Source organism: Paracoccus acridae (assembly GCF_014642735.1).
GTDB lineage: Bacteria > Pseudomonadota > Alphaproteobacteria > Rhodobacterales > Rhodobacteraceae > Paracoccus > Paracoccus acridae.
This window is the reverse complement of the sequence record NZ_BMIV01000004.1, coordinates 56,985-170,878: the sequence shown is the minus strand read 5'-3', so window position 1 is coordinate 170,878 and position 113,894 is coordinate 56,985. Positions and strand designations below refer to the sequence as shown.

102 protein-coding genes, 1 tRNA gene, 1 other RNA gene and 2 pseudogenes (2 of these 106 cut by a window edge) are annotated in these 113,894 nt (G+C 66.2%); 48 read left to right on the top strand and 58 right to left on the bottom strand.

Annotated features, from left to right (window positions below; genetic code table 11):
* On the top strand, positions 1-1,000 hold the 3' portion of the coding sequence (locus tag IEX25_RS08010) for a hypothetical protein (RefSeq protein WP_103171269.1). It extends 242 nt beyond the left edge of the window; the window shows 1,000 of its 1,242 coding nt (coding positions 243-1,242); its start codon lies beyond the left edge, outside the window; its stop codon occupies positions 998-1,000.
* A 74-nt stretch (positions 1,001-1,074) separates the two neighbouring features.
* Complete coding sequence (locus IEX25_RS08005) at positions 1,075-1,392, top strand: TM2 domain-containing protein (protein WP_229665099.1); 318 nt, start codon at positions 1,075-1,077, stop codon at positions 1,390-1,392.
* 54 nt (positions 1,393-1,446) lie between these two features.
* On the opposite strand, the gene infC is transcribed toward IEX25_RS08005, so the two are convergent.
* A complete protein-coding gene (gene infC, locus IEX25_RS08000; RefSeq protein ID WP_229665098.1) occupies positions 1,447-2,037 on the bottom strand; it encodes a translation initiation factor IF-3 in 591 nt (196 codons plus the stop codon).
* A gap of 119 nt (positions 2,038-2,156) precedes the next feature.
* On the opposite strand from infC, the gene IEX25_RS07995 reads away from it, so the two are divergent.
* The 5 genes from IEX25_RS07995 to IEX25_RS07975 all read left to right on the top strand — a co-directional run bounded on the left by IEX25_RS07995 (position 2,157) and on the right by IEX25_RS07975 (position 8,565).
* Positions 2,157-2,771: a hypothetical protein gene (locus IEX25_RS07995; RefSeq protein ID WP_103171270.1), complete on the top strand. Its 615-nt coding sequence runs from the start codon at positions 2,157-2,159 to the stop codon at positions 2,769-2,771.
* 2 nt (positions 2,772-2,773) lie between these two features.
* Positions 2,774-3,637: a glycosyltransferase family 2 protein gene (locus tag IEX25_RS07990; protein ID WP_103171271.1), complete on the top strand. Its 864-nt coding sequence runs from the start codon at positions 2,774-2,776 to the stop codon at positions 3,635-3,637.
* Positions 3,638-3,793: 156 nt separating this feature from the next.
* Positions 3,794-5,524: a sigma-54-dependent Fis family transcriptional regulator gene (locus IEX25_RS07985; protein WP_188714678.1), complete on the top strand. Its 1,731-nt coding sequence runs from the start codon at positions 3,794-3,796 to the stop codon at positions 5,522-5,524.
* Positions 5,525-5,656: 132 nt separating this feature from the next.
* Positions 5,657-7,456, top strand: a complete 1,800-nt coding sequence (locus IEX25_RS07980; RefSeq protein WP_103171272.1) for an NAD(P)/FAD-dependent oxidoreductase — start codon at positions 5,657-5,659, stop codon at positions 7,454-7,456.
* A gap of 59 nt (positions 7,457-7,515) precedes the next feature.
* Positions 7,516-8,565, top strand: a complete 1,050-nt coding sequence (locus IEX25_RS07975) for a 2,3-butanediol dehydrogenase (protein ID WP_188714677.1) — start codon at positions 7,516-7,518, stop codon at positions 8,563-8,565.
* A 148-nt stretch (positions 8,566-8,713) separates the two neighbouring features.
* Here the strand turns inward: IEX25_RS07975 and IEX25_RS07970 are convergent, their stop codons facing one another.
* The 7 genes from IEX25_RS07970 to glpD form a co-directional block, all read right to left on the bottom strand.
* Positions 8,714-10,429, bottom strand: a complete 1,716-nt coding sequence (locus IEX25_RS07970) for an ABC transporter substrate-binding protein (protein WP_103171273.1) — start codon at positions 10,427-10,429, stop codon at positions 8,714-8,716.
* 38 nt (positions 10,430-10,467) lie between these two features.
* A complete protein-coding gene (locus IEX25_RS07965; RefSeq protein ID WP_205048995.1) occupies positions 10,468-10,794 on the bottom strand; it encodes a DUF2160 domain-containing protein in 327 nt (108 codons plus the stop codon).
* A gap of 74 nt (positions 10,795-10,868) precedes the next feature.
* Positions 10,869-11,684 carry a carbohydrate ABC transporter permease gene (locus IEX25_RS07960; RefSeq protein ID WP_103171275.1) on the bottom strand — a complete coding sequence of 272 codons (816 nt, stop codon included), beginning with the start codon at positions 11,682-11,684 and terminating at the stop codon, positions 10,869-10,871.
* Entirely contained in the window at positions 11,681-12,547 is an 867-nt protein-coding gene (locus tag IEX25_RS07955) for a carbohydrate ABC transporter permease (protein ID WP_103171276.1), read from the bottom strand. The genes IEX25_RS07960 and IEX25_RS07955 overlap by 4 nt, the downstream gene beginning before the upstream one ends.
* Entirely contained in the window at positions 12,547-13,626 is a 1,080-nt protein-coding gene (locus tag IEX25_RS07950; protein WP_103171277.1) for an ABC transporter ATP-binding protein, read from the bottom strand. Before IEX25_RS07950 ends, IEX25_RS07955 begins: the two co-directional genes overlap by 1 nt.
* A complete protein-coding gene (locus IEX25_RS07945) occupies positions 13,626-14,693 on the bottom strand; it encodes an ABC transporter ATP-binding protein (protein ID WP_103171278.1) in 1,068 nt (355 codons plus the stop codon). The genes IEX25_RS07950 and IEX25_RS07945 overlap by 1 nt, the downstream gene beginning before the upstream one ends.
* A complete protein-coding gene (gene glpD / locus IEX25_RS07940) occupies positions 14,690-16,237 on the bottom strand; it encodes a glycerol-3-phosphate dehydrogenase (protein WP_188714676.1) in 1,548 nt (515 codons plus the stop codon). The genes IEX25_RS07945 and glpD overlap by 4 nt, the downstream gene beginning before the upstream one ends.
* A gap of 159 nt (positions 16,238-16,396) precedes the next feature.
* Here glpD and IEX25_RS07935 point away from each other — a divergent pair, with 159 nt between their 5' ends.
* Entirely contained in the window at positions 16,397-17,161 is a 765-nt protein-coding gene (locus IEX25_RS07935) for a DeoR/GlpR family DNA-binding transcription regulator (protein WP_103171280.1), read from the top strand.
* Here the strand turns inward: IEX25_RS07935 and IEX25_RS07930 are convergent, their stop codons facing one another.
* The gene (locus IEX25_RS07930) at positions 17,162-18,076 is read right to left on the bottom strand and encodes a LysR substrate-binding domain-containing protein (protein WP_103171281.1); all 915 of its coding nucleotides are present in this window, start codon (positions 18,074-18,076) and stop codon (positions 17,162-17,164) included.
* 118 nt (positions 18,077-18,194) lie between these two features.
* Here IEX25_RS07930 and IEX25_RS07925 point away from each other — a divergent pair, with 118 nt between their 5' ends.
* A complete protein-coding gene (locus IEX25_RS07925) occupies positions 18,195-19,526 on the top strand; it encodes a C4-dicarboxylate transporter DctA (protein ID WP_188714675.1) in 1,332 nt (443 codons plus the stop codon).
* A gap of 145 nt (positions 19,527-19,671) precedes the next feature.
* Positions 19,672-20,425, top strand: a pseudogene (locus IEX25_RS07920) (bifunctional allantoicase/(S)-ureidoglycine aminohydrolase).
* 34 nt (positions 20,426-20,459) lie between these two features.
* On the opposite strand, the pseudogene IEX25_RS07915 reads toward IEX25_RS07920, so the two are convergent.
* Positions 20,460-20,624: pseudogene (locus tag IEX25_RS07915) on the bottom strand (carboxypeptidase M32); the annotation flags it as partial.
* Between the two features lie 162 nt (positions 20,625-20,786).
* On the opposite strand from IEX25_RS07915, the gene IEX25_RS07910 reads away from it, so the two are divergent.
* Positions 20,787-23,408, top strand: a complete 2,622-nt coding sequence (locus IEX25_RS07910; RefSeq protein ID WP_103173499.1) for a GAF domain-containing hybrid sensor histidine kinase/response regulator — start codon at positions 20,787-20,789, stop codon at positions 23,406-23,408.
* A gap of 5 nt (positions 23,409-23,413) precedes the next feature.
* Here the strand turns inward: IEX25_RS07910 and uvrB are convergent, their stop codons facing one another.
* The 10 genes from uvrB to coaBC form a co-directional block, all read right to left on the bottom strand.
* Positions 23,414-25,600 carry an excinuclease ABC subunit UvrB gene (gene uvrB, locus IEX25_RS07905; RefSeq protein ID WP_103173500.1) on the bottom strand — a complete coding sequence of 729 codons (2,187 nt, stop codon included), beginning with the start codon at positions 25,598-25,600 and terminating at the stop codon, positions 23,414-23,416.
* A gap of 155 nt (positions 25,601-25,755) precedes the next feature.
* The gene (locus IEX25_RS07900) at positions 25,756-26,970 is read right to left on the bottom strand and encodes an NAD(P)/FAD-dependent oxidoreductase (RefSeq protein ID WP_103173501.1); all 1,215 of its coding nucleotides are present in this window, start codon (positions 26,968-26,970) and stop codon (positions 25,756-25,758) included.
* 91 nt (positions 26,971-27,061) lie between these two features.
* Positions 27,062-28,273, bottom strand: coding sequence for a cysteine desulfurase (locus IEX25_RS07895; protein ID WP_103173502.1), 1,212 nt, complete (start codon positions 28,271-28,273; stop codon positions 27,062-27,064).
* Positions 28,270-28,863: a Yip1 family protein gene (locus IEX25_RS07890; protein ID WP_103173503.1), complete on the bottom strand. Its 594-nt coding sequence runs from the start codon at positions 28,861-28,863 to the stop codon at positions 28,270-28,272. The genes IEX25_RS07895 and IEX25_RS07890 overlap by 4 nt, the downstream gene beginning before the upstream one ends.
* A complete protein-coding gene (locus tag IEX25_RS07885) occupies positions 28,860-29,345 on the bottom strand; it encodes a hypothetical protein (RefSeq protein ID WP_103173504.1) in 486 nt (161 codons plus the stop codon). Before IEX25_RS07885 ends, IEX25_RS07890 begins: the two co-directional genes overlap by 4 nt.
* Positions 29,346-29,350: 5 nt before the next feature.
* Positions 29,351-30,679, bottom strand: a complete 1,329-nt coding sequence (locus IEX25_RS07880) for a SufB/SufD family protein (protein ID WP_103173505.1) — start codon at positions 30,677-30,679, stop codon at positions 29,351-29,353.
* Complete coding sequence (sufC, locus tag IEX25_RS07875) at positions 30,679-31,434, bottom strand: Fe-S cluster assembly ATPase SufC (protein ID WP_103173506.1); 756 nt, start codon at positions 31,432-31,434, stop codon at positions 30,679-30,681. Before sufC ends, IEX25_RS07880 begins: the two co-directional genes overlap by 1 nt.
* Positions 31,435-31,500: 66 nt before the next feature.
* Positions 31,501-33,045 (bottom strand): Fe-S cluster assembly protein SufB, encoded by a 1,545-nt coding sequence (gene sufB / locus IEX25_RS07870; protein ID WP_103173507.1) that lies wholly within the window; start codon positions 33,043-33,045, stop codon positions 31,501-31,503.
* A gap of 31 nt (positions 33,046-33,076) precedes the next feature.
* Positions 33,077-34,114: a cysteine desulfurase family protein gene (locus tag IEX25_RS07865; RefSeq protein WP_103173508.1), complete on the bottom strand. Its 1,038-nt coding sequence runs from the start codon at positions 34,112-34,114 to the stop codon at positions 33,077-33,079.
* On the bottom strand, positions 34,111-35,343 hold the full coding sequence (coaBC, locus tag IEX25_RS07860; protein WP_103173509.1) for a bifunctional phosphopantothenoylcysteine decarboxylase/phosphopantothenate--cysteine ligase CoaBC: 1,233 nt from the start codon (positions 35,341-35,343) through the stop codon (positions 34,111-34,113). Before coaBC ends, IEX25_RS07865 begins: the two co-directional genes overlap by 4 nt.
* A 129-nt stretch (positions 35,344-35,472) precedes the next feature.
* Here coaBC and IEX25_RS07855 point away from each other — a divergent pair, with 129 nt between their 5' ends.
* Entirely contained in the window at positions 35,473-36,987 is a 1,515-nt protein-coding gene (locus IEX25_RS07855; protein WP_103173510.1) for a YifB family Mg chelatase-like AAA ATPase, read from the top strand.
* A gap of 60 nt (positions 36,988-37,047) precedes the next feature.
* Positions 37,048-38,445 (top strand): hypothetical protein, encoded by a 1,398-nt coding sequence (locus IEX25_RS07850; RefSeq protein WP_103173511.1) that lies wholly within the window; start codon positions 37,048-37,050, stop codon positions 38,443-38,445.
* A gap of 16 nt (positions 38,446-38,461) precedes the next feature.
* On the opposite strand, the gene IEX25_RS07845 is transcribed toward IEX25_RS07850, so the two are convergent.
* A complete protein-coding gene (locus tag IEX25_RS07845; protein ID WP_103173512.1) occupies positions 38,462-41,893 on the bottom strand; it encodes a pyruvate carboxylase in 3,432 nt (1,143 codons plus the stop codon).
* A 180-nt stretch (positions 41,894-42,073) separates the two neighbouring features.
* Here IEX25_RS07845 and uvrA point away from each other — a divergent pair, with 180 nt between their 5' ends.
* Complete coding sequence (gene uvrA, locus IEX25_RS07840; RefSeq protein WP_188714673.1) at positions 42,074-44,929, top strand: excinuclease ABC subunit UvrA; 2,856 nt, start codon at positions 42,074-42,076, stop codon at positions 44,927-44,929.
* A gap of 3 nt (positions 44,930-44,932) precedes the next feature.
* On the opposite strand, the gene IEX25_RS07835 is transcribed toward uvrA, so the two are convergent.
* On the bottom strand, positions 44,933-45,307 hold the full coding sequence (locus tag IEX25_RS07835) for a hypothetical protein (RefSeq protein ID WP_103173514.1): 375 nt from the start codon (positions 45,305-45,307) through the stop codon (positions 44,933-44,935).
* Positions 45,300-45,917 (bottom strand): DUF5671 domain-containing protein, encoded by a 618-nt coding sequence (locus tag IEX25_RS07830; RefSeq protein WP_103173515.1) that lies wholly within the window; start codon positions 45,915-45,917, stop codon positions 45,300-45,302. The genes IEX25_RS07835 and IEX25_RS07830 overlap by 8 nt, the downstream gene beginning before the upstream one ends.
* A gap of 169 nt (positions 45,918-46,086) precedes the next feature.
* Between IEX25_RS07830 and IEX25_RS07825 the strand changes: the two genes are divergently transcribed.
* Positions 46,087-46,161 (top strand) — tRNA-Gly (locus IEX25_RS07825).
* A 299-nt stretch (positions 46,162-46,460) separates the two neighbouring features.
* Positions 46,461-47,018: a TetR/AcrR family transcriptional regulator gene (locus tag IEX25_RS07820; RefSeq protein ID WP_158247997.1), complete on the top strand. Its 558-nt coding sequence runs from the start codon at positions 46,461-46,463 to the stop codon at positions 47,016-47,018.
* A 21-nt stretch (positions 47,019-47,039) separates the two neighbouring features.
* On the opposite strand, the gene IEX25_RS07815 is transcribed toward IEX25_RS07820, so the two are convergent.
* Complete coding sequence (locus IEX25_RS07815) at positions 47,040-49,532, bottom strand: GcvT family protein (protein WP_103173517.1); 2,493 nt, start codon at positions 49,530-49,532, stop codon at positions 47,040-47,042.
* A 163-nt stretch (positions 49,533-49,695) separates the two neighbouring features.
* On the opposite strand from IEX25_RS07815, the gene panC reads away from it, so the two are divergent.
* The 3 genes from panC to IEX25_RS07800 all read left to right on the top strand — a co-directional run bounded on the left by panC (position 49,696) and on the right by IEX25_RS07800 (position 52,004).
* On the top strand, positions 49,696-50,562 hold the full coding sequence (panC, locus tag IEX25_RS07810; protein ID WP_103173518.1) for a pantoate--beta-alanine ligase: 867 nt from the start codon (positions 49,696-49,698) through the stop codon (positions 50,560-50,562).
* A complete protein-coding gene (gene panB, locus IEX25_RS07805; protein ID WP_103173519.1) occupies positions 50,552-51,361 on the top strand; it encodes a 3-methyl-2-oxobutanoate hydroxymethyltransferase in 810 nt (269 codons plus the stop codon). Before panC ends, panB begins: the two co-directional genes overlap by 11 nt.
* A gap of 67 nt (positions 51,362-51,428) precedes the next feature.
* Complete coding sequence (locus IEX25_RS07800) at positions 51,429-52,004, top strand: hypothetical protein (protein WP_103173520.1); 576 nt, start codon at positions 51,429-51,431, stop codon at positions 52,002-52,004.
* 6 nt (positions 52,005-52,010) lie between these two features.
* Here the strand turns inward: IEX25_RS07800 and IEX25_RS07795 are convergent, their stop codons facing one another.
* Both IEX25_RS07795 and IEX25_RS07790 read right to left on the bottom strand, forming a co-directional pair.
* Complete coding sequence (locus IEX25_RS07795) at positions 52,011-53,162, bottom strand: MFS transporter (protein ID WP_188714672.1); 1,152 nt, start codon at positions 53,160-53,162, stop codon at positions 52,011-52,013.
* Positions 53,163-53,229: 67 nt separating this feature from the next.
* Positions 53,230-54,231, bottom strand: a complete 1,002-nt coding sequence (locus tag IEX25_RS07790; RefSeq protein ID WP_103173522.1) for a 2-hydroxyacid dehydrogenase — start codon at positions 54,229-54,231, stop codon at positions 53,230-53,232.
* Positions 54,232-54,404: 173 nt separating this feature from the next.
* Here IEX25_RS07790 and IEX25_RS07785 point away from each other — a divergent pair, with 173 nt between their 5' ends.
* Positions 54,405-54,965 (top strand): SH3 domain-containing protein, encoded by a 561-nt coding sequence (locus IEX25_RS07785; protein ID WP_103173523.1) that lies wholly within the window; start codon positions 54,405-54,407, stop codon positions 54,963-54,965.
* Between the two features lie 11 nt (positions 54,966-54,976).
* On the opposite strand, the gene IEX25_RS07780 is transcribed toward IEX25_RS07785, so the two are convergent.
* From IEX25_RS07780 to IEX25_RS07745, 8 genes are all read right to left on the bottom strand, one after another.
* Entirely contained in the window at positions 54,977-57,001 is a 2,025-nt protein-coding gene (locus tag IEX25_RS07780; RefSeq protein WP_103173524.1) for a M3 family metallopeptidase, read from the bottom strand.
* 21 nt (positions 57,002-57,022) lie between these two features.
* Positions 57,023-58,003 carry a HesA/MoeB/ThiF family protein gene (locus IEX25_RS07775; RefSeq protein ID WP_188714697.1) on the bottom strand — a complete coding sequence of 327 codons (981 nt, stop codon included), beginning with the start codon at positions 58,001-58,003 and terminating at the stop codon, positions 57,023-57,025.
* 71 nt (positions 58,004-58,074) lie between these two features.
* On the bottom strand, positions 58,075-58,530 hold the full coding sequence (gene dut / locus IEX25_RS07770; RefSeq protein ID WP_103173525.1) for a dUTP diphosphatase: 456 nt from the start codon (positions 58,528-58,530) through the stop codon (positions 58,075-58,077).
* A gap of 44 nt (positions 58,531-58,574) precedes the next feature.
* The gene (locus IEX25_RS07765) at positions 58,575-59,357 is read right to left on the bottom strand and encodes a crotonase/enoyl-CoA hydratase family protein (RefSeq protein ID WP_103173526.1); all 783 of its coding nucleotides are present in this window, start codon (positions 59,355-59,357) and stop codon (positions 58,575-58,577) included.
* Positions 59,350-60,213 carry a hydroxymethylglutaryl-CoA lyase gene (locus IEX25_RS07760; RefSeq protein ID WP_103173527.1) on the bottom strand — a complete coding sequence of 288 codons (864 nt, stop codon included), beginning with the start codon at positions 60,211-60,213 and terminating at the stop codon, positions 59,350-59,352. Before IEX25_RS07760 ends, IEX25_RS07765 begins: the two co-directional genes overlap by 8 nt.
* Positions 60,206-60,934: a glutathione S-transferase family protein gene (locus IEX25_RS07755; protein WP_103173528.1), complete on the bottom strand. Its 729-nt coding sequence runs from the start codon at positions 60,932-60,934 to the stop codon at positions 60,206-60,208. The genes IEX25_RS07760 and IEX25_RS07755 overlap by 8 nt, the downstream gene beginning before the upstream one ends.
* On the bottom strand, positions 60,927-62,855 hold the full coding sequence (locus tag IEX25_RS07750; protein ID WP_188714671.1) for an acetyl-CoA carboxylase biotin carboxylase subunit: 1,929 nt from the start codon (positions 62,853-62,855) through the stop codon (positions 60,927-60,929). Before IEX25_RS07750 ends, IEX25_RS07755 begins: the two co-directional genes overlap by 8 nt.
* Positions 62,856-62,948: 93 nt before the next feature.
* On the bottom strand, positions 62,949-64,553 hold the full coding sequence (locus IEX25_RS07745; protein ID WP_188714670.1) for a carboxyl transferase domain-containing protein: 1,605 nt from the start codon (positions 64,551-64,553) through the stop codon (positions 62,949-62,951).
* Positions 64,554-64,687: 134 nt separating this feature from the next.
* Between IEX25_RS07745 and IEX25_RS07740 the strand changes: the two genes are divergently transcribed.
* Entirely contained in the window at positions 64,688-65,299 is a 612-nt protein-coding gene (locus tag IEX25_RS07740) for an OmpW/AlkL family protein (protein WP_103173554.1), read from the top strand.
* Between the two features lie 44 nt (positions 65,300-65,343).
* On the opposite strand, the gene IEX25_RS07735 is transcribed toward IEX25_RS07740, so the two are convergent.
* The 4 genes from IEX25_RS07735 to IEX25_RS07720 form a co-directional block, all read right to left on the bottom strand.
* Positions 65,344-65,805, bottom strand: coding sequence for a lysozyme inhibitor LprI family protein (locus IEX25_RS07735; RefSeq protein WP_103173531.1), 462 nt, complete (start codon positions 65,803-65,805; stop codon positions 65,344-65,346).
* On the bottom strand, positions 65,805-66,965 hold the full coding sequence (locus IEX25_RS07730) for an isovaleryl-CoA dehydrogenase (protein ID WP_188714669.1): 1,161 nt from the start codon (positions 66,963-66,965) through the stop codon (positions 65,805-65,807). The genes IEX25_RS07735 and IEX25_RS07730 overlap by 1 nt, the downstream gene beginning before the upstream one ends.
* Before the next feature lie 149 nt (positions 66,966-67,114).
* Entirely contained in the window at positions 67,115-67,339 is a 225-nt protein-coding gene (locus IEX25_RS07725) for a hypothetical protein (protein ID WP_103173533.1), read from the bottom strand.
* Between the two features lie 70 nt (positions 67,340-67,409).
* The gene (locus IEX25_RS07720) at positions 67,410-69,692 is read right to left on the bottom strand and encodes a Tex family protein (protein WP_103173534.1); all 2,283 of its coding nucleotides are present in this window, start codon (positions 69,690-69,692) and stop codon (positions 67,410-67,412) included.
* 136 nt (positions 69,693-69,828) lie between these two features.
* Here IEX25_RS07720 and IEX25_RS07715 point away from each other — a divergent pair, with 136 nt between their 5' ends.
* Entirely contained in the window at positions 69,829-70,887 is a 1,059-nt protein-coding gene (locus tag IEX25_RS07715) for an alkene reductase (protein WP_103173535.1), read from the top strand.
* A 57-nt stretch (positions 70,888-70,944) separates the two neighbouring features.
* Here the strand turns inward: IEX25_RS07715 and cobS are convergent, their stop codons facing one another.
* Positions 70,945-71,919: a cobaltochelatase subunit CobS gene (gene cobS, locus IEX25_RS07710; protein WP_103173536.1), complete on the bottom strand. Its 975-nt coding sequence runs from the start codon at positions 71,917-71,919 to the stop codon at positions 70,945-70,947.
* A 127-nt stretch (positions 71,920-72,046) separates the two neighbouring features.
* Here cobS and IEX25_RS07705 point away from each other — a divergent pair, with 127 nt between their 5' ends.
* Positions 72,047-72,799, top strand: a complete 753-nt coding sequence (locus IEX25_RS07705; RefSeq protein WP_229665096.1) for a sigma factor — start codon at positions 72,047-72,049, stop codon at positions 72,797-72,799.
* Positions 72,800-72,804: 5 nt separating this feature from the next.
* On the opposite strand, the gene ychF is transcribed toward IEX25_RS07705, so the two are convergent.
* The 12 genes from ychF to IEX25_RS07645 all read right to left on the bottom strand — a co-directional run bounded on the left by ychF (position 72,805) and on the right by IEX25_RS07645 (position 86,707).
* A complete protein-coding gene (gene ychF / locus IEX25_RS07700; RefSeq protein ID WP_103173537.1) occupies positions 72,805-73,902 on the bottom strand; it encodes a redox-regulated ATPase YchF in 1,098 nt (365 codons plus the stop codon).
* 60 nt (positions 73,903-73,962) lie between these two features.
* Positions 73,963-75,084, bottom strand: a complete 1,122-nt coding sequence (locus IEX25_RS07695; protein ID WP_103173538.1) for an ABC transporter ATP-binding protein — start codon at positions 75,082-75,084, stop codon at positions 73,963-73,965.
* On the bottom strand, positions 75,081-75,893 hold the full coding sequence (locus IEX25_RS07690; RefSeq protein ID WP_103173539.1) for an ABC transporter permease: 813 nt from the start codon (positions 75,891-75,893) through the stop codon (positions 75,081-75,083). Before IEX25_RS07690 ends, IEX25_RS07695 begins: the two co-directional genes overlap by 4 nt.
* Entirely contained in the window at positions 75,890-76,759 is an 870-nt protein-coding gene (locus tag IEX25_RS07685) for an ABC transporter permease (protein ID WP_188714668.1), read from the bottom strand. The genes IEX25_RS07690 and IEX25_RS07685 overlap by 4 nt, the downstream gene beginning before the upstream one ends.
* 88 nt (positions 76,760-76,847) lie before the next feature.
* Positions 76,848-77,618, bottom strand: a complete 771-nt coding sequence (locus IEX25_RS07680) for a squalene/phytoene synthase family protein (RefSeq protein ID WP_103173541.1) — start codon at positions 77,616-77,618, stop codon at positions 76,848-76,850.
* 24 nt (positions 77,619-77,642) lie between these two features.
* Complete coding sequence (gene cysS / locus IEX25_RS07675) at positions 77,643-79,058, bottom strand: cysteine--tRNA ligase (protein ID WP_103173542.1); 1,416 nt, start codon at positions 79,056-79,058, stop codon at positions 77,643-77,645.
* A gap of 27 nt (positions 79,059-79,085) precedes the next feature.
* Positions 79,086-80,306, bottom strand: a complete 1,221-nt coding sequence (locus IEX25_RS07670; RefSeq protein WP_103173543.1) for a glycosyltransferase — start codon at positions 80,304-80,306, stop codon at positions 79,086-79,088.
* Entirely contained in the window at positions 80,303-81,901 is a 1,599-nt protein-coding gene (locus IEX25_RS07665; RefSeq protein WP_188714667.1) for an ABC transporter ATP-binding protein, read from the bottom strand. The genes IEX25_RS07670 and IEX25_RS07665 overlap by 4 nt, the downstream gene beginning before the upstream one ends.
* Positions 81,898-83,001 carry an ABC transporter permease gene (locus IEX25_RS07660; protein WP_103173545.1) on the bottom strand — a complete coding sequence of 368 codons (1,104 nt, stop codon included), beginning with the start codon at positions 82,999-83,001 and terminating at the stop codon, positions 81,898-81,900. The genes IEX25_RS07665 and IEX25_RS07660 overlap by 4 nt, the downstream gene beginning before the upstream one ends.
* Positions 83,001-84,077 (bottom strand): microcin C ABC transporter permease YejB, encoded by a 1,077-nt coding sequence (locus IEX25_RS07655; RefSeq protein WP_103173546.1) that lies wholly within the window; start codon positions 84,075-84,077, stop codon positions 83,001-83,003. The genes IEX25_RS07660 and IEX25_RS07655 overlap by 1 nt, the downstream gene beginning before the upstream one ends.
* Positions 84,078-84,168: 91 nt before the next feature.
* Entirely contained in the window at positions 84,169-86,031 is a 1,863-nt protein-coding gene (locus tag IEX25_RS07650; protein ID WP_188714666.1) for an extracellular solute-binding protein, read from the bottom strand.
* 142 nt (positions 86,032-86,173) lie between these two features.
* Positions 86,174-86,707: a c-type cytochrome gene (locus tag IEX25_RS07645; protein WP_188714665.1), complete on the bottom strand. Its 534-nt coding sequence runs from the start codon at positions 86,705-86,707 to the stop codon at positions 86,174-86,176.
* Positions 86,708-86,822: 115 nt separating this feature from the next.
* Between IEX25_RS07645 and IEX25_RS07640 the strand changes: the two genes are divergently transcribed.
* Positions 86,823-87,680 (top strand): prephenate dehydratase, encoded by an 858-nt coding sequence (locus IEX25_RS07640; protein ID WP_103173549.1) that lies wholly within the window; start codon positions 86,823-86,825, stop codon positions 87,678-87,680.
* On the opposite strand, the gene IEX25_RS07635 is transcribed toward IEX25_RS07640, so the two are convergent.
* Positions 87,677-88,129, bottom strand: coding sequence for a hypothetical protein (locus tag IEX25_RS07635; RefSeq protein ID WP_103173550.1), 453 nt, complete (start codon positions 88,127-88,129; stop codon positions 87,677-87,679). The genes IEX25_RS07640 and IEX25_RS07635 overlap by 4 nt on opposite strands.
* 280 nt (positions 88,130-88,409) lie before the next feature.
* On the opposite strand from IEX25_RS07635, the gene IEX25_RS07630 reads away from it, so the two are divergent.
* The 9 genes from IEX25_RS07630 to IEX25_RS07590 all read left to right on the top strand — a co-directional run bounded on the left by IEX25_RS07630 (position 88,410) and on the right by IEX25_RS07590 (position 96,423).
* Positions 88,410-90,275 (top strand): bifunctional 2',3'-cyclic-nucleotide 2'-phosphodiesterase/3'-nucleotidase, encoded by a 1,866-nt coding sequence (locus IEX25_RS07630; protein ID WP_188714664.1) that lies wholly within the window; start codon positions 88,410-88,412, stop codon positions 90,273-90,275.
* A 40-nt stretch (positions 90,276-90,315) separates the two neighbouring features.
* Positions 90,316-90,412: signal recognition particle sRNA small type (gene ffs, locus IEX25_RS07625), an RNA gene on the top strand.
* A 182-nt stretch (positions 90,413-90,594) separates the two neighbouring features.
* Positions 90,595-92,127 (top strand): acyl-CoA carboxylase subunit beta, encoded by a 1,533-nt coding sequence (locus IEX25_RS07620; RefSeq protein WP_103173707.1) that lies wholly within the window; start codon positions 90,595-90,597, stop codon positions 92,125-92,127.
* A 201-nt stretch (positions 92,128-92,328) separates the two neighbouring features.
* The gene (locus IEX25_RS07615) at positions 92,329-92,475 is read left to right on the top strand and encodes a hypothetical protein (protein WP_188714663.1); all 147 of its coding nucleotides are present in this window, start codon (positions 92,329-92,331) and stop codon (positions 92,473-92,475) included.
* An 87-nt stretch (positions 92,476-92,562) separates the two neighbouring features.
* On the top strand, positions 92,563-92,988 hold the full coding sequence (locus tag IEX25_RS07610) for a hypothetical protein (protein ID WP_103173706.1): 426 nt from the start codon (positions 92,563-92,565) through the stop codon (positions 92,986-92,988).
* Positions 92,989-93,118: 130 nt separating this feature from the next.
* On the top strand, positions 93,119-93,364 hold the full coding sequence (locus IEX25_RS07605) for a hypothetical protein (protein ID WP_103173705.1): 246 nt from the start codon (positions 93,119-93,121) through the stop codon (positions 93,362-93,364).
* Positions 93,365-93,439: 75 nt separating this feature from the next.
* Entirely contained in the window at positions 93,440-93,652 is a 213-nt protein-coding gene (locus IEX25_RS07600) for a YMGG-like glycine zipper-containing protein (RefSeq protein WP_103173704.1), read from the top strand.
* A 99-nt stretch (positions 93,653-93,751) separates the two neighbouring features.
* The gene (locus tag IEX25_RS07595) at positions 93,752-95,749 is read left to right on the top strand and encodes an acetyl-CoA carboxylase biotin carboxylase subunit (RefSeq protein ID WP_103173703.1); all 1,998 of its coding nucleotides are present in this window, start codon (positions 93,752-93,754) and stop codon (positions 95,747-95,749) included.
* Positions 95,746-96,423 (top strand): hypothetical protein, encoded by a 678-nt coding sequence (locus tag IEX25_RS07590; protein WP_188714662.1) that lies wholly within the window; start codon positions 95,746-95,748, stop codon positions 96,421-96,423. The genes IEX25_RS07595 and IEX25_RS07590 overlap by 4 nt, the downstream gene beginning before the upstream one ends.
* A gap of 89 nt (positions 96,424-96,512) precedes the next feature.
* Here the strand turns inward: IEX25_RS07590 and IEX25_RS07585 are convergent, their stop codons facing one another.
* Entirely contained in the window at positions 96,513-97,016 is a 504-nt protein-coding gene (locus IEX25_RS07585; protein WP_103173701.1) for a DUF4174 domain-containing protein, read from the bottom strand.
* Between the two features lie 57 nt (positions 97,017-97,073).
* On the opposite strand from IEX25_RS07585, the gene scpA reads away from it, so the two are divergent.
* The 5 genes from scpA (at position 97,074) to IEX25_RS07560 (ending at position 102,485) form a co-directional block, all read left to right on the top strand.
* Positions 97,074-99,209 (top strand): methylmalonyl-CoA mutase, encoded by a 2,136-nt coding sequence (gene scpA, locus IEX25_RS07580; protein ID WP_103173700.1) that lies wholly within the window; start codon positions 97,074-97,076, stop codon positions 99,207-99,209.
* 132 nt (positions 99,210-99,341) lie between these two features.
* Positions 99,342-100,157 (top strand): glycosyl transferase, encoded by an 816-nt coding sequence (locus IEX25_RS07575; protein WP_103173699.1) that lies wholly within the window; start codon positions 99,342-99,344, stop codon positions 100,155-100,157.
* Between the two features lies 1 nt (position 100,158).
* Positions 100,159-100,680 carry a hypothetical protein gene (locus tag IEX25_RS07570; RefSeq protein ID WP_188714661.1) on the top strand — a complete coding sequence of 174 codons (522 nt, stop codon included), beginning with the start codon at positions 100,159-100,161 and terminating at the stop codon, positions 100,678-100,680.
* Entirely contained in the window at positions 100,680-101,123 is a 444-nt protein-coding gene (locus IEX25_RS07565; RefSeq protein WP_103173697.1) for a methyltransferase family protein, read from the top strand. Before IEX25_RS07570 ends, IEX25_RS07565 begins: the two co-directional genes overlap by 1 nt.
* Before the next feature lie 72 nt (positions 101,124-101,195).
* A complete protein-coding gene (locus IEX25_RS07560) occupies positions 101,196-102,485 on the top strand; it encodes a homoserine dehydrogenase (RefSeq protein ID WP_103173696.1) in 1,290 nt (429 codons plus the stop codon).
* A 77-nt stretch (positions 102,486-102,562) separates the two neighbouring features.
* Here the strand turns inward: IEX25_RS07560 and IEX25_RS07555 are convergent, their stop codons facing one another.
* On the bottom strand, positions 102,563-103,192 hold the full coding sequence (locus IEX25_RS07555) for a lytic transglycosylase domain-containing protein (protein WP_103173695.1): 630 nt from the start codon (positions 103,190-103,192) through the stop codon (positions 102,563-102,565).
* A gap of 168 nt (positions 103,193-103,360) precedes the next feature.
* Between IEX25_RS07555 and ssb the strand changes: the two genes are divergently transcribed.
* Positions 103,361-103,849 carry a single-stranded DNA-binding protein gene (gene ssb, locus IEX25_RS07550; protein ID WP_103173694.1) on the top strand — a complete coding sequence of 163 codons (489 nt, stop codon included), beginning with the start codon at positions 103,361-103,363 and terminating at the stop codon, positions 103,847-103,849.
* 21 nt (positions 103,850-103,870) lie between these two features.
* On the opposite strand, the gene aroB is transcribed toward ssb, so the two are convergent.
* A complete protein-coding gene (gene aroB, locus IEX25_RS07545) occupies positions 103,871-104,980 on the bottom strand; it encodes a 3-dehydroquinate synthase (protein WP_103173693.1) in 1,110 nt (369 codons plus the stop codon).
* Complete coding sequence (locus tag IEX25_RS07540) at positions 104,977-105,558, bottom strand: shikimate kinase (RefSeq protein WP_256388131.1); 582 nt, start codon at positions 105,556-105,558, stop codon at positions 104,977-104,979. The genes aroB and IEX25_RS07540 overlap by 4 nt, the downstream gene beginning before the upstream one ends.
* Before the next feature lie 94 nt (positions 105,559-105,652).
* Between IEX25_RS07540 and IEX25_RS07535 the strand changes: the two genes are divergently transcribed.
* The 6 genes from IEX25_RS07535 to IEX25_RS07510 all read left to right on the top strand — a co-directional run bounded on the left by IEX25_RS07535 (position 105,653) and on the right by IEX25_RS07510 (position 111,090).
* Positions 105,653-105,820, top strand: coding sequence for a hypothetical protein (locus IEX25_RS07535; RefSeq protein ID WP_158248004.1), 168 nt, complete (start codon positions 105,653-105,655; stop codon positions 105,818-105,820).
* Positions 105,817-107,274, top strand: a complete 1,458-nt coding sequence (locus IEX25_RS07530) for a hypothetical protein (protein ID WP_229665095.1) — start codon at positions 105,817-105,819, stop codon at positions 107,272-107,274. Before IEX25_RS07535 ends, IEX25_RS07530 begins: the two co-directional genes overlap by 4 nt.
* Complete coding sequence (locus IEX25_RS07525; RefSeq protein WP_103173691.1) at positions 107,271-108,212, top strand: site-specific tyrosine recombinase XerD; 942 nt, start codon at positions 107,271-107,273, stop codon at positions 108,210-108,212. Before IEX25_RS07530 ends, IEX25_RS07525 begins: the two co-directional genes overlap by 4 nt.
* A gap of 4 nt (positions 108,213-108,216) precedes the next feature.
* Positions 108,217-109,101: a DMT family transporter gene (locus IEX25_RS07520; protein ID WP_229665094.1), complete on the top strand. Its 885-nt coding sequence runs from the start codon at positions 108,217-108,219 to the stop codon at positions 109,099-109,101.
* On the top strand, positions 109,098-109,970 hold the full coding sequence (locus IEX25_RS07515) for a lysophospholipid acyltransferase family protein (RefSeq protein WP_103173690.1): 873 nt from the start codon (positions 109,098-109,100) through the stop codon (positions 109,968-109,970). The genes IEX25_RS07520 and IEX25_RS07515 overlap by 4 nt, the downstream gene beginning before the upstream one ends.
* 100 nt (positions 109,971-110,070) lie before the next feature.
* The gene (locus IEX25_RS07510; RefSeq protein ID WP_103173689.1) at positions 110,071-111,090 is read left to right on the top strand and encodes an LLM class flavin-dependent oxidoreductase; all 1,020 of its coding nucleotides are present in this window, start codon (positions 110,071-110,073) and stop codon (positions 111,088-111,090) included.
* On the opposite strand, the gene IEX25_RS07505 is transcribed toward IEX25_RS07510, so the two are convergent.
* Both IEX25_RS07505 and IEX25_RS07500 read right to left on the bottom strand, forming a co-directional pair.
* The gene (locus IEX25_RS07505) at positions 111,087-111,443 is read right to left on the bottom strand and encodes a YigZ family protein (protein ID WP_103173720.1); all 357 of its coding nucleotides are present in this window, start codon (positions 111,441-111,443) and stop codon (positions 111,087-111,089) included. The genes IEX25_RS07510 and IEX25_RS07505 overlap by 4 nt on opposite strands.
* 7 nt (positions 111,444-111,450) lie before the next feature.
* Positions 111,451-111,870 carry a Fur family transcriptional regulator gene (locus IEX25_RS07500; RefSeq protein WP_103173688.1) on the bottom strand — a complete coding sequence of 140 codons (420 nt, stop codon included), beginning with the start codon at positions 111,868-111,870 and terminating at the stop codon, positions 111,451-111,453.
* Positions 111,871-111,954: 84 nt separating this feature from the next.
* On the opposite strand from IEX25_RS07500, the gene IEX25_RS07495 reads away from it, so the two are divergent.
* From IEX25_RS07495 to IEX25_RS07485, 3 genes are all read left to right on the top strand, one after another.
* Positions 111,955-112,830 (top strand): metal ABC transporter substrate-binding protein, encoded by an 876-nt coding sequence (locus tag IEX25_RS07495; RefSeq protein WP_103173687.1) that lies wholly within the window; start codon positions 111,955-111,957, stop codon positions 112,828-112,830.
* The gene (locus IEX25_RS07490) at positions 112,823-113,668 is read left to right on the top strand and encodes a manganese/iron ABC transporter ATP-binding protein (RefSeq protein ID WP_188714660.1); all 846 of its coding nucleotides are present in this window, start codon (positions 112,823-112,825) and stop codon (positions 113,666-113,668) included. The genes IEX25_RS07495 and IEX25_RS07490 overlap by 8 nt, the downstream gene beginning before the upstream one ends.
* A 73-nt stretch (positions 113,669-113,741) precedes the next feature.
* Positions 113,742-113,894: the beginning of a metal ABC transporter permease gene (locus IEX25_RS07485; protein ID WP_103173685.1), read on the top strand. The gene runs 699 nt beyond the window's last position; only the first 153 of its 852 coding nucleotides appear in the window; the start codon lies at positions 113,742-113,744; its stop codon lies beyond the right edge, outside the window.

The window sequence follows — 113,894 nt, the reverse complement described above, 5'->3', positions numbered from 1 at the left end:
GGCGCCCGAAGGAGATCCCGCGATTTCCCTGCTGACCGAGGACGGGCATCTGATCGCCGAGAACGACGATACGGCGGTTTCCTTGAATTCGCTGCTGGAAACCTCGGTTGGCCCGGGGGTGTATTGCGTCACACTCCGGTCGGCGAACGACGGCGCCCTGGCGGCGACGGTCCAGGTCTCTCGCCAGGACCAACCCGCGCTGCTGGCCGGGGACAATCAGCAAGCGGGCATGGACGCGATCGCCCCTTGCACGACAGACACCCCCGCCGAGGTCTTGTCGCCCGAGGCCCTGAACGGCCGGCTGGATCAGGGGCTGGTGACGACGGCCCAGGACGGGACGACGCATTATTACCGTTTCAGCCTGTCACAGCCGATGCCCCTGACATTGCGCGCCGCCAGCCCGACCCTGGATCCGGTTCTGAAACTGTTCGACGGCCAGGGCGTGCTGCTGGCAGAGAATGACGACGCGGATGGCCTGAATTCCCGGCTGGACTTCGCATCACCGCTGGCGGCGGGGGATTACTGCGTCGCCGCCGCCTCGCTTAGCGGGCAGCCCGGAGAGGTGACCCTCAGCGCCGAAAAGCTGGACCCCGAAGCCTTTCTTCGCAACGCCTATCGCCGGGGGGAACTGGCGCCGCCTGCGGATGGCGGCTTTCCGATCCAGGACGTCGATCTGGACCAGCAGACGCAGACGGTCGTGCTGCACGATGGCGCTGCGCAATGGCTGGGCCTGGCTTTGGATCAACCGACGGTGCTGATCATCAGCGGCTATGGATCGTTGACGGGTGCCGATCCCAAGCTGGTGCTCTTTGCCGCGTCGGGCGCCCCGGTGGCCGAGAACGACGACATCGACGGCAGCACGAATGCGCGCCTGGGGCCGGTCCTGCTGGAACCGGGCCGCTATCACCTGGGGGTGATCGACGTCAGCCGCAACGACGGCACCACCGGCCCGATCCGCCCGATCGGGCTGATCTTCGACCGGTTCCAGCGGGTGCCCTGATCCTTGCACCCGGAACAGGCCGTCCTATCTAATCTGCAAGGGGCGGCTGATCCGCCCGACGGAAGGAGAAGCCCGTGCCGGACAAGGTCCAACAGCAATTGCTGATCGAACAGCGCGTTGCAAACGAATCGAAATCGCAGCTGGTCGCCTATCTGCTGGCGATCGTGCTGTGGGGATTCGGGGCGCATCGCATGTATCTGGGCCGGTGGGCCAGCGGCATCATTATGCTGCTGATGTGGGGATTGGGCTGGTTGACCGCGCCGATCCTGATCGGCTGGATCCCCATCGCGCTTGTCTGCGTCTGGGCCTTCATCGACCTGTTCCTGATCCCCGGAATGATCCGGGGCGACCAGGCCGTGATCCGGCAGCGGCTGATGGCGGGCCGCTCGTAACGAAAAAGGCCGCGCCGGCATCGCCGCGCGGCCTTTCCTTAAGGAATCACGCCCTTACTTGGGGGCGATCATCATCACCATCTGCCGGCCTTCCAGCTTGGGCATGGATTCGACCTTGCCGGCCTCGCCCACATCGTCGCGGACGCGGTTCAGAAGCTCCAGCCCCAGGTCCTGGTGGGCCATCTCACGGCCGCGGAAGCGCAGCGTGACCTTGACCTTGTCCCCTTCGCCCAGGAACTTCATGACCGAACGCATCTTCACATTGTAATCATGGTCATCGGTTCCCGGACGGAACTTGATTTCCTTGATCTCGATGATCTTCTGCTTCTTGCGGGCCTCGGCCTCGCGCTTCTGCTGTTCATACTTGAACTTGCCAAGATCCATGACCTTGCAGACAGGCGGAACGGCGTTGGGCGAGATTTCGACCAGATCCAGCCCGGCTTCCTGCGCCATCTGCAATCCGACCGAAGGGGGGACCACGCCCACATTCTCTCCGTCGGCGCCGATCAGGCGGATTTCGGATACGCGGATGCGTTCGTTGACGCGGGGGCCGGTATCACGGGTGGGCGGTGCGTTATGCGGTCGGCGGGCTATGGCTGTGCTCCTTTGATAGCCAAATCGGAATGGACGGAAAATAAGCGTCAAAGCGCGATGATTCAACCGGATTTGATCGCCGATGGAATGGTTGCGGACCGTTCCGGCGGCTTTTCGACGCGGTTTGCATGTGCCATAGCTTCGCAAACCTTCTGCAAGGAACCTTTGTGATGCGCGTTCTGCTGGCCCTGATCCTGATTCTTGCCCTTGGGTTCGGCGGCTGGAGGATCTGGCAGGCCAACCAGCCCGACGGCAGCGTCGTCCCGCCCCAGGACGTCGTGGCGTCCGAGGAACCGGCCACCCAGGCGACCGATGCCGCCGCCGATGCAGCAGCTGATGCCGCAGCCGTGGCCGCGGATGTGGCGGCCGAGGCGGTCCAGGCCTCCGAGGAAGCAGGCGTCGCCCCCGTCAGCGAGGCTGCCGCCGAGGCCGAGGCCGCTGCCGAAGCGGCCCTGGATGCCGCCGACCGCGCGGCAGATGCCGCGGCAACGGCGGCAGAAGGCGCCTCTGCCCCCGTGACGCAGGCGGCACAGGACGCTGCGCAGGCGGCCAACGACGCCGCTGCGGCCACCGATCAGGCCGCCACCGCGGCGGTTGCCGCCACGCGGATCCAGTCGCTGCTGACGCCCGAAGGTTTCGACGCCGATCAGGTTACGCGGATCATCGACGGCGCCGCCATCGGCGATGCCCAGAAGGCCACCCTGAAGCGCCTGGTCGAAACGGCTGGGAACAATCCCGACCTGCTGCGGCAGGCCCTGGATCAGGTCAAGGCCGTGATGCCGTGACCATGCATCCGCCGCTGGCCGATTTCCTGAAGTCGCGCCCGGCCGTCCTGTCGCGCGGTCCCTTGGCCATCATCCTGGTCGAGGACGATGCCGTCGTCGCCGAAACGCTGCGGCATCATCTGGACATCGGCTTTCGTCACATCCTGGCCCTGTCCCCCGATCCGATCACTCTGCCGCCCGACGCGACGGGGCGTATCACCAACCTGCGATGGAACACGCGCCAGGCCGACGCCCACCGGGACGCCGTCAATGCCGTGATCGCGGCCGTCCCTGCGGGGACCTGGCTTTACTATGGCTTCAACGCCGAGTTCCTGTTCTTTCCCTTCTCGGAAACCCGCACCGTGGGAGAACTTTTGTCCTTTCACACCGAGGAACGCCGCGATGCGATGCTGACCTATGTGATCGACCTTTATTCCCCCGATCTGGACCGGGATCCGAACGCCGTCAGCCTGGGGGACGCGATGTTCGACCGGACGGGATATTTCGCGCTTGCCCGCAAGGACGGGAATGGCCTGCCCCTGGAACGCCAGCTTGATTTCCACGGCGGCCTGCGCTGGCGTTTCGAGGAACACATTCCGCCATCGCGACGCCGGATCGACAGGGTGGCCCTGTTCCGCAGCGCAGCCACCTTGCGTCTTGAGGCGGACCACCGCTTCTCTGTTCCCGAATACAACACCTATTCCTGTCCCTGGCACCACAACCTGACGGCGGCGATTGCGTCATTCCGGGCTGCCAAGGCGCTTGCGACCAATCCCGGCTCGAGAGAGGCGATTCGCACCTTGCGGTGGAAGAATTCGGAACCCTTTCAATGGCGCGCCCAGCAATTCCTGGATTTGGGATTGATCGAGCCGGGACAGTGGTTCTGAAAGCCCCTCTCGGCCACGCCCGGTCCTCTGCCTGAACCCTGATGGGGAACGCAGGGTCGGCCCATCACACGGGATGGCACGAAAGTCTGGTCCTCGGAACGCCCCCCTTCATGCTAGGCTGGGACGCCGGTTCTGGCTTGGCCGAGGGAGGGCGGAATGGCCGATCGTCATCACGTCAGAGAGATCGAGCAGGTTCTTGACGGCACGCAGACGGGCCGGGACGGTTTCGTGGCGGCATCCTGGCGGCGTTGCGTCGAACTATACGGCATGGACCCGTCGCGGAACGATCCGGCCCATATCGTCACCGAGGCCGAATTGCGCGATCACCGCAAGCAGGCGGAATGGATGATCGGGGCCGCCCGATCCAGCCTGCAAAGCCTGTTCCGGCAGGTTGCCGGGCAGAACTATGTTCTGCTTCTGACGGATGCGAAGGGCGTCTGCGTCGATTTCTTCGGGGACGACCTTTTCGTCAACGAGTTGCGCGGTGCCGGGCTTTACCTCGGTTCCAACTGGTCCGAGGATCTGGCGGGCACCTGTGGCGTCGGGGCCTGCATCGTCACGCAGGAACCGGTGACCGTTCACCAGGACGACCACTTCGGCAATGCCCATGTCTCGCTCAGCTGCACCGCGGCGCCGATCTTCGACAGCCTGGGCGGGCTGGCTGCGGTGCTGGACATATCCCTGCTGCGGTCGCCGACGCCGAAGCGCAGCCAGAACCTTGCGATGAGCCTTGTCACCAATGCCGCCCGCCGGGTCGAGATGGCGAACCTGATGGCAGAAGGGCGCCGTGACTGGATATTGCGGCTCTCCGACAGCCCCGAGTTCCTGGACGTCGATCCCGAGGCAGCCGTTCGCCTTGATGGGTCGGGGCGCGTTCTTGGCTATACACGCGCTGCGCGGCGTCTTTTCCCCGATGGCGGTCCGATCCTGGGGCGCCGCATCGACGAGGTTCTGGGCGTCACGGTGGACGACCTGCCGGACTTGATGCGCGACCGCCCGACCGAGGATCGAATCGTCGAAATGCAGGGCGGCGGTGCGCTGTTCGGCCATGCCATCGCACCGCAGGCGCCGCGCGCCGCGTTGCGCAGCAGCCGCCGCGACGGGCCGCTGGCGGGACTGGCGGGCGACGATCCGGTGATGGAACAGCTTCTTGCGCGTGCGGCAAAGCTTGCACGCACGGACGTGCCGCTGCTGATCGCCGGCGAGACGGGGACCGGCAAGACGAAGTTGGCGCGCGCGATCCACATGGCCGGAACGGCAAGCGGCTTTCTGGCCCTCGACTGTGCAGGGCTGTCCGCTGAGGTATTGCGCGAAGCCTGTGCCGATATCAGCGGCCCGACCACCCTGCTGCTTCGCCGGATCGAGGATCTGGACGCCGGGACGGCAGCCGCGCTGGCTGCGATACTGGACAGCCACGAGCTTCTGAGGCCGCTTTCGACCACCTGCGCCCTGCCCTCGGACCAGAGCCTCCCTCGGCCGCTGTTCCACCGCCTTGCGGGTGCCACGCTGTCCTTGCCGCCGCTGCGCCAAAGGCAGGATCTGGGCACGCTGCTGGATCGGCTGCTGCGGCGACGCGCACCCGACGACATGCGCCTGTCCCCATCGGCCCGCGCCGCCCTTCTGGGCCGTCATTGGCCCGGCAACCTGCGCGAGCTTGAACAGGTCTTGGATGTGGCGGTCGCCCTTTGCGAGGGGCGCGTGATCGACCAGCCCGACCTGCCCCAGCCCGTCGATGCCGCGCGCCGGGACAGCGAAGCGGACGAGCCGCTGGAGCAGGTCATGGAAGCCTGCGGATGGAACATGTCCTGTGCCGCGCGGCGCCTTGGGGTCAACCGCTCGACCGTCCTGCGCCGCCTGCGTCGTGCCGGGTTGCAACCGCCGGCCTAGGGCGTTGCGCGGCGTTGCGCCTGCAACATGCCGCATCGCAGCGTGCGATTTTCCGGCCGCGCAGCCTTCATTTCCGTGGATCGGGCAGCCAACGGACCCCGATACTTCTCCTTGCACACAGGAGGAGAGGCAATGCTTGATTCAACCGCGACATCCCGCACGCAGGTGGTGCTGGATGCCCTGAACACCGCGCTGGCTGCGGGCGATGTGGATGGCGTCAAGGCGCTGTTCGCCACCGACAGCTATTGGCGCGACCTGGTGTCGATCACCTGGAACCTGAAGACGGTCGAGGGGCCGGAGGGCGTGGCAGACATGCTGTCGCAGCAGCTGGCGCATACGACGCCAAGCAATTTCCGGATCCAGGACGGAGAGGCGCCCGCCGAGGACGGCGGCGTCATCACCACCTGGATCACTTTCGAGACCAAGGCCGGACGCGGCTGGGGTTTGATGAGGCTGAAGGACGACCGCATCTGGACCCTTCTGACGGCCCTGCAGGAACTGAAGGGTTTCGAGGAAAGCCGCGGCAAGCGCCGTCCCATGGGCGCCGAACACGGCGCGCAGAAGAACCGCCAGTCCTGGAAGGAACGCCGAGAGGCCGAGGAAACGCGCCTGGGCTATGACGCCCAGCCCTATACGGTGATCGTGGGCGGCGGTCAGGGGGGCATCGCGCTTGGCGCCAGGCTGCGGCAACTGGGCGTGCCGACCATCGTTCTGGACAAGCACGACCGACCCGGCGACCAGTGGCGCAGCCGCTACAAGTCGCTCTGTCTTCACGACCCGATCTGGTACGACCACCTGCCCTATATCAAGTTTCCCGACAACTGGCCGGTCTTCACGCCCAAGGACAAGATCGGCGACTGGCTGGAAATGTACACCAAGGTCATGGAGATCAACTATTGGACCCGGTCCGAGGTGCAGTCGGCCAGCTTTGACGAAGCTTCCGGCACCTGGACGGTCAAGGTCAACCGCGACGGCGAACAGGTGACGCTGAAGCCCACGCAACTGGTGCTGGCGACCGGCATGTCGGGCAAGCCGAACATGCCCCGGTTTCCCGGCATGGAAAGCTTCAAGGGCGAAATCCAGCATTCATCCCAGCACAAGGGGCCGGATGCCTGGACCGGCAAGAAGGTCGTGGTCGTCGGTTCCAACAACTCGGCCCACGACATCTGCGCGGCGTTGTGGGAAGCCGATGCCGACGTCACCATGGTGCAGCGATCATCCACCCATATTGTCCGGTCGGACAGCCTGATGGAGATCGGGCTTGGCGGGCTTTATTCCGAAGATGCCTTGGCGAACGGCGTGACGACCGAAAAGGCCGACATGATCTTCGCCTCGCTTCCCTATCGGATCATGCACGAATTCCAGATCCCGCTTTACGACCAGATGCGGGAACGGGACGCCGATTTCTATGCCGGTCTTGAAAAGGCGGGGTTCCAGCTTGACTGGGGCGACGACGGATCGGGCTTGTTCATGAAATACCTGCGGCGCGGGTCGGGCTATTACATCGACGTTGGGGCCAGCCAACTGATCATCGACGGCGAGGTGAAGCTGGTCCAGGGCCAAGTCGATCATTTCGAGGAAGATGCCGTGGTGCTGACGGACGGCACGCGGCTGCAAGCCGATCTGGTCGTCCTGGCGACTGGATATGGCAGCATGAACGGCTGGGCCGCCGATCTGATCAGCCAGGAGGTCGCGGACAAGGTCGGCAAGGTCTGGGGCCTGGGCTCGGACACCACCAAGGACCCCGGTCCCTGGGAAGGCGAGCAGCGCAACATGTGGAAGCCCACGCAGCAGGAAAACCTGTGGTTCCACGGCGGCAACCTGCACCAGTCGCGCCACTATTCCCTGTATCTCGCGCTTCAGCTCAAGGCCCGGATGGAGGGGTTGGACACGCCCGTCTATGGCCTGCAACAGGTGCATCACCTGTCGTGATGCATCTTGCGCCCGGCTGCCTCCTGGCCGGGCGCACATCCCCTTGTTCGGAGATCAAGATGAAAGCAGCACGTTGGCATGGCGTGAAGGACATCCGCGTCGAGGATGTCCCGGAACCGACCCCCGGTCCGGGCGAGGTCAAGGTGAAGGTCGCCTGGGCCGGGATCTGCGGCAGCGACCTGCATGAATACCTCGCGGGTCCGATCTTCGTGCCGGTAGAGAAGGACCACCCGCTGAGCCACGACAAGGCACCGATCACCATGGGCCACGAATACTGCGGCACCGTGACCGAGTTGGGCGAGGGCGTCACCAGCGTCGCGGTCGGCGATCGCGTGGCGATCGAGCCGATCTTTGCCTGCGGCACCTGCGCCGCCTGCCGGGACGGCAAATACAACCTGTGCGACTCGCTGGGCTTCGTGGGGCTGTCGGGCGGTCACGGCGGCTTTGCCGCCTATTCCGTGGTGCCGGCGCGCATGGTCCACAAGATGCCCGAGGGGCTGTCGATGGAACAAGGCGCACTTGTCGAGCCTGCCGCCGTGGCCCTGCACGCCGTCCGGCTGTCGAAGATCAAGGCCGGCGACACGGCGGCGGTCTTCGGCGCCAGCCCGATCGGGCTTCTGGTGCTGGAGGCATTGCGGGTCGCGGGGGCGGCGCAGATCCATGTGGTGGAACCGTCCGAGGTGCGGCGGCAAAAAGCCCTGGAACTTGGTGCCACGACGGCCACCGATCCAACGGCGGCGGATGCCGTCGGCCTGATCCGAAAGGCCACCGGCGGCGTGCATGTCGCCTTCGAGGTGACAGGCGTGCCGCAGGTTCTTGCGCAATGCATCGACGCCACGCGGCACGAAGGGCAGACCCTGATCGTCTCGACCTGGGAAGCCGATGCCGGCTTCCAGCCCAACACGGTCGTGCTGAAGGAACGTCAGCTTCAGGGCACCATCGCCTATCGCAACGTCTATCCGGCGGTGATGGAGCTGATGACCCAGGGCTATTTCAGCGCCGACAAGCTGGTCACGCGGCGCATCGCGATCGACGATATCGTGAACGAGGGGTTCGAGGCCCTGGCCAGCCAGAAATCCCATGTGAAAATCCTCGTCGAGGCGCCCTGACGAAACGCCACAGGGCGCGGCTTGTGCCCGCGCCCTGCTGGTTTTTGTCTGATCCGGCAAGCTTCAACAATGGGCTGCGATCCGTTGCCCACTTTGCTTTCCGAAGGCGGGAACCCGGATTTCCGGGTTCCCGTCGGCGCGAGGCCTGTCACTCCTGCCAGCTTTTCACCAATTCGTCATAGCTGATGGTTTCGGGCTGCGGATCCTCGTTTTCCAGCTTCAGCTGGGGCGCGATGCCCCCATGCTCCTTGGCATAGTTGTTCCACCATTCAAGGTCATGCTCCTCGGCCATCTTGGGGCCGATGTCGCCCTGGACACCCGCGCGTTCCAAGCGTTCCATCACCTTTTCCTGCTCGGCACACAGGCTGTCCATCGCCTCTTGCGGGGTCTTGGCGCCCGAGGCGGCGTCGCCGATGGCCTGCCACCAAAGCTGCGCGAGCTTCGGGTAATCCGGCACGTTGGTCCCGGTGGGCGACCACTGCAACCGGGCGGGGCTGCGATAGAATTCGATCAGCCCGCCCAGCTTGGGCGCGCGGTCGGTGAAGGACTGGTGGTCCAGCGTGGACTGGCGGATGAAGGTCAGGCCGACATGGCTTTTCTTCACGTCCACCGTCTTCGAGGTCACGAATTGCGCGTAAAGCCAGGCGGCCTTCGCGCGGTCGTCGGGCGTGGATTTCATCAGCGTCCACGACCCCACGTCCTGATAGCCCAGTTTCATCCCCTCTTGCCAATAGGCGCCGTGGGGCGAGGGGGCAAAGCGCCATTTCGGCGTCCCGTCCTCGTTCACGACCGGCAGGCCTTCCTTGACGAAATCGGCCGTGAAGGCGGTATAGGTGAACATCTGCTGGGCGACCTCGCCCTGGCTGGGGACCGGACCGCTTTCGCTGAAGGTCATGCCCTGGGCGGCCGGGGGCGCATAGGCCGACATCCAGTCCAAGTATTTCTGGATCGCGTAAACCGCAGCCGGGCCGTTGGTGTCGCCGCCACGCGCGACGCAGCTGCCCACGGGGCGGCTGTTTTCATCCACGCGGATGCCCCATTCGTCCACCGGCAACCCGTTCGGGATGCCCTTGTCGCCGTTCCCCGCCATGGACAGCCAGGCATCGGTGAAACGCCAGCCCAACGACGGGTCCTTCTTGCCATAGTCCATGTGGCCATAGACCTTCTTCCCGTCGATCTCTCGCCCGGTGAAGAATTCGGCGATGTCCTCATAGGCCGACCAGGTAACCGGCACGCCCAGGTCATAGCCGTATTTCTCCTTGAACTCGGCCTTGTTCTGTTCGTCGTCGAACCAGTCCGCCCGGAACCAGTAAAGGTTCGCGAACTGCTGGTCGGGCAACTGATACAGGTCGCCGTCCGGCGCGGTGGTGAAGGACTTGCCGATGAAGTCGTCGATGTCGAGGTTGGGGTTGGTGACATCCGCGCCTTCGTTCGCCATCCAGTCGGTCAGGCTGCGCACCTGCTGGTAACGCCAATGGGTGCCGATCAGGTCGCTGTCGTTGACATAGGCGTCATAGATGTTCTCGCCCGACTGCATCTGCGTCTGCAGCTTCTCGATCACGTCGCCTTCGCCGATCAGGTCATGCGTGACCTTGATGCCCGTGATGGCCGTGAAGGCGGGGGCAAGGGTCTGGGCTTCGTATTCATGGGTGGTGATGGTTTCGGACACCACCTTGATCTCCATCCCCGCGAAGGGTTGGGCGGCGTCGATGAACCACTGCATCTCGGCCTCTTGGGCGGCGCGGTCCAGGCTGGACATGTCGCCGATCTCGGCGTCCAGGAAGGCCTTCGCCTCCTCCATGCCGGCTTGCGCGCCGGTGACCATCAGCGCAAGGCTCATGGCCGTCGTCAAATAGAACTTCATGTCTTCTCCTCCCCAGGATGGGCCTTGGCGGCCCGTTTTCACACCCAGCGGAACACCGCCGCGGCGTAGATCAGTGACACGATCAATCCTCCCCAGGCGGGCGTTCCCCCGAAACCCAGCCAGGCAAGGTTGATGAAGGCCGAGCCGAGCAGGCTGATGAACAGCCGGTCGCCCCGGGTCGTCCAGATGCCCAGAACGCCCTTGCGGGGCGTTTCGGGGGATCGGATGGCAAGCCAGGTGAAAAGCAGCAGCAGCGCCGCGATCACCCAGAAGAACAGCGCGGTCGGAAAGGTCCAGGCCATCCAGCCGCCGGGATTGAGGCTGCCGGTCCATTCCCGCACCCCGTCCTCGGCCGGGACCAGCATGAACAGCCATGCCAAGGCGGCCATCATCAGCAGGGCGGCGGCGGCAAAGCCCAGGTTGACGGAACGCCCGCGCATCACACCCTCCCCAGGGCGAAGCCCTTGGCGATGTAGTTGCGCACGAACCAGATCACCAAGGCGCCGGGCAGGATCGTCAGCACCCCCGCCGCCGCCAGCACCCCCCAGTCGAGGCCCGAGGCACTGACCGTCCGCGTCATCGTCGCCGCGATGGGCTTGGCGTTCACGCTGGTCAGCGTGCGCGACAGCAGCAGTTCCACCCAACTGAACATGAAGCAGAAGAAGGCGGCGACGCCGATGCCGCTGGCGATCAGCGGCATGAAGATGCGGGTGAAGAAGCGCGGAAAGCTGTAGCCGTCGATATAGGCGGTCTCGTCGATCTCTCGCGGGACGCCGGACATGAAGCCTTCCAGGATCCAGACGGCCAGCGGCACGTTGAACAGGCAATGCGCCAGCGCCACGGCGATATGGGTGTCGAACAGGCCGACGGCCGAATAAAGCTGGAAGAAGGGCAGCGCGAAGACGGCGGGCGGGGCCATGCGGTTCGTCAGCAGCCAGAAGAACAGGTGCTTGTCGCCCAGGAAGCGGTATCGGCTGAAGGCATAGGCGGCGGGCAGCGCCACGGCCAGCGACAGCACCGTGTTCATCACCACATAGATCAGGCTGTTGATGTATCCCATGTACCAGCTGGGATCGGTCAGGATCACGCGGAAGTTGCGCAGCGTGGGATTCTGGGGCCAGAGGCTGAAGGTGCCGGTGATCTCGGCATTGGTCTTCAGGCTCATGTTCACCAGCCAGTAGATCGGCACCAGCAGGAACAGAAGATACAGGGTCATGACGACAGCAGACCCTCGGGATGCGCGGGCGGTGGTCATGTGCGGTCCCTTTGCGCGGTCATGACGGTATAGAAGACCCAACTGATCAGCAGGATCACCAGGAAATAGATCAGGCTGAAGGCTGCCGCCGGGCCCAGGTCGAACTGCCCGATCGCCATCTTCACAAGGTCGATCGACAGGAAGGTGGTGGCGTTGCCAGGACCGCCGCCGGTGACGACAAAGGGCTCGGTATAGATCATGAAGCTGTCCATGAAGCGCAGCAGCACGGCGATCAGCAGCACGCCCGACATCTTGGGCAGTTCGATATAGCGGAACACGCCCCAGCGGCTGGCCTGGTCGATGCGCGCGGCCTGGTAATAGGCGTCGGGGATGGATTGCAGCCCCGCATAGCAGAGCAGCGCGACAAGGCTGGTCCAGTGCCAGACATCCATCACGATGATCGTGGCCCAGGCATCCACCGGGTCGTTGACATAGTTGTAGTCGATGCCCAGTGCCGCCAGCGTGTGCCCCAGCAGGCCGATGTCCACGCGGCCGAAGACCTGCCAGATCGTGCCCACCACGTTCCACGGGATCAGCAACGGAAGGGCCATCAGCACCAGCACCAGGCTGGCCCAGAAGCCGCGCTTGGGCATGTTCAGCGCGATGAAGATGCCCAAGGGGATCTCGATGGCCAGGATGATGGCCGAGAACAGAAGTTGCCGGCCCAGGGCTGCATGGATGCGGTCGCTTTCCAGCACCTCCTGGAACCAGCCGAGGCCGTTCCAGAAGAACTGGTTGTTCCCGAAGGTGTCCTGCACGGAATAGTTCACCACCGTCATCAGCGGGATCACGGCGGAAAAGGCGACCAGCACCAGCACCGGCAGGACCAGGAACCAGGCGCGGTTGTTGACGGGCTTGTCCATCACGCGGCCCTTTCCAGCGGCTCGATGCGCCAGTCATCGACAAAGACGCCGATGCGCGCGGGGTCCAGCGCCACGCGGTCGAACGCGGCGGGGATCGGCTGATCCTCGGGGACGACGAGGTTGAAGGGTGCGCCCGCGACCTCTCCGCGCAGGATGCGGTGGTGGCCCACATCCTCGGTGCGGATCAGGCGGAAGGGCAATCCTTCGGATGCCGGCCGCACGGCGTCGGGGCGGATGCCGATCTGCACGCGACCCTTCGGCGGCGCATAGGGCGCGGCCAGCGGGATCGTGGTCCCGGCGATGCGGGCGGTCGTGCCCTGGATTTCCGCATCCAGCAGGTTCATGCCGGGCGAGCCGATGAAATAACCCACGAAGGTATGCGCCGGGGCGTCGAACAGCGACTGAGGCGTGCCCGCCTGCACGACGCGGCCTTCGGACATGACCACCACCTCGTCGGCGAAGGTCAGCGCCTCGGTCTGGTCGTGGGTCACATAGATCATCGTGTGGCCGAACTCTCGGTGCAGGGCCTTGAGTTGGGTTCGCAGTTCCCACTTCATCTGCGGGTCGATCACGGTCAGGGGCTCGTCGAACAGGATCGCGTTCACGTCCTGCCGGACCATGCCGCGGCCCAGGCTGATCTTCTGCTTGGCATCCGCCGTCAGCCCGCGCGCGCGGCGGTCCAGCGTATCGGTCATGCCGATCATGCGCGCCACCGCATCCACGCGCGCGGCGATCTGGTCGGCAGGCATCCCGCGGTTCTTCAGCGGAAAGGCCAGGTTTTCCCGCACGCTCATGGTGTCATAGACGACCGGGAACTGAAACACCTGGGCGATGTTGCGTTCCGCCGTGGACAGGTCGGTGACGTTCCGGTCGCCGAACAGCACCCGCCCGCGCGACGGGTGCAGCAGGCCCGAGATGATGTTCAGCAGCGTGGTCTTGCCGCAGCCCGAACTTCCCAGCAGCGCATAGGCCCCGCCGTCCCGCCAGGTCAGCGACATCGGCTTCAGCGCCCAGTCCGCATCCGCCTTGGGCGCGGGAAGATAGCTGTGGGCAAGGTTGTCGAAGGTGATCTGGGCCATCACGCCGCCTGTGCATAGGGGGCGGCGCGGGCAAGCCTGCCGCCTTCGTCGAACAGATAGACATGCGCCGGATCCAGCCAGACCGTCAGCGCGGCGCCGGCGGAAAGGTCGCGCACGCCCGGCACCAGGCCCACCCAGCGATCATCGCCGTGGCGAAGGTGCAGATAGGTTTCGGCCCCGGTGATCTCGGTCGCGTCCAGCCGGGCCGAAAGGCCAAGGGTCCCTGCCCCGGGTTCCAGCGTCAGATGGGGCGCGCGAAATCCGGCAAGATAGCGACCATCCGGGACATCCACCAGCCAGCGGGCGCTGTCCAGGATCGCCTCGCCGCCGGAAACCTGCACCGGCTTGAAGTTCATCGGCGGGTCGCTGAAGACCCGCGCCGTCACCGCGTCCTGCGGGCGGCGATAGACCTGCGGCGTGGGACCGAACTGCGTCACCCGGCCCTGCCACAGGGTCGCGGTATGGCCGCCCAGCAGCAGCGCCTCCTCGGGTTCGGTCGTGGCATAGACGAAGATCGCGCCCGAGGCCTCGAAGATGCGGGGGATTTCCGCCCGCAACTCCTCGCGCAGCTTGTAGTCGAGGTTCGCCAGCGGTTCGTCCAGCAGCACCAGCCCGGCGCCCTTGACCAGGGCGCGCGCCAGGGCCGTGCGCTGCTGCTGGCCGCCCGACAGTTCCAGCGGGCGGCGGTCCAGCATCGGGGTCAGGCGCATCATCGCGGCCGTCTCGCGCACGCGGCGGTCGATCTCGGCCCGCGCCACACGCTGCAGCCGCAGGGGCGAGGCGATGTTGTCATAGACCGTCATCGAGGGATAGTTGATGAACTGCTGGTACACCATGGCGACGCCCCGGTCCTGCACCCGCTGGCCGGTCACGTCCTGGCCCTGCCAATGGATCTGCCCGGTCGTCGGCTGGTCCAGCCCGGCCATCAGCCGCATCAGCGTGGTCTTGCCCGACAGCGTCGGACCCAGCAGGACGTTCATGCTTCCGGGCGCCAGCACAAGATCGGTCGGGTGGATCCAGTCCTGGCCCGCAACCTGCTTGGTGACGCCCCGAAGCTCCAGCGTCATGCCGCGGCCCTTTCGCTTGCCATGTAATCCTCGACGGCCGCGACCTGTTCTGGCGTCAGGCGCAGGCCCAGCTTGGATCGCCGCCACAGGACACCCTGGGCATCGCGCGCCCATTCCCGTTCGATCATCCAGCGCAGTTCGGCTTCCGTCAACGTCGCGCCGAAGTCGCGCCCAAGGTCGGCAGCCGTCCGGGCGCCGCCAAGAACAAGCGCCGCCTCGGTGCCATAGGCCCGCACCAGCCGGTTGGCCCAGTCCTCGGTCAGGAAAGGATGGTCGCGCCGCAGCGCCTGGGCCAGCGCACCTGCCCCGTCCACCGGAAAGTCGCCGCCGGGCAGATGCGCGCCCGCCGTCCAGGCCGCGCCCGCGCCCGGCAGATGCGGCGACAGCTTCGCCAATGCGGCCTCGGCCAGGCGGCGATAGGTGGTGATCTTGCCGCCGAAGACATGCAGGCAGGGCGCGCCCCTGTCATCCAGCGACAACACGTAATCGCGCGTCGCCGCAGTCGCCGTGGACGCGCCGTCGTCGTGAAGCGGCCGGACCCCCGAATAGGTCCAGACCACGTCGTCGGCGGTTACCGGCGTCCTGAAGTAGCCGGACACGAAGCGGCAAAGGTAATCCACCTCCTCGGGCGTGCAGACGGCGCGGTCGGGCGGTCCATCATGATCCACGTCGGTCGTGCCGATCAGGGTGAAGTCGCGTTCATAGGGGATCGCAAAGACGATCCGCCCATCCTGTCCCTGCAGGAAATAGGCCTTCTGGTGATCGAACAGCCGCCGCGTGACGATATGGCTGCCCCGCACCAGCCGCACCCCTTCGTTGCTGGGCAGATGCGCCACGTCGTGGATCACCCTGCCGACCCAGGGACCCGCCGCATTGACCAGCACCTTGGCGCGGAACTCTCGGCCGTCGGACAGGCGGACCAGCCAGCCCTCGGCCTCGCGCCGGGCCTCGGTCACCTTCGATCCGACGATGATGTCCGCCCCGCGCGCGGCGGCATCGCGGGCGTTCAGGACGACAAGCCGGGCATCGTCCACCCAGGCGTCCGAATATTCATAGGCGCGGGTCAGGCGGTCCTGAAGCGGCGCACCCTCGGGTGCCTGGCGCAGGTCCAGCGTCGAGGTGCCGGGCAGGATTTCCCGCGCGCCCAGGTTGTCATACAGGAACAGCCCCGCTCGGATCACCAGGTTGGGGCGGTGCCCACGTCCCCAGGGCATCAGCACCGACAGGATCCGCGATACCGGCGTCTTGCCCGCGAACCGCATCTTCGGGTCCAGCGGCAGGACGAAGCGCATCGGCCAGGCGATATGGGGCATGGCGCGCAACAGGACCTCGCGCTCACGCAGGGCCTCGCGGACTAGGCGCAGCTCCAGGAACTCCAGATAGCGCAGCCCGCCATGGAACAGCTTGGTCGAGGCGCTGCTGGTCGCCCCCGCAAGGTCGCCCTGTTCCGCAAGCCGGACGGACAGGCCCCGGCCGGCGGCGTCCCGGGCGATCCCCGTGCCGTTGATGCCCCCACCGATGACGAACAGATCCGTCGCCGACATAGCCATTCCTCACTTCCCCGTGTTCAATTCGAACATCCACGCACGCGATCTGTCAACATGGATGTTCGCTTTCGCGCATTTTGTTTCGCTTGACACAGGCGTTGCAAGGGGTCTTCTGGATCCGGGGCGCGAAACCACGGCGGGTGGGCAGGGAAGCGGATGAACATCAGGCAGATGCAGATCCTTGAAGTCGTGCGCGCTTCGGGCCGCGCCAGCGTCGAGGAACTGTCCGCGCGGCTGGAGGTGACCCCCCAGACGATCCGCCGCGACCTGGCCGAACTGGCCGACCAAGGCGTGCTGGACCGCGTCCATGGCGGCGCCATCCTGCGCAGCGGCGCCAGCAACATCGCCTATGAGGAACGCAGGCGGATGAACGAGGGCGCCAAGGCCGCCATCGGCCGCGCCTGCGCCGCCCAGATCCCCGACAACAGTTCCGTCATCCTCAACATCGGCACCACGACCGAGGCGGTCGCCCGCGCCCTGCTGCGCCACCGCAACCTGACCGTGGTCACGAACAACATGAACGTGGCCAACATCCTTGCCGCCAACGAAAGCTGCGAGGTGCTGGTCGCGGGCGGCTTGCTGCGGCGGTCGGACGGCGGGCTTGTCGGCGACCTGACCAGCGAGTTCATGGCGAACTTCAAGACGGATTATGCCATCATCGGCTGTTCCGCCCTGGACGAGGACGGCGACCTGCTGGACTTCGACATGGCCGAGGTCCGCGTCAGCCGCGCCATCCTGCGCCAGGCACGCGAACGCTGGCTGGTGACGGATTCGGCCAAGCTGGCGCAGAAGGCCCCGATCCGGGTCGTGTCGCTGGGCGAACTGGACGCGCTGTTCATCGACCAGCCGGTACCGGAAGCCCTGGCCAAGGTGTGCGAGGGCGCCGGAACGCGCGTCATCGTCGCGACCGCCGATCCGTGATCAGTCCAGCACAGCGGCCCGCTGCTTCTCCTCCCTGTCTTGCGGGAACGACTTCTGAAGTGTCGCCAGAAGGGCGGCAAGCGCCGGCGTGGTTTCGCCCCGGCGATAGACTGCAAAGATGTCCGACACCGGGGGATCGGGTGCGATCGGCCGGTGGATCAGCGGTCCGGCCGTCGCCGCGATGCCTGCCGGAACAAGGCCTATTCCGAAACCGGCAGAAACCAGGCTTGGAATGGATTGCGCATCGATCACCTGCTGGGAAACACGCGGTCGCGCGCCCCCTTGGGTCAGGATCGACAGAATGAAGGCCGCGAAATCGGAACTGTCGGGCCGCAGGATGACATGCTGCTCGTGCCGAAGATCGTCGATGCTCAAGCTGCGTTCGGCACCCAGTGGATGATCCGGGGGCAACAGGACGACCAGCTCCTCGCGCCAGGCAAGCTGGCAACTCAGGTCGTCATGATACGGAACCGAGCGATTGAAACTGATATCCATGCGGCCACTCAGCAGATCGCTGACCTGCAATGCGGGGGCCTGCTCGTGCAGCCGGACGCTGATCAAGGGATGCGCGCGGCAGAACTGCGCCAGAAGGTCTGCCAGCCCCGCGCGGAGAATGGATCCCGTCGCGCCGATATCCAGCGTTCCATGCTGGCCCGACAGCACTTCCTGCACCTCAAGCAGGGCGCGGTCGTGCTGGGCCAGGATGCTGCGGGCTCGGCGCAGGAACACCTCGCCCGCGCTTGTCAGGGTCATCCTGCGGCTGGTCCGCTGAAACAGCGCGGTGCCGACCGTCCGTTCAAGCGCCTGGATTTGCAGGCTCAGCGGCGGTTGCGACATGTTCAGGCGCCTGGCCGCGCGGGTGAAGTTCAGCTCCTCGGCCAGAACGACGAAACATTGCAGCTGGCGTATTCTCATATCGAAACCATATGGATCGGCATAAAAACAATATTAGACAGGAATAGGGATTCGCCCAACACTTCTTGGCACTCAAAAGCGGCGCATGAACGCCGCCTCTGTCAGGGAGAAAATCGACATGCCAAGCTGGTCGCAGTCACTGTTCGGGCAGGTCTGCCTTGCCCTTGTCCTGGGGGTGCTTGCAGGCACCATGGCCCCCGATTTTGCCGCCGAAATGAAGCCTTTGGGCGACGGCTTCATCAAGCTGATCAAGATGCTGATCCCCGCCATCGTGTTCTGCGTGGTCGTCCACGGCATCGCGGGCGCGGGCGACATCAAGAAGGTGGGCCGCGTCGGCGTCCGGGCGATCATCTATTTCGAGGTGATCACGACCGTGGCCCTGATCCTGGGGATCGTGCTGGCCTATGTCTTCCAGCCCGGCGCGGGCATGAACATCGACACCAGCACGCTGGATGCCTCGGCGCTGTCGGCCTATGTGGACCGCGCGAACGAGGTCAGCCAGGGCGGCATGGTCGATTTCCTGATGAAGCTGATCCCGACCACTGTGTTCAGCGGCTTCGCGACCGGCGACGTGCTGCAGGTGCTGATCGTGGCGATCCTGGCGGGCTGCGCGCTGTCGCTGATGGGCGAACGCGCCAAGCCGCTGCTGACCGTGATCGAGCTTGCGGGCGAGATGGCCTTCAAGATCATGTCCTTCATCGTGCGCCTGGCGCCCTTCGGCGTCTTCGGCGCGATCTCCTATACCGTGGGCACCTATGGCGTGGGCTCGCTGGCGCAACTGGGCTATCTGGTGGTGCTGTTCTATGTCGCCGTCGCCCTGTTCGTCTTTGGCATCCTGGGACTGGTGATGCGGCTGTCGGGCTTCAGCATCATCAAGCTGATCCGTTACCTGCGGGCCGAGGCCGGGATCGTGGCGGGCACCACCAGCAGCGACAGCGTGCTGCCCCAGACCATGCGCAAGCTGGAACATCTGGGCATCAAGGACACCACCGTTGGTCTGGTCGTGCCGACGGGCTATTCCTTCAACCTCGACGCCTTCTCGATCTATCTGACGCTGGCCGCGCTGTTCATCGCGCAGGCCACCAACACCGACTTGGCCTTCCTCGATCTGCTGACGATCCTGGCCGTGGCCCTGGTGACCTCGAAGGGCGCGCATGGGGTGCCGGGCTCCGCGATCGTGATCCTGGCGGCGACGCTGACGGCGGTCCCGGCCATTCCCGCGATCGGGCTGGTGCTGGTCCTGTCGGTCGATTGGTTCATGGGCATCGCCCGCGCGCTTGGCAATTACCTGGGCAACTGCGTGGCGACCGTGGCCGTCGCGTCCTGGGTCGGCGACATCGACCGCGACCGCGCCCATCGCGTCCTGAACGGAGAGGACGTGGACGGCCTTGAAGTGCTTGAGGAACCGGCACCGCTGGGCGTTCCAGCGGGACAGGTGGCCCATGGATAATCCCGTGGTCCTGAAAGGAAGCAATGACATGAAAGACCTCCCCCCCGCCGGCGCACCGACTGGCGACGTGGCCGAAGTCCCGCGGGCCGATCCGCAGCGCATCCCCTATGCCGGACCGGTGGCGGGGCTGCCGCCGCAGACCGGCATGACCACCGACACGGCCGTCTTCACCGAGGCCTATGCGGTCATCCCCCGCACCGTGATGCGCGACATCGTCACCTCCTACCTGCCCGGCTGGACCGGCATGCGGATGTGGATGATCGCCCGGCCCTTGTCGGGCTTTGCGGAAACCTTCAGCCAGTACATCGTCGAACTGGCCGAGGGCGGCGGATCGGACCACCCCGACGACGACCCCGAGATCCAGCACGCCCTGTTCGTCACCGGCGGCTCCATGTCGGTCACCATCGACGGGGCCGAGCATCTGCTGACCCCCGGCGGCTTTGCCTATGTGCCCCCCGGCGCGGCCTGGTCGGTCAGAAACACCACCCCCGGCAACACCGGCTTTCACTGGTGGCGCAAGCGCTGGCAGCCCTGCAACGGCGTGGACCGGCCCGACCCGATCGTCGCCCAGGAACAGGACATTGCGCCCTCGATGATGCCCGACACCGGCGGGGCCTGGGGCACCACCCGCTTCATGGACCCGGCCGACCTGCGCCACGACATGCACATCACCGTGGTGACCTTCAAGCCGGGCGGCTCGATCCCCTTTGCCGAGACGCATGTGATGGAACACGGCCTGTTCGTGCTGGAGGGCAAGGCCGTCTATCGCCTGAACCGCGACTGGGTCGAGGTGGGACCGGGCGACTACATGTGGCTGCGCGCCTTCTGCCCGCAGGCCTGCTATGCGGGCGGGNTACAAGGACGTGAACCGCCACGCCCCCTTGTGGCCCAACAGATAAGCGAAAGGCCGGGCGGATCGCCCGGCCTTTTCCGTCACAGCCCGTAGATCTGGCCGAACTTCGCCTCCAGATAGGACAAAAGCGGCTCGGGCGAGACATCGGCGCCCGTCGCCTCCTCGATCAGCGGGCGCGGGCGCTTCAGCCCGCCATGGCGCTGCACGTTCTCGCGCAGCCACTCGACCGCAGGCGCGGCATCGCCCGCGGCAAGCGCCGGCCACCGACATGCAGTTGCGTTCTGTCAACGGCCAGCCTTCAGGGCCTTGCGGTCGCGGCACGCAGACGCGAATATCGGCGCGGAACAATGGCAGGAACCTCGCAAGGCCAATGCGACTTTGCGGCGATGCGCGATCAGGAATGACAGATGGATATCGAACGCTCCTTGGGCGGCTGGCTGGCAAGGTGCGACAGCGGGGTGGCCCGCGCCATCGCCAGGCGGGACTGGTCGAATACGCGCATGGGACCGGTAGAGTCCTGGTCCGCGGATCTGCGCGCCATCCTGGGCACGGTGCTGGCCTGCCCCACGCCGATGTATCTGGCCTGGGGACCGGAACTGATCTCGTTCTATAACGACGCCTATGAGCCGATTCTGGGATATCGGGCCAAGGACGCGCTTGGCAAACCCTTCCGCGATCTGTGGGCCAGCATCTGGGACGATATCTCGCCGCTGGTGGACCGATGCCTGGCGGGCGAAAGTCAGAAGATGGTGGACATGCGGCTGGATCTCAGCCGAAACGGGTTCCCCGAGGAAAGCTATTGGACCTTTACCTATTCCCCCGTCATCGACACCAAGGGCGACATCGTCGGGCTGATCTGCGTCACCGGCGAAACCACGGACCGAATCCTTGCCGAACGTGCCCGCGCCAAGGCGGCCGAACGGCTGGAACTGGCGATGTCCTCCAGCAACAGCGTCGGCATCTGGGACTGGGATGTGATCGCAGACCGCCTTACCGCCGACAGCAATTTCGCGAACCTTTATGGCGTCGATCCCGACCGCGCTGCTGCAGGGACCAAGGTCGGGGAATTCTTCAAGGGCATCCATCCCGAAGACCGCGCTAGGGTCGAGGCGGAGGTGGCCCGGACCATTGCGTCCATGGGAAAGTTTTCGTCGGAATACCGGCTGCTGGGCCGCGACGGCACGGTGTCCTGGGTATCGGCGCAGGGGCAGTGCATGGCAGGGCCCGACGGCCGTTGCGTGCGGATGCCGGGCGTCAGCTATGACATCACCCGGCTGAAAGAGGCCGAACTTCAGTTGCGCGCCGCGAAAGAGGAACGGGAATTCGTTCTTGAACAGTTCGCGCGACAGCGGATGCAAAGCGATCCGCAGGAAATCCTGCGAGCGTCCTCGGAGGCCTTGGGCAAGCGGCTGGGGGTCAACCGTGTCGGCTTCTATCGGCTGACCGAACCGCGGCTTGTCTGTCACGAGGCTTCCTGGTCCGATGGCACCCTGGAACCCCTGACGGGGTCGCAGCCGACGGATTACTTTGGACAGCATGCGGATGCCGAACGCCGCGCGGGCCGTGCCCTGGTTTTCGGCGACAGCCGCCAAGACAGCGGCGGCAAGCTGACGCCCTATGCCGAGGAAGGTGTTCTGGCCGGAATATGCGTGCCGCTGTTGACGGATGGAAAATGGGCGGCGGGGATCTATCTTCATCAGGCCAATGTCCGACAGTGGACCGAACCCGAAATCATCCTGGCCAAGGAAATCGTGCAGCAGACATGGCTGGCCATCGAGCGGGCCGAGGCGCTGATCAGCCTCAGCCGCCGCGTCGAGGAGCAGGAAGCCGCGCTTCAGCAGCGCGAGATCGTCCTGCGCGAGGAGTTCGAGCGCCGCGAGGCCGCGGAACGCCAGTTGCGCCAATTGCAGAAGATGGAAGCGGTGGGCCAGTTGACGGGCGGCATTGCCCACGACTTCAACAACATGCTGGCGGTGGTCATCAGCGGCCTGAACCTGACGCAAAGGCAGCTTTCGCGCGGCAATACCGATGTCGGCCCCTATATCGAGGGGGCCTTGGACGGGGCGGGTCGCGCCGCCGCGCTGACGCAGCGGCTGCTGGCCTTTTCGCGACAACAGCCGCTGGAGCCTGCGGTGATTGACGGCAACGCCCTGCTGATGGGGCTGTCCGAAATGCTGTCGCGGTCACTGGGCGAAACCATTGTCTTGGACACGAAGCTGAAACCCGATCTTTGGGCAACCAAGGTCGATCCTAACCAGCTTGAAAACGCCATCATCAATCTGGCGGTGAACGCCCGGGACGCCATGCCGGATGGCGGTCGCGTCACACTGGAAACCGCAAACGCCGATCTGACGCCCGGCATGGCCCGCGATGTCGGGATCGAGCCCGGGGCCTATGTGCGCATCCGGGTTCAGGACACGGGAATGGGCATGACGCCCGAGGTCCTGGCCAAGGCCTTCGATCCGTTCTTCACCACCAAGCCCACGGGACGCGGCACCGGCCTGGGCCTGAGCCAGGTCTATGGCTTCATCCGCCAGTCGGGCGGCCATGTCACGATGACGTCCCGGGTGGGCCAGGGAACCGCCGTGGACCTGTATCTGCCCCGAAGCCTGGATCACGCGGCCCAAACGGCGGACGATCTTGCCAATGACGTGCCGCAGGGTCGGCCCGATCAGGTGATCCTTGTGGTCGAGGACGAAGACCGGGTCCGCGCCTTCACGGTCGCGTCCCTGCGCGAACTGGGCTATACGGTGCTGGAAGCCGCGTCGGGGCCGTCCGCCCTGGATATCCTGGCGCAACGCCCGGATATCAGCCTGCTGTTCACCGACGTGGTGATGCCGCAGATGACCGGGCCGCAACTGGTCGAACAGGCCAGCAGGCTTCGGGACGATCTGAAGGTCGTCTATGCCAGCGGATATACCGGCAATTCGTCCGAGATCGACGCGAAGGTCAAGGCCGAGGGCAATTTCCTGCCCAAGCCGTTCAGCTTCGGCCAACTGGCGCGCAAGATCGCGGCGACCATGGGCTGAGGGCGTCAGCGCCGCCGCTTGGACCGCTTGTTGCCGCCGCGCTGCCCTGCCCTGCCCGCCGTGGACCGGCCCGAGGCCTTCACGGCTTCCTCGGCCGCTTCCTCGATCACGGATTGGCGGGCCAGGGGATCGTCGGCCACGGCAAGCTCGACCGCTTCCAGGCGCTTGACCTCGTCGCGGATGCGGGCGGCCTCCTCGAATTCCAGGTTCTCGGCAGCCTTGCGCATCTGCGAACGCAGCGCGTCCAGATGGGCCTGCAGGTTCGCTCCGACCATGGGGCGGTCCACCCTGGCCGTGATGCGCGACTGGTCGGTGTCGCCCTGCCACAGGCCCGCCAGCACGTCCTCGACGTTCTTGCGGACGGTCTGGGGGGTGATGCCATGCGCCTCGTTATAGGCGATCTGCTTCTGTCGGCGGCGTTCGGTTTCGGCCATGGCGCGTTCCATGCTGCCGGTGATGTGGTCGGCATACATGATGACGCGCCCTTCGGCGTTGCGCGCGGCGCGGCCGATGGTCTGGATCAGAGAGGTTTCGGACCGCAGGAAGCCTTCCTTGTCCGCGTCCAGGATCGCCACCAGCCCGCATTCGGGAATGTCCAGGCCCTCGCGCAGCAGGTTGATGCCCACCAGCACGTCGAAGGCGCCCAGCCGCAGGTCGCGCAGGATCTCGATCCGCTCGATCGTGTCGATGTCGCTGTGCATGTAGCGGATGCGGATGCCCTGTTCGTGGAAATATTCGGTCAGATCCTCGGCCATGCGCTTGGTCAGGGTCGTGACCAGCGTGCGCAGGCCCGCCGCGCTGACCTTGCGGATCTCGTCCAGCAGGTCGTCCACCTGCATCTCGACCGGGCGGATCTCGATCTGCGGGTCCAGAAGGCCGGTGGGGCGGATGATCTGTTCGGTGAAGACGCCGCCGGTCTGGTCCATCTCCCACTGCGCGGGGGTCGCCGAGACGAAGACCGACTGCGGGCGCATCGCGTCCCATTCCTCGAACTTCAGCGGGCGGTTGTCCATGCAGCTTGGCAGGCGGAAGCCGTGTTCGGCCAGCGTGAACTTGCGTCGGAAGTCGCCGCGATACATGCCGCCGATCTGCGGCACCGATACGTGGGATTCGTCGGCGAAGACGATGGCATTGTCGGGGATGAACTCGAACAGCGTGGGGGGCGGCTCGCCCGGCGCGCGGCCGGTCAGGTAGCGGGAATAGTTCTCGATGCCGTTGCAGACGCCGGTGGCCTCCAGCATCTCGATGTCGAAGTTGGTGCGCTGTTCCAGCCGCTGCGCTTCCAGCAGCTTGCCTTCATCGACAAGCTGCTTCAACCGACCCTGAAGTTCCGCCTTGATCCCCTTGATCGCCTGCTGCAGCGTCGGGCGCGGCGTGACGTAATGGCTGTTCGCATAGATGCGGATCTGGCGGAAGTTGTCGGTCTTCTGCCCGGTGAGGGGATCGAATTCGGTGATCGCCTCAAGCTCGTTTCCGAAGAAGTCGAAGCGCCAGGCACGATCTTCCAGGTGGGCGGGCCAGACTTCGACCACGTCGCCCTTGACGCGGAAACCGCCCCGCTGGAAGGCCGCATCCAGCCGCCGATACTGCTGCGCCACAAGCTGGGCGATGAATTCCCGCTGGTCATAGCTGTCGCCCACGACCATGTCCTGGGTCATGGCCGAATAGGTCTCGACCGAGCCGATGCCGTAGATGCAGCTGACCGAGGCCACGATGATCACGTCGTCGCGTTCCAGCAGCGCGCGGGTGGCCGAATGGCGCATCCGGTCGATGGCCTCGTTGATCTGGGATTCCTTCTCGATGTATGTATCCGACCGGGGGACATAGGCTTCGGGCTGATAGTAGTCGTAGTAGCTGACGAAGTATTCCACCGCGTTGTCGGGGAAAAAGCCCTTGAATTCGCCGTAAAGCTGGGCCGCCAGCGTCTTGTTGGGCGCCAAGATGATGGCGGGGCGCTGCGTCGCCTCGATCACCTTGGCCATGGTGAAGGTCTTGCCGGTGCCGGTCGCGCCCAGCAGCACCTGGTCGCGTTCGCCCGCCTGCACGCCCTGGGTCAGTTCGACAATGGCCGTGGGCTGGTCCCCTGCGGGTTCAAACTCGGTTTTCAGGACAAAGCGCCGCCCGCCTTCCAGCTTGGGACGCGTGACTTCGATCGGACGCGCGACCGGCGCATTGGTATTGTTGTGACCCATCGGCAACCTTCATGCGGCAGAGCCTGTAAGGTGTGGTGGCGCGCCCGAAAGTCAACCGGCACTGCTGACGGATTGCGTCAGCAGGGGGCGCTCTCGCCCCCTCTTGGCCTGCGGCCAATTCACCCCCCGAGGATATTTTCGCACAGAAGAAGCGCCTATCGCTTGAACCGCGCAGGCTGCATTTCCGCCCATCCCTGCCCGCCATCCATTTCCTCGGCCAGGATTTCGGACGTGACGGGACCAAGGGTGAAGCCCTGGTGGCCATGGCCGAAATGCGCCCAAAGGTTCGGCTGGTCGGGCACGCGGCCGATCACGGGCAGCATGTCGGGGATACAGGGGCGGCGGCCGGTCCATGGCTCGGCCTCGACCGGAGAGCCTATGTCGAACAGTTCGCGCGCAGCCTTTTCGCCGTGCTTCAGTTGCGGCGGCGTCAGGCGGGGATGGCTGGTCAGTTCGGCGGCGGTCGCGATCCGCAGGCCCCGGCGCATCGGCGACAGCACGACCGAGTTGCCGAAATCCGCGATGGGGTGGTTCGGCGGCGTCTCCATGCGATAGTGGCGGTGATAGCCGCGCTTGAAGACCATGGGGACCGTCAGGCCAAAGCGTTGCAGCAGCATGGGCGACCAGGGGCCAAGGGCGACCACGGCATGTTCGCCCGTCTCATCGCCCGCGCGCCAGCCACTGCCCGCGCGGTGCAGATCGCCCGCATCGGCGTTCACGATCCGCCCGCCGCGCCTTTCGAACAGCGCGGCGTAAGCGGCCACCAGTCCGCCGGGATCCGAACAGGTCCAGGCGTCGGCCCAATGGGTCGCGCCCTCGACCTCGATCTTGATGGCGGGTTCCAGCGCGCGCAGCGCCTTGCCGTCCATCAGCTTGGCCTCGACCCCGAATTCGTCCATGAACCGCTTGGCGGTGGCGCGGGCCTTTTCCATCCGCGCAGGGGTGCGATGCACCTCGATATAGCCGTTGCGGCGGATGATGTTGTCGGCGCCCGCAGCCTCGACCAATGGGGCGTGGCGTTCGGTCGATTGGCGGATCAGCTTGCCCCAGGTCAGGGTCGCCCGGCGGTGGCCTGCGGGCAGCGAGTTGATGGCATAGGTCCAGACCGCGCCCAGTTGGGACAAAAGACCGGGGATGTTCCACCTGACATCATATCCCATCCCCAGGGCGATCTGGATCAGCGCGGCAGGGGCAAGCGGCATGGCATAGGGTTCCACCGCCTCGGTCTGGATCAGGCCCGCATTGCCATAGCTGGTTTCCCGCCCCGGCACGCCGCGTTCAACGATCGTGACCTGATGCCCGCGCGCCTGAAGGGCCAGCCCGGTCGTGACGCCGACCATGCCCGCACCCAGGACCAAAATCTCTGCCATATCCGCACCCTGTTCGTGTTTTGATCAGGGATGCAGACATTCGGCGGCTGGGCAAGACGATCTTCGGTAACCTATGAAAACTTTGCAAGATTCATGCGAAAAGCTCGTGGCAAAAGGTCAAACCTTCGACCAAAGCGTCCACATCCCGCCGGGTGTTGTACATGGCGAAGGATGCCCGCGCGCTTGCAGTGATTCCGAAGAACTCCATCAGCGGCATGGCGCAATGGCTGCCCGCGCGCACGGCGATGCCGCGCTTGTCCAGGATGGTGGACAGGTCATGGGCATGGGCGCCCTGCATGGTCATGGAAAAGATCGCGCCCTTGTCCGGGGCGTCGCCCTGGATCTGCAGCCAGTTGAGGCTGCCCAGCCGGTCGCGGGCATAGTCGCGCAAGCTGCGTTCATGGGCGGCGATGTTGTCCATTCCCAGGTCCATCAGGTATTCCAGCGCAGCGCCCAGACCGATCTGGTTGACGATGCCGGGCGTTCCCGCCTCGAACCGCAGGGGCGGGTCGGCGTATTCGACCGCGTCCCGCGTCACGGTGCGGATCATGTCGCCGCCGCCCAGGAAGGGCCGCATCTCGGCCTGGCGTTCGCGGCGGATCCACATCGCGCCGGAGCCTGAAGGCCCGTAAAGCTTGTGACCCGTGACACAATAGAAATCGACCCCAAGCGCCGCCAGATCGACCGGCATATGGACCGCCGCCTGGCTGCCGTCCGCCAGCACCGGCACATCCGTGCCCCGCGCGATGGCGCCGATATCGATAACGGTGCCGGTCACGTTCGACATATGCGTGACGGCGATCAGCTTCGTCCTTGGCCCCACCGCCGCCAGCACCTTTTCAGGCGGCAGGCTGCCGTCGGGTTCGGGTTCGACCCATTTCAGCACCACCCCCTGCCGTTCGCGCAGGAAATGCCAGGGAACGATATTGGCGTGGTGTTCCAGCACCGACAGCACGATCTCGTCCCCCGCCTGCAGGCGGGGCGCGGCCCAGCCATAGCTGACGAGGTTGATCCCCTCGGTCGATCCGCTGGTGAAGATCAACTCATCCTCGTGCGGGGCGTTCAGGAAGCGGGCGATGATCGCGCGGACGCGTTCATAGTTGTCGGTCGCCAGGTTCGACAGGAAGTGCAGGCCCCGGTGGACATTCGCATATTCGCCTTCATAGGCGCGGGTGATGGCCTCGATCACCTGGCGCGGCTTCTGCGCGCTGGCGCCGCTGTCCAGATAAACCAGCGAGCGGTTGTTAACCTGCCGCGACAGGATCGGGAAATCGGCGCGGACGGCATCGACGTCAAAGCTCATTGCGGCATCTCCGGCAGGATTCCAAGGGCGGCAGCGATCAGGGACAGAACGAAACCCGCCACGAAGGCGGTTCCGATCAGGCCAAGGGCGACCTTGGCGCTGCTGCGGAAACCGTGCAGCGCCTTGGTGAACTGGACGGTCAGCCACAGGAACAGGACAAGCGCGGCCAGCCCCAGCATGCCCGCCACGCCCGGCAGGACCAGCGACACGACCAACTGGGCGGCCTGCACCACAAGCAGCAGAACCTCGATCCAGACGGTCAGCAACAGCGCGTCCTCGAACCGGCCGTGACCGCCGAACATCCGGCCGACGCTGGACATCAGCCCCGCCGCCATGACGATCGCCCCGAACTGCATCAGGGCAAGAACCATGGGCTGATGGCTGAGGATCACCACCTGGGTTCCATCGGGCGCCGGCGTGCTGAACAGCATCGCCGCCAGCGAGGCAAGCAGCGCCGACAGCGACACAGCCGCCAGCAGCGCCATCCAGCGGGCCTGGATCGGCCATCCCTGCCCCATCAGCGCATGCGCCGCCGCATTCGGATCGCGGAAGGACAGGCCGATCAGGGCCTTGAAGTCGTCGAAAGTCATCTTCGCCTCGACAGAGTTGATATTCCGGCGCCCCAGATCACCAGAAAGCCGATGCCACAGGCCGCCTGGGCCAGGGTCAGGCCCGGCCCCTGCCCGACCAGGCCCGCGACCAGCCCCGCCAGCAGCATCGCAGGCGCCACCGCCAGCAAAGCCCAGAACAGCGCCAGGCGCGAATCCTCGGGCGCAAGATACCATGGGGTCAGGCGCGACAGGCCGGTAACCAGGGCAGCAAGGGCATAGGCCAGGATCGGCATCATGAACATCACGCCCAGAAGCGCACCGCCCATGCGGGCCTGGAACGGAACCGAAGGGTCAAGCTGCGCCAGCCGTGCATTGGCAGGGGCTTGCGCGATCAGGAAGATCAGCATCGCGACCATCAGCACGGCCAGCTTGGACCCTTCCGACATGGCGGAAAGGCCCCGCACCACCCGGCGCGGGGCCACCCAGCTTTGCAGCACCCGGGGGACGATGCCCGCGGGCACCGCCCTTACTGAACCGCGTTCAGGGTCAGCCACACGTCAAGCCGTTCATAGATGCAGTCGCGGATCGCCTCGTCCTCGATCTCGGCCAAAGCATCGGCCAGGAAGGACAGGACCAGGAACACGATGGCCCGTTCGCGCGGCACGCCGCGGGACCGCAGATAGAACAGCGCCTCGTCGTCGATGGCCCCCGTGGTCGAACCGTGAGAGCATTTCACGTCGTCGGCATAGATCTCCAGTTCCGGCTTGGCCAGGAACTGGCTGCGTTCGTCCAGCAGCAGCGCCTGGCTGATCTGGTATCCGTCGGTCTTCTGCGCGCCGGGCTTGACCAGGATCTTGCCCTGGAAGACGCCCTGGGCCCCGTTCTTCAGCACCTTCTTGAAGACCTGGCGGCTTTCGCAGCGTTCGGCCCCATGGGTGATGAAAACCGTGTCGTCCTGGTGGAAGGGCGCCTTGCCCCCGTCGCCCAGCACGGCCGCGGCGATATGGGCCACGGCATCGTCGCCCGCGATGTCGATCACGGCCTCGTTGCGCATGACGGTGCCGTTCACCGACAGAGTGAAGGACTTGAACTGCGCCTTGGCGGCAACACGCGCGAAGATATGGCCGATGCCCACCCGGGAATCGACCGCGCGCTTGGAGGCGACATGGTGGAAGGCCGCGCCCTCGGCCAGATCGACCTCGATCACGCTGTTCGACCGGGCGCCGGACATGCCGGTTTCCAGCAGCGTCAGTTCTGCGCCGGCCTCGACCCGGATGACGTGGTGCCAGATCGCATCCGCATTGTCCGAGGCGCGGCGATGCACGACATGGATCGGCTTGGACGGCTTGCCGGTCACGCGGATCAGCAACCCGTCCTGGGCCGCAGCCGTGTTCAGCGTGGCGAAGGGACGGCGGACCGGGTTCTGGCCCGCAGCTTCCAGCCTGCCATAAAGATCGGCAGCCCAGTTCGCCTCGTCGGCCTTGGCAAGGGTCGTGATCTCGACCCCCTCGAGCGCCAGGTCATCGGATGCGGCCTCGTCGAAGACGCCATCCACGAAGACCAGCGTCAGCCGGTCCAGCGTCTCGAACAAGGGCGTGGCCTGTTCCTGCGGAACGGGAAGGGCCGTGGCTTCCGGCGCGTTGAACGGGCGCGGATCGGTATAACGCCAGTATTCGTCGCGCGAACCGGGAAGACCCATGTCCTGCAGACGCGACAGCGCGTCCCGGCGTGCCAATGCAAAGCCGCCCTGCGGCAGGCTCAGCGCGGACAGGCGCGCGTCAAGCGCGTTGGCGGGCTTGGTCGCGCCCTCGACCGAAGGGGTCTGGCCCTTGGTCTGAACTGCGATGTCAGCCATCAGCCAGCCTCCGCCAGAAGATCGCCATAGCCTTCTTCCTCGACCTGCAAGGCCAGTTCCGGCCCGCCCGATTTCACGATCCGGCCGTTCGCCATGATATGCACCACGTCAGGCTGGATGTGGTTCAACAGCCGCTGGTAATGGGTGATGACCAGGAAGCTGCGGTCGGGCGAACGCAGCGCGTTCACGCCGTCGCTGACCAGCCGCATCGCGTCCACGTCAAGGCCCGAGTCGGTTTCGTCCATGATGCACATGCGCGGTTCCAGCATGGCCATCTGCAGGATCTCGTTGCGCTTCTTCTCGCCGCCCGAGAAGCCGACGTTCACGGGACGCTTCAGCATCTCGGGGCTGATCTGCAGTTCGGCCGCCTTGGCGCGAACCAGCTTCAGGAAATCGCCCGAGGACAGTTCGGCCTCGCCGCGCGCCTTGCGCTGCGCGTTCACGGCGGTGCGCAGGAAGGTCATGTTGCCCACGCCCGGAATCTCCACCGGATACTGGAAGGCCAGGAACAGGCCGGCGCTGGCGCGCTGTTCGGGCTCCATGTCCAGCAGGCTTTGGCCGTCGAGCGTGGCGGACCCTTCCGTCACCTCATAGCCGTCGCGGCCCGACAGGACATAGGACAGCGTCGATTTGCCCGACCCGTTCGGACCCATGATCGCATGGACCTGACCGGCCGGGATCTCCAGCGACAGACCCTTCAGGATCTGCTTGTCTTCTTCCTCAAGCTTGACGTGCAAGTTGTCGATTTTCAGCATCTTTTCCTCATCAGATGGTGGTGGCGGTGCCGAAGCAACGGCACCATCATCAAATCCTTCGCGGCCTTAGCCGACCGAACCTTCCAGCGAAATGGCGACCAGCGACTGGGCCTCCATCGCAAACTCCATCGGCAGCGCCTGCAGCACCTCGCGGCAGAAGCCGTTGACGACCAGGGCCACGGCCTCTTCCTCGTCCATCCCGCGCTGGCGGCAATAGAACAGCTGGTCGTCGTCCACCTTGCTGGTCGTCGCCTCGTGTTCCACGCGGCTGCTGGTATTCTTGACCTCGATATAGGGCACCGTATGGGCGCCGCACTGATCACCGATCAGAAGGCTGTCGCACTGGGTATAGTTGCGGCTGTTGGTGGCGCGCGGATGCATCGTCACCAGACCCCGATAAGTGTTCTGCGCCTTGCCCGCCGAGATCCCCTTGGACACGATGCGCGACCGGGTGTTGCGGCCCAGATGGATCATCTTGGTGCCGGTATCGGCCTGCTGCATGTTGTTGGCGATGGCGATGGAATAGAACTCGCCCTGGGATTCGTCGCCGCGCAGGATGCAGGACGGGTATTTCCAGGTGATCGCGGACCCGGTTTCCACCTGCGTCCACATCACCTTGGCACGGGCCTCGCGGCAGTCGGCGCGCTTGGTGACGAAGTTGTAGATGCCGCCCTTGCCTTCCTCGTCGCCCGGATACCAGTTCTGGACGGTCGAGTATTTCACCTCGGCATCCTCCAGCACGACGATTTCCACGACCGCCGCGTGAAGCTGATGCGTGTCGCGCTTGGGCGCGGTGCAGCCTTCAAGATAGCTGACATGGCTGCCCTTGTCGGCGATGATCAGCGTGCGCTCGAACTGGCCGGTGTTTTCCGCGTTGATGCGGAAATAGGTGGACAACTCCATCGGGCATTTCACGCCCTTGGGGACATAGACGAACGACCCGTCCGAAAACACCGCGCTGTTCAGCGTGGCGAAATAGTTGTCGGACTGCGGCACGACGCTGCCCAGATATTTCTTCACCAGTTCGGGATGTTCGCGGATCGCTTCGCTGATCGAACAGAAGATGACCCCTGCCTTGGCGAGTTCGTCCTTGAAGGTGGTCCCGACGGACACCGAATCGAAGACGGCATCGACGGCGACCCGGCGCCCTTCGCTGGCGGCGATCGCCATGTCCACGCCGGGCGACGGCAAGGCGCCCTCGACCCCTGCAAGGATCATCTGTTCCTTCAGCGGGATGCCCAGCTTTTCATAGGTCGCCAGCAGCTTGGGATCGACCTCGTCCAGGGACTTCGGCTTCACTTCCATGCTTTTCGGGCGGGCATAGTAATACTGGTCCTGATAGTCGATCTCAGGATAGTTCAGCATCGCCCATTTCGGTTCCGTCATGGTGATCCAGCGGCGATAGGCTTCCAGCCGCCATTCCAGCATCCATTCGGGTTCTTCGTTCTTTTGCGAGATCAGGCGGACGATATCTTCGTTCAGCCCCTTGGGGGCATAGTCCATCTCGATCTCGGTATCCCAGCCGTATTTATAGCTGCCCATGCTTTGCACGGTTTCGACCGTTTCCCGGTCAACGCCCTCGCGCACTTCAAGATCGATGGTTGCAGTCATCCTTTGTCCTTCCTCGGGCCGGGCCTGCCGCCTAGCCGTTCCGTTCGCGCCAGCGTGAATACGCGCTTTCCCACGCATCCGCAAATCGGTTCACCTGATCGTCGTCCGTAGCCGGACTTATCGAGATCCGAATTGCCGATTGCGCGGCCTTGTCATCGAAACCCATGGCCTGCAAAACCCCGCTGGCCCGGACCTTGCCCGACGAACAGGCCGACCCTGCCGAAATCGCAAAGCCCGCCAGATCCATCTGCATGACCTGGGTTTCACCCTTCCAGCCCGATGTAAGAAGACAGGTCGTGTTCGGCAAGCGTCTGGCGCCCTTTCCGGCCACTATTGTTCCCGGCAGCGACAGCAGCCGTTCCTCCAGCGCATCGCGGCGGGCGGCGACCTCGTCCCACAGGCCAACCTCCAGTTCCTTCTGCGCGGCGGTGGCGGCGGCGGCAAAGCCCAGGATGCCGATCAGGTTCTCGGTCCCGCCGCGGCGGCCCTGTTCCTGGCCCCCGCCCCGGATCAGCGCGGGCACGTCGGTGCCGCGCCTGACCACCAGCGCGCCGATCCCCTTGGGCCCGCCCAGCTTGTGCGCGCTGACAAAGCCCGCCGTGACGCCCAGCCAGTTGAAGGCGAAGGGCACCTTGCCGAAGGCCTGCGTCAGGTCGCTGGATCCCAACCCTTCCGGCAGGGACTGGATCACTCCGGTTTCGTTGTTGGCCAGTTGCAGGCTGGCATTCGCGGGATCGGGCACCGTGACAGTGCCGTCCGCGTCCACCGCCAGATCCTGGTCGCACCAGACCTTGATCGCGCTGTGTTCGACCGGGGCGCAATGGATGCCCCTGCCCGCCAGAACCATGGCCGCAGCCTCGGTCGTGCCGGATGTGAAGATCACGTCCGCGCCTTCGGCCCCAAGCGCCGCCGCAACCTGTTCGCGCGCGCGTTCCATCGCCATCTTGGCCGCGCGCCCCTCGGTATGGACCGAGGACGGGTTGCCCACGATCTCCATCCCCTCGCGCATCGCGGCCTTGGCTTCCTCGCGCAGGGGGGTGGTGGCGTTCCAGTCCAGATAGGTTCTCATCCGATCACCCCGGCGATCTTCTGCGCCAGCCTGCGGGCTACGGCATCCTTGCCCATGCGCGGCCATTCCTCGGCGCCTTCGTCGGTGATGACCGTCACGGCGTTCTCCGTGCCGCCCATGATGCCGGTACCTTCGCTGACATCGTTGGCGACGATCCAGTCGCAGCCCTTGCGCAGCCGCTTGTCGGTGGCATGGGCCACGACATCGTTCGTTTCGGCCGCAAAGCCCACGACCAGCCGGGGGCGGCTGTCGCCCGCCTGGCTGATCCAGGCCAGGATGTCGGGATTCTCGGCCATTTCCAGGACCGGCGCCTTGCCGCTGCCGTCCTTCTTCATCTTGTTCGCCGACGAATTCATGATCCGCCAGTCGGCTACCGCCGCCGCCATCACGGCAGCATCCGCGGGCAGCGCGGTTTCGACCGCATCGCGCATCTGCCGGGCGGTCTGGACGCGGATCACCTCGACCCCTTCGGGCGGGGCGACCTCGGCCGGGCCGGTGACAAAGCTGACGCGCGCGCCAAGGTCGCGCAGGGCCGCCGCGATCGCCGCCCCCTGCGCCCCCGAGGATCGGTTGGCGATATAGCGCACCGGGTCGATGGGTTCATGCGTCGGGCCCGAGGTCACGATCACATGCCGCCCCGACAGCGCGCCGGACCGGACCTGCGCCTCGGGCAGCAGCTTCAGGGGTTGCGGGGCCAGTGCGTCGCGGATGGCCTTCAGGATCGCCTCGGGTTCGGACATGCGGCCGGTGCCGTATTCGCCGCAAGCCATGTCGCCGTCTTCGGGGCCGACGAACAGGATGCCGTCCTCGCGCAGCGTGCGCAGGTTCCGCTGAGTGGCGGGGTGGTGCCACATCCGCACGTTCATCGCGGGCGCGACCAGCACTCGCTTGTCCGTCGCCAGCAGCAGGGTGGATGCCAGGTCGTCCGCCAGCCCCTGCGCCATCTTGGCCAGCAGGTCCGCCGTCGCGGGCGCCACGACTACCAGATCGGCATTGCGCGACAACTGGATATGGCCGATCTCGGCCTCGGCCGCGATGTTCCACAGGCTGTCATGCGCGGCCTCTCCGGCCAGCACGGACAGGGTCATGGCGGTGGTGAACTGCGCCCCCGCCTGGGTCAGGACGGGGGTCACGGCCGCACCTTCGGCGCGCAGCAGGCGGATCAGCTGCGGCACCTTCATGGCCGCGATGCCGCCGCCCACGATCAGCAGGATACGCTTGCCGTTCATCTTGCCCCCATGACCTTGCGCCCCTCGTCACATAGCCCCCCCGCCCCGGTGCCGCAAGCAATCGGGGGCCTGTTAACCTTTCCTTAAGCCCCAGCCCGTTAACCATCGCGTAGAGGACAAGGGGAAGCCATGGTCGCGATCGCCTATTCCGTCGCCTTCGAAGGGATCGAGGCGCGGCTGGTCGAGGTTCAGTGTTCCGTCGCGGCGGGCCTGCCGGGCTTTGCCATCGTGGGCCTGCCCGACAAAGCCGTCAGCGAGGCGCGTGAACGGGTGAAGGCGGCCTTCGGCGCCCTGTCCATCGCCATGCCGAACCGGCGGCTGACCGTGAACCTGTCGCCCGCCGACATCCCCAAGGAAGGATCGCATTTCGACCTGCCCATCGCGCTTGCGATCCTGGCCGCGCTGGAGATCGTCCCGGCCGAGGAACTGTCGCGTTGTGTGGCCCTGGGCGAACTGGCGCTGGATGGACGGCTGGTTTCCGTCACCGGCGCCCTGCCCGCCGCCATGGCCGCGGCCGAGGATGAGCGCGCGCTGATCTGCCCCCGCGCCTGCGGCCCCGAGGCCGCCTGGGTCGAGGCCGTCCCCGTGCTTGCCCCCGCTACGCTGCGCGAGGTGATCGACCACCTGACCGACCGCGCGCCCATCGCCCGCGCGGCCCCCGGCATGATCGGCGATGCCCCCCTGGGCGGCTGCCTGTCCGAGGTGAAGGGCCAGGAACGCGCCAAGCGCGCCCTGGAAATCGCGGCGGCTGGCCGGCATCATCTGCTGATGGTCGGGCCGCCCGGCGCGGGCAAGTCGATGCTGGCCGCCCGCCTGCCCGGCCTGATGCCGCCGCTGGGACCTGTCGAGGCGCTTGAGACATCCATGATCCATTCGCTGGCCGGCACGCTCGACGACGGCGGCATCTCGCGCCGCGCGCCGTTCCGCGAACCGCACCACACCGCATCGATGGCCGCCATCGTCGGCGGCGGGCGCGGCGCCAAGCCGGGCGAGATCAGCCTGGCCCATAACGGCGTCCTGTTCATGGACGAATTTCCCGAATTTCCCCGGCAGGTTCTGGAAACCCTGCGCCAGCCGATCGAAACCGGCGAGGTCGTGGTGGCCCGCGCCAATGCCCATATCCGCTATCCCTGCCGCTTCCTGCTGATCGCCGCCGCCAATCCCTGTCGCTGCGGCTATCTGGCCGATGCGGCGCGGTCCTGTTCCCGCGCGCCCGTCTGCGGGTCGGATTACATGGGCAAGATCTCGGGTCCGCTGATGGACCGCTTCGACTTGAGGCTGGAGGTTCCGGCGGTCAGCTTCATGGACCTGGAACTGCCCTCGGGCGGCGAGACCTCGGCCCAAGTGGCGGCGCGGGTGGCAGTCGCGCGCGACGTGCAGACCGCGCGGTTTCGCGACCATCCGCAGGTCCGCGTGAATGCCGAGGCCTCGGGCGGGCTGCTGGACCAGATCGCCGCGCCCGATCAGGAAGGCCGGGCGCTGATCCTGAAGGCATCGGAACGGCTGGGCCTGACCGCGCGGGGCTATCACCGCATCCTGCGCACCGCGCGCACCATCGCGGACCTGGCCGGTTCCGCCACTGTGCGCGCGCCCCACCTGGCCGAGGCGATCAGCTATCGCCTGCCCTTCGTGGCAGGCGGCTGAAGAATTGCGCATCGTGCAAGGCAGGGCTATGGCGGACCGACCCTAACGACGGACCATGCCATGCCCCCAAGAAGCGCCCGGATCGGCGGCATCCTGACCGCTTGCGCCCTGCTGGCGACGATCCCGCACCAGTTCGGGTCCGGGCCGGGCTTCGCGATGGCCGCCGACCTTCTGCTGGTGGGGGCGCTTGCCATGTTCTCGCTGACCGCGCGGGCGTCGCGGCTGGCATTCGTGGCCGTGGGCCTGGCCCTGGTCGCCTGGGCGGCGGCCACCCGGCCCGACTGGGCGCAGGCGGTGCTGACCGCCCTGACGCGCGGGGGCTTCATCATCGCGCTGTTCACGGCGCTGTCCGCCTTGCGCAGCGCGGCGGTGGGGTCGCAGGACATCCTGGATTGCGGGCGCTTCCTGGCCCGCCAGCCGCCGGGTCGGCGCTACCTTGCGCTGACGGTCGGCGGGCACCTGTTCGGGTTGATCCTGCTTTACGGCTCGATCTCGCTGCTGGGCGGGTTGGCGGCCGAAAGCACGGCGCGCGAGGCGAACCAGGAGTTGCGCCGCCACCGGCTGCGGCGGATGCTGGTGGCGATCCAGCGGGGCTTCGCCTCGACCCTGTGCTGGTCGCCCATGGCGCTGTCGATGGCCGTCACGATGTCGGTCGTGCAAGGCGCGTCCTGGCCTGCGGCCGTCGGGCTGTGCCTAGTCAGCTCGGTGCTGATGATCGGCATCGGCTGGGGGCTGGACGCGCTGTTCAAGCCGCAGCTTTCCGCGCCCGCGCCCACCCGTGCGGCCGAGACCGAAAGCTGGCTGCGCCGCCTGCGCCCGCTGCTGGTCCTGCTGGCAATCGTGGTGGGCGGCGTCTTCCTGTTGCACCTGACGACCGGGGTCGCCGTGACCGGCGCGGTGATGACCGTGGTGCCGCTGGTGGCGACGGCCTGGACGCTGATCCTGCCGCCCATGCCCGGCGGGCGGGCGGCGACGCTGGCCGCGCGGATCGGGCAGTTCGCGACCCGCGACCTTGCCGGCTATGGCGGAGAGATCATCCTGCTGTTCATGGCGGGCTTCATCGGCAGCCTGGGTGCCTGGCTTCTGGTGCCGATCATGCAGGCGCATGGGCCGGACCTGGCGGCGCTGCCGCCGCTGCTGATCCTGGCGGCGCTTGTCTGGGCCATCCCGCTGACCGGCCAGATCGGCATGAACCCGATCCTGGCCGTGTCGCTGCTGGTGCCGCTGCTGCCCTCGCCCGCCGATCTGGGCGTGCATCCGACGGCAATGGTCGTCGCCATCACCGGCGGCTGGGCGATCAGCGGCAACACCTCGCCCTTCACGGCCTCGGTCCTGCTTGTGGGCAAGCTGGGCGGTGTCGAGGCGCGTCATGCGGGAACGCAGTGGAACGGGCTTTATGCCCTGTCCACCGGCGCGGCGCTGACCCTGTGGGTGCTGCTGGCCGCGACCCTGCTCTAGGGGCCGCGGCCGGGGGTCATTCGACCTCGACCAGCAGGTCCTTGGCGTCGATCTGTTCGCCGGGGCGGACATGGACGGCCTTGATGGTGCCGTCGCGGTCGGCGTGAAGGCCGGTTTCCATCTTCATCGCCTCGATGGTCAGCAGCAGGTCGCCCTGGCGGACCTTGGCCCCTGCCGCCGCCGCGACCGAGGCCACGACGCCCGGCATCGGCGCGCCGACATGGCCCGCGTTCGACGGGTCGGCCTTGGGACGCGCGGCCTTGGTGCCGGTGGCCTTGCGGTTCGGCACGCGGACCTGGCGCGGCTGGCCGTTCAGTTCGAAGAAGACCTTGACCTCGCCCTTCTCGTCCGTCTCGCCCAGGGTCAGCAGGCGCACCTCCAGCGTCTTGCCGGGGTCGATCTCGACGCTGATCTCGTCGCCGGGCTCCATGCCATAGAAGAAGTTGCGCGTGGGCAGCGTGCGGACCGGGCCATAGGTCTCGTGCCGCGCGCGATAGTCGGTGAAGACCTTGGGATACATCAGGTAGCCGTTCAGATCCTCGTCGTCGATCTCGATGCCCAGATCCTCGGACAGCTTTGCCCGCGTGGCCTCGATGTCCACGGGGGGCAGATGGGCGCCGGGGCGGTCGGTGATCGGCGCCTCGCCCTTCAGGACCTTGCGCTGCAGCGCCTCGGGCCAGCCGCCGGGCGGTTGGCCCAGGTTGCCCTTCATCATGTCCACCACGCTGTCGGGGAAGCTGACCTCGACATTCGGATCCATGACCTGCTGCGGCGTCAGCCCCTGTGCCACCATCATCAGCGCCATGTCGCCCACCACCTTGGACGACGGCGTGACCTTCACGATGTCGCCGAACATGCGGTTCACATCGGCATAGGCCTGCGCCACCTCGTGCCAGCGATCTTCCAGCCCCATCGACCGCGCCTGCGCCTTGAGGTTGGTGAACTGCCCGCCCGGCATCTCGTGCAGATAGACCTCGGACGCGGGCGACTGCAGGCCGGATTCGAAGGCCGCATAGTTCTCGCGCACGCGTTCCCAGTAGTTGCTGATCTGCCGGATCGCCGCGATGTCCAGGCCGGTGTCGCGTTCGGTGCCTTCCAGCGCCTCGACGATGGAGCCAAGGCAAGGCTGCGAGGTGCCGCCCGAGAAGGCGTCCATCGCCGCGTCCACCGCGTCCACGCCAGCGTCCGCAGCGGCCAGGATGGTGGCCCCGGCCAGCCCCGAAGTGTCGTGGGTGTGGAAATGGACGGGCAGGCCCACCTCCTCCTTCAGCGCCTTGATGAGGATGCGCGCGGCGGCGGGCTTCAGCAGGCCCGCCATGTCCTTCAGCCCCAGAACATGGGCCCCGGCGGCCTTCAGATCCTGCGCGGTCTTGACGTAATAGGCCAGATCATACTTGGACCGGTCGGGGTCCAGCATGTCGCCGGTATAGCAGACCGTGCCTTCGCAGATCTTGCCGGTCTCGATCACCGCGTCCATGGCGACGCGCATGTTCTCGACCCAGTTCAGGCTGTCGAAGACGCGGAACACGTCCACGCCGCTTTCCGCCGCCTGGCGCACGAAGGACTGGACCACGTTGTCGGGATAGTTGGTATAGCCCACCCCGTTCGAGGCCCGAAGCAGCATCTGCGTCATCAGGTTGGGCATCCGTTCGCGGATGTCGCGCAGCCGCTGCCAGGGGCATTCCTGCAGGAAGCGATAGGCCACGTCGAAGGTCGCCCCGCCCCAGCATTCGACGCTGAACAGCCCCGGCAGGTTAGCGGCATAGGACGGCGCCACGCGGATCATGTCGATCGACCGCATCCGGGTCGCCAGCAGCGACTGGTGCCCGTCGCGCATGGTGGTGTCGGTCATCAGCAGGCGCGTTTGCGCGGCCATCCAGTCGGCCACGGCCTGGGCGCCCTTCTGTTCCAGCATCTGCCGGGTGCCGGGCGCCGGTTCAGCCTTGGGCGCGGGCGGGACCGGCGGGCGGGCCTGCGCGGGCGGCGTGGGACGGCCCGCCGTTTCGGGATGCCCGTTCACGCTGATATCGGCCAGATAGGTCAGGATCCGCGTGGCGCGGTCCCGGCGCTTGTCGAACTGGAACAGTTCCGCCGTCGTGTCGATGAATTTGGTCGTATAGGTGTCATCGAGGAAGGTGGGGTGCTTCAGCAGGTTGATGACGAAGTCGATGTTCGTGCTGACGCCGCGCACCCGGAACTCGCGCAGGGCGCGGTCCATGCGGCGGATCGCCCCCTCGGGCGTCTGCGCCCAGGCCGTGACCTTGACCAGCAGCGAATCGTAATAGCGCGTGATGACCCCGCCAGAATAGGCCGTTCCGCCGTCCAGCCGGATGCCGTTGCCGGTGGCGCTGCGATAGGCGGTGATCCGGCCATAATCGGGGATGAAGTTGTTCAGCGGATCCTCGGTCGTCACGCGGCATTGCAGCGCGTGACCCGACAGCGTGACCTGATCCTGGGACGGCACGCCTGTCGCCTCGGCCAGGGTCGCGCCCTCAGCGATGCGGATCTGGGACTGCACGATGTCGATGCCGGTGACTTCCTCGGTCACGGTATGCTCGACCTGGACGCGCGGGTTCACCTCGATGAAGTAGAACCGGCTCGTGTCCATATCCATCAGGAACTCGACCGTGCCGGCGTTCTGGTATCCGACGGCCCGGCCGATCTTCAGCGCCAGTTCGCAGACCTCGGCCCGCTGTTCGGGGGTCAAATAGGGCGCGGGGGCGCGTTCCACGACCTTCTGGTTGCGGCGCTGCACGGTGCAGTCGCGTTCATACAGGTGATACAAGCCGCCATGGGTGTCGCCCAGCAACTGCACCTCGACGTGGCGGGCGCGCAGGATCATCTTTTCCAGATAGCCCTCGCCATTGCCGAAGGCGGCCTCGGCCTCGCGCCGGCCCTCGCGGACCTTGTCCACCAATTCCTCGGGGCCGTTGATCGGGCGCATCCCGCGCCCGCCGCCGCCCCAGGAGGCCTTGAGCATCAGGGGATAGCCGATGGCGGCCGCCTCGGCCTTGATCGCCTCGAAATCGTCGCCCAGAACCTCGGTCGCAGGGATGACGGGCACGCCCGCCTGGATCGCCACGCGCCGCGCCGATGCCTTGTCGCCAAGCGCGCGCATGGTGTCGGCGCGCGGGCCGATGAAGGTGATCCCGGCAGCCTTGCAGGCGTCCACGAAGTCGGGGTTTTCCGACAGAAGGCCATAGCCCGGATGGATCGCGTCCGCGCCGCTTTCCTTGGCCACCCGGATGATCTCGGGGATCGACAGATAGGCCGCGACCGGCCCCAGCCCCTCGCCGATCCGGTAGGCCTCGTCCGCCTTGAAGCGGTGCAGGCCCAGCTTGTCCTCCTCGGCATAGACGGCCACCGTCTTCTTGCCCAGTTCGTTGGCCGCCCGCATCACGCGGATCGCAATCTCGCCCCGGTTGGCGATCAGGATTTTCTGAAACATACGGGTCCCCCTCGACGTTGGGTGGGACAGTAGCAATGCCGCAGCGCAGCGCAAGAAGCACAATGAAGCGCCTGCAACAAAAGGTTTACGCTGGGTCGTGTTCGCCCTATGTTCCCAGTTTGCGGTTGCTTTTTGGAACCGCGCGCCTATGTGATGCGCTTGGCCGTCCAGGGACAAAGTATGGAACAGAAGTTCATCGAGGTTCGCGGTGCGCGCGAGCATAACCTGAAGGGCGTGGATATGGACATCCCGCGCGACAAGCTGGTGGTCATCACCGGGCTGTCGGGTTCGGGCAAGTCCTCCCTCGCCTTCGACACGATCTATGCCGAAGGGCAGCGCCGTTATGTGGAAAGCCTCTCGGCCTATGCGCGCCAGTTCCTGGACATGATGGGCAAGCCCGATGTGGACCACATCAGCGGCCTGTCGCCCGCCATCAGCATCGAACAAAAGACGACCAGCAAGAACCCGCGTTCGACCGTGGGCACGGTCACGGAAATCTATGACTATCTGCGGCTGCTGTTCGCCCGCGCGGGCACGCCCTACAGCCCCGCCACCGGCCTGCCGATCGAGGCGCAGCAGGTCCAGGACATGGTGGACCGCATCATGGAGATGCCCGAGGGCACGCGCGCCTATCTGCTGGCGCCCATCGTGCGCGACCGCAAGGGCGAATACAAAAAGGAATTCCTGGAGCTTCGCAAGCAGGGCTTCCAGCGGGTCAAGGTGAACGGCCAGTTCCACGAACTGGACGAGCCGCCCACCCTGGACAAGAAGTTCCGCCATGACATCGACGTGGTGGTGGACCGCATCGTCGTGCGCGCGGGGCTGGAAACCCGCCTGGCCGATTCGCTGCGCACCGCGCTGGATCTGGCGGGCGGCATCGCCATCGTGGAAACGGCCGGGGACGAACCGGAACGCACCACCTTCAGCGAAAACTTCGCCTGCCCCGTCAGCGGCTTCACCATCCCGGATATCGAGCCGCGGCTGTTTTCCTTCAACGCGCCCATGGGCGCCTGCCCGGTCTGTGATGGCCTGGGGGCGGAACTGTTCTTCGACGAACGGCTGATCGTGCCCGATGCCGCGCTGTCGGTGGAAAAGGGCGCCATCGCCCCCTGGGCCAAGTCGAAGTCGGCCTATCTGACGCAGACGATCAACGCGCTTGCCAAGCATTACGGCTTTGACAAGAAGACCAAGTGGAAGGATCTGCCCGAAGACGTGCGGCGCATGTTCCTGCACGGATCCGGGTCCGAGGAGATCGCCTTCCGCTTCGATGACGCGGGCCGCGTCTATAACGTCACCCGCGTGTTCGAGGGCGTGATCCCCAACATGGAACGCCGGATGCGCGAATCCGACAGCGCCTGGGTGCGAGAGGAATTCGAGCGTTACCAGAACAACCGCCCCTGCGGCGCCTGCCACGGCTATCGCCTCAAGGACGAGGCCCTGGCGGTCAAGATCGCGGGCAATCACATCGGCCAGGTGGTCGAACTGTCGATCAAGGAGGCCCTGGCCTGGACCGAGGCCGCGCCCCGGCACCTGAGCAAACAGAAGAACGAGATCGCGCACGCGATCCTCAAGGAAATCCGCGAACGGCTGGGTTTCCTGGTCAACGTGGGACTGGATTACCTGACGCTGTCCCGCGCGGCGGGCACGCTGTCGGGCGGCGAAAGCCAGCGGATTCGCCTTGCCAGCCAGATCGGGTCCGGTCTGACGGGCGTGCTCTATGTGCTGGATGAACCCTCAATCGGGTTGCATCAGCGCGACAATGATCGCCTTCTGGACACTCTCAAGGGGCTGCGGGACCAGGGCAATTCGGTCATCGTGGTGGAACATGACGAGGATGCGATCCGCCACGCGGATTACGTCTTCGACATGGGTCCCGGCGCGGGCGTCCATGGCGGCACGGTCGTCAGCCAGGGCACGCCCGAGGAAATCGCCGCCGACCCGGCCAGCCTGACGGGGCAATACCTGTCGGGCGCTCGAGAGATTGCGGTGTCCGACGAACGGCGCAAGGGCAACGGCAAGGCCGTCAAGGTGGTCAAGGCCACCGGCAACAACCTCAAGAACGTCACCGCCGAATTCCCGCTGGGCAAGTTCGTCTGCGTCACCGGCGTGTCGGGCGGCGGCAAGTCCACCCTGACGATTGAAACCCTGTTCAAGACCGCCAGCCTGCGCCTGAACGGCGCCCGCCAGACCCCCGCCCCCTGCGAGACGATCACCGGGCTGGAACATCTGGACAAGGTTATCGACATCGACCAGCGGCCCATCGGTCGCACGCCCCGGTCGAACCCGGCCACCTATACCGGCGCCTATACGCCCATCCGCGACTGGTATGCGGGCCTGCCCGAATCCAAGGCGCGCGGCTACAAGCCCGGCCGCTTCAGCTTCAACGTCAAGGGCGGCCGCTGCGAGGCCTGCCAGGGCGATGGCGTCATCAAGATCGAGATGCACTTCCTGCCCGACGTCTATGTCACCTGCGAAACCTGCAAGGGCAAGCGCTACAACCGCGAAACGCTGGAGGTGCTGTTCAAGGGCAAGTCCATCGCCGACGTTCTGGACATGACGGTCGAGGATGCGCAGGGCTTCTTTTCCGCCGTGCCCGCGATCCGCAACAAGATGGACGCGCTGATGGAGGTGGGCCTGGGCTATGTCAAGGTCGGCCAGCAGGCCACCACCCTGTCGGGCGGCGAGGCGCAGCGGGTCAAGCTTGCCAAGGAACTGTCGCGCCAATCCACCGGCAAGACGCTGTATATCCTGGACGAACCCACGACCGGCCTGCATTTCGAGGATGTGCGCAAGCTGCTGGAGGTGCTGCACCGGCTGGTAGACCAGGGCAACACGGTCGTCGTGATCGAACACAACCTGGATGTCATCAAGACCGCCGACTGGATCATCGACATCGGTCCCGAAGGCGGCGACGGCGGCGGGCGCATCGTCGCGGTCGGCACGCCCGAGGATGTGGCGAAGGTCGATGAAAGCCACACCGGACGCTATCTTGCCCCGATGCTGAAGCCCGCACGGGTGCGGACGGCGGCGGAATAGCCGTCAGTCCAGCGCGATCCGCTGAACGGTGCAGCCAGCCTCGTCCCGGGTCGGAAACGGGGCGGGCAGCTCGAACCCGGCGCAGAGGCGGATGCTGTCCGGCGACACCAGCTCGATGCGATAGGGCGCGGCGGTGAAGGGATCGGCCAGGCGCGGGGTCATCGGGCAGGCCTCGGTCGGGGTGGGATCGGTCACGACCCGTCCCGCCTGCTGCGCCTTGCAGAACAGCAGCGACTGGATCTGGGACAGGTCGCTTTCCCGCAACCGGTCGCGCTTTTCCGCCCTGCCCTGCGCGGGTCCGCCGATGGCGACGATGCCCGCCACCAAAACCGCCAGCGACAGCGCTGTAAGCGCCCAGACGGGCCAGGGCCTAGCCATCCAGATCCTCGCGATAGCAACCGGCCACCAACAAGCCCATGACGGCAACCAGGGCGCATTTCGCCGCCAGGCGCGGCGTCAGGTCGCCCGACAGGAAGGCATAGACGACCGACACCAGATCGCCCAACAGCACCAGCGCGGCGGCAAAGACCGTGACCGAGGCGAAGATCCGGCGCGCCTGCGACCGCCGCCTCTGGTCGCCTGCGCCCATGTGCCGGGCCATGCGAAGGTCCAGCAACACGAACAGCGGCAGGAAGGCCAGGATCGCGGCGATGGAGAAACGCATGGACCAGCGGTCCGATGCGCCGCTTTCCGAAAGGTCGGGGATCGCCTGGTCGATGACCTGGAATCCAAGGCGCAGGACGTGAAAGCAGACCAGCACCAGCGCGATCATCAGCAGCGCGTAAAGCATCGCCTCTCGCGCCGAGACATAGGGTCGCGGACGCGGAACGGGCGGCAGGTCGCCACCTGCGGACCATGCCGTCACCGCGCCTTCGATTTCCGGCGCGGTCCACCCGGCCTGCGCCAGGGCCGCGCGAATGCGCGCACCGTCATGTCCCGCCGCCAAGGCATCACGGACAAAGTCTGACAACTGATCGGCCGATCCCATCCCGCCCGCCCCTGGTTTCCGGGAAAATTCACGCTCTTTGCCTTTGGATGTCAACGACCTGAATAATTTTGCGCCGCCGGGCGATTTTCCCTCTTGCACCCCCCGGCGCAGTCCCATAAATCACGCCTCACCGAAGGCGAGACGGAAACGAAGCGCTGACGGAACGGATGCGGGCGTAGCTCAGGGGTAGAGCATAACCTTGCCAAGGTTAGGGTCGTGAGTTCGAATCTCATCGCCCGCTCCAAACAAAAAAGCCGGACCTTCGGGTTCGGCTTTTTTGTTTTGTTCGTGCAAAAACTGGTCACCTTATGGTTGCATAATCTGCAATGGCGACTATGATGCCATGAAAAAGGCTCTGACCTTACAACTGATAAACAAAACACAGATAATAACAGGCCAGAGCTTTAATCAGGCGGCCCAGAAACCCTGTACTCAACACAAAAAGACACGGCCGTCTCGCTGTTCAGCGTGCCGTTAACCATCCGGGATAAGCCAACATCGGTGATTTCCTTTACACTGTCAAGTTGAGTAATGGGATTGGCGATGAATATGCGTAGCGACCTGCCCCAGCTGCTGGTAAAGGCCGGTTTGACCATCCTCGAGGAGGAAGGCGCCGAGGGTCTGACCCTGCGCCGAATCGCGGCGCGGGCGGGTGTGTCCCATGCGGCGCCTGCGCATCACTTCGGTGGCCTGACCGGCTTGAAGAACGCCATTGCGACGCAGGGTTTCCAGGCATTCTACGGGGATCTTGTCGCTGCCCAGGACTCGCTTCCCGGTGACGCCGATCCGTTCCAGCGCCTGTTGACGGTCAATCTGGCCTATATTCGTTTTGCTCGCCGCCATCCTGCGCTTTTCAGGCTGATGTTCGAACAATGGCCGACCCAGGACGACGACCTGCGCATGACCGCCCAGGCGACCTATGTCGTGCTTCACCAGTGCTGCACCCCTCTTGTTCAGGATCGGAAGCGCGCGCCGTTCGAGACCGCGATCTGGGCCATGACCCATGGCTTTGCGATGCTGAACCTGGATCAGCCATATCCGCCCGGATCGCCGGTGCAGATGCCGTCTTACGAAGAGGCCCTGCGCCTGCTGGTCGGCTGACCAGAGGCGCAGGGCGGCCGCCTAGCCGTCCACGCGGATGCGGGCGTTCTGCGGGTCATAGGGGCTGTCCTCGGCCACCTCGGCGTCCCACAATTCGCGGAACATGCGGACCTTCAGCTTCGTTCCGGGCGCGGCCAGGTCGGGGCGGACATAGCCCATGCCGATCTGCTTGCCGAAAGCGACCGAATAGCCGCCCGAGGTCAGGCGCCCGACCTTGGTCCCGTCGAGGAAGATCCCTTCGCGCCCCCAGGGATCGGCGTCCTGCGGCCCATCGATCAGCAGCGTGACGCACAGGGACCGGATACCCTTGTCCTGCATCGCCGCCTTGCCGCGAAAGTCCTTGGACAGGTCCACGAAACGGTCCAGCCCGGCTTCCAGCGGAGTCGCGTCCCGGCCCAGTTCGGTGCCGAAGGCGCGATAGGATTTCTCCTGCCGCAGCCAGTTCTGCGCCCGTGCGCCGACCAGCTTCATGCCCAGCGGCTCGCCCGCTTCCATCAGCCGGTCGAACAGATGGTTCTGCATCTCGATCGGGTGGTGCAGCTCCCAGCCAAGCTCTCCGGTATAGGCCACGCGTATGGCGTTCACCGGCACCATGCCCAGTTCGATCCGCTTGGCCGACAGCCAGGGAAATCGCTTGTTCGACAGGGCGGTTTCCGGCTGCGCGTCGCGGATCAGTTTCGCCAAGATGTCGCGGGACGCCGGACCGGCCAGGGCAAAGACGCCCCATTGGGTCGTCACGTCCTGGATGCCGACATGATGGCCGCCCGCCGCCATGAAATCCTCGGCCGATTTCACCAGATGATCGCCGTCATAGGCGGCCCATGCCCCGGCGGACACCAGGTAATAGCTGTCCTCGGCCAGCCGGACGATGGTGTATTCGGTCCGCGTGGTGCCCGCGTCGGTCAGCGCATAGGTCAGGTTGATGCGGCCGACCTTGGGCAACCTGTTGGTGGTCAGCCAGTCCAGGAAAGCCGTCGCGCCCGGCCCCTTGACGATGTGCTTGGCGAAGGCCATGGCGTCGATCAGGCCCGCCGCGCTGCGGATCGCCTCGGCTTCCTCCTTCGCATATTGCCACCATCCGCCGCGCCGGAAGCTGCGGGAGGCATGGTCGTCGAAGCCTTCGGGACCATAGTAGTTCGGCCGTTCCCAGCCGTTCACCTGCCCGAACTGCGCCCCTCGCGCCTTCTGCCGGTCATAGGCGGGCGAGGTCCGCAGCGGTCGGCAGGCTTCTCGTTCCTCGTCGGGGTGGTGCAGGATGAAGACATGCTCATACGCTTCCTCGTTCTTGCGGGCGGCGTATTCGGTGGTCATCCAGCCGCCATAGCGGCGCGGGTCCAGCGATGCCATGTCGATCTCGGCCTCGCCCTCGACCATCATCTGCGTCAGGTAATGGCCGACGCCGCCTGCCGCGGTGATGCCGAAGCTGAAGCCCTCGGCCAGCCACATGTTGCGCAGGCCGGGCGCCGGGCCGACAAGGGGGTTGCCGTCGGGCGTATAGCAGATCGGGCCGTTATAGTCGTCCTTCAGCCCCACCGTTTCGGATGTCGGGATCCGGTGGATCATCGACATGTATTCCTCCTCGATCCGTTCCAGGTCCAGCGGGAACAGGTCGGCGCGGAAGGATTCGGGCACGTCATAGAGGAACCGCGCCGGGGCGTTGCGCTCATAGGGGCCAAGGATCCAGCCGCCGCGTTCCTCGCGCACATACCACTTGGCGTCGGCGTCGCGCAGGACCGGGTGTTCCGGGTTGCCCTCGGCCCGCCATTTCGCAAGGGCCGGGTCGGGCTCGGTGACGATATACTGATGCTCGACCGGGATCGCCGGGATCTTGATGCCCAGAAGCCGCGCGGTGCGCTGCGCGTGGTTGCCGGTGGCGGTCACGACATGCTCGGCCCGGATCTCGAAGACCTCGCCCGAGCCGACCAGGTTGCCGCCCTTCTCCACCAGCTTTTCGCAGGTGACGATCCATTCCGATCCGGTCCACTTGTAGCCGTTCACCTGGATCTTGCGCTCGATGGTGGCGCCGGCCATGCGCGCGCCCTTGGCCATGGCCTGGGTCACGTCGGCGGGGTTGATGTATCCGTCGGTCGGGTGGAACAGCGCGCCCTTCAGGTCTTCGGTGCGGACCAGGGGCCAGCGGTCCTTGATCTGCTGGGGGGTCAGGAAGTGATGCTCGATCCCGACCGTCTCGGCGGTGGCGGAATACAGCATGTATTCGTCCATCCGGTCCTGCGTCTGCGCCATGCGCAGGTTGCCGCAGCGGGTGAAGCCCGCGTTCAGGCCGGTCTGCGCCTCCAACTCGGCGTATAGCTTGACCGAGTAGTCGTGGATATGGGTCGTCGCATAGTTCATGTTGAACAGCGGCAGCAGCCCGGCCGCGTGCCAGGTGGATCCTGCCGTCAGCTCGTCACGCTCGACCAGCATCACCTCCCACCCGGCGCGGGCCAGATGGAGCGCGATGCCGCAGCCGACTGCGCCGCCTCCGACGACAAGAACCTTCACATGCGACTTCATTCGCGCGACTCCTTGGGTGGTGTTGTTGCCCGTTACTGCCACGGCTGCATCCTGCCCGTCAGATGGGCCCGACCTATAATGGCCAAAAACGACATGCTGCAACGCAGCACTTGTGCGAATCCGTGTCGTTCCATTAGGGTCTGCGCCACCAAAGGGGGGCGGAATGCAGATTTGCCGCGACAAGCAGGCGATGCGCGACTGGCGAGGGGGCCAAGGCCGCGTGGCCCTTGTTCCGACGATGGGTGCGCTGCATGACGGCCACCTGTCGCTGGTGGCCCATGCTCGGCGCTGGCTGGACGCGCAAGGCGGCGGTCGGATCGTCACTTCGATCTTCGTGAACCCCACGCAGTTCGGCCCCAGCGAGGATCTGGCAACCTATCCGCGCGACGAGGAAAACGACATCGCCCTGCTGCGGCGGGCGGGCTGCGACGCGGTGTTCCTGCCGGCCGTGGCCGACATCTATCGCCCCGGCGCGCAGACCGTGGTCGAGGTGACGGGACTGTCGCGGATGCTGATGGGCCGGCTGCGGCCCGGCCATTTCCGCGGCGTGGCGACCGTCGTGACCAAGCTGTTCAACATCGTCCGGCCCGATGCGGCGGCCTTTGGCGAAAAGGATTATCAGCAGCTCGCCGTGATCCGGCAGATGGTGGCCGACCTGGACGTATCGGTCGAGATCCTGGCGGTGCCCACGATGCGCGAAGCGGACGGGCTGGCCATGTCCTCGCGCAACCGCCGCCTGTCGCCGGCCGAACGGGCCGCCGCCCCGGTGCTGAACCGCGCCCTGGACCGCGCGGCGCAGATGGTGGCGGAAGGCGCGGGCCTGTCCGCCATACGCGCCGAACTGCGCCGCGTCATCGCCACGGAACCCCTGGCGCAGGTCCGCTCCATCGACATTCGCGATGCGGACGACCTGTCGCGCATCGCAATCATCCAAGCCCCCGTGGTGATCCTGCTGGCCGTCCGCCTGGGCGAGGTGCTGCTGATCGATCAGCGGGTCGCCCATCCGAAAGGCGTTCCCGATGTCCGTTGAAACCCGCATCAAGCGCGTCACCGCGCCGCAGATCGCCGAACGCAAGGGCGCGACGCCCATCGTCGCGCTGACCGCCTATACCGCGCCGATGGCGGCGATGGTGGACGCCCATGCCGACCTGATCCTGGTCGGCGACAGCCTGGGCATGGTGATCCACGGCCTGCCCTCGACCGTGGGCGTCACGACCGAGATGATGATCCTGCACGGCCAGGCGGTGATGCGCGGCAGCCAGCGTGCGATGGTGGTCGTGGACATGCCCTTCGGCAGCTATGAGGAAAGCCCCGGGCAGGCCTTCCGCAACGCCGCGCGGATCATGGCCGAGACCGGCTGCGGCGCGGTCAAGCTGGAAGGCGGCAGCCGGATGGCGCCCACCGTCCGGTTCTTGACCGAACGGGGCATCCCGGTCATGGGCCATGTGGGCCTGCTGCCGCAGGCGACCCATACCCTTGGCGGCTTCAAGACCCAGGGGCGCGACACCGACAGCTGGGCGCGCCACATCCAGGACGCGGTGGACGTGGCCGAGGCCGGGGCCTTCTCGATCGTGGTCGAGGGGGTGGTGGAGCCGCTGGCCGTGCGCATGACCGAAGCGGTCACAGTGCCCACCATCGGCATCGGTGCCTCCGCCCGCTGCGACGGGCAGATCCTGGTTCTGGACGACATGCTGGGCCTCTCGGCGCGGGTGCCGCGCTTCGTCCATAAGTTCGCCGACCTGGGCCGCAACGCCGACGAGGCCATCGCCGCATATGCCGCAGCGGTGCGGGACAGGAAATTTCCGGCCGAGGAAAACGTCTATCGGTGACTGATCCAGGTCAAGGTCGCCACGACCGCCTGACGATAGGCAGGCGGAAACAACGCGACGGACGACCATGACCCTTGCCGCCTTTCTGACCGCCGTTCTGGGCCTGCTGCTGACCCCCGGCCCGACCAATACCCTGATGGGCCTTGCCGGCGCCTCGGATGGGATGGGCCGCACGGCCCGGCTGATCCCGGCCGAAATCCTGGGATATCTGACGACGATCATGCCCCTGGCCCTGGTCGGGCACAGCCTTCTGGGGAACTTCCCCCTTGCGGCGCAGGGGATCAAGCTTGCGGCCGCAGCCTGGGTGATGGTTCTGGCGGTCAAGTTGTGGGGGCGCGGGTCGCTGGCGCAGGCAGGCGGCGACATCACGGCCCGCCGCGTCTATGTCACCACAGTCCTGAATCCCAAGGCATTGATCATCGCCCTGGTCCTGCTGCCCGCCCCCGCCGCCCCGGCCTTTGCATCCCGGCTGGCGCTGTTCTGCGTGACGGCCGCTGCCGTGGCGCTGATCTGGGGCGGCGCGGGCAGCGTGGCCCGGATGGGGCACGGCGGCGCGGGTCGGATGCAGGTGATCCAGCGCGCGGCCTCGGTCTGGTTGGGGCTGGTGTCGGTGATGCTGGTGGCGGGCGCGCTGCGTCCCTGAAACGGATCAGCCGCCGAAATCGGCCGTCCGCGCCAGGCGCGACATCAGAAGCGGCACCAGCAACAGCAGCGACAAGCCTCCATAGATGACGGCAAAGCTTGTCTGTTCCGCCAGAAATCCGATGCTGCCGGGTGCCAGCAGGATCCCGGAATAGCCCATGGTGGTGACGACCGACAGCCCGATGCCCTGCGTTAGTCCCGGCACATTGCCCGCCGCCGAAAAGGCGATCGGCACAAGGTTCGCGATACCGATCCCGGCCAGCCCGAAGCCCACAAGCGCAACCGGGGGCGTCGGCGCCAGTGCCGCGACGGCCAGCCCTGCCATGGCGATCACCGCGCTGACGCGCAGCGTCCTGACCGCACCATAACGGCGCCGTATCCCGTCGCCCAGAAAGCGCATCACGGCCATCGTTCCGGCACAGGCGCCAAAACCCCAGCCCGCCACGGCCAAAGAGGCGCCCATTTCCCGTTGCAGATACACTGCTGCCCAGTCGAGGATCGCCCCTTCCGGGATCATGCAGGCAAGCGCCATCACGCCGATCAGATAAGGCAGCGGCGTGCGCGGCAGACGCAGCGGCTGGTGCTTGTGTTCGCCCGCCGGGCTGTCGCGCAACAGGCGCGGAAAGGCGAGGGCCAGGATCACTGCCACGATCATCGACACGATGACGGCGTGCGCCGTTTCCCCGACCGCCTGGATGACGGCGCCCCCTGCCCCTGCCCCGGCAAGCCCCCCGAGGGACCAGAACCCGTGGCAGGACGACATGATGGCCCGGCGCCTTGCGCGTTCCACCGCCACCGCATTGGCGTTCATGGCGACGTCCATCCCCCCGATCAGCCCGCCGAAGACCAGCACGGTCAGGGCGACTGTCCAGACATTCGGCGCCAGGGACATCCAGATCAGGCTGGGCGTGAACAGGACGGCCGCCAGTTTCGCCGCATGGGCCGATCCGCGCCGCGCGACAAGACCGCCGAACACCGGCATCAGGCAGACCGATCCGATGCCAAGCGCCAGCACCAGCAAGCCGGCCACGGCTTCGCTGATCCCCAGCCGCGCCATCATCGCGGGCAGCTTCGGCGCCCAGCTTCCGACCACAAGGCCGTTCGCGAAGAACAGCGCCGACACGGCCCAGCGAGCCCCCAGTCCGATTCTGTCGGTCATCCCGATCCTGTCTTCTTCATGAAATATCCCGGGGAAGGCCCGGCACGGGAACGGGGGCAGCGCCCCCTTACAGCATCGACGGCACGACCAGATCCGGCGGACGATGCCCGTCGGCGAAGGTCTTGATGTTGATGATGACCTTTTCGCCCATCTCGGCGCGCCCCTCGATCGTGGCCGATCCCATATGCGGCAGCAGCACCACGTTCGGCAATTCGCGAAGGCGGGGGTTGATCTCGTGTCCGTGTTCGAACACGTCGAGGCCCGCCCCTGCGATTTCCCCCGCGCGCAGCATCCGGGTCAGGGCGTTTTCGTCGATCACCTCGCCGCGCGAGGTGTTGACGACCACGGCGGTCGGCTTCAGCAGCTTCAGCCGCCGCGCGTTCAGCAGGTGGAAGGTGGATGGCGTATGCGGCGCGTTCACGCTGATGATGTCCATGCGCGCCAGCATCTGGTCCAGGCTTTCCCAATAGGTCGCCTGCAATTCCTCCTCGATCTCGGGGCGCAGGCGGCGGCGGTTGTGGTAATGGACCTGCATCCCGAAGGCATTGGCACGCCGCGCGACCGCCTGGCCGATCCGGCCCATGCCCAGGATCCCCAGCCTTCGCCCGCCCACGCGCCCGCCCAGATGCGATGTCGGCGCCCAGCCGGACCAGCGGCCCGCCTGCATTTCGGCCATGCCCTCGGGGATGCGCCGGGTGACGCCCAGGATCAGGGCCATGACCATGTCGGCGGTATCCTCGGTCACGACGCCGGGGGTGTTGGTCACCAGGACGCCCCGCTGCCGGGCGGAATGGACGTCGATGTGATCCACCCCCGCGCCATAATTGGCGATCAGCTTCAGCCGTTCGCCCGCCTGGGCCAGCATGTTGGCGTCTATCTGGTCGGTCACCGTCGGCACCAGCACATCCGCGCCGCGCATCGCCGCCGCCAGATCGTCGCGCGACATCTTCGTGTCGTCGTCGCGCAGCACCACGTCGAACAGTTCCTTCATGCGCGTCTCGACCGCCTCGGGCAGGCGGCGCGTCACGACGACGCGCAGTTTCTGGCGCGAGGGTTGCGGGCTGTGCATGATGGCCTCACTTTCTCGATGTCATGTCGTGGCGGCCTTCCAAAGACAGGCCGTCTTTGGCAAACTGCCCGCGTTATGGGGCAGGCACAAGACCCCATGGGGGTGCCTGCGCGCGCCCCGGACAAGGGGCAGAAAGGGCCGCCTGAACGGCGGTCGGCAGGAACGGACGGGACATGAGAATACGGACGCTTATAAGTGGCGGCGCGGCGATCCTGATCGCGACAGCGGGTTTGGCACTGGCCCAGCCCCAGGGCGTGCCGCAATCGGCCGATGCGCGGATCATGCGCGTCCAGGATGGCGGGGAAACCCGCGGACCCGTCACCAACCTGCCCGTCCCCCGCTATGTCAGCCTGAAAGGGTCCGAGGGCAATGCCCGGCGCGGCCCCAGCCTGTCGCACCGCATCGACTGGGTGTTCCGCCATGCCGGGATGCCCTTGCGCGTGGTCGCGGAATTCGGCCATTGGCGCCGGGTCGAGGACAAGGACGGCGCGGGCGGCTGGGTCCATTACGCGCTGCTGTCGGGCGTGCGCACCGCCCTTGTCACGCAGGACATGGTCGAATTGCGCAGCCGCCCCAATCCCGACGCCGACATCGTGGCACGCGCGGAAATGGGCGCCATCGTCCGGCTGGGCGAATGCGACCCCGGCTGGTGCCGCATTTCCGGCGGCGGACAGCGCGGCTGGGTGCCCAAGACCGCCATCTGGGGCGTGGACCCGGACGAGGTGCGGGACTAGGCCGGAAGCCTTCAGGCCAGTCCGCGTCCCCGCAGCAGCGCATCCACCCCCGGCATGCGCTGGCGGAAGGCCAGCCACAACTGGTCCGCCGGGGCAGATCCGCCCTTGGACAGGATCGTCTCCTCCAGCCGCCTTGCCGTCGCCGGGTCGAAGATGTCGCCCGTTTCCTGGAAGGCCGCAAAGGCGTCGGCGTCCATCACCTCGGACCACATATAGCTGTAATAGCCGCTGGCATAGCTGTCGCCGCTGAAGACATGGCTGAAATGCGGCGTGGCATGGCGCATGGGGATCGCGCCGGGCGCATCCAGGTCGGCCAGAACGCGCGCCTGTGCGGCCATCGGATCGGCGGGCGGCTCGCCCCGGTGAAAGGCCAGATCCACCAGCGCGCTTTCCAGATATTCGGTCGTGGCAAAGCCCGCATCGGCCTTGCCCGCCGCCAGCAGGCGGTCGCGCAGATCGGCGGGCAAAGGCTCGCCCGTCCGGTAATGGCGCGCATGGGCGTCCAGAACAGTGGGTTGTTCCAGCCAATGTTCGTAAAGCTGGCTTGGCAGTTCCACGAAATCCTGCGCCACCGATGTCCCGGAGATCGAGGGCCAGGTCACGTCCGACAGGATGTGATGCGTCGCATGGCCGAATTCGTGGAACAGCGTGCGGGCGTCGTCCCAGGACAGGAATGCGGGCGCGCCCGGTTCCTCGGGCGGGGTGAAGTTGCAGACATTGACCACGATGGGCCGCTGGCCCTTGCCGATCTTATGCTGGACCTGAAGCGAAGAACACCAGGCGCCCGACCGTTTCGAGGGCCGCGCGAAATAATCGCCCACGAAGATCGCCATCAGCCGCCCGTCGCGGGTGATCCGCCAGGCGCGGGCATCGGGCGACCACAGCGGCGCGTCGAAGGGCTGGAACTCCAGCCGGAACAGGCGATGCGCGACATCCATCATCGCCCCCAGCATCGCGTCCAGCGTCAGGTAAGGCTTGACCTGATCGGCGTCGAAATCATGGTCCTGCCGCCGCAGCCGCTCCGCGTAAAGCCGCCAGTCCCAGGCTTCCAGCGCGCCGTTCACGCCGTCCTGATGCGCCATGGCGGTCAGCCTGGCCTCGTCCTCGGCCGCACGCTTGCGGGCGGGTTCCCAGACACGGCCCAGCAGGTCGGCCACCCGGTCGGCACTGCCCGCCATCTCGGGTTCCAGCTTGTAGGCGGCGAAATCGGCATAGCCCAGCAGCCGGGCGCGTTCGTGGCGCAGGGCCAGGATTTCGGCCACCAGGGGCAGGTTGTCGGTGGCCTTGCCGCCCGCGCCCTGGCCCGACCCGCGCGCGGCCCAGGCCTTGAAGGCCATCTCGCGCAGCGCGCGGTCGCCGGCATGTTCCAGGAAGGGCACGATCAGCGACCGCGTCAGGGTGACGACCTGCCCGTCCATCCCCCGCGCCTTCGCCGCCGCGCGCATGGACCGCAGCAACCAGTCGGGCAACCCCGACAGCCGGTCATCCGGCACTGGCAGGACATAATCGCGTTCGTCGGCCAGCACGTTCTGCGAGAATTGCGTGGTCAGGACCGCCATGCGGGCGCGGATCGCGGCCATGCGGTCACGCGCCCCGCCCTCCAGCCCCGCGCCGGACCGGGTCAGGCCGCGCAGCGCCAGTTCGGTGATGCGCCGATCCTCGGGCGGCAGGGTGTCGGCGGTCTCGGCCACCGCCTTGACGCGGGCATAAAGGCGCGGGTCCATGCCGGTCTTGCTGTTATAGGCCGCAAGCCGGGGGGCGAAATCGCGCTGCAGCGCCTCTCGCGCGGGGTTCGAATCGACATTGGCCAGCGTGTAGAAGATCGACAACACGCGGTTCAGCCCTTCCTCGGCGACCTCCATGGCGGCGACGGTGTTGGCGAAGGTCGGGGCTTCGGGATTGGCGGCGATCGCCTCCATCGCGGCTTCGGCTGCGGCCAGTTCGCGGTCGAAGGCGGGGGCAATGTCGGTGTCGGCGATCAGGTCGAAGCGGGGAAGCCCCTCGGGTCCGGTCCAGCGGGTCAGTTCGGCGTTCATGGCGTCTCCTTTGCCATGAACCTAAGGGGCGGTCGCGCCACCTTCCAGACCCGATCCGCAGACCGGACAATCCGCCCGCCGCGTTGTGCCGATCATGCGGCTTTCGCCGTAAAGCCCGTCGAAGATCATCATCCGCCCGCGCAGGCCCTGCCCCGCGCCGGTCAGATGCTTTATCGCCTCGAGCGCCATCATGCTGCCGACCACGCCCGGCAAGGGGCCGACCACCCCAGCCTCGGCGCAGGGCGGGGCAAGACCAGGCGCGGGGGCCGTGGGGAACAGGCAGGACAGGCAGGGCCCGCCGCGCGCGGGATCATAGAGCGTGACCTGCCCTTCCCATTGCGCGATCGACCCCGCGATCAGCGGCACGCTGGCCGCGACACAGGCGCGGTTCACGGCATCGCGCACGTCAAAGCTGTCGGTGCCATCCAGCACCAGGTCGTGTTGGGCGATCAGGTCCGCATCGGCCTCGGTGATGCGGCGCAGCAGGGGCGTCACCTGGACCAGCGGGTTCAGCGCGCGCATCGCGACTGCGGCGGCCTGGGCCTTGGGCTGCCCCTGCTGGTCGCTGCGAAAGATCACCTGGCGTTGCAGGTTCGACAGGCCGACCGTGTCGTCGTCGGCAAGCGTGATCCGCCCCACCCCCGCCGCCGCCAGGTAAAGGCAGACCGGCGCGCCAAGCCCGCCCGCGCCGACCACCAGCACCTCCGCCTCGCGCAGGCGCATCTGGCCGGGGCCGCCGATCTCTCGCAGCACAAGGTGGCGGGCATAGCGGTCAAGTTCGGCATCCCTGACCGGGGCGGCGGCGGGTGCGGGCTGTTCTACGGGCACGGCGCGGGCGCGCAACCAGGCAAGCACGGCGCGATAGGCCAGAACAAGGCCCGCCAGACCTCCCGCGACCAGCCAGCCGCGCGCCGATCCGCCGAAGAACGCGCCCAGGGCCGGGGCCAGCAGATGCGCCAGCACGACAAGCGCCCAGACCGCCGCGACAGCCGCCAGCAGCATCCGGCGCGGCAGGCCGAAGACCCAGCCCGCCACCGCGACGCCCAGCAGCAGCCAGAACCCGGTCACGCGCCTCAGGCCCCGGTCGAGCCGAAGCCGCCCGCGGCCCGCGCGGTGGTCCGGCTGAAGGCGTCCACGACCGTGAAGCGCGGCCGCAGCACGGGCACGAAGATCATCTGCGCGATACGTTCGCCCGGCTGGATGATGATGGGGTCCGATCCCGGCGGATTGCGGTTCCAGGTGCTGATCATCACTTCGCCCGTGTAGTCGGGGTCGATCAGCCCGGTCGAATTGCCCAGGACCAGCCCGCGCTTGTGGCCTTGTCCTGATCGGGGCAGGACCAGCCCCGCGAAGGAGAAATCGTCAAAGGACAGCGCGATCCCCGCGCTGATCAGCACAGCGGGCGCCTGCGGGGCAATGGCGGTCGCCGCGTCCAGGCAGGCGAACAGGTCGATCGCCGCCGAGCCCGCCGTCTGGTAATCCGGCAGACCCCATTCGTGGATCCGCGCATCCAGTATCCTGACTTCCATGCCTGCCGCTCTTGCTGTCCTTCGCCAGCCTTAGCGGATGCGGATCAGACCTGCCAGCGGGGCTTGCGCTTGTCGAAGAAGGCGGCGATCCCCTCCGGGGCCTCGTCGCCCTCCCAGACGGCGACCAGCCGGTCGATGCTGTCCTCGATCACGGCATGGTCGATGCGCGGACCATGGGCGCGGCATTGCGCCTTGGCGGCAGCGACCGCAGCAGGGGCGGCCAGCAGGAAGGGCGCGACCTCGGCCTCGACGGCGCCGTCCAGATCGTCCGGCGCGACAACGCGGGCGGCAAGGTTCAGCGTCACCGCCTCGTCCGCGCCGAACAGGCGGGCCGAGAAGAAGACGCGCCGGGCCTTGTCCTCTCCCATCCGGGCCAGGACATAGGGGCCGATGGTGGCGGGGATCAGGCCCAGCTTCACCTCAGTCAGCCCGAACTTCGCGGTGCTGGCGGCAATGGCGATGTCGGCCACCGCCATCATGCCCACGCCGCCGCCAAAGGCATTGCCATGGACGCGGGCGATCAGAGGCTTCGGTAGCAGGTTCAGCGCCGACAGCATCCCGGCCAGCACCCGCGCGCCGGCCCGCCGCGTTTCCGCATCTGCATCCATCTGCGCCCGCATCCAGCTCAGATCGCCGCCCGCGCAGAAACTGGCGCCCTCGCCCGCCAAGACCACCACCCGCACGGCGGGATCGGCGCCAAGCAGGGCCGCGGCCTCGGTCAGTTCCTCCATCATCCGCTGGGACAGGGCATTGTGCTTGTCGGGCCGCGCCAGCCACAGGGTCGCCACGCCACGGGCGTCGGTGTCGATGCGGATCGTCTCAGGCATGGGTCATTCCCCGCAATCCGCGCGCGAAGGCCGCGGCCTTTTCGATGATGGTCATGTCGAGGCCATGGGCATGGCCCCGCGCGGCCAGATGCGCCGCGACCTTTTCCGTCGCGACATTGCCCGCAGCACCAGGGGCATAGGGGCAGCCGCCCAGCCCCCCGACCGCGGCGTCAAAGACCCGCAGCCCGCGCGCAAGGCTGGCATCGATGTTGTCAAGAGCGCGGCCAGCCGTGTCGTGGTAATGGCCGGCCAGGCGGTTGGCGGGCATCTCCTCCAGCACGGCGGCCAGCATGGCGTCGATGGTTTCCGGGCGTCCCTGGCCGATGGTGTCGCCCAGGCTGATCTCGTAACAGCCCATGTCGCGCAGGGCCGCCGCGACGCGGGCGACATTGGCGGGGGGTGTGGGGCCGTCGAAGGGGCAGTCGGTGACCACGCTGACATAGCCGCGCACCGGGATGCCGTCGGCCTGCGCCGCCTGCGCGACCGGGACCAGCCGTTCCAGGCTTTCGGCGATGGTGGCGTTCAGGTTCGCGCGGCTGAAGCCTTCGGACGCGCTGGCGAAGATCGCGACCTCGCTGGCGCGGGCGGCCTTTGCACCCTCGTAGCCCTTCATGTTGGGCGTCAGGACGGCGTAGCTGACCCCGGGCGCGCGGGCGATGCCCGCCATGACCTCGGCCGCGTCGCCCATCTGCGGAACCCATTTCGGACTGACGAAGCTGGTCACCTCGATCCGCCGGAAACCCGCCTGGGACAGCAGGTCCACCAGCGCGATCTTGTCGGCGGCGGGGATCAGCCGCTTTTCGTTCTGCAGCCCGTCGCGCGGGCCCATCTCGAAGATTTCGACGAAGTCAGGCATCGGGAAGCTCGTAGAAATCCTGGGTGTAAAGCTGCGGCTCGCCTTCCTGCGGCAGCGCGCGGCGGAAGGCGGGGCGCGCGGTGCAGCGGTCGGCATAGGCCTGCAGCGCGGGCGTTAGACGCACAAAGCGGCCGGCGGTCCAGACCGACCAGCCGACGGCGCAATCCACGCCCGCAAAGCCGCCGGCCATCAGCCAGTCCTGCCCATCGACCGTCTGTTCCACCATCCGCAGCGCCCGGCCCAGCCGCGCGGTTTCCAGCTTCATCACCGTATGCGAACGCGTGGAGGGGTCGCGCAGCATCAGGTGGCTTTGCGTCAGGTTGGCGATATGCTGGCCCAGCGTTTCCGCGAAATGCAGCCAGTCGAGCCAGCCCAGCCGCCCCTCGGCCCCCGGCGCGCGCCACAGATGCGGGCCGCGCGTCTCGCAGAGGTATTCGACCATCGCGCCGGATTCGTGGATCACGCTGCCGTCGATCTGCAGGGCGGGGGCGCGGCCGACGGGGTGGATCGCCTCGTATTCCGCGCCGCGCATGTCCTTGCTGCGCAGGTCCATCACCCGCAACGCGAAGGGCAGTTCCAGTTCATTGAGCAGCCACAGGATCCGCATGGACCGCGACAAGGGCACATGCCACAGGATGATCTCGCCGCTGTCGCCCACCGGCCCGCCTTGGGCAGGGGGCGGGGCGTCGGTCGGCGTGGGTTCGGGGGGCGTGTCAGGCATCCTCTTCCTCCAACCGGATCAAGGGGGCGCCGGCTTCGACCTGATCGCCCGCTTGCGCCAGCACCTCGGCCACCACGCCGTCGCGGGCGGCGGTCAGGCTGTGTTCCATCTTCATCGCCTCCAGCACGCACAACCGGTCGCCTGTCTTCACAGCCTGCCCGGCGATGACCTCGACCGATTTCACCAGTCCCGGCATGGGCGAGAGCGTCAGCGCCGCCCCTGCCCCGGCATCGGCCTGCCGATCCAGCGGGTCCAGCGGCGCCAGATGCAGGCTGCCCGCGCCGAAGACGCTGACGCCGCTGTCATGGGCGGTGATGCGGTGGCGGCAAAGGCTGCCGTCCACCCACCAGCGGTCGCCCTGCCAGCGGACCTCATGCGGCTGGCCGTCCAGCGTCACACGGGCCGCGCCGGGGCCCAGGACCTCCAGCACGGCCTGCCCGCCCTGCCAGTGGATCGTGCGCCGCAGGGGCTGCCACAGGGTCATGCCGCCCTTGACCTGGGGATCGGCAAGACCCGCAAGCCCGATGACGGCAAGGGCGCGGGCTGCGGGCTGGGGTTCGGACGCCGCGACAAGCGCGTCGAGGTCGCGGGCGATCAGGCCGGTATCGACCTCGCCCTTGCGGAAGCCGTCGTGCCGCGCAAGGGCGATCAGGAAGTCGATATTGGTGACGGTGCCCGCGACCTCGGTATCGACAAGGGCTGCTTCCAGCTTGCTCAGCGCGATGGCGCGGGTCTTGCCCCAGGTGACGACCTTGGCGATCATCGGATCATACCAGGGGCTGATCGTGTCGCCCTGGCGCACGCCGGTTTCGTTGCGGGCATCGTCGGCAAAGCGCAGATGCGCCAGGCGGCCAGTGGCGGGCAGGAAGCCCGCGGGCACGTCCTCGGCATAAAGGCGGGCCTCGAAGGCATGGCCGTTGATGGTCAGGTCGTCTTGCCGCGCGGGCAAGGGTTCGCCGCTGGCGACGCGCAGCTGCCATTCGACCAGATCGACGCCGGTGATCGCCTCGGTCACCGGGTGTTCGACCTGAAGGCGGGTGTTCATCTCCATGAACCAGAAGCCATCGGGGCGCAGGCCCTGGCTGCCGTCCACGATGAACTCGATGGTGCCCGCACCGGCATAGCCGATGGCCTCGGCGGCCCGCACTGCCGCATCGCCCATGGCCTGACGCATTTCCGGCGTCATGCCGGGGGCGGGCGCTTCCTCGATCACCTTCTGGTGGCGGCGCTGCAGGGAGCAGTCGCGTTCGAACAGGTGGACGGCCTTGGTGCCGTCGCCGAAGACCTGCACCTCGATATGGCGGGGCTGCTGGATGTATTTCTCGATCAGGACGGCAGGGTTGCCGAAGGCCGTCGCGGCCTCGCCCTGTGCAGATTGCAGCGCGGCGGCGAAGTCGGCCGGACGCTCGACAAGGCGCATCCCCTTGCCGCCGCCGCCCGCCACGGCCTTGATCAGCACCGGATAGCCGACCTGGCCCGCCTGTTCCTCAAGATAGGCGGGATCCTGGTTTTCCCCGTGATAGCCGGGCACGACCGGGACGCCGGCCTGGGCCATCAGCGCCTTGGCCGCGTCCTTCAGACCCATCGCCCGGATCGCATCGGCCGAGGGGCCGATGAAGACCAGGCCCGCGGCCGTCACCGCATCGACGAAATCCGGGTTCTCGGACAGGAAGCCATAGCCCGGATGGATCGCCTGCGCCCCGGTATCAAGCGCAGCCCGGATGATCGCATCGCCGCGCAGGTAGCTGTCCTTGGGCGCAGGACCGCCGATTTGGACGGCCTCGTCAGCCATCGCGACATGGCGGGCGGCGCGGTCGGCGTCCGAAAAGACCGCGACCGTGCGGATGCCCAGCCTGCGGGCGGTGTCGATGACGCGGCAGGCGATCTCGCCCCGGTTGGCGATCAGGATTTTCTGGAACATGGCGGCACCTGCGTGTGGCGGGCCAAGCCGGGGGCTTCGCGCCCCCGGACCCCCGCGGGATATTTGGACACAGAAGATGGATGATGCATCGGCCTACATCCTGAAGACGCCGAAGCGCGTCGGTTCGATGGGGGCATTCAAGCTGGCGCGCAGCGACAGGGCCAGAACGTCGCGGGTCTTGCGCGGGTCGATGATGCCGTCGTCCCAGAGCCGGGCCGAGGCGTAGAGCGGGTGGGACTGGCGGTCGAACATCTCGATCGTGGGGCGCTTGAACTCGGCCTCCTCCTCGGGGGACCAAGTGCCGCCCTGGCGCTCGATCCCCTCGCGGCGGACGGTGGCCAGAACGCCTGCGGCCTGTTCGCCGCCCATCACGCTGATGCGCGAATTAGGCCAGGTCCAGAGGAAGCGCGGGGAATAGGCGCGGCCCGCCATGCCATAGTTGCCCGCGCCGAAGCTGCCGCCGACCAGCATGGTGATCTTGGGGACATTGGTCGTGGCGACCGCCGTGACCATCTTGGCGCCGTGGCGGGCGATGCCTTCGTTCTCGTATTTGCGCCCGACCATGAAGCCGGTGATGTTCTGCAGGAAGACCAGCGGAATGGACCGTTGGCTGCACAGTTCGATGAAATGCGCGCCCTTCTGCGCCGCTTCCGAGAACAGCACGCCATTGTTGGCGACGATGCCAACCGGGCAGCCCTCGACATGGGCAAAGCCCGTGACCAGCGTCTCGCCGAAGCGGGCCTTGAATTCGTCGAAACGCGAGCCGTCCACCACGCGGGCGATCACCTCGCGGATGTCGTAGGGGGTGCGCAGGTCGGCGGGGACGACGCCCAGGATCTCCTCGGGATCGAAGGCCGGGGGTTCGGGCGACTGCCAGACGACGCTGTCGGGCATCCGGCGGTTCAGGCTGCCGATGGCGCGGCGGGCCATGGCGAGGGCATGGCCGTCATCCTCGGCCAGATAGTCGGCCACGCCGGACAGGCGGGTATGGACATCGCCGCCGCCCAGATCCTCGGCGCTGACGACCTCTCCGGTGGCGGCGCGCACAAGGGGCGGACCGGCCAGGAAGATCGTGCCCTGGTTGCGCACGATGATGGTGACGTCCGACATGGCTGGCACATAGGCGCCGCCTGCCGTGCAACTGCCCATGACCACGGCGATCTGCGGGATGCCCTTCGCGCTCATCTGCGCCTGGTTGAAGAAGATGCGGCCGAAATGGTCGCGGTCGGGAAAGACCTCGTCCTGGTTGGGCAGGTTGGCACCGCCCGAATCGACCAGATAAACGCAGGGCAGATGGCATTGTTCGGCGATTTCCTGGGCGCGCAGGTGCTTCTTGACCGACAGGGGGTAATAGGTGCCGCCCTTCACCGTCGCGTCATTGGCCACGACCATCACATCCTGGCCATGCACCCGTCCTATGCCCGCGATCACGCCCGCGCCGGGGGCCGCGCCGTCATACATGCCATGCGCCGCCGTGGCGCCGATTTCCAGGAACGGGCTGCCGGCGTCCAGCAGGTTCGCCACCCGTTCGCGCGGCGGCATCTTGCCGCGGCTTGTATGGCGTTCCATCGCCTTGGGGCCGCCTCCGGCGGCAGCGGCCAAGGCCGCCTGACGGGCGACCTCGATCAGCGCCAGATGCGCCTCGCGGTTGGCGCGGAAAATGTCCGATGTCGTCAGGGCAGAGGATGTCAGCTTCATGGGCAGGCTTTCCCAAGGGAGGCGCGGCGCAGTGTCGCAGCCGAGCTTATCTTCACAGCGGTTTGATCCAGATCATGTTTTCGGCCGTACGCCGCGTCCAGGCAGCAATCGGTAACCTTTGAAGGAGTCGTATGATGAAAATTCCGTGCCTTGCCGCCGTGGCCGTTCTGGCTGCCATTTCCCCGGCGGCTGCGCAGCAGGCGGGCGACCTGACCCTGGGTCTGGGCCTGGCCAATGTGAATCCCAAGTCCGACAATGGCGCCCTGGTCGGCGGCACGGTTCCGGTCAGCATCGGCGACAACACCCGTCCGCAGATCACCGTCGAATATTTCATCCGCGACAATATCGGGGTCGAGCTTCTGGCCGCCCTGCCCTTCAAGCATTCGATCCGTTCGAACGGGGCCGAGATCGGCAGCGTCAAGCACCTGCCGCCGGTCGTGTCGCTGCAATATCATTTCGACGCCACGCCGCAGTTGAAGCCCTTCGTGGGCATCGGCGTGAACTTCACCGGCTTCTTCGACGCGGAAGCCAGGGGGCCGCTGGCGGGCAGCGACCTGCGCGTGAAGAACAGCTGGGGCCTGGCCGCGCATCTGGGCACTGACTACTGGATCAACGACCGTTCGGCCCTGCGCGCCGACCTGCGCTGGATCGACATCGACGCCGACGTGACGCTGAACGGCGGCGACATCGGCCAGGTCGAGGTAAACCCGGTCGTGGCGGGCGTCAGCTATGTGATGAAGTTCTGACGCCCCGGCGGGGCGCCTGCCGATCGGGTTGCGGCGCCCTCCCATCATCCGCGCAGCGCCTTCAGTTCCAGGGTGCGCATGGCCGTCATGCTCATCTTGCAGTTGGCGGCGGCCACGGACCGCATCGAGCCGCCGCCATAGCGGTCATACTGGAACGCACATTCGGCATCGCGCCAGGCGATCCAGGCCCGTTGCGCGGCAAGCAGGCTGGCGGCGGCGGTTTCATCCTCGCCATAGGCCGCGCGGGTTTCCCTGTATTCGCGATTCAGCGCCTCGTCCCAGGCGGCGTGTTCGGCCATGACGCATTGCACGATGCCGATGGTGGTATCGCCGCCCGGTGCCTGCTGGCATTCCTTGGCGGCGGCGCCGATGCAGGCGGGCGTCAACTCTCCTGCCGGGGTGTCGGCCACGCAAGCTTCGACGATCGAGGCATCTACCGCCAGCGTTTCCGCATCCTGCGCCAAGACCGGCGAAGCAAGCAGCGCCCAGGCCAGAAGGACGCGCATCAGACCAGGCCCAGCAATTCGCGGCCGATCAGCATCCGGCGGATTTCGCTGGTGCCCGCGCCGATCTCCATCAGCTTGGCGTCGCGGAACAGGCGGCTGACCACGCTGTCGTTCAGGAACCCGGCCCCGCCAAGCGCCTGCACGGCCTGATGCGCCTGCACCATCGCCTGTTCGCTGGCGTAAAGCACGGCGCCCGCCGCGTCCTGCCGGGTCACCTTGCCCGCGTCGCAGGCGCGCGCGACCTCATAGACGTAGGCGCGGGCGGTGTTCAGCGCGACATACATGTCGGCGATCTTGCCCTGCATCAGCTGGAACGAGCCGATCGGCTGGCCGAACTGCTTGCGGTCGCGGACGTAAGGCATCACCTCGTCCAGACAGGCGGCCATGATGCCGGTGCCGATGCCCGACAACACCAGCCGTTCGTAATCCAGGCCCGACATCAGCACGCGCACGCCGCGGCCTTCCTCGCCCAGGACATTCTCGAAGGGGATCTCGCAATTCTCGAAGATCAGCTCGCCCGTGTTGGACCCGCGCATCCCCAGCTTGTCGAAATGCGGAGAGGTGCTGAACCCCGCCATCCCCCGTTCGACGATAAAGGCGGTGATGCCCTTGCTGCCCGCATCCGGGTCGGTCTTGGCATAGACGACCAGGGTATGGGCGTCGGGGGCGTTGGTGATCCAGTATTTGCTGCCGTTCAGGACATAGCGGTCGTTCTTCTTTTCCGCCCGCAGCTTCATCGACACCACGTCGCTGCCCGCGCCCTCCTCGGACATGGCAAGGGCGCCGACAGCCTTGCCGCTGCACAGGTCGGGCAGATACTTGCGGCGCTGTTCGTCGGTGCCGTTCAGCTTGATCTGGTTCACGCAAAGGTTCGAATGCGCACCATAGGACAGGCTGACGCTGGCGGATGCCCGGGCGATTTCCTCGGTCGCGATCACATGGGCCAGATAGCCCATGCCCGCGCCGCCGAATTCCTCGGGGACGGTGATGCCCAGAAGGCCCAGGTCACCCATCTCGGTCCACAACTCGTTGGGGAAAGCGTTCGTGCGGTCAACCTCGGCGGCGATGGGCTTGACGCGGTCCTGCGCCCAACGATGCACCATGTCGCGCAAGGCGTTCACATCCTCGCCCAGGTCGAATTCCATCCCCCGCGTGAACATCGCGCATCCCCTCCGCTTTTATTGAACGACCGTTCATTTCTATAATCTGCTCACATGGCCGTCGTCAAGGCGAAGCCTGCGCCCTGGCAACCCTGCGGTCAACAGCCCGAGCTTGCGGCAGGATGGGCCCCATGGCCCTGCCTGCGCGCTCATCCTCCGGGTGTGACGCTGACGATCTGGGAGGCGGTGCGGATGATGATCTTCTCGCCGATCCCTTCCTCGCCCGGGACACGGGCAAGATGTTCGACCCGGCCAAAGTCGATCGACGCCTTGCTGATCTCCTGCCTGAAGGCTCCGGCGGCCTCGACCGCAAGGAACGCCGGTCCCGGGGTCGTGAACCTGCATTCGAGTTCGACCTGGATCCTGATCTGCATCGCGCCCCCCGATCACCACGGCACCGAACGATGGCCGGGCCGTGCTGGATCCGTGGGGACGAAAAGATCCCTATTTCCGCCGCATCGCTTCGGCCAGGGCAGCCCCGAATCCGCCCTGACCGGCCGTTTTGGGGGCAGCCGTGGCGCGGCCTGCCGATCCTTGCGGCTTCTGCGTGGGTTTCGCGGCCTCGCCGTCGGTCCGCATCGTCAGGCCGATGCGCTTGCGGGGCACGTCCACCTCGGTCACGCGGACGCGGACCACGTCGCCGACCTTCACCACCTCGTTCGGATCCTTGACGAAGCGGTTGGCAAGCTGGCTGACATGGACCAGCCCGTCCTGGTGGACGCCTATGTCCACGAAGGCCCCGAAGGCCGCGACGTTCGTGACCGTTCCTTCCAGGGTCATGCCGGGCTTCAGGTCGGTGATCTCGTTCACGCCCTCGGCGAAGCTGGCGGTGACGAAGCTGGGGCGCGGGTCGCGGCCGGGCTTTTCCAGTTCGGACAGGATGTCGCGTATGGTGGGCAGGCCGAAATGATCGTCCACGAACTGTTCGGCGCGGATGCCCTTCAGGGCGGCACCGTCGCCCATAATTGCGCGGATGTCGCGCCCGCAGGCGGCCACGATCCTGCGGGCGACGCCGTAAGCCTCGGGGTGGACGGCGGATGCGTCCAGCGGCTCCTTGCCGTCGCGGATGCGCAGAAAGCCTGCGCATTGTTCGAAGGCGCGCGGTCCAAGGCCCGCGACCTTCTTCAGCGCCGCGCGCGACGGGAAGGCGCCGTTTTCGTCGCGCCAGGCCACGATGTTCTGCGCCAGCGACGGCCCCAGTCCCGCGACATGGGCCAGCAGCGGGGCGGATGCCGTGTTCAGGTCCACGCCGACGGCGTTCACCGCATCCTCGACCACGGCTTCCAGCGTCTTGGCAAGCTGCCGCTGGTCCACATCGTGCTGGTATTGGCCGACGCCGATGGATTCGGGCGGCACCTTGACCAGTTCGGCCAGCGGATCCTGCAGTCGCCGGGCGATCGACACCGCGCCGCGCAGCGACACATCAAGCTGCGGGAACTCCTTGGCGGCCAGTTCCGACGCGGAATAGACCGAGGCGCCCGCCTCGGACACGATCACCTTGGTCGGCGCCTTCACACCCTTGGGCAGGCGCTTCAGCACCTCGGCCACAAGGCGCTCGGTCTCTCGGCTGGCGGTGCCGTTGCCGATGGCGACCAGATCCGCGCCATGTTTCGCGATCAGCGCCAGAAGCGTCGCCTCGGCCCCCCGCAGGTCGTTCTTCGGCTGGAAGGGATAGATGGTCGCCGTGTCCAGCAGCTTGCCGGTCGCGTCCACGACCGCAATCTTGCAGCCGGTGCGGATGCCGGGGTCGATGCCCAGCGTCACCCGCGCGCCAGCAGGCGCGGCCAGCAGCAGGTCGCGCAGGTTGCGACCGAAGACGCGGATCGCCTCGTCATGCGCGCGTTTGCGCAATTCGGTCATCAGGTCGATATACATCGTGTTGGACAGCCGGACGCGCCAGGTCCAGCCCGCCACCTGCCGCAGCCATTGATCGCCCGGCGCGCTGCCCCGGATGCCGATGGCCTGCGCCACGATGCCCTCGGCCCGCTGAGCGCCGGTTTCGGGGTCGGGCGCGATGTCGATGGTGACGACTTCTTCCTTCGCCGCACGCAGGATCGCCAGCGCCCGGTGCGAGGGGATGGCCGACCATTTTTCCCGATGGTCGAAATAGTCGCTGAACTTCGCGCCTGCGGTTTCCTTGCCCGCGATCAGCTTGGCGGCGATAAAGGCCTCGGCCCGCATGAAGTCGCGCAAGGCGCCCAGCAGCGCGGCGTTTTCCGACAGTTCCTCGACCAGGATGTCGCGCGCGCCGTCCAACGCGGCCTTCACGTCGGCCACCGCCCCGATCACATAGCCCGCGGCAAGCGCGGCCGGATCGGCCGCGCGGTCGTCCTGGATCGCGCGCAGCAGCGGCTCCAACCCGTTTTCCCGCGCGATCATCGCCTTGGTGCGCCGCTTGGGCTTGAAGGGCAGGTAAATGTCCTCCAGCGCGGATTTCGTTTCCGCCCCGGCGATGGCGCGGGCCAGGTCGTCGGTCAGCTTGCCCTGGTCCTTGATGGAATTGAGGATCGCCGCCCGCCTCGCCTCCATGTCCCGCAGATAGGCCAGGCGGTCCGACAGCGTGCGCAACTGCGTGTCGTCCAGGCCGCCCGTCGCCTCTTTCCGGTATCGCGCCACAAAGGGCACCGTCGCGCCGCCATCCAGCAGATCGGCCGCAGCCGTGACCTGGGCGGGGGTGGCATTGATCTCGGTCGCGATGGTGCGGGCGATGCGGGCGGCTGTGTCCATGGGATCCTCCGGGAAACGGAAGGTGGTTCTAACCGGCCAGGGCGTCCAGGCCAAGGCTGTCATGCGCCGGGATCATGTTGACACGGACCCTGGCGATACACAGTTGCACAGAACGCAAGAACTGAAAGGACCTTAGATGCCGACCCTTTTCGATCCTCTCCAGATTGGACCCCTGACCCTTCGCAACCGCATCGTCATGGCGCCCTTGACCCGCGCGCGGGCCGGAGCCGAACGGGTGCCGAACGCGATGATGGCCGAATATTACGCGCAGCGCGCCGGGGCCGGGCTGATCCTGTCGGAAGCCACCAGCGTGACGCCGATGGGCGTGGGCTATGCCGACACGCCGGGCATCTGGAACGACGAACAGGTCGAAGGCTGGAAGCAGGTCACCAAGGCCGTCCATGACGCGGGCGGGCTGATCTTTCTGCAATTGTGGCATGTGGGCCGCATTTCCGACCCGATGTTCCTGAATGGCGAACTGCCCGTCGCGCCAAGCGCGATCAAGCCCGCGGGCACCGTCAGCCTTGTCCGGCCGAAAAAGGAATACGAGACCCCCCGCGCCCTGGAAACCGCCGAAATCGCGGGCATCGTCGAGGCCTATCGCAAGGGGGCCGAGAACGCCAAGCGCGCGGGTTTCGACGGGGTCGAGATCCACGCGGCCAACGGCTATTTGATCGACCAGTTCCTGCAGGACAGCACCAACCGCCGCACCGACCAGTATGGCGGCCCCATCGAGAACCGCGTCCGCTTCCTGACCGAGATCGTCGATGCCGCCATCGGCATCTGGGGCGCTGACCGGGTCGGCCTGCACCTCGCCCCGCGCGGCGACAACCACGACATGGGCGACAGCGATCCCAAGGCGCTGTTCACATATGTGGCGCGCCAGATGAAGCAGCGCGGCCTGGCCTTCATCTGCCTGCGCGAATACCTGGGGGCCGACAGCCTGATGGACGACATCAAGGCGGCTTTCGGCGGCGTGCTCATCGCCAACGAAAAGCTGACCCGCGACAGCGCCAGCGAACTGGTGCGGTCGGGCCGCGCCGACGCTGCGGCCTTCGGCAAGGACTTCATCGCCACGCCCGACCTGCCCCGCCGCTTTGCCGAGGATCTGTCGCTGAACCAGCAGGATCCCGCCACCTTCTATGGCAGCGGGCCGAAAGGCTATGTCGATTACCCGGTCGCCGAGGAAGTCTGATCGCGAAAAAGGCGGGCCTTTGCGGGCCCGCCTTTCCTTTTTGCACCGATGCCGCCCTTATTTGGCGCGCGCGGCCGCGCTTTCGGGCAGTTCCTCGTCGAACAGGCGCTGATAGAATTCGGCAACGGTCTGGCGTTCCAGCTCGTCGCACTTGTTGAGGAAGGTCAGCCGGAAGGCATAGCCGATGTTGTTGCCGAAGATGCGGGCGTTCTGCGCCCAGGCGATCACCGTGCGCGGCGACATGACGGTGGACAGATCCCCCTGCATGAAGGCGGTGCGCGTCAGATCCGCCAACGTCACCATCTGGCTGATGATCTTGCGGCCTTTTTCCGTGTTGTAGGTCGGGTTCTTGGCCAGCACGATCGCGGCTTCGGCGTCGTGGGACAGATAGTTCAGCGTGCTGACCAGCGACCAGCGGTCCATCTGGCCCTGGTTGATCTGCTGGGTGCCGTGATAAAGCCCCGTCGTGTCGCCCAGACCCACGGTGTTCGCGGTCGCGAACAGGCGGAAGCAGGGATGCGGGGTGATCACCTCGTTCTGGTCCAGCAGCGTCAGCTTGCCGTCGGTTTCCAGCACGCGCTGGATCACGAACATAACGTCGGCCCGGCCCGCGTCGTATTCGTCGAAGACGATGGCGGTCGGGTTGCGCAAGGCCCAGGGTAGGATGCCCTCGTGGAAGACCGTGACCTGCTTGCCGTCCACCAGCTTGATCGCGTCCTTGCCGATCAGGTCGATCCGGCTGACATGGCTGTCCAGGTTCACCCGCACGCAGGGCCAGTTCAGCCGCGCCGCCACCTGTTCGATATGGGTCGATTTCCCGGTGCCGTGATAGCCCTGGATCATCACCCGGCGGTTATAGGCAAAGCCTGCCAGAATCGCCATCGTGGTGTCGGGGTCGAACTTGTAGGTGCTGTCGATCTCGGGCACGCGGTCGGTTCGTTCCGAAAAGCCCTTGACCTTCATGTCGCTGTCCAGACCGAACACCTCGCGCAGGTCGATCTCCTCAGTCGGTTTGGCGTTCGTCTCCAGCATCGCAAGGCCCTTTCATCGCATCGGCTGCCTTGATTGCGCATAAGTCCGCCATGCGCAAGCCGGGGCTGCGTTGACGAAGGCGGGACGGCTGCTAAGTTGGCTGCAACCACAAGAGGATCCCTGCCCCTTGCAACATGACCGACAGCCCCTGCTGGCCGATCTGATCGCACGTGTCGCCAAGGCCGACCGCCGCGCCTTTGACGAGCTTTACGAGGCCACGTCCGCGCGGCTGAACGCATTGTGCCTGTCGATCCTGAAAGACCGGAGAGAGGCCGAGGAGGTGCTGGAACAGGCCTATATCGGCATCTGGAAGGATGCCGCGCGCTTCGCGGACAGCGGGCTTTCGCCGATGGCCTGGCTGGTCACGCAGGCACGGGACCGGGCGGTGGATCGCCTGCGCGGACTTCCCGCGCCGGTGCAAGCCGGTGCCGGAAACAGGCTCGCCGGGGATGGGCTGGAACTGGTGCGCATCGCCTATCTGGAGGGGTTGGATTATCCCGGACTGGGGCAACGCCTGGGAATGTCCGCCGACGAGGCCCGACATGCCTTGCACGAAGGGCTGGAACGGCTGGCTGGACATACCGCCGATGAGGGCGAAAGCTTTGCCACGGCCGAACAGGCGCTTGCGCTGCGCGGGGGCGAACCCCAGGACAAGGCCCAGCTTGCCGATTGGCAGGAACGGCTTGCACGCTTTGCGGGCGACCTGACACCGGTCATGGCCCCTGCCCGCGCGCGGCAGCGGATTCGCGAAAGCCTGGGGCATGGCTTGGCGCCGCTGTCCTTCGATCCGCTGGAACGGACCCCCTGGTGGCGCGGCCCGTTCGGGATCATTGCGATCCTGGTGGCGGTGGCCCTTGCCTGGTATCTCTGGCTGCGCTGACCGCGTCAGCCGTTAAACAGGAAGTGCAGGACGTCGCCGTCCTTGACGGCATAGGTCTTGCCCTCGACCCGGAACTTGCCCGCCTCTCGCGCGCCCGCCTCGCCCTTGTAGGCGACATAGTCGTCATAGGCGATGGTTTCCGCGCGGATGAAGCCGCGTTCGAAATCGCCGTGGATCACGCCGGCGGCCTGCGGGGCCAGGGTGCCCTTGTGGATGGTCCAGGCGCGGGCCTCCTTGGGGCCGACGGTGAAATAGGTGTCCAGGCCCAGCAGCTTGTAGCCTTCGCGGATCAGGCGATCCAGGCCCGCCTCGTGCAGGCCCATCTCCTCCAAGAACATGGCGGCTTCGTCGGTGGGAAGCTGGCTGATCTCCTCCTCGATCCGGGCGGAAATCACCACATGGCCCGCACCCTGTTCCGCCGCCATCTTCGCCACGCGGTCGGACTGGGCATTGCCGGTCGAGGCCTTCTCCTCCTCCACATTGCAGACGAACAGGACCGGCTTGGCGGTCAGCAGTTGCAGCATGTTCCAGGCCTTCCGATCCTCGTCAGCGACCTGAACGGTGCGCGCGGGCTTGCCGGATTCCAGCGCGGCCTGCGCGGCCTTCAGCAGCTTTTCCTGGGCCACGGCCTCCTTGTCGCCGCCCTTCAGCTTGCGCGCGATATTCGCGAGGCGGCGCTCGACCGATTCCAGGTCGGCGATCATCAGTTCGGTCTCGATGGTTTCCGCGTCCGCGATGGGATCGACGCGGCCTTCGACATGGGTGACGTCGCCATCCTCGAAGCAGCGCAGGACATGGGCGATGGCGTCCACCTCGCGGATATTGGCCAGGAACTGGTTACCCAGCCCCTCGCCCTTGCTGGCGCCCTTCACAAGGCCCGCGATGTCCACAAAGGTGATCCGCGTCGGAATGATCTGCTTGCTGCCGGCGATCTGGGCCAGCGTGTCAAGCCGGGGGTCGGGCACGGCCACGTCGCCCACATTGGGCTCGATGGTGCAAAAGGGGAAATTCGCGGCCTGCGCGGCGGCGGTCTTTGTCAGCGCGTTGAACAGCGTCGATTTGCCCACGTTCGGCAAGCCGACAATTCCCATGCGAAAGCCCATGACGCGCCCCTTTTGCTAAGTCTGGCGCGTTCTAGGCAAGCGGCCGGGCTTCTGCAAGCGTCAGCGGAACAGGACCAGCGATCCCGGCGACCAGGCAAGGCGGGTGCGGGTCCCCACCTCCTGCACGTCGCGGCCGAAGACGTTGCGCATGGAAATGCGGACCGTGTGCGCCTTGCCGTCGATGGCGGCGGCGCCGTCCAGCCGCAGGTCGTAATAGGTCATGTCGCCGTAATAGACGACCTCGTCGATGGTGGCGTTGGTTTCGCGCGGCTGGCTGTGGGCCTGGTTCGGGCCGACCAGAGTCATGGTTTCGGGGCGAAAGCCGATCGTCGGCCCTTCATCGTCGGGATTGGCGCGGCTGATCTGGCGGGCGGGCAGTTCCACCACGCCCAGGCCCGGAGCCTCGACCGTGGCCACGCCGTCGCTTTCGCCCAGGATATGGGCAGGCAGGAAGTTCATCACGCCGATGAAATCCGCGACCCGGCGGCTGGCCGGACGGGCATACAGCGCCTCGGGTCCGTCAAGCTGGGCGATCTCGCCCTCGAACATGACGGCGATGCGGTCGGACATGACCAGGGCTTCCTCCTGGTCATGGGTCACCAGGACGAAGGTGATGCCGACCTGGCGTTGCAGCTTGATCAGTTCGACCTGCATCTGTTCGCGCATCTTGCGATCCAGCGCGGACAGCGGTTCGTCCAGCAGCAGCACCTTGGGCTTGAGGATCAGCGCGCGGGCAAGCGCGACTCGCTGGCGCTGCCCGCCCGACAGCGCGTGCGCGGCGCGGTTGCCATATCCGCGCAGGCCCACCATAGCCAGGGCCTCCTCGACCAGGGCCGCCTTTTCCGCCTTGCCGCGCGGATCGCGGCGCAGGCCGAAGGCCACGTTCTGCGCGACCGTCAGATGGGGAAAGATCGCATAGGACTGGAAGACCATGTTGGTGGGCCGCTTGTTCGCGGGCACCTCCTCCATATGCTTCTGGTCGATCAGGATCGCGCCTTCGGAAATGTCCTCGAACCCGGCAATGGTGCGCAGCAGCGTGGTCTTGCCGCAGCCCGAGGGCCCCAGCAGGGAAAAGAACTCGCCCGCCCGGATGGTCAGGTCGATGCCCCGCAGCGCGTGATAGTCGCCGTAATGCTTGTGGACGCCGCGACATTCGATCATCGGCTTGCGGTCGTCGGTCACAGGAACCCTCCGGTCGGATTGCCGCCCATGCGGGCATTGCCGCGGCGGCGGAAGTATTCGCCCAACGCCAGCAGCACGATGGACAGCGCCACAAGGACGGTGCCAAGCGCCATGATCATCGGGATCTGCTTGGGAAAGCGAAGCTGGCTGAAGATATAGGTGGGCAGCGTCGGCTGATTGCCCGCCAGGAAGAAGGCGATGATGAATTCGTCCAGGCTGATGGTGAAGGAAATCAGCAGTGAACTGATGATCCCCGGCATGACCAGCGGCAGGGTGACCAGTCGGAACGCGCTCCACCGTGTTTCGCCCAGGTCATAGGCCGCTTCCTCCAGCGACTTGTCCAGGCTGGAGAACGCGGTGGTCAGGATCGCGATGGCATAGGGCATGCAGATCAGCACATGGCCGACGATCACGGTCAGGATCGACAGTTGCACCCCCGCGCCCAGCAGCACGACCAGCAGCGACATGGCGACGATGATTTCTGGCAGGACCATCGGCAGCAGGATGAAGCCCATCATGCCGCCCTTGCCCGGAAACTCGAACCGCGTGGATGCGCGGGCCGCAAAGATGCCCAGGCAGGTCGCCAGGATCGCGGCGGACACGGCGATGATCAGCGAATTCGTCAGGGCCGTGCGCAGCGTGGCATTGGCCCACATCTGCGAAAACCAGTCGGTCGTGAAGCCCTGCAGCGGAAAGGCGATGATCGTGCCGGAATTGAAGGCGAACAGCGGCAGCAGGATGATCGGCGCGTAAAGGAACAGCAGATACAGCAGCGCATAGGCCTGCAGGCCGCGCCCCTGCCCCTTCACGACCGCACCTTCAGGAAGCGGCGGTTGATCAGCAGGAAGACGATGCTGACAAGGGCGACGATGGCCATTGCGGTGACGGCCAGGGCCGATCCCAGCGGGCGGTTGTCCAGCGCCAGCATCTGCACCTGGATCAGGTTCGCGATCATCGGGATCTTGCCGCCGCCGATCAGTTCGGGGGTGACGTAATCGCCGATGGTCGGGATGAAGACGATCAGCACCGCCGCCAGCACGCCGGGCATCGCCAGGGGCAGCGTGACGCGCCAGAAGGTCATCGCCCGGCTTTCGCCCAGGTCGCGCCCGGCTTCCAGCAGGGACCGGTCGATCTTTTCCAGCGCCACGAAGATCGGCAGGATGGCGAAGGGCGCATAGGCATGGGCCAGCGTGATCACGATCGAGTTCACGTTATAGAGGATGAAGGTCAGGGGCTCGTCGATGATGCCAAGCCCGGTCAGGCTGGAATTGATGACGCCATTATAGCCCAAGATCACCTTCCACAGGAACACCCGGATCAGATAGCTGGTCCAGAAGGGAATGGTGATCAGGAACAGCCAGGTCGCCTTCTTTTCCGGCCGCACCATGAAGCTGACGTAATAGGCCACCGGAAAGGCCAGCAGCACCGTCACCAGCGTGACAAGTGCCGATACCGTCAGCGACCGCAGCATCACCGTGCGCACGATGGGATCGGTCCAGACCTGGACGTAATTGGCCCAGGTGAAGTCGCGCACGACCGTCAGATAGCCGTCGGTCAGGAAACTGTAGGTCAGGATCGTCAACAGCGGCGCCGCCAGAATCAGCAGCGCATAAAGGAACGGGGGCGCGATCAGGGCATAGCCCTGCCTCGCCTGTGCATCCAGTCCTTTGGCCATCCGTCCGTCCCGCCGTCCCTGTGTCCCAATTCCTTTCATATCAGCCAAAGCATGAAAAGAGGGTTTATGGCCGAGGCAAGACCATGGGCTAGCGCCACCATCGCCCGGTCAGCGCCAGCCGCGCCAGCGAAGCCCGGTGTCGAAACGGTGCAACAACAGGCACTTCCTTGAAGATGTTCACCTTGCCGCTGAGGACGCCGGTCAACAGCGGCCCCACCCCCGGGCCAGGATACAGGGCCGCAGCCGCCCGTTTCGGCAGCAGCCTGCGCGACCCTGCGGCACGGCCGAACGCCTCTTGCGCCAGTCGGGCCAGGCGGGCCGCATCGGCGGTGTCGGCGCTTGCCAGTCCAAGGCCGATGGGTTGCAGTCGAGGCAGCGCGCGCAGCCAAGCCACCAGCCCCGCGCCCAGCCCCTGATCGGCGGCGACCGCCTGCCCTCGCGCATCCGCGCCCAGCCGTCCAGCGGCCAGCGTCATCAGCCGCCCGCTGGTGTGGGCGACATAGTCGGCCACCTCCTCGGAGGTTGCGAAAGGTTCGCGAAAGCAGTCGCGGCGGCGGGCCTCGGCCAGGGGGGCAAGCTGCCCGGCCTCGGTGCCCCAGGCCTCCCACAAAGGGGTCAGCACGTCATGCAGGGGGGGCGGTCTGCCCGTGCCCATCTCGGCCAGCCGGTCCACCCACCATTGCAGCCGCATCTCGGCCAACAGCGGCTCGCCCGACTGAAAAGGTGCCCGCGCGATTTCCAGGTTCAGCGCGTAAAGCGTTATAAGCCCAGGCCGATCCTGCGGATCGGCGACCAAGACCGCACCGAAGCGGTCGGGATCCTCGGACCGGACCAAGTTGGTGCAGGCTTCAAGGGTCATCAGGTTCTCCCTGACTGAGAGAAACTATAACAGCCATCTGCTTTCAATAGCATCAAGCTTTACAACAATTTCCTTCGCCCAGTCTGAAGAGGTAGGGGTGAGGAAGTCAAACCTAGCAGGACCGTCCCTTCCGGCCGAAAGCTGAACCGAAGCGTCCAGCAGTTGCTCCCGCAAACGATCAGCGGCCTGATAATCCTTCACTGCACGTAAACCAAACCACACTTCAGCCAATCGCTTTACACGACTTAGAATTTCCTCATCAGATGGACGTTTTGCTGCCCACCCGTAATCTCCCGGCAGCAACAGCCCGAGAAGGCGGGCCGATGTTAACAAACGTGGTGCATCGCCTGCTTTTGCCAGTTCATGCAATGCCGCTATTGCAACAGAGGTATTTAGATCGTCAGCTAGTGCGGATACCACTTCTTTAGCAGGTTTGGTTGCTGGCTCGATACCTACCACCATCTCATGCCAATTAGACAAAATTGTCTGAGCTTCGTTTGCCTTTGCCTCCGTCCAATCCATAGGCTTCCGATAGTGCGTCCTCAACATCACGAACCGGATCACCTCGCCCGGCACGCCCTTGTCCAGAAGATCGCGGACCGTGAAGAAGTTGCCCAGCGACTTGGACATCTTCTTGCCCTCGACCTGCAGCATCTCGTTGTGCAGCCAGACATTGGCGAAGCCTGCCTCGGGATGGGCGCAGCAGCTTTGGGCGACCTCGTTCTCGTGATGAGGAAATTGCAGGTCGATGCCGCCGCCGTGGATGTCGAAGCTGGGGCCAAGAAGCGCCGCCGACATGGCGGAGCATTCGATATGCCAGCCGGGACGGCCGCGTCCCCAGGGACTGTCCCAGCCGGGTTGGTCGGCGTCCGAGGGCTTCCACAGCACGAAATCCATCGGGTCGCGCTTGAAGGGCGCGACCTCGACCCTCGCGCCGGCGATCATGTCGTCCACCGAACGGCCCGACAGGCGGCCGTATTCGGGAAAGGACCGGACATCGAACAGGACATGCCCCTCGGCCTCGTAGGCGTTGCCGTTCGCGATCAGGGTCTCGATCATCGCGACCATCTGGACGATGTATTCGGTCGCGCGGGGCTCGTGGTCGGGACGCGCGGCGCCAAGGGCGTCCATGTCCTGGTGATACCAGGCCACGGTCTCCTCGGTGATCTCGCGGATGGTGCGACCGGTGGCGGCGGCGCGGGCGTTGATCTTGTCGTCCACGTCGGTGAAGTTGCGGACATAGGTGACGTGATCCGCGCCATAGACATGGCGCAGCAGGCGCACCAGCACGTCGAAGACCAGCACCGGCCGGGCATTGCCCAGATGCGCGCGGTCATAGACGGTCGGCCCGCACAGGTAGAGGCGCACGTTCCGGGGGTCCAGGGGTTCGAAAACCTCTTTCTTGCGGGTGCGGGTATTCGTCAGCCGGATCTCGACCATGATGCGCCTTTCTGTGATGTGGCGGATCTAGCCCATCGGCGCGTGGCTTTCCACCCATGCAATCTGGCGCGGCAGGCTGTGGCGATGCAGGTCATAGCCGTCCAGGATCGTCTGCCGCGCCGCTCTCCGCAGCCGGTCCGCATCGGGATCGCCCGCAAGGCCCCGGATCAGGGCGTCCGACAGCGCCGGCACGTCGAAGAACGGCACCAGCCGCCCGTTCTCACCGTTGCGCAGCAGTTCCCGCACCGGCTCGGTATCCGAGGCCACGACATAGCCCCCCGCCGCCATCGCCTCGGTCAGGGACCAGGACAGCACGAAGGGATAGGTCAGATAGCAATGCACGCGGGCCAGCTGGATCAGCGACAGGTAATCCTCGTAAGCGACACGGCCCAGGAAATGGACGCGGGACAGATCCAGCCGGTCGCCCAGTTCGTCCAGCATCCGCGCCTTCCAGGTGCCGCCGTCCTTGGGGGCGTTGCCATAGCTGGTGCCCTCGGCCCCTACGATCACGACCTGCGCCTGCGGTCGGGCAGCCAGAAGGGCAGGAAGCGACCGCATGAAGATGTGGAACCCGCGATAGGGTTCCAGCGAACGGCTGACATAGGACAGAACCTCGTCCCCCGCCTGCAACGTCCGACCGCCCGGCAGGGTCAGCGTGGCCCGGGGGTTCGGACAGACGCGGTCGGTGTCGATACCGTCGTGGATGACCGTGATCTTGCCGCGCAGTTCCGGCGGGAAGCTTTCGGCTTGGTAACAGGTGGGCGCGATCGCGGCATCGGCCTGGACGATGCCCTGGATCAGATGGGCCGATCGCGCCACGGTCAGCATCCGCGATTCGTCGCTGTCCTGTTGCAGTTCGGGATCGAAGCCCACATCCTGGCCGCGCGTGCGGTACAGAAGCTCGGCATAGACCAGCAGCTTCGCATCGGGCCAGATTTCACGCAAAAACAGCGTTTCGCCCCATCCGGTATGACCGATGATCACATCCGGGGTGAACCCGTGCCGGTCCCGCAAGGCCCGCGCGCCGCGTGCCGCCAGATAGCCACGTTCGGCATGGGTGGCATAGCTGCGGCCGAAACCGGTTACCTGCACCGGGTCGGGCATCTTGTAGCGCACGGTCGAAACCTGGCTGGTCCGCTGGTTCTTTTCATCCGTCAGGGCCAGGACCTGATGGCCGCGCGCGGCAAGAGCGGGGGCCAGATGGGGGAACTGGCCCGGAAAATTCTGGTGAACGAACAGGATCTTCATCGGTGATGATCACGAAATGCCGCCGCGAGCAGCGCGCGGGTATAGTCCTGCTGCGGGGCGTCGAAGATTTCGGTCGTGGTCCCCTGCTCGACCACTTCGCCCGCGCGCATGACCATGATCTTGTGCGACATGGCGCGCACGACGCGCAGGTCGTGGCTGATGAACAGGAAGGCCAGCCCGTATTTCTGCTGCAAGCCGCGCAGAAGCTGGACGATCTGCACCTGCACCGTCATGTCCAGGGCGCTTGTCGGTTCGTCCAGCACCACCACCTTGGGCCGCAGGATCATGGCGCGGGCGATGGCGATGCGCTGTCGCTGCCCGCCGGAAAATTCGTGCGGATAGCGGTGCATGGTGTCGGGGTTCAATCCCACCTCTGCCATGATCTCGGCAACCATGGTGCGGCGGTCGCGGCCTTTTTCGACCCCGTGGACAGTCAGGCCCTCGGCGATGATCTGTTCGACCGTCATCCGGGGCGACAGGCTGCCGAAGGGATCCTGGAAGACGATCTGCATGTCGCGGCGCAGCCTTCGCAACTGGCGCGACTGCCAGCGGGAAATGTCCTGGCCCATGAACAGGATCGGCCCGTCGCTGGCGATCAGCCGCATGATCGCCAAGGCCAGCGTCGTCTTGCCGCTGCCTGATTCCCCGACGATGCCCAGGGTTTCCCCGGCCCGCAGGGTCAGGGTCGCGCCGTTCACGGCCTTCACATGGCCCACCGTGCGGCGCAGCAGGCCACGTTGGATCGGAAACCAGACCTTCAGGTCGCGCGTCTCGACCATGGTTTCGGCAGTATCAGAGATGGGGTCGGCCCTGCCCGTCGGTTCGGCAGCCAGCAGCTTGCGTGTATAGTCGTGCTGCGGATTGGCAAAGATCTCGGCCACCGGGCCCTGTTCCACGATCTCGCCGTCCTTCATCACGCAGACTCGGTCGGCGATGCGGCGGACAATGCCAAGGTCATGGCTGATGAACAGCATCGACAGCCCCTCGGCCGCCTTCAGTTCCGCCAGCAGGTCCAGGATCTGCGCCTGGATCGTCACGTCAAGCGCGGTGGTCGGCTCGTCCGCGATCAGCAGTTCCGGCCCGTTGGCAAGCGCCATGGCGATCATCACGCGCTGCCTCTGCCCGCCCGACAACTGGTGCGGGTAATCCGACAACCGCGATTCGGGATCGCGGATGCCCACGCGGGTCAGCAGTTCGACGATCCGTGCGCGTGCCCTGGCCCCGGTCAGCCCCTGGTGCAGCGCCAGGCTTTCGCCCAGCTGCTTTTCCAGCGTGTGCAGGGGGTTCAGGGATGTCATCGGTTCCTGGAAGATGAAGCTGATGTCATCGCCCCGGATGTCGCGCAGCATAGGCTCGGGCGCGTCCACCATCTCACGGCCCGCGTATTTGACCGATCCCTCGACCACGGCGGAATCGCCCAGCAGGCGCACGGTGGACAGGGCCGTCACCGACTTGCCCGACCCGGATTCGCCCACCAGGGCCATCGTCTCGCCCTTGCCGATGTGGAAGCTGACGCCCTTGACGGCGGGCACAGTCCGGCCTTCCTGGCGAAAGCTGATGCGCAGGTCCTGGACCGACAGAACGGCTTCGGTCATTTGAAGGTCTTCCGGGGGTCAAAGGCATCGCGCACGCCTTCGAAGACGAAGACCAGAAGCGACAGCATGATGGCGAATGTGAAGAAGGCGGTGAAGGCCAGCCAGGGCGCCTGCAGGTTCTGCTTGGCCTGCAACGCCAGTTCCCCCAGCGAGGGCGCCGATGCGGGCAGGCCATAGCCCAGGTAATCCAGCGCGGCCAACCCGCTGATCGTGCCGGTCACGACAAAGGGCAGCATGGTCAGCGTGGCGACCATCGCGTTGGGCAGGATGTGGCGGAACATGATGGTGCGGTCGGACACGCCCAGGGCACGGGCGGCGCGGACATATTCGAAATTCCGCGCCCGCAGGAATTCGGCCCGGACTACGCCCACAAGCGCGGGCCAGCCGAACAGGATCGTCACGAAGACCAAGAGCCAGAAGCTGCGCCCCAAGATCGCGAACAGGATGATGATGACGTAAAGCGACGGGGTGGATGCCCAGATCTCCAGCACCCGCTGGAAGACCAGATCGGTCCGCCCGCCGAAGTATCCCTGGATCGCCCCCGCCGCGATGCCCACGACAGATGCCACCACCGTCACGATCAGCGTGAACAGGATCGAGATGCGGAAGCCATAGATCACGCGGGCCAGCACGTCGCGGGCGGTGTCGTCGGTTCCCAGCCAATGTGTGCCGTCCGGCGCGCTTGGGGCGCTGCCCACGTTGTTGATGGTCGAATAATGGAACGGGATCACCGGCCAGATCATCCAGCCCTGTTCATCCTTGGGGATGTCGCTGGTGCCCGCGTCCACGGCGGCGATCAGTTCCTCGGGCGTGTCCCAGCAATCCTGGCTTCCGCCGGTCACGATCAGGCATTCCACGGCCGGGTCGTTATAGATCGCCTCGGTCTGAAAATCGCCGCCAAAAGCGGTTTCCGGATAGAAGTTGTAGGCAGGAAAATACAGTTCCCCGCGATAGCTGGCGACAATGGGTTTGTCGTTGGCCACCAGTTCGGCACACATGGCGATCACGAACAGGATTGAAAAGATCACCAGCGACCACAAGGCGCGGCCGTTGCGGCGGAAATTTCGCCAGCGGCGGCGGTTGAGTTCCGAGAGTGCCATCAACCGGCCCTCGATTCAAAGTCGATGCGCGGATCGACGAAGACATACATCATGTCCGACAGGATCCCCACCACCAAGCTGAGAAGCCCGAAGACGTAAAGCGTGCCGAAGATCACCGGATAGTCGCGCTGCACCGCGGCCTCGAAGCCCAGGCGGCCAAGGCCGTCCAGCGAAAAAACCGTCTCGATCAGGATGGAAGCGCCGAAGAAGACGCCCAGGAACACCGCCGGAAACCCTGCGATGACGATCAGCATGGCGTTGCGGAAGACGTGGCCGTAAAGCACGCGCCCCTCGGTCAGGCCCTTGGCGCGCGCGGTCATCACATACTGCTTGTTGATCTCGTCCAGAAAACTGTTCTTTGTCAGAAGGGTTAGCGTGGCAAAGCTGGAAATCGTCGAGGCCACCACCGGCAGGGTCGCGTGCCAGGCATAGTCCTTGATCTTGCCCCAAAGCGTCAGGTCGGCGAAGTTGTCGCTGGTCAGACCGCGCAGCGGGAAGATCTGCCAATAGCTGCCGCCCGCGAACAGCACCATCAGCAGCACCGCGAACAGGAAGGCCGGGATCGCATAGGCCATGATGATGATGCCCGAGGTCCAGGTGTCGAACCGCGTCCCGTCGCGCACCGCCTTGCGGATCCCCAGCGGGATCGAGATCAGATAAGCCAGCAGCGTGGACCACAGGCCCAGCGTGATGGACACCGGCATCTTCTCGATCACCAGGTCGATGACGCTGATCGACCGGAACCATGACGTGCCGAAATCGAAGGTCAGGTAATTGCCCATCATCGTCAGGAAGCGCTGCAAGGGCGGCTTGTCGAAGCCGAACTCTTTCTCAAGCTGGGCGATGAACTCGGGCGGCAGGCCGCGCGCGCCCTCGTATCCTTCGACCACGCCGGTGTCGGCGCCCGCGCCCCCGCCGGATATGTTGCTGAAGGCGTCGCCCGAACCCTGCACCTGCGCGGCGATCTGTTCGATGGGACCGCCGGGGACAAATTGCGTCAGGGTGAAGTTCACCACCATGATCCCGATCAGCGTCGGGATGATCAGCAGCAACCGCCGCAGGATATAGGCGCCCATCGGATTGCCCTTGCCCCTTGCGGGCCTTCGCGGCCCCTTGTCCTTTATCCCGCCCTTGTCGGGCGGGACCGCCCGGAAATCAACCCTGACGTCAGCGGATCGCCCTTGCCGCCTTCAGTTCCGCCTCGCGCGCGGTATCTGCCCACCAGAAGTCCAGCGTGCCAAGCGCATAGGGCGGCATCTGTTCGGGGTGGCGATACATGTCGTAATAGGCCAGCGTGTATTCGGCCTTGTACCATTTCGGCACCCAGAAGCGCAGGCTGCGCAGGGCGCGATCCAGGGCGCTGATGGCGACAAGGTTTTCTTCCTGCGTTTCCGCCTGCTGGCCCAGTTCCAGAAGCCGGTCGATGGCGGGATTGGCAAGGCCCATCGGGTTGAACACGTCGTCCGCGTCCTCGGACCCGAAGACCTGGCCGGCGTAACCGCCGACCGCATAGGACTGGCCCAGCGAATCCTCGACCATGTCGAAATCCTTGGACCGGGTGCGCAGCTCCATCTCGGCATTGTCCACGCGGCGGTTCACGGCGTCGATGCCGATGGCGCGCAGGTTCTGGACAAAGGGGTTAAGGATGCGATCGTTGCCCACGTCGTCGTTCAGGATCTCGACCCGCAGCACCTCTCCGGCGGCATTGCGGCGCATCCCATCGCTGCCCACGGCCCAGCCCGCCTCGTCCAGCAGGGCCATGGCCTGGCGCATGTTCCGGCGATCCTGCTGGCGTTCGCCCGAGGTCGGCTGGACCACCGCGTCATCGGTCAGGATGCCTTCGGGCAGATCGGCCGCGACGGGTTCCAGCAGCGCGACCTCCTCGGGCGTGGGGGGGCCGTCGGCGCGGAATTCGCTGTTGTCCCAGAAGGAATTGACGCGCGTTTCCAGACCGTAAAGCAGCGTCTGGTTCGTCCATTCGAAGTTGAACATCAGCCCGATCGCTTCGCGCACGCGGATGTCCTGGAACTTCTCGCGGCGCAGGTTGAAGACCCAGGCATCCGCGCTGGCGATCTGGCCGTTGGGCAGCGTTTCCCGCACCACGGCACCCGAGGCAAGGGCCGGAAAGTCATAGCGCGTGGACCAGTGCATCGAGGATGTCTCGTTGCGGAAGGTGTATTCGCCCGCCTTGAAAGCCTCGAAGGCGCTGTCGAAGTCGCCGAACATCTCGTAGCGGATGCGGTCGAAGTTGAAGCGGCCCTGGTTGATCGGCAGGTCCTTGCCCCAGTAATCGGGGTTGCGTTTCACGACCATGGTGCGGCCCATGTCGGCGCGGTCGAACATATAGGGACCGGACCCGACATAGGGGATGTTCGTGCTCTGCTCCAGGTCGCGCTCGTTGTCCTCGAAGTCCTTCTTCGAGAAGACGATCTGGTTGCCCATCTGAGAAATCACGTCGCGGCGGGGATAGCCTTTGGCGAAGGTGAACTTGATGCGGTGGTCGTCCAGCACCTCGGCCTTGGCGACCATCTGCTGCATCGCCATGCGGAAGGACGACAGGCCCTTGTCGCGCAGGGTTTCAAAGCTGAACAGCACGTCATGGGCGGTCAGCGGCGTGCCGTCGCTGAACTTCGCCTCGGGGCGCAGATTGAAGATCACCCAGTCCTTGCTTTCGGGATATTCCAGCGTCTCGCACAAAAGGCAGTAATCGACGCCCAGCTCGTCCGCCGGGCTGTCCATCAGCCGTTCAAGCTGGATCACCGACAGGGCGATGGCCCGGCCCCGATGGGTGAAGGGGTTGAAGCTGTCGAAGCCGCCGACCGCGCCAAAGGAAATCTCGCCCCCCTTGGGCGCGTCGGGGTTCACATAGCGGTAATGGGGGAAATCGGCAGGCAGCGCGGGTTCGCCGAACAGCGCGATCGCGTGGGTCTTGATGACGGTTTCGCCGTTCCCGGTCGCCTCGGCCTCTTGCGACAGGGCGGCACCGGCCGGGGCAAGGGCAAGGGTGGCGATCAGGGCAAGGCGGCGCATGGGGCGAACTCCGGCTGTGGTGTCTGCTGCACGCTAGGCAGCGCGGGGGACACGATCAAGCCGCGATTTCGTGAGGCCGCGTGGGATGCGCGCATGAAAAAGGGCGCATCCCGCGATGCGCCCCATTCCGATGCGGACAGCCTTACTGCTGGGTTTGCAGATAGGCGATGATGTCGGCGCGATCCTGGGGATCCTTCAGGCCGGCAAAGGACATCTTGGTGCCCGGCACGTCCGCCTTGGGGTTGGCCAGGAACTCCTGCAGCGCCTCGGGCGTCCAGGCAGGCGCCTCGGCCTTGTGCTCGACCATGGCGGGGGAATAGTTGAAGCCCGCGACGGAGGCGACTTCGCGGCCCACGACGCCGTTCAGGTGCGGGCCGACGCCGTCCGTGCCGTCCAGCTTGTGGCAGGCCTTGCACTTGCCGAAGTCCTTTTCGCCCGCGGCGGCATCGGCCGAAGCCAGCAGCGCCGCGAAGTCGATCTGCTCCTCGGCCGCTTCCTCGCCGCCCGCGGCCTCCTCGACCGGGATGGTATAGGCCTGCGCGACCTCCTCACCCTCGCCGTGATGGGTGGAGCCGACGTGATACAGCGATCCCGCCGCCCAGTTGGCCAGCATCAGAAACAGCAGCGCGCCGATCAGCGCGCCTGCGGCCTTGGTCACGGTCATGGTGTTGAACATCGCGTGCGATCCCCGCCTTGGTAAGCTCGTCAATTCGTGGGGTATGTATCCGCTTTCGCTTTGAAGGATCAAGGTATAGTTGACCACACGAGCCTTCAAAATTCGGACAGCGGCCATGACGACCACGACCAACCGCATCGCCTTCCAGGGCGAACCCGGCGCCTACAGCCACGAAGCCTGCCGCAAGGCGCGGCCCGGGATGGAGGTCCTGCCCTGCCGCACCTTCGAGGACGTGATCGAGGCCGTGCGCAGCCACGAGGCCGACCTGGCCATGCTGCCGGTCGAGAATTCGACCTATGGCCGGGTGGCCGACATCCATCACATGCTGCCGGAATCCGGCCTGCACATCATCGACGAGGCCTTCGTGCGGGTCCGCATTGCGTTGATGTCGCTGCCGGGCACCCGGTTGGAGGATGTGCGCCACGTCCGCGCGCATCTGGTGCTGATCCCGCAGGCGCGCGGCTTCCTGACGCGGCATGGGATGACCGCCTCGGCCTCGGCCGACAGCGCGGGCGCCGCCGCCGATCTTGCGCGCGACCGGATGCCGGGCGAAGGCGTCATGGCCAGCGAACTGGCCGCCGAGATCCACGGGCTGGAGGTGCTGGCCCGCGACATCGAGGATCATCACCACAACACCACCCGCTTCCTGATCATGGGACGGCAGCCCGATTACAACCGCCGCTCCGACCGGATGCTGACCACCTTCGTCTTCCGGGTCCGCAACATTCCCGCCGCGCTCTACAAGGCCATGGGCGGGTTCGCGACGAACGGCGTCAACATGACCAAGCTGGAAAGCTATATGGTGGACGGTGTCTTCACCGCGACCCAGTTCTATGCCGATGTCGAAGGCCACCCCGAGGATCCGGCCCTTCAGCGCGCGCTTGACGAATTGCGCTATTTCACCTCGTCGCTGGACATCCTGGGCGTCTATCCCGCCGATCCCCTGCGCGAGGCGCAGCGGCAGGCGGGCTAGGCCGCGCGCAGGTGCGTCAGGAAATCGGCGATCCGCTGGTCGTATTTCCGGTCCAGTTGCGCCTTGCCCAGCTTGGCGGTCTGCAACAACAACCGGGCGCGCATGGTACGGGGACGGATCTCGGTTTCGAACAGCAGGCGCGATTTCACGCGGCTCAGCGCCACGACGGTCATGTTGATGGACAGGTCGAACTGGTCTGACTGGCCGTCAAGCGTGATGTGGGACGGGCGGTCGAACCGGGTGACATCCAGCCGCACGTTCCGCCGTTGCCCGCGCCAGTTGAAGTCGATGGTCCAGCCTAGCCCGGTCCCGGGGTCCTGGGCCGGGTCGATCCGCCGGACCTGCGCGCCCCGCGCCCCCAGGGTGCGTTCGCTTCGGGAAAAATCGCTGATGATGTCAAAAAGCTCGGCCGACGGCTTGTCGGTATCGAAGCGGGTCGAGAATTTCATTTCTGCCTGACCATTCAATGCCGGCGGTGGCCCGGCTGCTGCAAATTGCGGGGTTCATAACGATCCAGGCCATTTCTTTCAACCGCAAGGGTATCCCCTGTCGCCGGATCACCGGCAGGCGTAAGCCCTGTGCCGATTCAGCCACGGCTGCAGCCTTTATCGTCAATGTGCGGGGGATGATGGTTGCACGACAATCTGTGGTTGTGAAGACGTCGTGCTGTCGATAATTTGATCAGGACAGGATGCCGCCGTCGCGCCGCGCCTGTGGTCGAGGATTGGAATGCGGGACACAGCGGGCGTGGCAAACGAAGACGACCCGACGTCGGACCTGACGGATACCGTCGGTCTGCGCATCCTGGCGACGACCGACATGCACATGAAGCTTCTGCCCCATGATTACCTGGCGGATCGTCCCTGCCGGCAGGGAAGCCTGGCGCAGATCGCGTCGCTGGTGGACAGGCGGCGGGCGGGGCGGAACACGCTGCTTCTGGACAACGGGGACTTCCTGCAGGGAACGCCGCTGGGGGACCAGGCGGCACAGGCGGGCGGGCGACATCCGGCCATCGCCGCCATGAACCAGATGGGCTATGACGCGGCGGCCATCGGCAATCACGATTTCGCCTTTGGCCTGGATGTTCTACAGGCGGCTGCCCGTCAGGCACGGTTCCCGTTTCTTGCTGCTAATCTGCGCCTTCGGGGACGGCCGGACTTTCCCCGCTTCTCGATCCTGGACAAGCGCGTGCTGACCGATGACGGGCGCCCGGCCGGCCTGCGGATCGGCCTGGTTGGTTTCCTGCCGCCGCAGACGACCGCCTGGGACCGCGACCTGTCGCGGCAGATGGCCTGCGACGACATCCTGGCCACGGCCCGCCTTGTCGTTCCGCAGATGAAGGAAGCGGGCGCCGATCTGATCATCGCCCTGGCGCATAGCGGAATTTCGCACCGTCCCGCAGCCCCTTTTGGCGAAAATGTCGCGGCCGAACTTGCCGTCATCGACGGGATCGACGTGATCGTTGCGGGCCATACCCACGAGGTCTTTCCAGGCCATCAGGTGGCGGGCAGGCCGGGCGTCGATACGGCGGGCGGCACCCTGTCGGGCAAGCCGGCCGTGATGCCGGGCTTTGCCGGGTCACATCTGGGCATCGTCGACCTGTCATTGACCCGCGGTCCTGGCACTGGCTGGCGCCTGTCCGATGCGACATCGCACTGCGAGGCTGTCGGTCCCGATCTGCCCCCCGCACCTGCCATCACGGGCGTCGTGTCGCCCGCGCACCGGAAGACGATGGCGGGGCTGCGGACCCATATCGCCCGCAGCGACCAGCGGATCAGCAGCTATTTCGCGATGGTGGGCGTGGACCCCGCGCTGTCCCTGGTCAACATGGCGCAACGCTGGTTCGTGCGCAAAAGCCTGGCCGGAACCCGGCTGGAGGGTCTTCCGGTCCTGTCGGCCGCCGCGCCTTTCCGGGCAGGCGGGCGGGGTGGCCCCGGCTATTACACGGATGTCGCGCCCGGCCGGCTGCGGCTGGGGAACCTGACCGACATCTATTCCTTTCCGAACCGCATCTGCGCCTTGCAGATCGACGGCGCCGACCTGCGCAACTGGCTTGAACGCTCGGCCAGCGTGTTTCGACAGATCCGCCCTGGCGAACACGACCAGCCGCTGACCGACCCGGGTTTTCCGGCCTATCAGTTCGATGTCATCCAGGATGTCGCGTGGCGGATCGACCTGTCGGCCCCACCCGCCTTTTCGGTCGATGGCTTTCCGGCTGGCGGAAGCCGCATCCGCGACCTGACATGGCGCGGCCGCCCCGTTCGCGACGAGGACCGGTTCGTCCTTGCCACGAATTCCTATCGACTGGCGGCCTGCGGGCTGTTCGCGCCCCTGACCATCGGCAAGCCGATCGCCCTGCCCCCAGGCCCTCAGACCAGAAACGTGATCCGCGATTACCTGCGCCAGCGCCGTTGCCTGTCCATCGACCCAAGCCCGGCCTGGCAGTTCATGCCGATGCCCGACACCACGGTCCTGTTCGAGACGGGTCCCCAAGGCCTGCCCCTTCTGGCCGAGGTCGCGGAACGCTGCGGCCGCCGGATGGATCATGTGGGCCATGACGACCGCGACTTCGCCGTCATCCGCCTGCATCTTTGACGGCTTGCATCGCCCGCGAACCCGCATTATCTAACGCATCGAGAGGTTGGCGCGGGCAGGCGCCTCGCCAACCCGGTCAGGTCCGGAAGGAAGCAGCCGTAACGAGCCCCGCTTGGGTCGTTGTCCAGCCTCTCACCCTTTCCCGCATTCAGACGAACCCGGCGCGCGACATTCGCGCACCTGCTGCATTTGCAGATTTTCAGTTTCCTCCTCTCTTGCCTGACACAGTTTGCAAATTTTCTCGTTTTTGCTTCCCCGCCCTGCCCTGCCTGACTAGGCTGCGGCGCAAGGATCGACCACGGATCGACAGGGGGCTGAGATGAAGGACATTCTTCAGGAACTGGAAGACCGCCGGACTCTGGCCCGGTTGGGCGGCGGACAGCGGCGGATCGACGCGCAGCACGCGCGTGGCAAGCTGACGGCGCGCGAACGGATCGAACTGCTGCTGGACGAAGGCAGCTTCGAGGAGTTCGACATGTTCGTGGCGCACCGTTCCACCGATTTCGGGATGGAGGCCGACCGCCCCTATGGCGACGGCGTCGTGACCGGCTGGGGCACGATCAACGGGCGCATGGTCTATGTCTTCAGCCAGGACTTCACCGTCTTCGGCGGGTCGCTGTCCGAAACCCATGCCCAGAAGATTTGCAAGATCATGGACATGGCGATGCAGAACGGCGCGCCGGTGATCGGGCTGAACGATTCGGGCGGCGCGCGCATCCAGGAAGGCGTGGCCAGCCTTGCTGGCTATGCCGACGTGTTCCAGCGCAACATCATGGCGTCGGGCGTCGTGCCGCAGATCAGCGTCATCATGGGCCCTTGCGCGGGCGGCGCGGTCTATTCGCCCGCCATGACCGACTTCATCTTCATGGTGAAGGACACGTCCTATATGTTCGTGACCGGCCCGGACGTGGTGAAGACCGTCACCAACGAGGTGGTGACGGCCGAACAGCTTGGCGGCGCATCGACCCATACGAAGAAATCCTCGGTCGCCGACGGGGCGTTTGAAGACGACGTCGAGGCGCTGACCGAAATCCGCCGCCTGTTCGACTTTTTGCCGCTGAACAACCGCGACAAGGCGCCGGTGCGGCCCTTCTTCGACGATCCCGCCCGGATCGAGGAAAGCCTGGACACGCTGATCCCCGACAACCCGAACCAGCCCTATGACATGAAGGAGCTGATCGTGAAGGTCGCGGACGAAGGCGACTTCTACGAGATCCAGAAGGACTTCGCGGGCAACATCATCACCGGCTTCATCCGCATCGAGGGCCGCACCGTGGGCGTGGTCGCCAACCAGCCGATGGTGCTGGCGGGGTGCCTCGACATCGACAGTTCGCGCAAGGCCGCGCGTTTCGTGCGGTTCTGCGACGCCTTCGAGATCCCGATCCTGACCTTCGTGGATGTGCCGGGCTTCCTGCCGGGCACGGGCCAGGAATATGGCGGCGTCATTAAGCACGGCGCGAAACTGCTGTTCGCCTATGGTGAGGCGACGGTGCCGAAGGTCACGGTGATCACCCGCAAGGCCTATGGCGGGGCCTATGACGTGATGGCGTCCAAGCACCTGCGCGGCGATTTCAACTATGCCTGGCCCACGGCGGAAATCGCGGTGATGGGCGCCAAGGGCGCGGTCGAGATCCTGTATCGCAGCGAGTTGGGCGACGCGGACAAGATCGCCGCGCGGACCAGGGATTACGAGGACCGCTTCGCCAACCCCTTCGTCGCTGCCGAAAAGGGCTTCATCGACGAGGTGATCCAGCCCCATTCGACCCGCAAGCGGGTCGCACGGGCCTTCGCCAGCCTGCGCACCAAGCGGCTGTCGAATCCCTGGAAGAAGCACGACAACATTCCTTTGTAAGATGTTAACGCAGTTGCACAAACGCGTGATTGATGCAGGCCAGCCACAGGCCGCGCGGCATTTGCCCCCGGCGGTCCGGCCTGTCTGTCTGCGCCCCTGCCCCGCCGCTATCATGCCCGGCGGGGCGATGCATCAAGACATCCCCCGGAACAACCCGAGCAGACGGGCGCAGCCGCGCCCGCTTTACAGGAGCGAGACAACATGTCGAAGAAAATCATCCTCAGCCTCGTGCTGGTTTCGGCCTTTGCTGCGTGCCAGCGTCAGGCAGCCGAACCCGAGGTTTACGTGCCTGCCCCGAACCCCGTCACGACCGAGCCGGTCTATCAGGGCAAGTACGGCGCCAACTGATCCGAACCGACTGATCTTGCGCGGGCGGTCCGGCTGCCCGCGCCTTCCCGGCCCGGCACGGCCCGGCCCCCGCCATGGGGGACCATCATGCTGAAGCACAAGGGCTTTCCGGGGCGCCTTCCCGGCACCGATTTCCAATTCGTCATCCGCCGCGAGAATCGCAAGAAGGGCGCGACGCCGATCACCCGGCGCGAACGCTTCCGCGACCGCAAGCCCGCCGACCGCCGCGCCGACGCAGGCTTTCTTGCCGCCCTGATCGAACATTTCGGCGAAGAACCTTTCGTTCGCGGCAACCTTGACGCGGGCCGCCTGGGCTGGCTGATCGGGCGCGAGGTGAAGGCTGTCGGCCCCTTCGATCCGACCGATTACGACCAGCTGCTGCAGGTGGACATGGCCGCGGCCGAAGCCTCGTTTCCCGAGCTTTTCGCCACCGACAGCCCGCCCGACTTCGGGTGGGACGACGAAGGCTGGGACGATGACGACAACGACGACGACGACGGCATGGACCGCTGAAAATGCGCAATTTGCTGCCTAGGGCCTTGATCTCACACCCATGTCAGTTTGACGCGCCCCTGGGCTATGCGATAGTCGGGTACCATCTTCCACTGGCCGCTTGCGCGGCCCACTATACAGGCAACTTTCCATGCAGACTTCGCTGTTCACCCGCGTCGCCGCCGGCGCTTTCGTTCTTCTGGGCCTGGCTGCCTGCGACCAGGGCTATGGCACCGCGACCGGGCTGTCGCCCGATGCGCAGCGTGCGGCAGGCGGCGCGGTCGCTGGCGCCGTCATCGCCAAGGCTTTGGACGAGGATCTGGCAACGGGCGCGGCCATCGGTGCCGTCGGCGGCGCGCTGTGCGATGACGCCGGCGTCTGCCAGCGTCGCTACTGATCACGCAGGCTTTTCAGAACCGAACGGGCTGGATCGGCGTTCCGATCCAGCCTTTCAAACGACAGGAAGACCAGAATGTCCAAATTCCTTGCCATTGCCGCCCTTGTCGGCACCACGGCCATCGCGGGCTGCACCCAGGGCATCAACCCGACCGACACCGACCGCGCGCTCATCGGCGCGGGCGTGGGCGCGACCATCGCCAGCGTCAGCGGTGAAAACGTCGTCAAGGGCGCGGCCATCGGCGGCGCTGCCGGCGCGCTCTGCAACGACGTGCGTCTCTGCGAATAACGACCTGATCCTGGCGCGTTCGTCGCGCCGCGATATCCTGATCGCCGCCCTGGGCCCCGCGCCCTCGGGCGGCTTTTTCATGCCTGGCCGGGGGGGCCCATGTTCAAGAAGATCCTGATCGCCAACCGGGGCGAGATCGCCTGCCGCGTCATCAAGACCGCCCGCAAGATGGGCATCGCGACCGTCGCCGTCTATTCCGACGCCGACCGCAATGCGCTGCACGTCAAGATGGCGGACGAGGCCGTCCATATCGGCCCGCCCCCGGCGAACCAGTCCTATATCGTGATCGACAAGATCATGGACGCGATCCGCCAGACCGGCGCCGAGGCCGTCCATCCCGGATACGGCTTCCTGTCCGAGAACATGAAGTTCGCCGAGGCCCTGGAACGCGAAGGCGTGATCTTCGTAGGCCCCCCGTCCCCCGCCATAGAGGCCATGGGCGACAAGATCACCTCGAAGAAGATCGCACAAGAGGCGGGCGTCAGCACCGTTCCCGGATACATGGGCCTGATCGCCGATGCGGATGAAGCGGTGCGCATCAGCGACCAGATCGGCTATCCTGTGATGATCAAGGCCTCCGCCGGCGGCGGCGGCAAGGGGATGCGCATCGCCTGGAACGCGCAGGAAGCCCGCGAGGGGTTCGAATCGTCGCGCAACGAGGCTGCCAGCAGCTTCGGCGACGACCGCATCTTCATCGAGAAATTCGTGACCCAGCCGCGCCACATCGAAATCCAGGTGCTGGCCGACAAGCACGGCAACGCGGTCTATCTGCACGAACGCGAATGTTCCATCCAGCGGCGCAACCAGAAGGTCATCGAGGAAGCGCCTTCGCCCTTCCTGGACCCGGAAACGCGTCGCGCCATGGGGGAACAGGCCGTCGCGCTTGCCAAGGCCGTGGGCTATACCAGTGCGGGCACGGTGGAATTCATCGTGGACGGGCAGAAGAACTTCTACTTCCTGGAAATGAACACCCGCCTGCAGGTGGAACATCCCGTGACGGAACTGATCACCGGCATCGATCTGGTGGAACAGATGATCCGCGTGGCCGCCGGTGAACCCCTGCCCTTTGCCCAGGACGATCTGAAGATCAACGGCTGGGCCATGGAAAGCCGCCTTTACGCCGAGGATCCGTATCGCAACTTCCTGCCCTCGATCGGGCGGCTGACCCGCTATCGTCCCCCGGCCGAGGTCGTCGAGGCCACCCATGTGGTCCGCAACGACACCGGCGTCTTCGAGGGCGGCGAGATCAGCATGTTCTATGACCCGATGATCGCCAAGCTTTGCACCTGGGCCCCGTCGCGCGGGGAAGCCATCGAGGCGATGCGCGTGGCGCTGGACGAATTCGAGGTCGAGGGCATCGGCCACAACCTGCCCTTCCTGTCCGCCGTGATGGATCACCCGAAATTCGTGTCGGGCGACATCACCACGGCCTTCATCGCCGAGGAATATCCCGAAGGCTTCGGGGGTGCGACCCTGCCTGACGACGAACTGGCCCGCGTGGCCGCCGCCGCATCCGCCATGCACCGCGTCGCGGAAATCCGCCGCACCCGGATCAGCGGGCGGTTGGACAACCACGAACGCCGCGTGGGCGAAAACTGGGTGGTCTTCGTCAACGGCCGCGAAATTCCCGCGCGCATCCGCGCCGACCGCGACGGCGCCACCGTCGCCGTGAACGGCCGCGAGTTGCGCGTGGAAAGCGACTGGAAGCCCGGCCAGACCCTGGCGCGGCTGGTGGTCGATGGCCGGCCGCTGGTGATGAAGGTGGACAAGATCCCCGCCGGTTTCCGCCTGCGGACGCGCGGCGCCGACCTTAGGGTTCAGGTCCGCCGCCCGCGCACGGCCGAACTGGTCCGGCTGATGCCTGAAAAGCTGCCGCCCGACACCTCGAAGTTCCTGCTCTGTCCGATGCCGGGCCTGGTGGTGAAGATCGCCGTGGCCCCTGGCGACGAGGTTCAGGAAGGCCAGGCCCTTGCCACGGTCGAGGCGATGAAGATGGAAAACATCCTGCGCGCCGAACGAAAGGCCGTCGTCAAGTCGGTCAATGCCGAGGCAGGCCAGAGCCTCAAGGTCGATGACGTGATCATGGAATTCGAATGACCTTCGCCACCGCCCTGTCCGACCCGCGCGTCGTGGCCGCCATGATCGGCGGCGCGGTGGTGGCGGGTGGCTGGGTGGTGACGCATCTTCTCAGCGCGGCGCGGGACCGGGCGGCGCGGGCCGAACGGGTCCGCGACGTGCAGGGCGCGCTTTATGCCGAAATCCGGGTCCATGTGGCGACGCTGAAAAGCCAGAACCTGCCCCGCTATGGCGCGGAAATCGAGGCGCTGATCCTGAAGGACGACGGCTTCTTTCCGGTGATCCCTACCGAACACAACGACCGCCTGTTCAGCGCCATCGTCGAGGATATTCACGTCCTGCCCTTCAGGGTGGTCGATCCGGTGGTGCAGTACTACAACCAGCTATTGACCATCGGCGCGATGATCGCGGACCTGCGCGAACTGAAGCTGGACCGTCTGGAGGCCACCCGCGCCGCGCGGATGTATCGCCATTACATCGAGATGAAGATCGAGGCGATCGCCCTGGGCGAGGAAGCGATGGCCTTTCTGCTGGCCCATCTGACCGGCGGCCGCGAGGCCGTCGCACGGCTGAGTGATTCGCAGCAAAAAGCCCGCCTTGCGGAAACCAAAGCGGGCGTCACATCCTGGATCGCGGCCGAAAAAGCGCGGTTCAGCGCCGGGAATAACCCGGCATCGGACCGGTTCGGCCGGTGATTGGGCGGGGGTTATAGGATGTCGTGCTCATGTCGAACCTCCTGTTCCTTCGCCCCGAATATAGGCGAAGGCGTTCGGGCTTTCAACGCTCATGGCACCAGTCCGGCCCGGCCGATTTCCTGGCGGCGCAGCGGCAGCTTGTCGATGGCGCGGCTGATTTCGCGCACGTCCCAAGGCAGCGGGCGCCGCTGCTTGACCTGTCCGTCCTTGTCGATGATGACCAGCGAAAAGCCGCGCGGATGCAGTTGCTGGCGCCAGGCGCTGTTCGCCTGGGGATCGCTGTCGGCGATCACCACCACGTCGCGTTCGATCAGGGCTGCGCCGCCCGCCTCCAATGCGCGCATCTGTTCGCGGAAGGCGGGGTCGTTGGGCGTATCGGCAAAGACCACGACCGGACGGGCCGTCCACAGGAAATCGGCCAGCTGGGTTTCCGCGGCGGACAGGATGCGCAGTTCGGGCCGCGCCGGTTCCGGTTCGGGCGCCGCAACCTCCTCGGGGCTGGCGGGCTGCGGCGCGACGGCTGGCGGGGGCGCCTCTCGGGCCGGTCCCATTGCGGCAAGCATCATCGCAACCATCAGGAATTTCAACTTCATCGGCACCCCTTTCTGCCTTGAATATAGGGTGGACCGCGCCGTGCGAAAGGACAGACCATGACGAAACCCACGCTGGACGACTGGCAGAAGCTGGCGGCGAAGGAACTGAAGGGCGCCGATCCCGACAGCCTGACCTGGAACACGCTGGAAGGCATCCCGGTCAAGCCGCTTTACACCGAGGCCGATCTGGAAGGTCTGGACCACCTGGGCAGCCTGCCCGGCATCGCCCCCTTCACCCGTGGCCCGCGCGCCACGATGTATGCGGGCCGCCCCTGGACGATCCGCCAATACGCGGGCTTTTCCACGGCCGAGGAATCCAACGCCTTCTATCGCAAGGCGCTTGCCGCCGGGCAGCAGGGCGTGTCCGTGGCCTTCGACCTGGCGACGCACCGGGGCTATGACAGCGACCATCCGCGCGTAGTGGGCGACGTGGGCAAGGCGGGCGTCGCCATCGATTCGGTCGAGGACATGAAGATCCTGTTCGACGGCATCCCGCTGGACCGCGTGTCGGTGTCGATGACCATGAACGGCGCGGTGATCCCGATCCTGGCCAACTTCATCGTCACGGGCGAGGAACAGGGCCATTCCCGCGCGGTGCTGTCGGGCACGATCCAGAACGACATCCTGAAAGAGTTCATGGTCCGCAACACCTATATCTATCCGCCCGAGCCTTCGATGCGGATCATCGCGGACATCATCGAATACACTTCGAACGAGATGCCCAAGTTCAACTCGATCTCGATTTCCGGCTATCACATGCAGGAAGCGGGCGCGAACCTGGTGCAGGAACTGGCCTATACGCTGGCGGACGGGCGCGAATATGTGCGCGCCGCCCTGAGCGCCGGCATGGACGTGGACCAGTTCGCGGGGCGGCTGTCCTTCTTCTTCGCCATCGGCATGAACTTCTTCATGGAGATCGCGAAACTGCGCGCCGCGCGCCTGCTGTGGCATCGCATCATGTCGGATTTCAACCCGAAGAAGCCCGGCAGCCTGATGCTGCGGACGCATTGCCAGACCTCGGGCGTGTCGTTGCAGGAACAGGATCCCTATAACAACGTGATCCGCACCGCATACGAGGCGATGTCGGCGGCCCTGGGCGGCACGCAGTCGCTGCACACCAACGCGCTTGACGAGGCCATCGCCCTGCCGACCGAGTTTTCGGCACGGATTGCGCGCAACACCCAGCTGATCCTGCAAGAGGAAACCGGCATCACCCATGTCGTCGATCCGCTGGCCGGGTCGTACTACATCGAAAGCCTGACGGCCGAACTGGCCGAAAAAGCCTGGGCGCTGATCGAGGAGGTCGAGGAACTGGGCGGCATGACCAAGGCCGTCGCCACCGGCATGCCCAAGCTGCGGATCGAGGAAACCGCCGCCCGTCGCCAGGCCCAGATCGACCGGGGCGAAGAGGTGATCGTCGGCGTCAACAAGTACCGCAAGGATCGCGAGGATCCGATCGACATCCTGGACATCGACAACATGGCGGTGCGCGAGTCGCAGATCGCCCGCCTGAACCGCATCCGCCAGACGCGGGACGAGGCCGCCTGCCAAGCGGCGCTTGACGAAATCACCCGCCGCGCCCGCGAGGGCGGCAACCTGCTGGAGGCCGCTGTCGAGGCCGCCCGCGCCCGAGCAACCGTAGGGGAAATCAGCATGGCGATGGAAAAGGAATGGGGCCGCCACCGGGCCGAGGTGAAGACCCTGGCCGGCGTCTATGGCGCGGCCTACGAGGGCGACGAGAGCTTCGCGCAAATCCAGCGCGACGTCGAAACCTTTGCCGAGGAAGAAGGCCGCAGGCCCCGGATGCTGGTGGTCAAGATGGGCCAGGACGGCCATGACCGCGGCGCCAAGGTCATCGCCACGGCCTTCGCCGATATCGGCTTCGACGTGGACGTCGGCCCCCTGTTCCAAACGCCCGAGGAAGCGGCCCAAGACGCCGTGGACAACGACGTGCATGTGGTCGGCATTTCCAGCCAGGCGGCGGGCCACAAGACCCTTGCGCCGAAGCTGATCGAGGCGCTGAAGGCCCAAGGGGCGGGGGACATCCTGGTGATCTGCGGCGGCGTGATCCCGCAGCAGGATTACGATTACCTGCGCCAGGCGGGCGTCAAGGCGATCTTCGGGCCGGGCACCAACATCCCCCAGGCCGCCGCCGACATCCTGCGGCTGATCCGGGAAAACCGCGCGGCGTGAATTTGCGTCCCGCGGTGGCAGGGGGGCCGTCTGCCCCCCTGCACCCCCCCCGAGGATATTTGGACCAAGGCAAAGAACATTGCCTTGGCCCGGCGGCTGTGAAACCTTGCGCCTCGACCAGGAGAGGGTGTGATGGACGCGCCGGAGATCAAGCAGATCATCTGCATCAAGTGGGGCACGAAGTTCGGGCCGGAATACGTCAACCGCCTTCTTGGGATGATCCGCCGCAACATCACCCCGCCCTTCCGGCTGTTCTGCTTTACCGACGACGCCACCGGCCTGCATCCCGACATCGCCGTGCGTCCCCTGCCCGTCTTCGACTATCAGGCGCCGGTGAACACGCGCGGCAAATGGCCCAAGTCGCGGCTGTGGGGGGATCTGGGCGACGTGACCGGGGTGGTGCTGTTCCTGGACCTGGACGTGATCATCACGGGAAACCTGGACCCGTTCTTCACCTTTGGCGACCCTGACGACACGATCCTGGGACGCAACCCGAACACGCCACTGGAAAAGCTGGGCCAGACCTCGGTCTATCGGATGCGGGTCGGCAAGCTGGCGCCGCTGCAGGGGCTGTTTCGCGCGGATCCGCAGGGCGTGGCGGACAAGTACAAGTATGAACAGCGCTTCGTGACCCGGAACGCGCCCGGCGGCGTCAAGTTCTGGCCGCGCGGCTGGTTGGCGCATTTCCGGATGCACTCGGTCCCGACGTTCCCGATGAACTATCTGCGCGAACCGAAAGTGCCCAAGGACAGTCGCATCGTGATCTTTGCGGGCAACCTCAATCCCCCCGATGCCATTGCCGGACGATGGCATGAAGACGATGTGCACCGCCCGCCGCTGGATCATTTGCGCGAAGCCTTTTCGGGAAAGCGTCGGGAAAGCCTGTCCCGGCACTTGCGCCATTACCTGCTGCCCGCGACCTGGGTGAAAGATCTGTGGCGCGAATAGCATGAGCCTGCCGCGCGCGCCCGATCGCCTGCCCGACGACATGGCGGCGGCCATCGGCCACGCCGTTGCCGGATTCGGCTTCCTGGAGGAAGCGTTGAAACGCGCCATCTTCTCGCTGACGCGCCGCCAACTGGGCGAGGATGTGAGCGAGCGCGTCTTGCAGGACTGGCTGCGCCGGATCGAGGAGATCGCCGACGATACCCTTGGCACGCTGATCGACAGCTTTGCCGCCGCCATGAAGCAGGCCGGCATCGAAGGGCGCGAGGGTTTGTCGGCTGACCTGCGGACCCTTCGCCTGAAGCGGAACCTGCTGTGCCACGCATCCTGGCGGCCGGGCAGCAAACCGGGCCATTGGCACCCCACCTTCATAAACACCAGGGGCGAGCGTTACCCGGACGAGATGGATCCGGCGGCCGTTCACGCCATCCACGCCGACACGCTGGCTGCCGCCCGGCGCGTGGTGTCGATCATGCGCAAGACAGGGATCGACGGCGAATGGGCGGGATACGAGGACAACCCGTGATGAAGCTGACTGCTGATTATCCCAAGATCTGGCTTGCCCTGTTCGTGCTGGCGGGGTGGCTGGCGGGGCGCCTTGCGCCGCATGGTCCCGGCTGGCTTGCAGGCTGGGGCCTGGTGCTGGCCCTGGCCGGGCTGGCGCTGATGATATGGGCGGGGTGGACCATGCGCCGGGCGCAGACGACCGTCGATCCCCATGGCCAGCCGCGCCATCTGGTCACGTCGGGGCCGTTCCGGCTGTCGCGCAACCCGATCTATGTCGCCGATGCGATGATCCTGGCGGGCTTGTGCCTGGCCTTCCGCGCGCCCCTGGCAGCCCTGCCGCTGGTGGCGGGGTTCGTGCTGGTCATCTCGGCCCGCTTCATCCCGCACGAGGAACAACGGCTGGCGCAAGCCTTTCCCGAGGCATTCGCGACATACCGGCAGCGCACGCGCCGCTGGCTGTGACTGTGCCCTTTCGCGCGTTGCATGACGACGCGCGGCGCGCTAACAGCGGACGACCTTACGCAAGAGGCCTTCATGTCGTCCTCCCTCCGCCTGGGTATCGCCGGGCTTGGCACCGTCGGGATCGGTGTCGTCAAGATCGTCCAGAAACACGCCGATCTTCTGGCGCGCCGCACCGGCCGCCCCGTGTCGATCACCGCCATCTGCGCGCGGGACAAGATGAAGAACCGCGATGCCGACCTGTCGGCCTATCGCTGGGAAGACAATGCCATGGCGGTCGCCACCGCGGATGATGTCGATGTGTTCATCGAACTGGTGGGCGGCGACAGCGGCATTGCCAAGGACAGCATCGAGGCGGCGCTGCGTTCGGGCAAGGACGTCGTGACGGCCAACAAGGCGCTGCTGGCCGTCCACGGCCAGGCGCTTGCCGAACTGGCCGAGGGGCTGGGCCGCACCCTGCGCTTCGAGGCGGCGGTGGCAGGCGGCATCCCGGTCATCAAGGCGATGACGGAATCGCTGGCGGGCAATGAAATCCGCCGTGTCATGGGCGTGATGAACGGCACCTGCAACTATATCCTGACGCGGATGGAAAGCGCGGGCCTGCCCTATGAGGCGGTGTTCGAGGAAGCGCGCCAGTTGGGATACCTTGAGGCCGACCCGACGCTGGACGTGGGCGGCATCGACGCGGGCCACAAGCTGTCGATCCTGTCGTCGATCGCCTTCGGCACCCAGGTCAATTTCGATGCGGTCGAGATCGAGGGGATCGAACGCGTCAGCATCGACGACATCCGCCGCGCCGCCGACATGGGCTACAAGATCAAGCTTCTGGGCGTGGCGCAGATGACCCCGCGCGGGCTGGAACAGCGCATGTCGCCCTGCCTGGTTCCGGCGGACAGCCCGCTGGGGCAGCTGATGGGCGGCACGAACATGGTCGTGGTCGAAGGCGACAGCGTGGGCCAGATCGTGCTGCGCGGCGCAGGCGCGGGTGAAGGTCCGACCGCAAGCGCCGTCCTGTCCGACATCGTGGAAATCGCGCGCGGCGTGCGCCTGCCGGTGTTCGGCCAGCCTGCGGCATCCCTGAAGGCCGCGCAGCCCGCACGGACGGCCGTTCCCGCGGCCTATTACCTGCGCCTGGAATTGCAGGACAAGCCGGGCGCGCTTGCCAAGGTGGCGACGGTGCTGGGGGATGCGGGCATTTCCATCGACCGGATGCGCCAATATGGCCAGCACAGCCCGGACAGTGTCCCGGTCCTGGTCGTGACCCACAAGACCACCCCCGAAGCCATCGACTTCGCCATCGAGGCCCTGCCCCGCACCGGGGTCCTGGCGGGTGATCCGGTCGAGTTGCGGATCGAGGAAGTCTGACGAAAAAAGGGGGCGCTTGCGCCCCCTCTTGCCTCTGCAAGGGAATTCACCGCCAAGAATGTCTGCGCAAGGAAGAATCAGCTTCCCGCGATGATCCGCACATAGTTGCGGGTTTCGCGGTAAGGCGGGATGCCGTTGTACTTCTGCACCGCGCCCGGCCCGGCATTATAGGCGGCAAGCGCCAGGCGCCAATTGCCGAACTGGTTGTACATCATCCGCAGATAGCGCGCGCCGCCATGCAGGTTCTGGACCGGATCATGCGGGTTGACGCCCAGCTTGGCCGCCGTTCCGGGCATCAACTGCGCCAGGCCAGTGGCCCCCTTGTGCGACCGCGCGCTTGGGTTCCAGCCGGATTCCTGCTGAACCAGGCGCAGGAACAGATCCTCGGGGATGCCGTATCGACGGGCGGCCTCGCGCGCATGGGGGATGAAGTCGCTGCGCTTGCCGCGATAGGCGGGGATGTTCGCGGAAAGCTGGATATCGACCGAACTGTCGCTGCCGCTGCGCGCATTGGGGCGCAGGCGCGCGGATTGCTGATATTGCCCCGCCAGCCGCGAATCCATCAGCCGGGTCTGCCGGGCGAACTGTTCGGCCCGCGATTTCGACGAACTGCCCGACAGGCGAAGCCCCTCGGCCGAGGCAGGCACGGCGATTCCAGCGATCAGCAACGCGCACAGACCCGCCTTGATGGTAGGGATGAATGTCATGTCCCTGTCCCTCGTTGTTGTGGGTTTTGATGGGACTATACAGAAATCGGACCGCGTCGCCAGCATGGCTTTTCGATCAGAAGGCCGATGGCGGCAAAGCGCGCATTTGCATCGCGGCAGGGGCTGCGCTAGACCATTTCGCCAAGGACACATTTGCAGGAAAACGTCATGGCAGGCAGCGTCAACAAGGTCATCCTGATCGGCAATCTGGGCCGCGACCCCGAAATCCGCACCTTCCAGAACGGCGGCAAGGTCGCCAACCTGCGGATCGCCACGTCGGAACAGTGGAAGGACCGCAACACGGGCGAACGCAAGGAACGGACCGAATGGCACAGCGTCGCCATCATGTCCGAAGGCCTTGTCAACGTGGTCGAGCGGTTCCTGAAGAAGGGCAGCAAGGTCTATGTCGAGGGCCAGCTTGAAACCCGCAAATGGCAGGACCAGTCGGGCCAGGACCGCTATACGACCGAGGTCGTGCTGCGCGGCTTCAGCGGCACGTTGCAGATGCTGGACGGCCGCGACGGTGGCGGTTCGGGCGGCGGTGGCCAAGGCGGCGGCGGGGGTTATGACGATTACGACCGGGGCGGCCCGTCGGGCGGAAGCCAAGGCAGCGGCGGCGGCAGCCGCAGCGACTATGACGACGAGATCCCGTTCTGATCGTCCAGGTGGGGCGCGCGGTCAGCGCGCGTCCCGCAGCACGGCCGCCAGCGTATCGGGCTGAACGTCGTCGCTGACGAAAGCCTCGCCGATGCCGCGCGCCAGGACAAAGCGCAGACGGCCGTCCACCACCTTCTTGTCCTGTCCCATCAGCGCGATCAGCGCCGCATCGTCGGGCAGGTCGCCCGGAATGTCGCGGATCGCGGCGGGCATTCCCATCTGCCGCAGATGGGCCAGCACGCGGGACGGCGCCTCTTGGCTGCACAGTCCCATGCGGGCCGACAGGTCGAAGGCCAGCGCGCAGCCGATCGCCACGCCTTCGCCATGCAGCAGCCGCGCGGAATAGCCGGTGGCAGATTCGAGCGCGTGGCCGAAGGTATGGCCCAGGTTCAGCAAGGCGCGTTCGCCTTGTTCCGTTTCGTCGCGGGTCACGATCCCGGCCTTCATGGCGACCGAATGGGCCACGGCATGCTGGCGCAGGGCCATATCGTCGCGCAGGCGGGGGGCATTCGCTTCCAGCCACTCGAAGAACTCGGCGTCCCCCAGCAGCCCGTATTTCGCGACCTCGCCATAGCCCGCCAGGAAATCGCGCGGGGTCAGGGTGTCCAGCACCGCGATATCGGCCAGCACCAGCGAGGGCTGGTGGAAGGCGCCGATCAGGTTCTTGCCATGGGGGCTGTTGATCCCGGTCTTGCCGCCGACGCTGCTGTCCACCTGCGCCAGAAGCGTTGTGGGGATCTGCACGAAGCGGACGCCGCGCCGCAGGATGGCGGCCGCGAAGCCCACCAGATCGCCGATCACGCCCCCGCCAAAGGCCACCACGATGTCTCGCCGCTCGATCCGCTGTTCCAGCAACCATTCGACGCAGGTCGTCAGGTGGGGCCAGCTTTTCGTGGCCTCGCCCGGGGGCACGACCAGGGCCTCGGACACGATCCCCTGGGCGGTCAGCGCGCCCTGCAATCGCGGCAGATGCAGGGCCGCGACCGTTTCGTCGGTGACGATGGCCAGGCGCGGGCGGCGCAGCAGGGGGGCGATCTCGGCCCCGACGCGGTCGATCAGGCCGGCGCCGATGCGGACGTCATAGGCGCGGTCGCCCAAGGGCACATGGACGGTAACGGGTTCGGGGGTCATGGTGTCTCGATCAGCAGGTCTGCATCGGCGGCGCGGATGGCGTCCAGCAGCCGCGTGGTGGCGGCATCGACGCTGTCGGCGGGGCGGGCGGGAAAGGTCAGTTCCGCCAGGGCATAGGTCGGATTGCGTTCCGCCAGCAGGCGCGCCAGCGTGCCCTTGGGGTCGGCGGTTTGCAGCAGGGGCCTCGTGCTGCGCTGGCGCACCCGGTGCCACAGCGTGTCCAAGTCGCATTCCAGCCAGACCGACAGTCCCGCAGCCTTGATGGCCGCGCGGTTGCGTTCCTGCATCCAGGCCCCGCCGCCGGTCGAGATCACGCGCGGCGACTGGCGCAGGATGCGGGCGATCACCTGGGCTTCGCGGTCGCGGAAGAAGGCCTCGCCGTCGCGGGCGAAGATCTCGGATATGGACATGGCGGCGGCTGCCTCGATCTCGACATCCGAATCGGTGAAGGGGACATGAAGGCGCCGGGCCAGTTCCGTCCCCAGCGCGGTCTTGCCCGCCCCCATCATCCCGATCAGCACGATATGGCGCCTCAGGCGCTGGCGCATGTCCGTCCCCCGTTCATTGGCCGACTGAATGGCGTGATCTTTCGGAAAATGCCATATATATTCGGGACGAACCGGCGAAAGACCGGGTTCAAGGCAAAAACAACGATGAACGAGGCGAAATTCGATGCGGCTGCTCAAGGTTCTGGTGGTGCTAATTCTGGCTGCGGTGATCGGCCTGGCCGGTTACGCCTATTTCGGCGACATGCAGCCGGTCCGGTCCGAGGTCCGCAGCCCCATCGGCGCCGCCCCCTCGGCCCCGGCCGCCCCCGCAACCGAGGCTGAACCCGAGTGAGCAGGCGCCTGCTGCCCCTGGCCATGATGCTTGGCCTTGCCTGTTCCGCGCAGGCCCAGACGCCGCTTTCGGCAAGCGACTGGCTGTCGGGCAGCGTGCGCGGGCCGGACCGCGAAAGCTCGGCCTGGCGTCCGGGCGACGCGCCGCCCCCCGGCGTTCCCGGCGCGCCCGGACCCAAGCCCGTCGCCACGACGGGCGAGGTCGGCTCGGTCCAGGTCACGCGGCTCGGGATCGGAAATCCCGACAGCGTGGGCCTCAGGACGCCGCGCAAGGCGGGACTTCCCGCCGATCTGTGGCAGGGCAGCGACGCTGCGACGCTGGCCGGTCTGATCCTGCGCACGCCCGCACGCCTTCCGGCGATGAACGCGCTTCTGGATCGGGTGCTGACCACGCAACTCGCCCCTCCCGCAGGGTCGGACGCGCCGCAGGGGACACTGTTTCTGGCCCGCGCCGACCGGTTGCTGGATGGGGGCGCGCTGGACCGTGCGCAGGCGCTTCTGACCGCCGCCGGTCCCAGCAACCCGGAAATCTTCCGCCGCCTGTTCGACATCGCCCTGCTGGAAGGGGACGAGGCGCGCGCCTGCGAGATCATGAACACCACGCCCGGCATCGCGCCCAGCTTTGCGGCCCGGATCTTCTGCCTGGCCCAGACCGGCGATTGGGCGGCCGCCGCGATCAGCCTGCACGGCGCGGAAACGCTGGGCCTGCTGGACCAGCAACAGGCGGTGCTTCTGACGCATTTCCTGGACGACGCCTATGTGGACAGCGGCGAGACGCTTGCCACGCCGGATCGCATGACGCCCCTGGATTTCCGCATTCACGAGGCGATCGGCCAGCCGCTGCCCACATCGTCGTTGCCCATCGCCTTTGCCCATTCCGACCTGCGCCCGAACAACGGCTGGAAGGCCCGGCTGGATGCGGCCGAACGCCTGGCCCGCGCGGGCGCCATCGCCCCCGCCACCCTGCGCGCGCTTTATACCGAACAAAGCCCTGCGGCTTCGGGCGGCGTCTGGGAACGCGCGGGCGCCATGCGCACCTTGGAGGCCGCCTTGGCCAGCGGCGATCTTTCCTCCGCATTGCCCTCGGCATTCGACCAGTTCAAGCAGGCGGGCATGACCGATGTGATGGCCGCGATGATCGCCGCTGGCCTGCCCGAAGGGGGCGAGGGTCGGGCCGCGCAGGTTGCCACTTGGCTGCGCCAGTGGCAGGGGCTGCCCGTGCCGGTGCCGCTGGTCCTGGATCCCGCGCTGAAGGCCGACCCGGTCCAGCCCCCCGCCACCCAGAAGGGAGAGGCGCTTCTGGCTGCCATGGCCGATATCGACGCGGGCCTGGACGGGGATCTGCCCCGCGCGGGCCGTGGCCTTGCCACCCTGCGCGCCCTGGGACTGGCGGCCGAGGCCGATTTGGCGGCCGCGCAGCTGTCGCTGTTGCCGGTGATGCGGCAGAACCCATGATCGCCGATCACCGCGCCATATCCGCCTTTCTGGACGCCAAGGCCGCCGAATCGGGATCGGCGCGCAACACGGTCCTGGCCTATGGCCGCGACCTGCGCGACCTGTCGGACTGGCTGGCCGCGCGCAGGCTGGCCTTGGCGGATCTGACCCGCGAACGGGTCGAGGATTACCTGGCCCATTGCGACGCGCAGGGCCTGTCGCGCGCCACACGGGCGCGGCGGCTGTCATCCATCCGGCAGTTCACCCGCTTCGCGCTTGAGGAAGGCTGGCGCGACGACGACCCCGCCATCCGCATCAGCGGACCGGGCCGGGCCAAGCGCCTGCCCAAGACCCTTGATCGCGACGAGATCGACGCCCTGCTGGCGGCGGCGCCCCTGATCGGGCGGACGGATGCCGAACGCGCCCGCAACCTTTGCCTGATGGAGCTTCTCTATGCCACGGGGATGCGGGTCAGCGAACTCGTGGCCCTGCCGGTGGCCGCCTGCCGGGGCGATCCGCGCGTTCTGCTGATCCGGGGCAAGGGCGACAAGGAACGCATGGTCCCGCTGACGCCCCCGGCCCGCCGGGCGCTGTCGGCCTGGCTGGCGATCCGCGACGACGCCCCCCGGGACAGCGCGCTTGGCCGCCTTGTCGCCGGCAAGGGCGCGCGCTGGCTGTTTCCCGCCCCCGGCGCGGCGGGCCACATGCCGCGCCAGACCTTCGGGCGGCTTCTGAACGACATGGCCGTGCATGCGGGCGTTTCGCCCGCCCGCGTGACGCCGCATGTGATCCGTCACGCCTTCGCCACGCATCTGCTGCAAGGCGGCGCCGACCTGCGTTCCATCCAGACCCTTCTGGGCCATGCCGACCTGGGCACGACCGAGATCTATACGCATGTCCTTGACGAAAGGATGCGCGATCTGGTCCTGACCCATCATCCCCTGGCCCGAAAGACCTAGACCCGTGACACTTGCCCTGCGCCAGCCCGCCAATGTCCAGGCCACCGGGATCGCCCTGATGCTGGCCGCGATCCTGGGTTTCACCCTGATGGACGCGACGGCCAAGCACCTGACCCAGGCCTATCACCCCGCGCAGGTCGTCTGGGCACGCTTCATCGGCAACCTGGCGATCTTCGCCGTCATCTTCCGGGGCGCGATGCCCACGGTGATGCGCACCCGCAGGCCCGGCCTGCAATTCGCCCGCGCCCTGATGCAGCTTGCGTCCGTCGCGCTGTTCTTCAGTTCGCTCCAGGTCATCGGCCTGGCCGAGGCGACGGCGATCATGGACCTGAACCCGGTCCTGATCACCCTAGGCGCGGCCCTGTTCCTGGGCGAGAAGATCGGCCCCCGCCGGCTTGCGGGCATCGCCGCAGCCCTTGTCGGCGCGCTGATCATCATCCGGCCCGGCCTGGGGGTCTTCCAGCCCGCCGCCCTGCTGCCCCTGGCCGGGGCCTTCACCTATGCCACGGGCGCGCTTTTGACGCGGATGGCGCGGACGGATTCGGTCGCCACCTCGGTGATGTGGTCGGCGGTCGTGGGCAGCGTCCTGACATCGCTTGTCGTGCCCTTCGTCTGGCAGCCGATCGCGGCCTCCGACCTGTGGGCATTCGCGCTGCTGGGGGTCTTCGGCACGCTCAGCCAGTATCTGCTGGTCCGCGCCTTCGCCACGGCCGAGGCCGGGGTGCTGGCCCCCTTCGGCTATACCGGGCTGGTCTGGGCGGGCTTGTGGGGCTGGCTGTTGTTCGGGCAGTTGCCCGATGGCTGGACCGTGACCGGGGCCACGATCATCGTGGCGGCAGGCCTTTATGTCTGGTCCCGAGAGGCAAGCTTGGCGCGAAGGACCCCATGAGCCATCCCGACACCCCGCCCCTGTCCGACCGCATCGCGAACGCGGCCTTCCTGTCGGTGATCGGGCTTGCCCGGCTGCTGCCCTATGACAGGCGCATCCCTGCCGTGGGCTGGCTGTTCGCGCATGTCCTTGGCCCGCTGGCCGGATGGCGGCGGCGGATCCGCGAAAACCTGTCTCTGGCCCGACCCGACCTGACGGCCGAGGAGGTGAAGGCCCTGACCCGCGCCGTCCCCAACAACGCGGGCCGTTCCGTGGCCGAAATCTATTCGGGCGAGGAGTTCACCAGCCGCATCCGCGACTCCGATCCCCTGGAAGGCCCCGGCCTGCCCGCGCTTGAAGCAGCCTTCGAGGCGCACCGCCCCGTTATCATCGCCTGCGCGCATTTCGGCAATTACGACGCCATGCGCACCGCGCTTGCCGGTCGCGGCTGGCCGGTCGGCGCGCTCTACCGGCCCATGAACAACGAGGCGTTCAACCGCCACTACATCCCCGCGATCAGCGCCATCGCCGAGCCGCTGTTCCCGCGCGGGCGGTCGGGCCTGACGGCCATGCTGCGCTTCCTGAAGGGCGGCGGCTGGCTGGCCCTGGGCTTTGACCAGTATGACCGGCACGCGCCCGAGCTGCGCTTCTTCGACCTGCCCAGCCGGACCGTGCTGACGCCTGCCGAACTCGCGCTGCGCTATGACGCGCTGCTGATCCCGGTCCACGGCATCCGCTGCCCCGACGGGCTGCGCTTTCGCGTCCATGTGGGCGAACCCGTCGAACATGGCGAACCGGCGGCAATGATGCAGGCGCTGAACGACGACCTGGAAATGCTTGTCCGCCAGCACATGGACCAGTGGTTCTGGGTCCATCGCCGCTGGAAATAGGCACGGGCGCACAGGCCCTGCGCGCCCGTGATCCTTGCCTGACGGTGCGGCAAGCCCCTATGTCCCCTTGCAACGCGCATGACGCAGCAAAGGGAACAGCATGAAGAAGATCGGCTTTCTGTCCTTCGGCCACTGGTCGCCCGAACCCGGATCACAGGTCCGCACGGCCCAGGACGTGCTGCTGCAATCCATAGACCTGGCCATCGCTGCCGAGGAACTGGGCGCGGACGGCGCCTATTTCCGCGTCCATCACTTCGCCCGCCAGCTTGCCTCGCCCTTCCCGCTGCTGGCCGCCGTCGGCGCAAGGACCAGGCGGATCGAGATCGGCACCGGCGTGATCGACATGCGCTATGAAAACCCGCTCTACATGGTCGAGGACGCGGGCGCGGCCGACCTGATTTCCGGCGGACGCCTGCAGCTTGGCATCAGCCGGGGCAGCCCGGAACAGGTGATCGACGGCTGGCGATACTTCGGATATCAGCCGGCCGAGGGCGAGAGCGATCAGGACATGGCCCGCCGCCATACCGAGGTTTTCCTGCAGCAGCTTGAAGGCAAGGGCTTCGCCCGCCCGAACCCCCGCCCGATGTTCCCGAACCCGCCCGGCCTTCTTCGGCTGGAGCCGCATTCGCCGGGGCTGCGCGACCGCATCTGGTGGGGCTCGGCCTCCAACGCGACGGCGGAATGGGCGGCACAGATGGGGATGTACCTGCAAAGCTCGACCCTCAAGGTCGATGAGACAGGCGAGCCGTTCCACGTCCAGCAAGCCCGCCAGATCCGCACCTATCGCGAGGCATGGGCGGCTGCGGGCCATGACCGTGCCCCGCGCGTATCCGTCAGCCGGTCGATCTTCGCCCTGGTCAGCGACATGGACCGCCGCTTCTTCGGGCGCGGCGGCAAGGACAGCGACCAGATCGGCAATATCGACAACTATCGCGCCGTCTTCGGGCGCAGCTATGCCGACGAACCGGATCGCCTGATCGACCAGTTGCGGGAGGACGAGGCCATTGCCGAGGCCGATACCCTGCTGCTGACGGTCCCGAACATGCTGGGCGTCGATTACAACGTCCATGTCCTGGACAGCATCCTGCGCCATGTGGCCCCGGCGCTTGGCTGGCGCTAGCCCAGGCCGGTTTCCCGCAGGTAATGCCTGACCGCATCCGCCACATGGCGGAAGCGGTCGCCGCCCAGTTGCTTGCCGCCAAACCAGCGGGTCACGATGACCACATGGTCCCGCAATTCGGCGCGTTCCAGCATCTGCAGGATCAGCGCGCCCGCGCCCGCTTCCCCATCGTCGTCCTTGACCGGCCCATCGGCCAGGATCGCGGCCCAGCTGTTGTGGGTGGCCTTGGCGAACCGCTTGTTGCGCTTCAGTTCGGCCAGCAGGGCCTGGGCCTCGGCCCGCGTCGCGGCAGGCCCGCCCGCCACGGCATAGCGCGATCCTCGGTCCGAGATGATCTTGTCGAAGACCTGCATCCGCGGTTCAGGCGCCCCGCCGCCGCACATAGAGTTCCAGCCGGTGATGGACGATCTCGTATCCCATCTCGGCCGCGACCTCGGCCTGCAACCGTTCGATGCGGTCATTGGTGAACTCGACCACCTCGCCCGTGTCCACGTCGATCATGTGGTCGTGGTGCCGCTGGTCCGCAGCCTCCCACCGGGCCGGTTCGCCCTGGAATTCCAGCTTCTCGATGACCCCCTGGGTCTGCAACGTGGTCAATGTGCGGTAAACGGTCGCCAGCGACACCCCGGCCCCCGCGGCCTCGGCCCGGCGATGCAGTTCGGCGGCATCGGGATGATCCTCGCTGCCCGCGATCACCCGCAAAAGGGCCGCGCGCTGCCGCGTCACCCGCACCCCCGCCCGGCGCAGGGCCTGTTCCAACTGTAAGGCACGGCTTTCCATGGAACCTTCATGCCGCATCCCGCGTTCAGTTGCAACTAGTTCTCAACTATTGACAGATGAGAATCACTCGCACATAACTGCATCATGAAGTCATTCCTTGTTCTCGCCTTTGCCCTGGCCGCCCTTCCCGCCCATGCCGAGCGGATGAAGGTCGCCACCACCTTCACCATCATCGCGGACATGGCCCGCAATGTCGCAGGCGATGCGGCGGACGTGGAATCGATCACCAAGCCGGGGGCTGAGATTCACAACTATCAGCCCACCTCGGGCGATCTGATCCGCACGTCCGATGCCGATCTGGTCCTGGCGAACGGGCTGAACCTGGAAAGCTGGTTCCAGCAGTTCATCGACCAGATGGGCGATATCCCCGTCGCGGTCGTCAGCGACGGCGTCGAACCGATGTCGATCACGGGCGGCGATTACGACGGCAAGCCCAATCCCCATGCCTGGATGGCTTTGGACAGCGCGCTGATCTATGTGGACAACATTGCCGCCGCGATGGCGGGCGCCGATCCCGACAACGCCGCGGCCTATCGCGCGAATGCCGAAGCCTACAAGGCGCGGATCACCGACACCATCGCCCCCCTGCGCGATGCCGCCCGCGCCCTGCCCCAGGACCGCCGCTGGCTGGTCACCTCCGAGGGCGCGTTCTCCTATCTCGCCCGCGACTTCGGCCTGCGGGAACTCTACCTGTGGCCGATCAATGCGGACGCGCAGGGCACGCCCCAGCAGGTGCGCCATGTCATCGACGTGATGCGCGAAAACGATGTCCGTGTGATCTTTTCGGAATCCACCGTCTCCGACCGCCCTGCCCGCCGCGTCGCATCCGAAACCGGGGCGATCTATGGCGGCGTCCTTTACGTGGACAGCCTGTCCGAGGCTAGCGGCCCCGTCCCCACCTATCTGGACCTGCTGCGCGTGACATCGGAAACCATCGTGGATGGTCTGCGGAATGAATGACGGGATCGAGGTCCGGAACCTGACCGTTGCCTATTCCAACGGCGTCACTGCGCTGCGCGACGCCAGCTTCACCGTGCCACAAGGGTCCGTCACCGCCCTTGTCGGCGTCAACGGCGCGGGAAAATCAACGCTGTTCAAGGCGCTGATGGGCCTTCTTCCGCACAGTTCGGGCCAGGTCCGCATCATGGGCGGCACCGTCGAACAGGCCTTGGCAAGAAACCTCGTGGCCTATGTCCCCCAGGCCGAGGAGGTGGACTGGACCTTTCCCGTCCTGGTGGAAGACGTCGTGATGATGGGCCGATACGGCCATATGGGCTTTTTCCGCCGCGCCCGCCCCATCGACCGGCAGGCGGTGGACGCGGCCCTGGCCCGCGTCGGCATGACCGATTTCCGCCGGCGCCAGATCGGCGAACTGTCCGGCGGCCAGAAGAAACGCGTCTTCCTGGCCCGCGCCATCGCGCAAGAGGCGCGGGTGATCCTGCTGGACGAACCCTTCACCGGCGTGGACGTCAAGACCGAGGAGGCGATCATCGCCCTGCTCAAGGCCATGCGCGAGGAAGGGCGGGTGATGCTGGTCTCGACCCACGATCTCGGCTCGGTGCCGGAATATTGCGACCGGGTGGTGATGGTGAAGGGCACCGTCCTTGCCAGCGGCCCGACCGAGACGACCTTCACCCCCGAAAACCTGCGCCATGCCTTCGGCGGCGTCTTGCGCCACTTCGTCCTGGGGGGCGCGGCGCTGCACGACGACGCCGACCGGCGCAGCGTGGACGTGTTCACCGACGACGAACGGCCGCTGGTGTTCTATGACCAACGCGCGCGAAAGAAGGACGAATGACCCGCGCCCTTTCATTCTGGCAAAAATATCCCACGGGGGTGCGGGGGTGTGAAACCCCCGCTGGCGACGCCTGATGTGGGATGCCCTGCTGATCCCCTTCACCTACGGCTACATGGCGAACGCCATCTGGGTTTCGGCCCTGGTCGGCGGGGTCTGCGCCTTCCTGTCCGCCTACCTGATGCTGAAAGGGTGGAGTCTGATCGGCGACGCCTTGTCCCATTCCATC

Bases quoted from the DNA above. Each gene is read 5' to 3' on its own strand.
- IEX25_RS07670 (WP_103173543.1), bottom strand. From the start codon at position 80,306: ATGAAGATCCTGTTCGTTCACCAGAATTTTCCGGGCCAGTTCCCCCAT.
- IEX25_RS07725 (WP_103173533.1), bottom strand. From the start codon at position 67,339: ATGCAGATCAGGATCCAGGTCGAACTCGAATGCAGGTTCACGACCCCG.
- aroB (WP_103173693.1), bottom strand. From the start codon at position 104,980: ATGACCCCCGAACCCGTTACCGTCCATGTGCCCTTGGGCGACCGCGCC.
- IEX25_RS07590 (WP_188714662.1), top strand. From the start codon at position 95,746: ATGACCTTCGCCACCGCCCTGTCCGACCCGCGCGTCGTGGCCGCCATG.
- IEX25_RS07895 (WP_103173502.1), bottom strand. From the start codon at position 28,273: ATGAGCTTTGACGTCGATGCCGTCCGCGCCGATTTCCCGATCCTGTCG.
- sufB (WP_103173507.1), bottom strand. From the start codon at position 33,045: ATGACTGCAACCATCGATCTTGAAGTGCGCGAGGGCGTTGACCGGGAA.
- IEX25_RS07925 (WP_188714675.1), top strand. From the start codon at position 18,195: ATGCCAAGCTGGTCGCAGTCACTGTTCGGGCAGGTCTGCCTTGCCCTT.
- IEX25_RS07630 (WP_188714664.1), top strand. From the start codon at position 88,410: ATGCGGGACACAGCGGGCGTGGCAAACGAAGACGACCCGACGTCGGAC.
- IEX25_RS07975 (WP_188714677.1), top strand. From the start codon at position 7,516: ATGAAAGCAGCACGTTGGCATGGCGTGAAGGACATCCGCGTCGAGGAT.
- IEX25_RS07845 (WP_103173512.1), bottom strand. From the start codon at position 41,893: ATGTTTCAGAAAATCCTGATCGCCAACCGGGGCGAGATTGCGATCCGC.
- IEX25_RS07510 (WP_103173689.1), top strand. From the start codon at position 110,071: ATGAAGAAGATCGGCTTTCTGTCCTTCGGCCACTGGTCGCCCGAACCC.
- IEX25_RS07650 (WP_188714666.1), bottom strand. From the start codon at position 86,031: ATGCGCCGCCTTGCCCTGATCGCCACCCTTGCCCTTGCCCCGGCCGGT.
- IEX25_RS07745 (WP_188714670.1), bottom strand. From the start codon at position 64,553: ATGAAGCTGACATCCTCTGCCCTGACGACATCGGACATTTTCCGCGCC.
- ychF (WP_103173537.1), bottom strand. From the start codon at position 73,902: ATGGGCTTTCGCATGGGAATTGTCGGCTTGCCGAACGTGGGCAAATCG.
- glpD (WP_188714676.1), bottom strand. From the start codon at position 16,237: ATGTCGGCGACGGATCTGTTCGTCATCGGTGGGGGCATCAACGGCACG.
- IEX25_RS07795 (WP_188714672.1), bottom strand. From the start codon at position 53,162: ATGACCGACAGAATCGGACTGGGGGCTCGCTGGGCCGTGTCGGCGCTG.
- IEX25_RS07655 (WP_103173546.1), bottom strand. From the start codon at position 84,077: ATGGGCGCCTATATCCTGCGGCGGTTGCTGCTGATCATCCCGACGCTG.
- panC (WP_103173518.1), top strand. From the start codon at position 49,696: ATGCAGATTTGCCGCGACAAGCAGGCGATGCGCGACTGGCGAGGGGGC.
- IEX25_RS07815 (WP_103173517.1), bottom strand. From the start codon at position 49,532: ATGAAGTCGCATGTGAAGGTTCTTGTCGTCGGAGGCGGCGCAGTCGGC.
- IEX25_RS07660 (WP_103173545.1), bottom strand. From the start codon at position 83,001: ATGGCACTCTCGGAACTCAACCGCCGCCGCTGGCGAAATTTCCGCCGC.
- IEX25_RS07950 (WP_103171277.1), bottom strand. From the start codon at position 13,626: ATGGCCCAGATCACCTTCGACAACCTTGCCCACAGCTATCTTCCCGCG.
- IEX25_RS07535 (WP_158248004.1), top strand. From the start codon at position 105,653: ATGCGGCTGCTCAAGGTTCTGGTGGTGCTAATTCTGGCTGCGGTGATC.
- dut (WP_103173525.1), bottom strand. From the start codon at position 58,530: ATGGAAGTCAGGATACTGGATGCGCGGATCCACGAATGGGGTCTGCCG.
- IEX25_RS07910 (WP_103173499.1), top strand. From the start codon at position 20,787: ATGGATATCGAACGCTCCTTGGGCGGCTGGCTGGCAAGGTGCGACAGC.
- IEX25_RS07730 (WP_188714669.1), bottom strand. From the start codon at position 66,965: ATGTTCACGCGGGGGATGGAATTCGACCTGGGCGAGGATGTGAACGCC.
- IEX25_RS07565 (WP_103173697.1), top strand. From the start codon at position 100,680: ATGAAGCTGACTGCTGATTATCCCAAGATCTGGCTTGCCCTGTTCGTG.
- IEX25_RS07970 (WP_103171273.1), bottom strand. From the start codon at position 10,429: ATGAAGTTCTATTTGACGACGGCCATGAGCCTTGCGCTGATGGTCACC.
- IEX25_RS07495 (WP_103173687.1), top strand. From the start codon at position 111,955: ATGAAGTCATTCCTTGTTCTCGCCTTTGCCCTGGCCGCCCTTCCCGCC.
- IEX25_RS07685 (WP_188714668.1), bottom strand. From the start codon at position 76,759: ATGGCCAAAGGACTGGATGCACAGGCGAGGCAGGGCTATGCCCTGATC.
- IEX25_RS07790 (WP_103173522.1), bottom strand. From the start codon at position 54,231: ATGCACAGCCCGCAACCCTCGCGCCAGAAACTGCGCGTCGTCGTGACG.
- IEX25_RS07900 (WP_103173501.1), bottom strand. From the start codon at position 26,970: ATGGCAGAGATTTTGGTCCTGGGTGCGGGCATGGTCGGCGTCACGACC.
- IEX25_RS07880 (WP_103173505.1), bottom strand. From the start codon at position 30,679: ATGGCTGACATCGCAGTTCAGACCAAGGGCCAGACCCCTTCGGTCGAG.
- IEX25_RS07645 (WP_188714665.1), bottom strand. From the start codon at position 86,707: ATGTTCAACACCATGACCGTGACCAAGGCCGCAGGCGCGCTGATCGGC.
- IEX25_RS07930 (WP_103171281.1), bottom strand. From the start codon at position 18,076: ATGAGAATACGCCAGCTGCAATGTTTCGTCGTTCTGGCCGAGGAGCTG.
- IEX25_RS07635 (WP_103173550.1), bottom strand. From the start codon at position 88,129: ATGAAATTCTCGACCCGCTTCGATACCGACAAGCCGTCGGCCGAGCTT.
- IEX25_RS07980 (WP_103171272.1), top strand. From the start codon at position 5,657: ATGCTTGATTCAACCGCGACATCCCGCACGCAGGTGGTGCTGGATGCC.
- IEX25_RS07985 (WP_188714678.1), top strand. From the start codon at position 3,794: ATGGCCGATCGTCATCACGTCAGAGAGATCGAGCAGGTTCTTGACGGC.
- IEX25_RS07500 (WP_103173688.1), bottom strand. From the start codon at position 111,870: ATGGAAAGCCGTGCCTTACAGTTGGAACAGGCCCTGCGCCGGGCGGGG.
- IEX25_RS07960 (WP_103171275.1), bottom strand. From the start codon at position 11,684: ATGACCACCGCCCGCGCATCCCGAGGGTCTGCTGTCGTCATGACCCTG.
- IEX25_RS07610 (WP_103173706.1), top strand. From the start codon at position 92,563: ATGCTGAAGCACAAGGGCTTTCCGGGGCGCCTTCCCGGCACCGATTTC.
- IEX25_RS07955 (WP_103171276.1), bottom strand. From the start codon at position 12,547: ATGGACAAGCCCGTCAACAACCGCGCCTGGTTCCTGGTCCTGCCGGTG.
- IEX25_RS07750 (WP_188714671.1), bottom strand. From the start codon at position 62,855: ATGTTCCAGAAAATCCTGATCGCCAACCGGGGCGAGATCGCCTGCCGC.
- ssb (WP_103173694.1), top strand. From the start codon at position 103,361: ATGGCAGGCAGCGTCAACAAGGTCATCCTGATCGGCAATCTGGGCCGC.
- IEX25_RS07800 (WP_103173520.1), top strand. From the start codon at position 51,429: ATGACCCTTGCCGCCTTTCTGACCGCCGTTCTGGGCCTGCTGCTGACC.
- IEX25_RS07585 (WP_103173701.1), bottom strand. From the start codon at position 97,016: ATGAAGTTGAAATTCCTGATGGTTGCGATGATGCTTGCCGCAATGGGA.
- IEX25_RS07605 (WP_103173705.1), top strand. From the start codon at position 93,119: ATGCAGACTTCGCTGTTCACCCGCGTCGCCGCCGGCGCTTTCGTTCTT.
- IEX25_RS07945 (WP_103171278.1), bottom strand. From the start codon at position 14,693: ATGACGCTGGAGCTTCGGGGCGTCACCAAGCAGGTTGCGGGCCAGGAC.
- IEX25_RS07935 (WP_103171280.1), top strand. From the start codon at position 16,397: ATGAACATCAGGCAGATGCAGATCCTTGAAGTCGTGCGCGCTTCGGGC.
- coaBC (WP_103173509.1), bottom strand. From the start codon at position 35,343: ATGAACGGCAAGCGTATCCTGCTGATCGTGGGCGGCGGCATCGCGGCC.
- IEX25_RS07760 (WP_103173527.1), bottom strand. From the start codon at position 60,213: ATGCCTGACTTCGTCGAAATCTTCGAGATGGGCCCGCGCGACGGGCTG.
- IEX25_RS07765 (WP_103173526.1), bottom strand. From the start codon at position 59,357: ATGCCTGAGACGATCCGCATCGACACCGACGCCCGTGGCGTGGCGACC.
- IEX25_RS07865 (WP_103173508.1), bottom strand. From the start codon at position 34,114: ATGAGAACCTATCTGGACTGGAACGCCACCACCCCCCTGCGCGAGGAA.
- IEX25_RS07775 (WP_188714697.1), bottom strand. From the start codon at position 58,003: ATGCTGCTGGCGGCTGTCGCGGCGGTCTGGGCGCTTGTCGTGCTGGCG.
- IEX25_RS07720 (WP_103173534.1), bottom strand. From the start codon at position 69,692: ATGGACACAGCCGCCCGCATCGCCCGCACCATCGCGACCGAGATCAAT.
- IEX25_RS07680 (WP_103173541.1), bottom strand. From the start codon at position 77,618: ATGACCCTTGAAGCCTGCACCAACTTGGTCCGGTCCGAGGATCCCGAC.
- IEX25_RS07740 (WP_103173554.1), top strand. From the start codon at position 64,688: ATGAAAATTCCGTGCCTTGCCGCCGTGGCCGTTCTGGCTGCCATTTCC.
- uvrB (WP_103173500.1), bottom strand. From the start codon at position 25,600: ATGGGTCACAACAATACCAATGCGCCGGTCGCGCGTCCGATCGAAGTC.
- IEX25_RS07620 (WP_103173707.1), top strand. From the start codon at position 90,595: ATGAAGGACATTCTTCAGGAACTGGAAGACCGCCGGACTCTGGCCCGG.
- IEX25_RS07755 (WP_103173528.1), bottom strand. From the start codon at position 60,934: ATGCCTGACACGCCCCCCGAACCCACGCCGACCGACGCCCCGCCCCCT.
- cobS (WP_103173536.1), bottom strand. From the start codon at position 71,919: ATGCTGGAGACGAACGCCAAACCGACTGAGGAGATCGACCTGCGCGAG.
- IEX25_RS07555 (WP_103173695.1), bottom strand. From the start codon at position 103,192: ATGACATTCATCCCTACCATCAAGGCGGGTCTGTGCGCGTTGCTGATC.
- cysS (WP_103173542.1), bottom strand. From the start codon at position 79,058: ATGGTCGAGATCCGGCTGACGAATACCCGCACCCGCAAGAAAGAGGTT.
- IEX25_RS07785 (WP_103173523.1), top strand. From the start codon at position 54,405: ATGAGAATACGGACGCTTATAAGTGGCGGCGCGGCGATCCTGATCGCG.
- IEX25_RS07570 (WP_188714661.1), top strand. From the start codon at position 100,159: ATGAGCCTGCCGCGCGCGCCCGATCGCCTGCCCGACGACATGGCGGCG.
- IEX25_RS07850 (WP_103173511.1), top strand. From the start codon at position 37,048: ATGCCCCCAAGAAGCGCCCGGATCGGCGGCATCCTGACCGCTTGCGCC.
- IEX25_RS07830 (WP_103173515.1), bottom strand. From the start codon at position 45,917: ATGGGATCGGCCGATCAGTTGTCAGACTTTGTCCGTGATGCCTTGGCG.
- IEX25_RS07560 (WP_103173696.1), top strand. From the start codon at position 101,196: ATGTCGTCCTCCCTCCGCCTGGGTATCGCCGGGCTTGGCACCGTCGGG.
- sufC (WP_103173506.1), bottom strand. From the start codon at position 31,434: ATGCTGAAAATCGACAACTTGCACGTCAAGCTTGAGGAAGAAGACAAG.
- IEX25_RS07990 (WP_103171271.1), top strand. From the start codon at position 2,774: ATGCATCCGCCGCTGGCCGATTTCCTGAAGTCGCGCCCGGCCGTCCTG.
- panB (WP_103173519.1), top strand. From the start codon at position 50,552: ATGTCCGTTGAAACCCGCATCAAGCGCGTCACCGCGCCGCAGATCGCC.
- IEX25_RS07600 (WP_103173704.1), top strand. From the start codon at position 93,440: ATGTCCAAATTCCTTGCCATTGCCGCCCTTGTCGGCACCACGGCCATC.
- IEX25_RS07525 (WP_103173691.1), top strand. From the start codon at position 107,271: ATGATCGCCGATCACCGCGCCATATCCGCCTTTCTGGACGCCAAGGCC.
- IEX25_RS07780 (WP_103173524.1), bottom strand. From the start codon at position 57,001: ATGAACGCCGAACTGACCCGCTGGACCGGACCCGAGGGGCTTCCCCGC.
- IEX25_RS07665 (WP_188714667.1), bottom strand. From the start codon at position 81,901: ATGACCGAAGCCGTTCTGTCGGTCCAGGACCTGCGCATCAGCTTTCGC.
- IEX25_RS07715 (WP_103173535.1), top strand. From the start codon at position 69,829: ATGCCGACCCTTTTCGATCCTCTCCAGATTGGACCCCTGACCCTTCGC.
- IEX25_RS07890 (WP_103173503.1), bottom strand. From the start codon at position 28,863: ATGACTTTCGACGACTTCAAGGCCCTGATCGGCCTGTCCTTCCGCGAT.
- IEX25_RS07835 (WP_103173514.1), bottom strand. From the start codon at position 45,307: ATGGCTAGGCCCTGGCCCGTCTGGGCGCTTACAGCGCTGTCGCTGGCG.
- IEX25_RS07735 (WP_103173531.1), bottom strand. From the start codon at position 65,805: ATGCGCGTCCTTCTGGCCTGGGCGCTGCTTGCTTCGCCGGTCTTGGCG.
- IEX25_RS07575 (WP_103173699.1), top strand. From the start codon at position 99,342: ATGGACGCGCCGGAGATCAAGCAGATCATCTGCATCAAGTGGGGCACG.
- IEX25_RS07820 (WP_158247997.1), top strand. From the start codon at position 46,461: ATGAATATGCGTAGCGACCTGCCCCAGCTGCTGGTAAAGGCCGGTTTG.
- IEX25_RS07490 (WP_188714660.1), top strand. From the start codon at position 112,823: ATGAATGACGGGATCGAGGTCCGGAACCTGACCGTTGCCTATTCCAAC.
- uvrA (WP_188714673.1), top strand. From the start codon at position 42,074: ATGGAACAGAAGTTCATCGAGGTTCGCGGTGCGCGCGAGCATAACCTG.
- IEX25_RS07995 (WP_103171270.1), top strand. From the start codon at position 2,157: ATGCGCGTTCTGCTGGCCCTGATCCTGATTCTTGCCCTTGGGTTCGGC.
- IEX25_RS07855 (WP_103173510.1), top strand. From the start codon at position 35,473: ATGGTCGCGATCGCCTATTCCGTCGCCTTCGAAGGGATCGAGGCGCGG.
- IEX25_RS07515 (WP_103173690.1), top strand. From the start codon at position 109,098: ATGAGCCATCCCGACACCCCGCCCCTGTCCGACCGCATCGCGAACGCG.
- IEX25_RS07505 (WP_103173720.1), bottom strand. From the start codon at position 111,443: ATGCAGGTCTTCGACAAGATCATCTCGGACCGAGGATCGCGCTATGCC.
- IEX25_RS07595 (WP_103173703.1), top strand. From the start codon at position 93,752: ATGTTCAAGAAGATCCTGATCGCCAACCGGGGCGAGATCGCCTGCCGC.
- scpA (WP_103173700.1), top strand. From the start codon at position 97,074: ATGACGAAACCCACGCTGGACGACTGGCAGAAGCTGGCGGCGAAGGAA.
- IEX25_RS07615 (WP_188714663.1), top strand. From the start codon at position 92,329: ATGTCGAAGAAAATCATCCTCAGCCTCGTGCTGGTTTCGGCCTTTGCT.
- IEX25_RS07640 (WP_103173549.1), top strand. From the start codon at position 86,823: ATGACGACCACGACCAACCGCATCGCCTTCCAGGGCGAACCCGGCGCC.
- IEX25_RS07965 (WP_205048995.1), bottom strand. From the start codon at position 10,794: ATGCTGGTCCCGGCCGAGGACGGGGTGCGGGAATGGACCGGCAGCCTC.